Below are 97,340 nucleotides of genomic sequence, written 5' to 3' on the forward strand. Positions count from 1 at the left end.
ACTGTTTTGTACAATCTATTTCTCTGCCCGTATAAGGGCAATAAAAAAGCCTCCCAAATCCGGCAGACTTGGGAGGCTCAATATAGTTAATGGGCTATTAATCAGCCAACTTTGCTACGATATACTCGCGATTCAAGCGAGCGATATTGGCAATGCTTTCATTCTTAGGACATACGGCTTCGCAAGCACGAGTGTTGGTACAGTTACCGAATCCCAGCTCGTCCATGCGTGCAATCATAGCCTTAGCACGCTTAGCAGCCTCAGGACGACCTTGTGGCAACAATGCCAACTGGCTGACCTTAGAGCTTACAAACAGCATGGCAGAACCGTTTTTACAAGCAGCTACACACGCACCACAGCCGATACATGTAGCACAATCCATGGCTTCATCGGCATTATCTTTCGGAATCAAGATAGCGTTGGCATCCTGAGCCTGTCCGGTACGAATGGTCGTATAGCCACCGGCCTGAATAATTTTATCGAAAGCTGAACGGTCTACCATACAGTCTTTAATAACGGGGAAGCCAGCAGAACGCCATGGTTCTACAGTGATAACGTCGCCATCGTTGAAGCGACGCATGTAGAGCTGGCAGGTAGTAGCGCCACGCTCGGTTTTTCCGTGGGGAACACCGTTGATATAAAGCGAGCACATGCCGCAGATGCCCTCACGGCAGTCGTGGTCGAAAACGAAAGGCTCTTGGCCTTCTTCTATCAATTCCTCGTTAAGAATGTCGAGCATTTCGAGGAATGATGTATCGTCAGGAATATCCTTCATTTCACGTGAATCGAAGTGTCCCTTGGCTGTAGGACCATTCTGACGCCAATATTTGATTGTGAAACTAATATTCTTTGCCATATTTTGTTATTTTTTTTAGTTGACAAGTAGACGAGTGAACAAGCAAACAAGATGATGATGAAGACGGTATAGAATTTGAATTCATTTCTGAAAGCTCTTTACTAATGCTGTCAACATGTAGATAACCTCATTATTTTGTTTCGACATTTCGGTATATTCAACTTCAGAAACATATCGAAGTTCACGACTTATTATAAGCTGTGTTTCCAATTCTGCAGCCGATCCTAATGCTATATTCAAGAAGTTAATAGGTTCTTTCGGAAAAATTCGTCCATAGCCTTCAGCTATATTGGATGAGATTGATACCGCAGCACGTTGCATTTGAGACTTCAGACCAAACGTTTCTTCCCTAGGGAATGTCTTGGTTAGCTCATAAATACTTTTAACTAGAGCAATACCTTTTTGCCAAACTATTAATTCTTTGTGGTTACTCATGCTTTATACCGCATTTTTTCTCCAAACTCGTCGTTGAAAGATATACTTATATACTCATAAACTTGTCTACTTGTAAGTTCTTATACTTATAGACTTGTTAACTCGTATACTTGTCTACTCGTCAACTTATAAAAACTTAATTTTTATAATTTCGTGTTTGTACCTTGATTGCCTCATACTCCAAAGGCTCTTTGAGAAGCGCGGGAGCAGTGTGGTCATCGCTTTGATATTCCCAACAACCTACGTAGAAGAAGTTCTCATCGTCGCGCTTAGCTTCGCCTTCTTCGGTCTGGTACTCTTCGCGGAAGTGACCACCGCAGCTCTCATTACGAGAAAGAGCATCGTTGGCAATCAACTCACCCATGAGAATGAAGTCGCGCAAGTGGATGGCTTTATCAAGTTCGATGTTCAAACCGTCCTTGGTTCCGGGGATGAAGAGGTTGGTATCGAATTCCTTACGAAGTTCTTTCATCTTCTCCAAACCGGTCTTCAAACCTTCGGCTGTACGACCCATACCTACGTACTCCCACATGATGTGGCCAAGTTCCTTATGGATAGAGTCTACAGAACGCTTACCCTGAATACCCATCAAGCGGTCAATTTCGTCGTTGACATTCTTCTCTGCCTCAACAAATTCGGGCAGATCGGTAGACAGACGAGGCCAAATTGCCTGATCGGCCAAGTAGTTCTGAATAGTATAAGGCAATACGAAGTAACCATCAGCCAATCCCTGCATCAGGGCAGATGCACCCAAACGGTTAGCACCGTGGTCTGAGAAGTTACACTCACCGATTGCAAACAAACCTGTTATAGAAGTCATGAGCTCGTAATCTACCCAGATACCACCCATCGTATAGTGGATAGCAGGATAAATCATCATTGGCTTGTAGTACTTCACACCGTTGATTTCATTAGCCAAATCGCCGGGGAATACATCGTTAATCTCTTCGTACATCTCGAAGAGGTTACCATAGCGCTGCATGATTTCGTCCAAACCTAGGCGGTTGATAGACTCAGAGAAGTCGAGGAATACGGCAAGGCCTGTGTTATTTACACCAAATCCCTTATCGCAACGCTCCTTAGCTGCACGCGAAGCAACATCACGAGGAACAAGGTTTCCGAATGCCGGATAGCGACGTTCCAAGTAGTAATCGCGTTCTTCTTCGGGGATTTCCCATCCTTGCTTGGTTCCTGCCTGCAATGCTTTAGCATCTTCGAGCTTCTTAGGAACCCAAATACGACCGTCGTTACGCAGAGACTCAGACATCAATGTCAACTTAGACTGCTTGTCACCGTGTACAGGAATACAGGTGGGGTGAATCTGAACGTAAGAAGGATTGGCCATGTAAGCACCCTTACGATAGCACTGGATAGCAGCTGTACAATTGCAACCCATAGCATTGGTAGACAAGAAATAGGTATTACCATAACCACCTGTTGCGATAACAACAGCATTAGCTGAGAATCTTTCAAGTTTACCTGTTATCAAATTCTTTGCTATAATACCGCGAGCACGACCATCTACGATGACAACGTCTTCCATCTCGTAACGTGTGAAGAGCTTAACCTTGCCCTTCTCTATCTGACAACTCAATGAGGAGTAAGCACCGAGAAGAAGCTGCTGACCGGTTTGACCCTTAGCATAGAATGTACGTGACACCTGAGCACCACCGAATGAACGGTTAGCTAACATACCACCATATTCACGAGCGAATGGTACACCCTGAGCAACACACTGGTCGATGATGTCGTTTGACACTTCAGCAAGACGATAAACGTTTGCCTCACGAGCACGATAGTCGCCACCTTTCACTGTATCATAGAACAAACGATAAATAGAGTCACCATCGTTTTGGTAGTTCTTAGCGGCATTGATACCTCCCTGTGCAGCGATAGAGTGCGCACGACGGGGAGAGTCTTGGATACAGAAGTTCAAAACATTGAAACCCATCTCGCCAAGAGAAGCGGCAGCACTGGCACCAGCCAAGCCTGTACCAACAACGATAACGTCAAGTTTCAACTTATTCTTAGGGTTCACCAAACGCTGGTGAGCCTTATAATTGGTCCACTTCTCGGCCACTGGGCCTTCGGGAATTCTAGAATCTATTAGTTTAGCCATAATCGAATTAGTTTAAAGTTAATAGGTTACGCAGCACAAAGACTGGGAGCACAACCAAATGCAAAGGCCAATACAACAACGAGGAAGCCGAGCATCAATAAGGTAGTATATACCAAACCGATAACCTTCCAACGATTGAACCAAATCTTGCCATTAACACCAAGAGTCTGCATAGCGCTCCAGAAACCGTGTGACAAGTGGAACCAGATAGCTACAATCCAAATGACATACAGAACGACGAACACAGGATTAGCAAATGTTTCCTGAATCCAAGCAAATCCGTCAGCAGGACCATAGAGAGCCTCTGTACCGATAAGTTCGGCAAACATCATGTTGTACCAGAAGTTGTAGAGGTGCAGCAACAGCCCCAACAAAATGATGATACCGAGTACCAACATGTTTTGGCTGGCCCACTCTACCTTTTCAGGACGAGCAGTTACTGCATAACGCTCTTCGCCACGAGCACGACGATTCTGTGCCGTCAAGATGAAAGCATAAACGATGTGGAACACAGTCAAGGCTGCTAAACCGAGCGTAGCCACAATGGCATACCAGTTAGCACCCAGAAGTTCACAAATCGTATTGTAACCCTCTCCAGAGAACAGAGCCACAATATTCATGCACAAGTGGAATGTCAGGAAGAGGATCAACGCGATGCCGGTAACAGACATCACAACCTTCCTGCCAATAGATGAATTGATTAACCACATAAATGATTGAAATTTAATTATTTAACTGATTGAAAATATTTCCACAACTCATATTGACAATGTTTTACACAGATATAAAACGTCGCCTTAGATACTTTGATATAGGTATAGATACCCACATAGTAGGTTGCAAAAATACTATAATTTAGTGATTAATCAAAAGGAATTCATAAAAAATCGGATTTTATTTGCTACTTTTGCGGAAAACAAAGAGGGGCTATTTTTTGACACGTCTTACACTTGATAGTAACCCTTTGTAAAACTTATAAATTTCAGGGAAAAGAACGGATGAACTTCCAGTATGACGTCATTGTGATTGGAGGAGGCCACGCAGGGTGCGAAGCTGCGGTGGCATCAGCTAACTTAGGAGCAAAGACATGCCTCATCACGATGGACATGAACAAGATTGCACAGATGAGTTGTAATCCCGCTATAGGCGGAATCGCTAAAGGACAAATAGTACGTGAGATTGACGCTCTCGGCGGAGAGATGGCACATGTGACGGACGCCACGGCTATCCAGTTTCGTATGTTGAACCAAGGAAAGGGGCCGGCAGTATGGAGTCCGCGTGCTCAATGCGATCGCGGAAAGTTCATTTGGAAGTGGAGAGAAATACTAGACCACACTGATAACCTTGATATTTGGCAGGATCAAGCCGATGAGTTACTCGTAGAGAATGGGCAAGCTATCGGTGTACGTACCATTTGGGGTGTTGAATTCCGCGCTCGTTGCGTTGTTGTTACTGCCGGAACATTCCTCAACGGGCTCATGCATATTGGTAGATTCCAATATCCCGGAGGCCGATGTGCCGAGCCTGCTGTACCACATTTCACAGAAAGTATCACTCGTTGGGGCATCCGTTCGGAACGTATGAAGACCGGAACTCCAGTGAGAATCGACCGACGTTCGGTGCATTTCGAAGACATGGAGATACAAGATGGTGAGCAAGACTTCCACCAATTTAGTTATATGGGGCCACATCGACAGCTAAAACAGTTGCCATGCTGGACTTGCTATACCACCCCTGAGTCGCACGAAGTACTTCGTGGCGGACTAGCAGACTCTCCCCTCTTCAACGGACAGATTCAAAGCACCGGTCCAAGATACTGTCCTTCTATCGAAACAAAGCTAGTTACATTCCCAGACAAGGATCAACACCCCCTATTCTTAGAACCCGAAGGAGAAGACACCAACGAGATGTATCTCAACGGTTTTTCCTCCAGCATGCCTATGGATGTACAATTAAATGCCATCCATCAAATTCCTGCACTGCGAGATGCCAAGATTTACCGTCCGGGATATGCCATCGAATACGATTATTTCGATCCAACACAACTCAAGCATTCGTTAGAATCGAAGATTATTGATGGTCTATTCTTTGCCGGACAGGTTAACGGTACTACAGGTTATGAAGAAGCCGGAGGACAAGGATTGGTCGCCGGCATCAATGCGGCATTGAAATGTGCCGGTAACGAACCGTTTATTATGCATCGAGACGAGTCATATATTGGCGTATTAATCGACGATTTGACAACCAAAGGCGTTGACGAGCCTTATCGCATGTTCACTTCTCGTGCCGAATACAGAATACTATTACGCCAAGACGATGCTGACGCAAGACTCACAAAACGTTCTTACCAGTTAGGATTAGCTACTAGAGAACGTTACGATTGGTGGCTTAAAAAGAAAGAAGGAATCGATAAAATCATCCGTTTTTGCGAAGAGTTACCTATCAAAGCGAGCGATATCAATACACAACTAGAGACACTAGGTACGACTCCTTTGCGTGCCGGATGCAAATTAGTTGATTTAATCGCACGTCCCCATCTATTTCTCAACAACCTATCGGAGATTATTCCTTCTCTAAAAGAAGTTATTGATTCTATCGACGAACGCCAAGGAGAGATCGTTGAATCGGCAGAAATTAAAATGAAATATAAAGGATACATCGAGCGAGAGCGGATGGTCGCCGACAAGATGCATCGTCTAGAAGACATTAAAATAAAAGGAAGATTCAATTACCAAGCACTCCATGAGATTAGTACAGAGGGAAGACAAAAACTCGAACGCATCGATCCCGAGACTCTAGCGGAAGCGAGTAGAATACCGGGAGTATCTCCCAGCGACATCAATGTAATGCTTATACTCCTAGGAAGATAAGTTTCACGTGAAACAAAACAACAAATATACGAAACATAACAACCTATTACACAATCGATTATAATATAAACTAAATAATAAAATGAACAACCAATTACTATTAGACAACCTCCGTTGCATTCCGGATTGGCCTATCAAAGGTGTCAATTTCCGCGATGTCACTACCCTATTTAAAAGTCCAGACTGTCTCAAAGAGATTAGCGATGAGATGTACGACCTTTACAAAGACAAGGGTATTACAAAGATTGTAGGTATCGAAAGCCGCGGATTCGTCATGTCAACAGCTGTCGCGATCCGATTAAATGCAGGAGTTGTACTATGCCGTAAGCCCGGAAAGCTACCCTGTGAGACCGTACAAGAGAGTTACGACAAGGAATATGGCACCGATACTATCGAGATTCACAAGGATGCTATCAATGAAAATGATGTTATCTTACTACACGATGACTTACTTGCAACTGGTGGAACGATGAAAGCAGCATGCGACCTCGTCAAGAAATTCCATCCAAAGAAAATTTATTGCAACTTCATTATCGAACTCACCAACGAAGGTTTGAACGGCAGAGATACTTTTGATAAAGATATTGAAATCACATCCTTGATACAAATTTAAATACAACGACTTCCCAGTCCTCTCCCAAAGAGAGGGCTTTTTTATTCAATAAGGAATATCACTCGCTAAAGTTTCACGTGAAACTTTAATTATATAAAGTCTTCTCTACAAAGGAGTTAACACATGACAAAGGAAGAGAACAAACAAAGGATAGACCGCCTAAAGAACATAGTATTGAATATGCCGGAGAAGCCGGGGAGCTATCAATTCTATGACGACACCCATACTATTATATATGTAGGGAAAGCCAAGAATCTCAAAAGACGTGTCACATCCTACTTCCACAAAGAAGTGGACCGCTTCAAGACTAAAGTTCTCGTTTCCAAAATCCATGATATAAGTTACACGGTGGTCAACACCGAAGAAGACGCCCTACTCCTTGAGAACAGTCTTATCAAGAAGTACAATCCTAAATACAATGTATTATTGAAGGACGGAAAGACGTATCCCAGCATTTGCATTACCAACGAATACTTCCCACGCATCTTCAAAACTCGGCAAATCAATCGCAAATACGGCACCTATTACGGTCCTTTTCCCCATATCAGCAGCATGTATGCGGTATTAGACCTCATTAAAAAGCTATATAAACCGCGTACTTGCCGTCAGCCCATCACCAAAGAGGGTGTCGCAGCCCATAAATACAAGCCTTGTCTGGAATATCATATCCATAATTGCGATGCTCCGTGTATAGGCAAACAGAGTTACGAAGACTACCAGCAAAACATGAATCAGGCACGCGAAATTCTCAAAGGGAACACGCGTGAGGTAGGGAAATGGCTCTACAAGCTGATGATGAAGAATGCCGAATTAATGAAATTTGAAGTAGCTCAAGACCTCAAAATCAAGTACCAACTGCTCAACGAATTCGTCTCCAAGAGCGAGGTTGTAAGCCATACAATAGACGATGTAGACGCATTTACCATCATCGACGACGACCACAATCGCAATGCTTTTATCAATTATATCCACGTCAGAAAAGGCAGTATCAATCAAAGCTTCACCTACGAATACAAACGTAAACTCGAAGAAAGCGACGAAGAGCTCCTTATCACCGCTATTCCGGAGATTCGCGAGCGTTTTGGGAGCACGGCCAAAGAAATTATCGTACCTTTTGAGATGGAATGGAAGCTCAAAGATGCCGAGTTTTTCGTACCTCAACGAGGCGATAAGAAGCACTTACTAGACCTTTCCGAGATGAATGGTAAACAGTATAAATTTGACCGTCTCAAGCAAGCCGAGAAACTCAATCCGGAACAAAAACAGACTCGATTGATGAAAGAATTGCAGCAAAAGCTACAACTTCCCAAACTCCCCTACCAAATAGAGTGCTTCGACAACTCCAACATAAGCGGTACAGATGCCGTTGCCGGATGCATCGTATTCAAAGGAATGAAGCCCTCCAAGAAAGATTATCGTAAATATAACATCCGAACCGTCACAGGACCGGACGATTATGCGTCGATGCAAGAAGTCGTTCGCCGTCGTTATAGTCGCATGATAGAAGAGAAAACACCACTTCCCGACCTCATTATAACCGACGGTGGAAAAGGCCAAATGGAGGTTGTTCGCGAGATTGTCGAGGACGAATTACACCTCCAAATCCCCATTGCAGGACTAGCTAAAGACGACCACCATCGCACCAACGAGCTACTCTATGGTTTCCCGCCAAAAGTGATAGGTATGAAGACTGATTCCGAACTGTTCCACATCCTCACACGCATACAAGACGAAGTACACCGTTATGCCATCACATTCCACCGCGACAAGCGCAGCAAACACGCTCTCCATAGCGAGTTAGACGACATCAAAGGCATCGGTCCGAAGACCAAAGAAGCCCTTATCAAAGAGTTCAAGAGCGTCAAAAAGATACGCGAAGCCAGTCTGGAAACATTGACAACTGTGGTCGGAAGTGCCAAGGCTGCCATTATCAACGAATATTTCAACAACAAGTTGGCCGACTAAAATAAAATCTTTACCTTTGCCATTATGAGAATCGTTATACAACGTGTGCAGCACGCATCGGTCACTATTAACTCAGAAGTAAAGTCTGCCATCGAGCAAGGCTATCTTATCTTATTAGGCGTGGAATCCACTGATAATCAAGAAGATGCAGATTGGTTAGCGAAGAAAGTCATTGGCCTGCGTGTCTTCGATGATGAGGATCACGTCATGAATCGCTCCATCCAAGACATAGGAGGCAATATATTGGTTATCAGCCAGTTCACTCTCTTCGCCAGTTACAAAAAAGGGAACCGCCCCTCATGGTTTCGTGCGGCACCTCACAACATCAGTATACCACTCTACGAGTACTTCTGTAAGCAGCTGGAATCACTGCTTGGTCGCCCTATTGGAACTGGGGAATTCGGTGCAGACATGAAAGTAGAGTTACTCAACGACGGTCCTGTGACCATTTACATGGATAGTAAGAACAAGGAATAATAGATATTTAAGAGGACTCTCCAAAACTATTTTCTAAAATAAATATAGACAAAATGGAAGATAAGAACACTGATATTACCGGACTTCGTGAGGCTCAACGACAGGTGGATGAGTGGATTCACACCTATGGGGTGCGCTATTTTAGCGAACTCACCAACATGGCTTGTCTCACCGAAGAGGTAGGCGAATTGGCGAGAGTGATGGCTCGCGTATATGGCGACCAGAGCTTTAAAGCCGGCGAAAAGCCTAATTTAGGCGAAGAGATGGCCGATATTCTTTGGGTGCTCTGTTGTCTAGCCAACCAAACCGGTGTTGATTTGGCCGAAGAGTTCCGCAAAAGCATGAAGAAGAAGACCAAAAGAGATAAAGATAGACATCAAGGATTATCAAATCAGTAGCAACAAATAATTATAATAACATCAATAACAATGTCCACATTTCATCTCCCTCCCCTTTTAGGGAGGGTTTGGGGTGGGGCTATTAACCAGCAAAATTATGGCATATACTAAAGACATTGAACCCACAGTTCACAACCATCACGACCACGAACACGATCATCACGAGCACCATCATATCTTCAAAGAGCAGAGCAAGTATGATGAAGTATTGGCAAAGTATAACTTCAACATCACCGAACAGGAAGTGAGCGCTGCTGTCAAGAAGATTATTGCCGAGAAAGCTCATGAGAACGACACCCTCGACGTGAAGAAATTCCTCTTCGGCAGCATTGAGTTGACATCACTCAGCACCACCGATACCGATGAGAAAATCCTCGCTATGACGGAGAAAGTCAACCAGTTTGCAACAGCCTATCCCGACCTTCCCCACGTAGCTACCATCGTAGCATATCCCCGCTTCTGCCGCCTCATCAGCGAATCTCTTGAAGTAGACGGTGTAGAAGTAACCACCGTAACGGGCGATTTCCCCCACTCTCAGACGTTTATCGAGGTTAAGACCATAGAAACCTCACTTGCATTGAAAGACGGCGCCACAGAGATTGATATCGTACTTCCTGTAGGTAAGTTCCTCAGTGAGGACTATGAAGGCGTAGCCGATGAGATTAGCGAACTGAAAGAGGTATGTGGCGACCATGCCATGAAGGTCATCTTGGAGACTGGCGACCTGCAGACTGCTTCTAATATCAAGAAGGCTGCCATCGTTGCCATGTACTCTGGAGCCGACTATGTGAAGACTTCTACCGGCAAGGAGAAAGTAAGTGCTACTCCCGAATCGGTATACGTCATGTGTCAAGCCATTAAGGAATACTACGATCAAACAGGCATACAGATAGGTTTAAAGCCCGCTGGCGGCATTAATACCGTCATGGATGCAATTATATACTACAGCATCGTTAAAGAGGTTCTAGGCGAAAAATGGCTCACCAACAAGTGGTTCCGCCTCGGAACTAGTCGTTTGGCCAACCTGCTCTTAAGCGAAATCGAGGGTACAGAGACCAAATTCTTCTAAGAAGAAAGCATATAGAACATTGCTACAAACCACATTATACGCTCGTTCAGTAGCAATATTCTACCATTAAAGAGTAGAGACGATGCCTGCATCGTCTCTTTTTTTGCGCCTAATTCAAAGGGAAACACCCTAAAATGAAGTGATAAGAGTTCTGCTTAATATACTGTTACCCCTAGTACACACTATCTTGCCCACTGGAGAAGAAGCACATTCCGTCTCTACCATTGTCTATCTTCATCTGCAAAACCTTGTTTACTTGTCTACACGTTAACTTGTCTACTTAAACGAGAGGGTTGGGGTGAGGTTGCTGCAACAGCACCTCAGCATCACTGTCTCACCTTTTCAGCAATACTGAATAGACGAAACAGAAAGCCTGCCCCAACGCTGCAGTCAGTTGAGTTCTTGAGTTTTTTAGTTCATAAGTTTTATCCCCTCCCCTTGAAAAAAGGCTTTTGTAGAGCAGAGAGGACTATCGTCTCCCTAACAGACGACATTACTAATCAGCAATTTAAACGATATAAGACCGTATACATCGTCTCTACTACATCGGAACAAAATTGGCCAACAAATCATAAGGAACACATTATATACCGGCAAACAGTATTTTCCTCTATCAAATCAAAATAAATATAAAGGAAAATACTTAACTTTGTCACGAGAACATTATACTACCATGGATTCTAATACAACTACCAACAAACCTCAACGCCTGCAATCGCTCGATATACTCCGCGGTTTCGATATGGCGTGCCTCGTGTTAATTCAACCAATACTGTATCACTACCTCGAAATTGCCGCCCCTGCCGACGATACTTTCGGTGCATTTCTGAACAGCCAAGTCACCCATGTGGAATGGATCGGATTCAGCTTTTGGGACATCATCATGCCACTGTTCATGTTTATGTCGGGCATTACGATTCCTTTCGCATTCTCCCGTCAGAAGCGAGAGGGAGCCGACAGCACTTTCTATCGTCGACTTCTGAAACGTTTCTTGATACTCTGGGGCGTCGGAATGGTGGTTCAAGGCAACCTGTTATCGCTCGATTGGCATCAATTTAAATTATTCTCCAACACGCTACAGAGCATCGCTGTGGGTTATGTCGTGACTGCCCTTCTTTTCGTCCTCACTTCCAAGCGTACACAAATAGCCGTCGTTGCAGCCTGTTTCATCGGTTATATCGCTGTGTTTGCCATTTGGGGCGATATGGATTTCAGCATGGGTCACAACATAGCCGATACCATTGACATGGCTGTACTGGGCGTCTTCCGCGATGGCATGAATTGGGATGGCACATCATGGAACTTCAACGGTACTTACAACTACACATGGGTATTGAGCAGTCTCAATTTCATCGTAACGGTCTACTTAGGTTGTTGGGCAGGATACATCCTCAAATCGGGCGACACCCAACAACAAAAGCTCCGCAAACTCTGCATCATGGGCACCATATTGATTGTTGCTGCACTCGCCATGAGTCCCATATTGCCCATCATCAAGCGTATCTGGTCTAGCTCAATGACCCTGTTTGCCGGTGGAATCTGCTTCTTGCTCATGGCTCTTTTCTTCTATATCATCGACATGCGCGGTTGGACCAAGGGCACCCAATGGCTTAAATACTACGGTATGAATTCACTCGCAGCCTACTTTTTAGGAGAATACATGAACTTCAGATCCATCGCAGGCTCACTCTTCTACGGTTTAGAACAATATTTGGGCGACTTCTATCCCGTGGTCGGCACGACTGTCAACGTAGGCGTTGTGTATCTCATCATTCGCTGGATGTACAAACAAGGCATCTTCATCAAAGCATAACCAATAATATAAACGATATAAGAACATGAAAAAATCAAGTTTGATACTCGGAGCAGTCCTACTCTTGTCGTCCACCACAATACGGGCACAACGGTCGAATTTGGTGGTATGGTTCGATACTCCATCCACATTAAATGGTCGAACAGCTTGGTATGGCGGGCATCCCGATATGTGGAGCCAAGAGAACAAGCCTACAACGGCCGGCGATGGTATTCACAATCCCGATCAAGAATGGGAATCGCGCTCCCTCCCTATCGGTAATGGCAACCTCGGTGCCAATATAATGGGGTCTGTTTCGGCCGAGCGATTCACGCTCAACGAGAAGAGTTTATGGCGTGGCGGTCCCAATGTAAAGCAAGGACCTGCCTACTATTGGAACGTCAATAAACAGTCGGCTCACGTGCTCAAAGACATTCGCGATGCTTTCACACGTGGCGATCAGAAAACAGCCGAAGAACTTACGGCCAAGAACTTCAACGGACTGGCAGCATATTCAGCCAATGAAGAAGAGGATTTCCGCTTCGGAAACTTTACCACCATGGGCGAATGCTACATCGAGACAGGTCTAAGCGAAGTAGGCATGACCCATTATCGTCGCGAACTATCGCTCGACTCAGCACTGGCTAAGGTTAGTTTCACGAAAGACGGCACCCACTATCAGCGCACATCTTTCATCTCCTACCCTGCCAACATCATGGTGGTGAAGCTGAAAGCTGATAAACCCAGTATGCAAAACCTGCTATTCTCGTATGCCCCGAACCCTGTAGCTACAGGCCATATACAGGCCGATGGCACCGACGGAGTGGTCTATCAGGCAGCACTCGACAACAATGGAATGCGCTTCACCGTACGCATCAAGGCCGTGGCCAAGGGCGGAAAAGTAAGCGTGACAGACGGAAAGATACGTGTAAACGGAGCCGATGAAGTGACGTTCTACATCGCCGGAGACACCGATTATCAAATGAATTTCGACCCGGATTTCACCAATCGCAAGGCTTATGTAGGCGTTGACCCTGACGCAACCACCCAACAATGGATGCAAGCTGCCATAGCCAAAGGCTACGATGAACTGCTGAGGGAGCACGCGGCCGATTATATGCCCCTCTTCAACCGCGTTCAGCTGACACTGAATCCAGATAAAGCCGTGAACCTTCTACCCACCAATCTGCGCCTACAAAACTATCGTAAGGGCAAAGCCGACTTCGGATTGGAAGAGCTCTACTATCAGTTCGGTCGCTATCTGCTTATCGCCTCATCACGTCCGGGTACATTGCCTGCCAATCTACAGGGCATTTGGCATAACAATGTAGACGGTCCGTGGCGAGTAGACTACCACAACAACATCAACATCCAAATGAACTATTGGCCTTCGTTACAGGCCAATTTGGCTGAATGCGCCCAACCGCTCACCGATTTCATTAAGACTCAGGCAAAGCCCGGAGCCGTAACAGCCAAGGCATATTACAATGCTCGCGGTTGGACATCGTCTATCTCGGCCAACATCTTCGGCTTCACCGCTCCCCTCTCCGATGAACAAATGCAGTGGAATTTGTGTCCCATGGCGGGTCCATGGCTTGCTACACATCTGTGGGAGTACTACGATTTCACTCGCGACAAGAACTTCTTGCGCACCACGGGTTATCCACTGATGAAAGGAAGTGCCGACTTTGCCGTGGATTATCTATGGAAACGCGCCGACGGAGTGTACACAGCAGCTCCTTCTACATCGCCCGAACACGGTCCAGTAGACCAAGGTGCCACCTTCTCTCATGCCGTTATTCGTGAGATTTTGACCGATGCCATCGCAGCCAGCAAAGTATTAGGTGTAGACGCTAAGGCTCGCCAAGAGTGGGAGAATGCCTTACGACACCTCGCACCTTATCGCATTGGACGTTACGGACAGATTATGGAGTGGTCTACCGACATCGATGATCCCGACGATCATCACCGCCATGTCAATCATTTGTTCGGACTACATCCCGGTCATACCATCTCGCCCATCACTACCCCCGAACTGGCTAAAGCTGCCAAAGTAGTTTTGAAGCATCGTGGCGACGGCGCTACGGGCTGGAGCATGGGATGGAAACTGAATCAATGGGCACGTCTACACGATGGTAATCACGCTTATACCCTCTATAGAAACCTATTGAAAAATGGCACACTCGACAACCTTTGGGACACCCACGCACCTTTCCAAATAGACGGAAACTTCGGTGGGACAGCCGGAATCACAGAGATGTTGCTGCAAAGTCAGATGGGATTCATCCATCTACTCCCTGCCCTTCCCGATGCATGGAGCACCGGTAGCGTAAGCGGATTAATGGCTCGTGGCAATTTTGAAGTAGGTTTGAACTGGACTAACGGACTATTAAGCGAAGCGACTATCAAAGCTAAGAGTGGCGGTAAATGCACGCTACGCTACGGTTCTCATACCTTAAGCCTCAACACCAGAGCGGGAAAGACCTACACCCTCGCTTATGACAAGGAAAAAGGGTTAAAAGTCAAATAATGCATATTTGCCAAATTAAATACAGCACAAGCTCATTATATGTGATAAATCTTACTCAAGATTTAGCTTAATAAAACAACTTGTAGGGCGCGGCATACCGCGCCCTACAAGAAATTACAACTGTGCTTATTCTATAAAAAATAGACTGTTTGTTTGCGGACGCTACATGTCGCGTCCCTACAAAGCTTGAAAACAAGTAAGAGAGCAACATTCATATATCATATATATTTACTATAATTGTCCTTTTTTTCGTATCTTTGTGCACATAATTACACTCAAAACAAGTAATTAACACAGAAAATTACAAACTTATCCGCGCATAAAGATAGTTCAAAACTACCACAAAATCCTTGTTTTTACATTCGCATTATCACTATTTGGCAATGCAAATGCCCAGAAAACATCTCTTTCTGAGGCACAGAACGAGGCTTTACAATTCCTCAAACAAAAAAATGCTACGACGCAACTGACGCCTACTGCCAATACCGCACGCACACGTGCCGTCAGCAATCAACCCTATTATGTGTTCAATGCCCCCAATAATCAAGGCTTCGTCATTATCTCCGGCGACCGTCGAATGCCCACAGTATTAGGCTATTCTACCAATGGCCATTGCCCCGAAACAGATATGCCCGATAACCTCCGAGCATGGATGCAGTCGTATGTAGCCAACTATCGCGCACTAGCTTCTACTCCATCAACACGTAGCGTAGTATCTACGCCCACCCTCATCAAGAAAAAGAATCCTATAGGACCACTGTTGAAGATCCAATGGGATCAAGGAGAACCCTACAATAGAGATTGTCCTACGATAGGCGGAGCACATGCCGTGACGGGGTGTGCAGCCACTGCCTTGGCACAAATCATGGCATATCATCGCTGGCCCAATGAACTGAAGAACGATATTGCCGATCCATCACAGCGCACAATCCCCTCGCATGTCACGACAGAAATTACCTCTATCGCGCCATCAAGTGATTCTCAAGCTGCCATCTACAACTTTCGTGGACACAAACTCGGCATGGTTCATATAATCAATGGTACGCCACAACTGCATGCTTTGCCCCATGGTGTATACATCGTCAATGGTAAGAAGTTTATCAAATAAGGACGCTAACAAGCTCATATACAACAAAAAAGCCTCGCATTTGCGAGGCTTTTTCATTATACTACAAGTGTTTTACTTATTCCTTTTAATCACATAATCAAGATAAGCCATCAGAGCATCCTTGATATTTTGGTCTTTGATGTATTGATGAACGAAGTTTACAGCTTCTTCATGGAACTCATTCATCTTCTTTTCGGCATACTCTATACCACCATTTTCTTTCGCAAAAGCTACTAATTGAGCAATACTCTCCGTGTTGATTTGCGACATCTTCACCTTTCGGGCAAGCTGTAACATCGCCTCATCGCCTGTAGAATTAAGCGCATAGATAATAGGTAAGGTCAGTTTACCTTCTTCCATATCGTTTCCGGTAGGCTTTCCTATCTCCTCTGAATCGTAATAATCAAAGATATCATCGCGAATTTGGAAAATAATACCAAGATTCTGCCCGAACTTAGCAGCAGCTTCTACTACCTCTTTGCTTGCTCCTACCGACTCAGCACCAAATACGGCGCAAGCTTCAAACAGTGCTGCCGTCTTGCGTTTGATAACCTCATAATAGACATCCTCGGATATTTCTTGATTCGAGATATTCGTCAATTGTAAGATTTCTCCATCAGAAAGGGTTTGTCCCAAGCGAGCCAAATAACGGATAATAACCTCGGAACGCGTATGAGAGACGCTAAGCAAAGATGTAGACAAGATATAGTCGCCCACCAGTACAGCCACCTTATTATCGTAAGTCGCATTCACACTGGCCTGTCCGCGGCGCTCTCCACTCTCATCTACCACATCATCGTGCACCAAACTAGCCGTATGGAGCAACTCCAAACCTACAGCTGCATATTGCGTAGCTTCACTTATCTGCCCGAAAGCCTTTGCCAATAGCAAAATAAGCATGGGTCGCATACGCTTGCCCTCGCGCTTACGAATGTGGTCGAGAGCCTGTGCCAGCAAACCATTACTATGTTCTAGCGAGTGGCTGAAATACTCGGAAAAGTCATCCAACTCCTTTATTATTGGATGTTTGATGCGAGACAGGTAGTCCATGAGAATACTATATTTGTCACAAAATTAATGATTTTAATCGGGATTATTTCCTTTTTTTTCGTAATTTTACTGCAAATAAATTTGATTTTATGAATAAACTCTTTCTTCTGGATGCTTATGCACTCATATATCGTTCCTATTACGCTCTCATCAGATCGCCACGTATTAATTCCAAAGGACTCAATACGTCGGCCGTCATGGGATTTGTGAACACCCTCAACGAGATTCTCACTAAAGAGAAGCCCACTCATATCGGTGTGGCATTCGACCATGGCAAGACTTTCCGCCATGATGCTTTCCCTGCCTATAAGGCGCAACGTGAGGAGACACCGGAAGACATTAAGCGCTCGGTACCCATCATCAAAGACCTTCTCACAGCTTTCAACATTCCCATCCTACAGGTTGATGGCTTCGAAGCCGACGATGTAATCGGCACTTTAGCCACCAAAGCCGGTGAGCAAGGAGTAGAAACCTACATGCTCACACCCGATAAAGACTATGGTCAACTCATCCGAGATAACGTCTACATGTACCGCCCTCGGCATGGCGGAGGGTACGATATTATCGGCCCCAAAGAAGTCTCAGAGAAGTATGGCATTGATAGTCCTGACCAAGTGATTGATCTCTTGGCACTCATAGGCGACTCCGCTGACAACTTCCCCGGCTGTCCCGGCGTGGGAGAAAAGACTGCCGTGAAACTTATCAACGAATTCGGTAGCACCGAAAACCTTATCGCCCATACCGACCAACTTAAAGGAAAGATGCGCGAGAAAGTTGAAGGTGCAATCGAAGATATTCGCATGTCAAAATTCTTAGCGACCATTCGAACCGATGTTCCCATCGACTTGGATTTGGAAAATCTGAAAACCGTTGAACCCAATGAAGAAAAATTGAGAGAAATCTTCACCGAATTGGAATTTAAGAGTCTTTCTGACAAAATCTTAAAGAAAGCAAATAAGAAGCCAACAGTTGTTAATTTACAACTTGATATATTTGGGAATAATCCGACCAACGATGCAGAAGAGCCTAAAAAAACAGATATTTTTAAACAAGATACAGGAGAATTTAAATACGAACTTATTGATACAGAGGAAGAAAGATTAAAAATTTGTGATTTTTTCAAGACAAAACAATTTATCAGTCTAGACACAGAAACCACATCAACCAATCCGATGGAGGCTGAATTAGTGGGTTTAAGCTTCTCTGTGGAAGAAAATACGGGATTCTATGTTCCAATTCCTAGCGACCGTCAAGAAGCCGTAAGAATTGTTAATATATTCAAACCTATCTACGAAGATCCACAAATTTTAAAAATCGGACAAAACATCAAGTACGACTTAGTGGTGCTCCGAAATTATGGAATCCATCTTCAAGGCAAGATGTTCGATACCATGTTGGCTCATTATGTGTTGCAACCGGAATTGCATCACAATATGGATTACATGGCCGAAACATTGCTAGGGTACAAGACCATCCACATAGACGAACTGATAGGCCCCAAGGGTAAGAATCAGAAAAATATGCGCGACCTCTCCCCTACCGACATTTGTCGCTATGCATGTGAGGATGCCGATATCACATTACGACTCAAAAACGTACTCGAACCACGCCTTCAAGAGATGGGCATGAGCGATCTGTTCTGGAACATAGAGATGCCCCTGCTTCCCGTGTTGGCCGAGATGGAAATCAACGGCATTGCATTGGATACCAAAGCATTGGAAGAAACGTCATTCTTATTCAAAGAGCGCATGGCTGAATACGAGCAACGTATCTATCAACAAGCCGAAGAAGCGTTCAACATCTCGTCGCCTAAACAGGTAGGCGAAATTCTCTTCGAGAAGATGAAAATCGTAGAAAAGCCCAAGAAAACCAAGACCGGACAATATGTTACAAGCGAAGAGGTGTTGCAACAACTCAAGAGCAAGGCGCCTATCGTAGAGGATATTCTAGCCTATCGCGGCTTGAAGAAGCTCATCGGAACGTATGTTGACGCCCTACCCAAGCTCATCAATCCGCATACCGGACACATTCATACCTCATTCAATCAGGCAGTTACGGCCACTGGTCGACTTTCGTCGAGCGACCCCAACCTGCAAAACATTCCCGTACGAGGCGAAGACGGCAAGGAAATCCGCAAGTGTTTCATCCCCGATCCCGGCTGCCTGTTCTTCTCGGCCGATTACAGTCAGATAGAATTACGCGTAATGGCGCACCTGAGCCAAGACGAGAATATGATAGAGGCATTCCGCGAAGGCCACGACATACATGCCGCCACAGCTGCCAAAATCTATCATGAGACCATGGATACCGTGACACGCGACCAGCGTACCAAGGCTAAACGAGCCAACTTTGGCATCATTTACGGCATCACCACTTATGGATTGGCACAGCGACTAGACATTGATAATCGCGAGGCCAAGGAACTGATAGAGGGCTACTTCCGCACCTTCCCAAAGGTACAGAGCTACATGGAAGAGGCTAAAGAGAAAGCACGACAGAACGGTTACGCCGAAACCTTCTTCCATCGTCGCCGCTATCTGCCCGACATCAACAGCGGTAACGGTACTGTGCGAGGCTTCGCCGAGCGCAATGCCATCAATGCGCCCATCCAAGGTAGTGCTGCCGACATTATCAAAGTGGCGATGATCAACATCTTCCAACGCTTTCAACGCGAGCAAATTCGCTCAAAAATGATACTCCAAGTGCACGACGAACTTAACTTTTCCGTCGTTCCCGAAGAGAAAGAGAAGGTAGAACGCATTGTACTCGAAGAGATGCAAAAGGCCTATCCGCTCGATGTGCCACTCGTAGCCGATGCCGGATGGGGCAGCAACTGGCTCGAAGCCCATTGATACGAACTTTTTCCAAAAGCTTGAATGAGCTGTAGAGAGTCTGCCAACATTGAAAAAACAGAAGAGCAACATACTTATTTGTCCGGAGGACAACCTCTTCATAACCGCAGGTTGGAGCAAGGCGGAAACCTACGGAAAATAGAAAAGGAGAATTAACGAGTCTGAAAAGACTCCCCAATAAGGTCTCTTTCTGTATTTCAGCTAACTTTTAAGGGCAGTCTTATCAGACTGTAAACTACATTCACATACACACCGGAGACTATCTTCGCTTTCGCTTGATAGTCCCCGGCTATGAATGGATAGCCTTTCAGGTTTTTGTTAGTATAAGCTTACTTATAAGGTATTGATAGAAGAACTCATATCAAAAGTTTTACCACACTCTTTGAATGCAGAGACAAAAAATCACTATCTTTGCAGAAGATAGGCTGCGGTCGGCAATAAGAAAACAAGTTTTCATTGCATCCACTTGCACTCTTTTTACAAAAGATAATAATAGATGAGAAACGATACCTATGACTTACACAAGAATGACAGCCGCCGAAGCGGCACAGATGATTAAGAATGGTGATACATTAGGCCTCTCCGGATTCACTCCCAACGGCAATCCGAAAGCCGTTTTCCGCGAAATTTCCAAACGCGCCATACACGAACACGAAACCGGACAAGCATTCCAAGTTGGTATTCTTACCGGAGCCTCATCGTGCCAAAGCGTAGAAGGCGACATGGCAGCAGCCAAAGCCATCAAATTTCGTGCCCCTTTTTCCACCAATAAAGACTTCCGCGACCACACTAACCTAGGCGAAGTAGACTACGAAGACATGCACTTAGGACATATGGCCGAGCGACTACGTCGTGGATTCTATGGCGATATAGACTGGGCCATTATCGAAGTAAGCGCCATAGAAGAGGGAGCCGACACGTGCAAAGTTTCTCTAACATCGGCCGGTGGCATTGTGCCCACCATCGCACGAATGGCCAAACGCGTCATCCTCGAACTCAATCACTTCCATAATCCCAACTCCCGTTTCTTGCACGATGTCGTGGAATTGGCCGAATACCCCTATCGCCAGCCCATCCCCATCACGCGTGTGGCCGAGCGATTTGGTAAAGATTATGTGGAGATAGACGCCAAGAAAATAGTGGGTGTGGTCGAATGTAACATCCCCGAAGAAGCACGTGCCTTCAAAGACTTGACCCCTGAGACAAAGAAAATTGGCGAAAACGTGGTCGATTTCTTCTTGAGCGACCTTCGAGCAGGTCGTATCCCAAAAGAGTTCTTCCCCATCCAGAGCGGTGTGGGAGCCACCGGGAACGCCGTGATGAAAGCCATTGGGCAATGCGAAGGGCTGCCGGTGATGAACGTGTTCAGCGAAGTGGTACAGGATGCCGTGGTCGACATGATGCTCAAAGGGCAGATTGGCTACGCTTCGGCCACTGCTACAACCGTCACCAACGAGTGCCTACAGAAGATTTACGATAACATGGACTTTTTCAAAGAGCGCCTGACAATACGCCCCAGCGAGGTGGCCAACGCCCCGGAACTGATTCGGCGGTTCGGTGTCATCGCCATGAATACAGCGTTGGAATGCGACCTTTACGGCAACGAGAACTCCAGTCATATCTGTGGGTCGAATCTGATGAACGGTATCGGAGGCTCATGCGACTACGAGCGCAACGGCTCTATCAGCATCTTCTATACCCCATCTACGGCTAAAGGTGGCAAGATAAGCGCCATCGTACCCATGTGTAGCCACGTAGACTCTACCGAGCACGACGTCGACATCATCGTGACCGAGCAGGGAGTAGCCGACTTACGTGGCAAAGGGCCATTGCGACGGGCACAGGAAGTCATCGAAAACTGTGCGCATCCCGACTACAAACCACTATTACGCGACTACTTGCGACTGGCCGGAAGGGGTCATGAGCCGCAGAGTATGACGGCTGCCTTGGCCATGCACCAAGCCTACTTGGAGAAAGGCGACATGCGATTAGTAGCGTGGTAGAGAGAAGAAAAAAGAAAGGAGTCTTTTCCATACCATAAACTTTAAGAACTCATCAACTCAAAAACTTACAAACTTTAAACTCTAACTTATTAACTTACCAGCTTAAAACGATTTCCCTCCCCTTTTGGGGAGGGGCAGGGTGAGGCTCCTGCAGCGACTTATCAGCATTACTGAAAAGGCCCAACAGCGATGCTGACACGGCCTTGCAACGAGCCCAAATAGGCTCTTTTGCAAACTCGCAATAAAGTAAGCTGCACACAACAAAACCAAAATAAATTTTGCTTTTGTCCTCATTTGCACTACCTTTGTAGTCAAAGTATATATTTGAAATAAAGACATGGCTTTAAAATGCGGTATTGTAGGACTTCCGAACGTCGGTAAGTCAACACTTTTCAACTGCCTGTCGAGTGCCAAGGCACAGGCAGCTAATTTCCCTTTTTGTACAATAGAACCCAACCTAGGCGTTATCACTGTACCCGATGAGCGACTCACCAAGTTGGCCGAAATAGTCCATCCCGGACGCATCGTACCCGCTACCTGCGAGATAGTAGACATTGCCGGGCTCGTCAAGGGAGCCAGCAAAGGCGAGGGATTGGGCAATAAATTTCTTGGAAACATTCGCGAGACCGACGCCATCATCCACGTATTGCGTTGTTTCGACAACGACAATGTGGTGCGCGAAGGCGGAGATCCCGTCAATCCTATCAACGATAAGGAAATCATTGATACCGAATTGCAGTTGAAAGACTTGGAAACCATTGATTCTCAACTGGCTAAACAACAGAAAGCTGCGGCCGCCGGAAACAAGGATGCCAAGCTGGCTGTGACCGTTCTAGAGGCTTACAAAGGTGCATTAGAAAAGGGATTAAACGCCCGTACGGTGGAGTTTGAAAGCAAAGACGAGCAAAGCTTTGCCCACGACTTGTTCCTACTCACAGCCAAACCTGTGCTCTATGTATGCAATGTAGACGAAGCGAGTGCCAAAACCGGTAACGAATACAGTAGACAAGTAGAAGAAATGGCCAAGAGCGAGGGTGCAGAAGCTTTGGTGATTGCTGCCAAGACCGAGGAAGATATTGCTTCGCTCGAAACATACGAAGACAAGCAGATGTTCTTGGAAGAACTCGGACTGGAAGAAAGTGGCGTGAACCGTCTCATCCAAAAGGCTTATTCGTTGCTGAATCTACAGACATTCATCACTGCCGGTGAAATGGAGGTGAAGGCTTGGACATACCATAAGGGTTGGAAAGCACCGCAATGTGCAGGTGTCATCCACACCGACTTCGAGAAAGGATTCATCCGTGCAGAGGTCATCAAATACGAAGATTACCTGAAATATGGCTCTGAAGCTGCTGTTCGCGAGGCTGGTAAGCTGGGTATCGAGGGTAAGGAATACGTCGTACAGGATGGCGATATCATGCACTTCCGCTTTAATGTATAGTGATAAAACAGGAGAGGGATAAGAAAAATAAATTCCCTAATCCATCCCTCACCACCTATAATTAATAAATAAATGGAACATTTATTATACATCATCTGGAACCCCGACCTCTACCTGATACATCTAGGTGGCTTCGGACTTCGCTGGTATTCCACGTTTTGGCTCATCGGATTGATAGGCGCATACTTCATGGTGAAGTGGCTGTATCAAGACCAAAAGGTGAAAGAAGAATTGTTCGACCCGCTCTTCCTATACTGTTTTGTCGGTATACTGGCCGGTGCCAGACTGGGACACTGCCTGTTTTATCAGCCTGATTACTTCCTGACAAGCTGGGACCACATCATTGAGATGCTCCTACCCATTCACCACATGCCGGATGGAGCGTGGAAAATGACCGGTTATGAAGGACTGGCTTCACATGGCGGAACGCTCGGACTGATGATTGCCCTGTGGCTCTACGTTCGCCGTACGAAGATGAATTTGTGGCAAGTGCTTGATAATATCGCTATTGCCACGCCTATCACAGCCTGCTGTATACGCTTGGGTAACCTGATGAACTCTGAAATTATCGGGAAAGTGACGGATGTTCCATGGGCTTTTATCTTCCAACAGGCAGACCAATATCCACGTCATCCGGGACAATTATACGAAGCCATAGCCTACTTCCTGTTCTTTTTTATCGGGTGGTATTTCTATCGCTATGCGAAGAAACCGGTGGGCAGAGGATTCTATTTCGGCTTATGTCTGACGTTGATATTCACATTCCGCTTCTTCATTGAATATACAAAGGATATTCAAGTAGACTTTGAAGCAGGCATGCCTTTCAATATGGGACAGTTATTGAGTATTCCCTTTGTTGCTTTGGGAATCTTCTGTATGTCCAGAAAGAAATCATGAAACAAAAAAAGAAGATTATAAACCCTCTTTCTATGGGTTTATAATCTTCTTAATATCATTCAATTTATTAAGTGCTTCCATCGGAGTGAGGTTGTCAATATCCAACCCTGAGATTTCATCGCGTATCTGAGAGAGTACCGGATCATCCAATTGGAAGAAATTTAACTGCATCCCTTCCCTACTCTCTTCTATCTTTCGAGCATCCGAACGACCCACCGTGCCAACGCCGGCATTATCATTTTCCAATTCTTTAAGGATGACATTGGCTCGCTTAACGATACTTTTCGGCATGCCGGCAATCTCTGCCACGTGGATACCGAAGGAATGTTCGCTGCCACCTTTCTCCAGTTTTCGGAGGAAAATCACCTTCCCATCTACCTCTTTCACACTGACATTGTAGTTCCGGATACGTGAGAAGCCCTTCTCCATCTCATTCAATTCATGGTAATGAGTGGCAAAAAGAGTACGCGCGTTGGCTCTCGCGTGCTCATGAAGATACTCTACGATGGCCCACGCAATGCTGATACCGTCGTATGTACTCGTACCTCTACCCAGCTCATCAAAGAGTACCAAACTCCTATCCGAGACATTATTGAGGATGTTGGCAGCCTCCGTCATCTCCACCATAAAGGTAGATTCGCCCAAAGAAATATTGTCACTGGCTCCCACACGAGTGAATATCTTGTCCACCAAACCCACTCTCACGCTCTCTGCAGGCACAAAGCTGCCTATCTGAGCCAACAGTACAATCAACGCCGTTTGACGCAACAGCGCCGATTTTCCGGCCATATTAGGACCGGTTATCATCATTATCTGTTGGTGAAAAGTATCAAGAAGCACGTCGTTGGGCACGTAATGCTCGCCCAAAGGCAATTGTGTTTCTATCACAGGATGGCGCCCTTGCTTGATATCCAACACATCACTGTCGTCAACAACGGGTCGTACATAAGTATGTTCTTCTGCTGTTTTGGCGAAACTCAATAGACAATCGAGTCTCGCAAGGAGGTTTGCGTTGATTTGTATTTGCGGTATGAAGTCTTGCATATACACGATGAGCTCATTAAACAACCTTGCTTCCAATGCCAGAATCTTCTCATCGGCACCTAAAATCTTCTCTTCATACTCCTTTAATTCTTGAGTTATGTAGCGTTCGGCTTGCGCAAGCGTTTGTTTTCTAACCCACTCTGCCGGAACTTGGTCTTTATATGTATTGCGAACTTCGAGATAATAACCGAACACGTTGTTATATCCGACTTTCAAACTGGATATACCGGTACGTTCGGTTTCCTCTTGTTGAATCTTCAAGAGATAGTCCTTGCCGTTTCGACTGATAGAACGTAACTCATCAAGTTCCTCACTATAACCATCGGCTATCACATTCCCTTTGTTCACAAGCAATGGAGGATCGGACTGAATTTCATGAGCTATACGGTCTTTCAAGTTTTCACAAAGATTCAATTGCTCCCCTACCCGCTTCAAGACTTCATTATCCGTCTGCAGACAAGCAAGCTTAATAGGGCGCACAGCATCCAATGCACGCTGTAATTGTACGACCTCTCGCGGTGAGACTCTGCCCACTGCCACCTTCGAAATAATACGTTCAAGGTCGCCAATACGATGCAATTGCTCGTTCACGCAATCTCTGAAATCCGGTTGTTTGAAGAAATATTCAACTATATCTTGACGATGCGTGATGGCCTGAACATTCTTCAAAGGAAATACAACCCATCTTCTGAGCATACGACCACCCATAGGTGTCACCGTTCGGTCAATGACATCTAGCAGCGAACTACCGCCATCTTGCATCGTACCAAGCAATTCCAAAGAGCGAATTGTGAACTTATCCAATCGCACATATTTCTCTTCTTCAATGCGAGCCAACGATGTTATATGCCCTATCTGGGTATGTTGCGTCTGCTCCAGATATTGCATGATGGCTCCACTGGCAATGACTCCATTGTGAAGATGTTCCACTCCGAATCCTTTAAGATTCTTCGTACCAAAATGTTTCAGAAGTTTTTGTCGAGCTGTCTGTTCGGTAAACACCCAATCATCAAGCTCGAATGTCACAAAGCGTGACCCAAAATAACGTTCAAAATCTTTCTTCTTCGTTCGATCATAAAGCACCTCTTTTGGCGAGAAATTACTTAATAATTTCTCTGCATAATCAAAAGTACCCTCGGCTGTCAGAAATTCTCCCGTTGAAATATCCAAGAATGCCACACCGCAAGAGGCTTTACCAAACTGTACGGCAGCCAAGAAATTATTCTCTTTATAGTTGAGCACGTTGTCGCTCATGGCTACACCGGGTGTCACAAGTTCCGTGATTCCGCGCTTCACCATCTTATCCATCTCGCTCAAGCCTTTCTTTCCTTTGATGGCTTCGCGCTTCTTTTTAGGGTCTTCCAGTTGGTCACAGATGGCCACTCGCTTTCCGGCACGAATCAATTTAGGCAGATAAGTATCTAGCGCATGGTGCGGAAATCCCGCCATATCGGTAGGATCCTGTGCTCCATTATTCCTTTTCGTCAACGTGATACCAAGGATACGCGCTGCTTCCACTGCATCCTCGCCATAGGTTTCATAGAAGTCGCCACAGCGAAAAAGCATCAACGCCTCCGGATGTTTAGCCTTCAACGAATAGAACTGCTTCATCATCGGTGTCAATGCTTTATTATCTTTTGCCATATCTATAGAATCCTTCCTTTATCATAAATTATTTGTGAATAGCTTTTACTATCTTTCCTTTGATTGTATTTGCCCATACTGTTTTTGCAAAGATACGGCAAATCATAGATAAAAACGAAGCTTCAATAATTTTTGTCTGTTAGTTAGGCATCTCTCTTCGAACGTTTTTATTGAAATATTTATTATCTTTGCAAGCATATACATGTTGATTCTATCACGACAGAAAACCTAAACTATTTATATAATGAAAAAAACAACCCTGATACTTTCGGCTTTATTGTGTGCAGCAATGGGCTTCGCTCAACAGTCACGTACCGACATTAAAACCAATCCTCTATTCTCTGCCAGCAGCTATTATGCCTATCCCGGCCCTCTACAGCAGAAACTTACCCCTGCTCCTACCGGGTATAAACCTTTCTACATCAGCCATTATGGTCGACACGGAAGCCGCTGGCTCATCAATAAGAACGATTATCTACAGCCGGTTGCCATTCTACAACGCGCTGATAGCCTAGGTAAACTCACCGCATTAGGGCGCGATATACTTCGCCGACTTATCATGATTCGCGATGCAAGTAAGAATCGTTACGGCGAACTCACGCAACGAGGAGGCGAACAACACCGCCAAATTGCCAAACGCATGATACAGAATTTCCCGGAAGTCTTTGCCGGTCGAACCAATATCGATGCCCGTAGTACCACTGTCATCCGGTGTATTTTCTCCATGGAGAATGCCCTACAACAATTGCTTCTCATCAATCCCGAATTACAAATCAAACAGGATGCCAGCAACCACGACATGTATTACATGAACTATGACGACCCTGTACTGAACAAAAAGAAAATGCCGGCCAAAGCCGACGAGGCCTACAAAGCATTTGGAAAGAAATTTCTTCACTACGATCGTGTAATGAATAACCTCTTCAACGACTCCAGCTATTGGAAGCATCAAGTAAAATACGAGCAGTTATACAGGCGTTTATTCAGTAATGCAGCTAATTTGCAAAGCACAGAATTGCGCCATACGATTTCTTTATACGATCTCTTCAGCGACCAAGAGATTTACAATAATTGGCGCACAGAGAATGCTTGGTGGTATATTACTTATGGTGGTAGCCCATTAAATGGTGGTACACAGCCTTTCACACAACGCAATTTGCTTCGTAATATCATTGCCCAAGCCGACTCTTGCATACAGTTAGAGCATCCCGGAGCTACCCTTCGCTATGGTCACGACACCGTTATCATGCCACTCACCTGCCTCCTCGACCTAGACGGACTGGGCATGCAGGTAGAGAATCTCGAAGAGTTGGAGACACGCGGATGGTACAATTATCGTATATTCCCGATGGCTGCCAACATTCAATTCGTATTCTACCGTAAGAATGCAAACGACAAAGACGTCATCTTCAAGGTTTTACGCAACGAAAATGAAGCTACGCTGCCCATCAAGACAGACATAGCTCCATATTATCATTGGAAGGATTTCAAAGATTACTTCCTCAAAAAACTCGATAGTTATAAAGAATAAGAGTCGTAAGATTCTACTACTTTCAATAGATCCGCGAAGTCATCGATGATGTGTTCAGCTTCAACACTCACCATGTCTTCGCGGCTTCCGTTTCCATAAGTCACCCCACACGTATGCACACCGGCAGCCTTTCCCATCATCATGTCAAAGGTTGCGTCGCCTACCATCAAGGCCTCATCGGGCTGTAAGTTAAACATTGCCAGTGTTTTCTCAACCATTTCGGGATCTGGCTTACAATGTTCTACATCCTGAGCACTCACTACCGCCGACATATAATCGTCTAGCTCGAACTCATGGATAAAATTGAGTAACGAGCCACGATACCGACTACTGGCTATCGTCAGTTTCAAACCGCGCCGATGTAATTCCCTGATAGTATCTATCACATGCGGAAATGGTGGAACGGCATGCGGAACATTGCGCCGCGTAAATATCTCAGCATAGACCTCTGCACACTTGTCTCCCATTTCATCCGACATAGGAATCAATCTGGTAAACGTTTCTTTCAGTGGCAACCCAATCATGGCTGCACACTCTTCTCGCGTACGTTTATCCAATCCCAATACATCAATGGTATCAAGCATGGTGTCTGTTATCAACTTCTGAGTATCACCCAGTGTTCCATCAAAATCCAGTAATACGACTTTTATTGCCATCCGCTCATTTTTTACAGAGCAAAGGTAAGCATAAAAGCATTGTAAAACGAACGGCCGTTCATCTTTTATTCTTATTCCAATCTATCTTGATCACATTTGGCTACTCACGCCAAGCGCTCCTAACAAAGCCGTAGCTACAGCCACAATTACTTTCAACACCATCTTCCATTTATTTCCATTCATCACTTTACCTCCATTTTAAATTTTTAATGATAAAGAGTGGAGTAGGGAGACGTGTCCCCCTTACTCCAAATTCCACATTCTTATTGTCCGACTTCCTTCTTATCGGGAGCTGCGGCATCGGTCTTCTTCACATCATAGTTGGTCAATTCAGCCAACTTAGCCCCATTCACGAGCACCTTGCTGCGCTTGTGAGACCCTGCATCTATCTTGGTCTCAGGCATAAACAGTACATGAACTCGTTTCACATGCTTTGCGATCGTGTACTCTTTTGCAGTAGGCGCTGCCAACGAACTGATTCCCAACTTGAAACTTCCAAGTCCGTCGATACGTACACGCTTTGAATTTTGCAATTCGTCTTGCATCACTTCTACCAACTCGGTAAGCACTGCCTTGATGTCGCTCTTCTTCACAGTACAGTTTCGCTGCATGATTTCTGCGAGTTCATCAGTTCCTACCACACCGTTGTGTACGGCTCTTGCATACCATTTACCAAGAAATCTACCTTCACGCTTGCACTGATAAAGTTTGTAATTCACTGCCATAATTGTTACCCTTTCTTTAAGTTTTAAATTGTTGTTAATAATTAGATTAGTTATGTTCTTCATTCTCTCCCGTCACCCTGACCTTATAGTCGACATCAAAGTCAGCCGTGTCGTTGATTGAATGGTTATCCTGAACACGATGCAAAGATACAATATCGCTCACCCATTGTCAAGCACTAATGCGATACACAATGCGATACATTCATCACAAAGAGCCCAAACTTCTATCCGAAATAGCTAAAACCAGCTTTTGAACACCTATTTATAATGACATTATCCCATTTTTTTCGTACTTTTGCATGCAAAGAATCAATAAAGAGAAACAGAACGTTATGGAACAGAAGAAATATCTACGCACCACTGTCACTTCCGCTTTGCCCTATGCAAACGGTGGTGTACACATTGGCCACTTGGCCGGCGTATATGTACCGGCCGATATCTACGTGCGCTATTTACGCCTTAAAAAAGAAGATGTACTCTTCATCGGAGGTAGCGATGAGCACGGTGTGCCTATCACTATCCGTGCCCGTAAAGAGGGTATCACACCTCAAGACGTAGTCGATCGTTATCATAACATGATTAAGAAGAGTTTTGAAGATTTCGGCATCAGCTTCGATATATACAGTCGTACCACCTCTGATACACACAGTAAATTGGCTTCCGACTTCTTTAAGAAGCTATACGAAGACGGTAAACTCGTTGAGCACGAAACCGAACAGCTATACGACGAAGAGGCTCATCAGTTCTTGGCCGACCGTTATGTGATAGGGGAGTGTCCTCATTGCCACAACGACCATGCTTATGGCGACCAATGTGAGAAATGCGGTAGCGATCTCTCACCTATGGAACTCATCAATCCTCATAGCACTATCAGTGGTTCCGCACCTGTCATCAAGAAGACCAAGAACTGGTATCTGCCCTTGAACGAATATCAAGAGTGGCTCAAACAATGGATTCTTGAGAGTCACCAAGAGTGGCGTCCCAATGTCTATGGACAGTGTAAGAGCTGGCTCGACATGGATTTACAGCCTCGTGCCATGACGCGCGACCTCGATTGGGGTATTCCCGTACCCGTAGCCGATGCCGAGGGGAAAGTGCTCTACGTATGGTTCGATGCTCCTATCGGCTACATCTCCAACACCAAAGAGTTGTGCGATGCTCAACCTGAGCGCTGGGGCTCATGGGAGAAATGGTGGAAAGACGACGATACGCGCTTGGTACACTTCATTGGTAAAGACAACATCGTATTCCACTGCATCATCTTCCCAACTATGCTCAAGGCACACGGAGACTATATTCTACCCGATAATGTGCCTGCCAACGAATTCTTGAATTTGGAGAATGACAAGATTTCTACCTCTCGTAACTGGGCTGTATGGTTACATGAATACCTCGTTGATATGCCCGGAAAGCAAGATGTATTACGCTATGTGCTCACAGCCAATGCTCCTGAGACCAAGGACAACAACTTTACGTGGAAGGACTTCCAAGAGCGCAACAACTCCGAATTGGTAGCAATCTATGGTAATTTCGTTAATCGTGCCCTCCAACTCACCAAGAAATACTTCGAAGGAGTCGTACCCACATGCGGCGAATTGCTCGACATAGACAAGCATACCCTCGACGAGTTCAAAGATGTTAAGCAAAAAGTCGAGAGTCTTCTCAATGTATTTAAGTTCCGCGATGCACAGAAAGAGGCTATGAATCTGGCTCGTATCGGTAACAAGTATATCACCGATTGCGAACCTTGGAAAGTTTGGAAGACCGATCCGGAACGTGTCAAAACCATTCTCTACATCTCTTTGCAACTCGTAGCCAATCTAGCTATTGCTTTCGAACCATTCCTACCATTCTCTTCAGAGAAGTTGCGTAAGATGATTAATATGGACAACTTCGATTGGGCACAGTTGGGCGACACCGACTTACTCAAAGCCGGACACCAATTGGCTGAACCCGAACTGCTCTTCGAAAAGATTGAAGACGAGATTATCGAAGCCCAACTGAAGAAGTTGGAAGATACCAAAAAGGCCAATGAAGCAGCTGCTTACAAAGCCAAAGACATCAAATCAACTATCGCATACGAAGATTTCGAGAAACTTGATATTCGTGTAGGACACATCGTCAATTGCGAAAGGGTGAAGAAAGCCAATAAGTTATTGAAGTTCACCATCGACGATGGCAGTGGTCAACCGCGTACCATCGTGAGCGGCATTGCCAAATTCTATGAGCCCGAACAGCTCATTGGCAAAGATATCTGTTTCATTGCTAACCTTGCACCTCGCAAGTTGATGGGTATCGAGAGTCAGGGAATGATTCTTTCTGCCGAGAATTTCGATGGTAATCTAGCGGTTACCCGTGTCGACCGAGAGGTCAAACCGGGCAGTCAAGTACTGTAATTTCTCCTTTTAGTGTCTGTTGCGAATGAGATATAGAGTCCCTTATCAACTTTAAGAATTATCACAATGGATTCTCGGTAAAGGGTTTCTACTCCCGATTTGCAACAGACATTAAATATAACAACCAATATCTAATAATCCCATGAACATGCCTTGTCGACATACGATTCGCACCCAATGGCATGATTATAATGCAGGTAGCTATTTTATTACTATCTGCACAAAAAAGCAACAACATTATTTTGGACATATCACTTGCGAAAATTCCAATCCTAAAATAATTCTATCAACCATTGGAAGTTATGCAGAGAGATACCTACAATCTATCCAACATCACTTCCCTGATATTCAGATACCCCTTTACAGCATAATGCCTAACCACATCCATGCGCTGGTTTTTATCTCCGGAAACTTTTCCTTAAAAGAAAAAAGAAATCAGGCAAAATCCCCTCCTTATAATATTCAGATGCATTATGCAAATGCAACTGCTCAAAAAGGAAGATTATCTACTGTCATAGGAAGTTACAAAGCAGCCATCACAAAATATGCATATCAAAACAATATCACCTTTGCTTGGCAAACTAGACTATTTGAACACATCATCAAACATCAAGAAGAGTATAACGCCATAGCAGAGTATATACAGAATTATGTAGCACGATGGTATCTTGATAAGTATTATAAACAGTAGGGACGCGACATGTCGCGTCCGCAAGTTGAATACACTTATAAAAGCATTATCTTATCATTTTAATGAATAAATATTCCCATTTCCTGCAACGGACGCGACGTGTCGCGTCCCTACAGTCTTCTGCAAGATGGCAAGATTGCTATTATTAGGTATACGCTCATTTATCTTCGTACCCCCTTTGCTATTCGTTCGTTCGACTATTTAATGAATCGAAATACTTTGAAGAATCACTATTTTATCGTACCTTTGCAACTGTTTTTATACAAATCAGTATTTAATAATTCATGTACAAACAATTTTTCAACAAGCGCTGTAGCCTCAAGTTCAAGCATTTCTCGAACAAGGGCTATGCTCTCTTCTCCGTGTTGGGACGCGAAGTGCTCGTTGGCACGTTGAGCATCGCAACACTCTCTCACGCGAAAGCAGAGGGAGTAAGCACCGTTCAGACTGCCAATGTAGACTCTGCTCTCTATGACAACGGACGTGAAGTGAGCCTCGACGAAGTCAGTGTGACGGCATCGAGAGCACCGCTGACACAAAGTCAGCAAGCGAGAATGGTCACTGTACTGAGCAAAGCCGACATTGCGGCCGCTCCAGTACAAAGTATTAATGATTTGCTGAAATATGCTGTAGGCGTCGATGTACGACAACGAGGTCCTTTAGGCACTCAAACCGACGTCAGCATCAGAGGTAGTAACAGTGAGCAAATCACAATTCTACTCAACGGTATTAACATCTGCGACCCGCAGACAGCACACAACGCCTTCGATTTCCCGGTTGATATTTCTGAAATCGAACGCATAGAAGTGCTGGAAGGCCCCGCCGGACGCATCTACGGAACGTCTTCCTTGCTCGGCGCCATCAACATCGTTACACGTATTCCTAAACAGTCTGGAGCCTCAGCCCATGTAGAAGCCGGCAGCTACGGTTATCTAAATGTCGGTGCACGCACCTACTACTCGCGCGAACATTGGGCACATTCCGTCTCCGGAAGTTATGCCCGTAGCGATGGGTACAGTCGTAACAAGGCCGGTAGTCTCAATGCCGATTACCGTGGTGGCAAAGCTTTCTATCAAGGACGTTACGACGATAACAGCGTCACCGTGAATTGGCACGCCGGCTTATCTACCAAGAATGTAGGAAGCAATACATTCTATAGCCCCAAATCCGACAATCAATTTGAACACACTTTCAAGACTTATACGGCTGTACAAGCCCTCACCAAGCAGGGACGCCTACATTTCCGACCATCCATTTATTGGAATCGCAATATGGATAGGTTTGAGTTCTTCCGTGGAAAGCTTGATAAGGTTCCATTCAACTACCATCGTACCGATATCTACGGTGTCAACCTCAACAGTTATTTCGACTGGTCTTTGGGACGTACAGCCTTCGGTGCCGAGCTGCGCAACGAAGACTTGGTGAGTGGAAATCTCGGAGAACCGCTCAACACTCCACGACATATCCATGGTACCGACCGCGATTATACATTGGGATTGAACCGCACCAACATCAGCCTCAACCTTGAGCACAACCTCATCCTACAGCGTTTTACGCTCTCTGCCGGTCTAGTTGCTGTCAAAAACAGTTGGGCAGAGATGAACATGCGCGTCTATCCGGGTATCGATGCCGGTTACCGTATTGGCAACAACTGGAAAGTATATGCTTCTTACAACACCTCGCTTCGCATGCCATCGGTCACCGAACTCTACCTAAAGAAAGATGGTTACTTTGCCGATAAGCACTTGAAGCCCGAAGAGTTATCGGCTCTTGAAGCCGGTGTGAAATTCCGTTCAAATGCCATTAGTGCCAGTGCTAGTATCTATCACAACCACTATAAAAACCTCATCGACTGGATTCGCGATACCCGTCAAGCTGATAATGTGTGGAAATCGGTCAATTTCGGCCGTATCAATGCGTTGGGCATAGAGACCAACGTAGACATGTCGCTCGCTCATTTACTGCCTTCACAGCGTATTTTAGAGCGTCTTTCAGTGGCTTATAGCTATATTAATCAAGACCGACATGAGGCCGATGGTATCCAGAGTCAATATGCTTTGGAATATCTACGCCATAAATTGGTTGCCAATCTGCGTACCCATCTTTGGCGGAATCTGCATCTTGCATTGAATTATCGACTACAAAAACGTACAGGTTCCTATACCAATAGCGATGGAGCAGTATGTCGATATGCCACCTTTGGATTGCTCGACGCACGTTTATCATGGGATGCCAAACACTACCAAGCCTACATTGTGGGCAACAATCTGCTCAACAAGAAGTACGTAGACTATGGTATTGTGCCACAACCCGGAACATGGTTAGTAGCCGGTTTCAGCATCAAAATGTGATTATAAAATCTATTTTTAACCAATAATAACACGAGTTCGCATAGGATGATATTCATATATCCTTACCTTTGCAACCGATTAATTTAATTAAGCAGCAATAATGAAAAAAACATTTATTATGTTGTTGGCTGCCGGTGCTTTGATCGCATCTTGCCAACCCAAGTCTAAAACTGGAGCAAATTCAGAAAGTACGGACTCTGTAGCAGCAGTTGCCGACACTACCGTATTCGAAGGTACTGTTCCCGCTGCCGATGGTCCCGGTACTCGTTACACTGTAAAACTAGCTAACGATTCTACATTGGGATTCGCAGTTGTTGAGACTTATCTCGAAGCAGAGAATGGTCAAGACCAGACCAACAACTACACTGGTAAGGCAGAAAACATTGAGAAGACCGTTGATGGCAAGCAAGTAAAGGGCTTGAAGCTTCATCTAGGCGATGCCAACGACCTCTACTTCACACAACCTAACGACTCTACACTCCGTATGGTTTCTGATGAGTTGCAGGAAAGTGCCACAGGTCTCAACTACGACTTGAAGAAGAAGTAAGCCAACTCAATATTCATAACATGCAAATAGGCCTGTCCAAATGGACAGGCCTATTTTTATATACGAATCGTCCAGATTCTTATTTCATCAAAAGAGGTATCACTTCCTCTGCCTTGGCATCGTTCCCTACACAGAAGAGATTGCGTCCCATCTTCGTGGTATTGCTCCAATACTTCTCATTCAATGGACATACACGCAGGTCTTGACTGAATGCGTTGTACCAATCCCAACCTTTCACCGTAGCATCTGTGACTGCAAAGAAAGCTCCGTGCGACGCATCCACATAGGTTTCAAACTCTTTACGAGCTTGGTTACCCCACTTCGAGAGGTTGGCATCCAACTGATATATCAAGTGGAAACGATCAAAGTATTCCGGCGTATAAGCAGCATCGTCGGCTAATTCCGTCACGTCAAAATGGCATTTCTCTCCAAGTTGCTTCAGTTGTTCTATTATTTGGCGAACCACAGCTACTGATTTTCCACCGGTCAACACAAGTACATGCTTCAATGGAATCGTACCCTTATTGTTTTTCAACAACGATTCGTAAATAGTTACCTGCCCATCTCGCTGAGCATTGTCTTCCGTCGTCTCCCAATACATACCGCCTAACAAGCCTCTATCAATGATATATTGGCACTTGGCAGCCCACGACTGGGGATTATCAAAGCCCCATACCAACTTACCAGTCTTATCGGCTAGGTAAGGTACTTCGCCGATACTGTCCCAACGTTCTACATAACGCCCATCGGTAAAACCGGTCTTCATAAACTTATCCAGTATCTTATTACTATGGTCGCCACGACCATAGAGAGGCATACCCAAGGTCAACTTCTCCGGTGGTACACCATTCTTGATATGTGCATCGATACCTTCCTCTAGACTGATATGGCCCGATAGAGGAGAGCGATGGATGGTGGTATGGTGCATCGGCGGGTTAGACTGGTCGTAACCCATAATATTAACGAAATTCAAATACTTCACACATGCACGGAAATCAATATACAGTCCGTCTTGGATAGTAGCAATAGTCAATAGCTTCTTGCTTCCTAGAGCTTTACGAAGGTCGCGCATCAGCAGCGTGAAATTCTTGGTGTCATCGGGCGAAGAAGAGATGCCCGACTCGCTACTGGTAGGATATTCCCAGTCAATGTCGATACCATCGAGTCCATACTTGTCTACGATACGCCGGCAATCGCGGGCAAAAGCCGTACGATTAGCCTGTGTAGCTGCCATCTCAGAGAAGTTTCCACTCGTCCATCCACCTATTGATAGGTTGATTTTCAAGTTTGGATTCTGCTTCTTCAGAGCCACCACCTTCTCTAAAAATGGCGGGTTCTGAATATCAACACCGTTAAAGGCCTTATTCACATGGCCGAAAGCATAGTTGATATGGGTCATAAGCGTGGGGTCAGGAAGCCGAAGATCGGTCCACGAACAAACGTAGGCTACAACCACACGGTCTTTGGGTTTGGCCGTAACCGCGAGCATGGTGAATGCCGCTATGGCAAGCATCACCAGTCGACTGATATAAATTTTCATTGTCTCTTGGTTTTATATAGATGAATTCTCTTTTGCAAATTTACGAAAAAAAAGAAGAGAGTACAAAGCTGAAATCGCCTAAAAAGCGTATTTTTGTATGGCTGTCCGACTCTGAAACAGAAGCCTCGAAGGCGTCTTAACAACTAGAAAAACAAGGAACATGAAAGAAATGACCGAACAACAGGCTCTCTTTAAACTCTCTGCCCTCTGCTCGCAAGCCGAACATTGCAGCGGTGAGATGCTCGACAAGATGTGTAGATGGGGTATTGATGAGGCCGCACAAACACGCATCATGGCACATCTCATAGAAGAAAAATACGTAGACGATGCCCGATATACACGTGCTTTTGCCCGTGACAAGATACGTTACAATGGTTGGGGACGTCGCAAAGTAGAGCAAGCCCTCTATGCCAAACATGTGGAACGAGCCGTCTATATGCCCGTACTCGATGAGATTGACGACCAAGAGTATCTGAATGTGCTGCGCCCTTTGTTGCGAAACAAGCAGAAATCCATCAAGGCGGCCAGCGACTACGAACGCAATATGAAACTCATCAAGTTTGCCATGGGGCGCGGTTTCGACTATTCACTCATACGCCAATGTCTGGAGGGCGATTTCGATGAGCCGATGGAGTGATTGGGGCAAAGCGCTCCTAGATGTCATAGCACCACGTTGTTGTGCGGTGTGTGGTCGTCGGTTGAGTGTCAACGAACAGGTGATGTGCGGTCGATGTAACCTCCATTTGCCCCGAACCGGTTTTGAATTGCAGCCTTACGATAACGAAATGGCCAAGATGTTTTGGGGACTGATACCTGTCGAACGCTGCGTTGCCTTCTTTTACTACACCAGCCATGCGCCCGAAAGTCGGCTTATCTACGACCTGAAATATCACCACCATCCCGAAATAGGCTATCAACTGGGGCACATGTTGGCTCGCGACTGCATGCAAGCAGGCTTCTTCGAGGGTATCGACATGATTATTCCCATCCCTCTTTATAAGAAACGAGAACGCCAACGAGGGTATAATCAAAGTGTGGAGATAGCGCGCGGAGTGGCAGAAGCGACGGGATTACCTTTAAAGAAAGACGTTGTGGAGCGCATTACCTTCGGGGGTAGCCAAACTCTACGCGACCGTTGGCAACGCACAGAGAACGTAGAAGACGCCTTTCGACTGAAAGACACTGGTATCACAGGCCACCATATTCTTCTTATAGACGACATTGTAACCACCGGTGCCACTATCTGTTCGTGCGCACAAGAGCTATTACGAGCCGGCAACGTGAAGTTTAGCGTACTTTGTCTAGGCTTGGCGAATAGGGAATAAAAGGAACACTTATCTAGGCTTCTCCCAAAAGTATGGTATTTTATTATAATAAGAGAAAGTCTTTCTATTCTAGGAAGTATAAGGAAAGACTTTCTTCTTGATCTTATTTATTTCTTATACCATTTGTCATATAAAGTATTACAATCTAATAACTTTGGCCAACTAAAATCGTATTTCCTGTATGTACCCATGTTTTCTGATTCCTTCTTTTCTTTAGACAAGACCCTTTTCACAGCAAACGTACCATCCTTGCTTTGTGAAACGTCCAACCTATATTCATAACCCGGTTCATACTCAAAGTTCTCGATATATTGAGTAGTAGTCCAACTCTGTTGCCCCTCATATTTGACTATATATTCGCAAAAAAACAAATTAGATTCTCCTTCACAATAAAAAGTACATTGTGAAGCCACTACTAAAACCTCTTCGCTTGAGCATCCTGCTAATAGCAGGGTAGCCAATAGAAATAAAATACTCGTTTCATATCAATTATAAGTGTATATTTGTCAACTTGTCTTCCGTTTACTCAGCTTCTCATCCACGCTTCCGATACCAAACTATCTCGTTTCCATCATACAATTCACTTTTATACAGAGTTACGTCAGTGGGTAATACAGGGGCAGACGTACCGTCATCGACTACCTGTACACTCGTTTCTACGCGTATTTCATCCCACAATCCGGCTTCTATGAAACTCTTATGGGTCTTGGCTCCCCCCTCGACGATGAGCGATTGCACCTTATCTTCATACAACCGATGGAGCAATTCCGGAATTGGTGTCTTGTGGCTGAGTACCAACCGGCGCGGATTCCCTCCACTCCAGTCGCGCACAGTCAATGCTGGATGCTCACGCTCGTCGGTCATTCGCCCTACAAGAATGGCATCGTTTTCAGCTCGTAGTTGATGGGAGAGCATACGCGTAAATTCGTTTGAAATAGCCAGTGCATGTCCGTGGTTGTCTAGAAAACCATTGGCTGTCTGCGCCCACTTCAAGATGATATACGGGCGCTGCTCGGTATTGAACGTGCTAAAGCGACGATTGAGCCACAGACATTCCTCTTCGAGCACACCGACTGTCACCTCTATACCTGCTTCACGGATACGTTGGATACCACGTCCCTGCACTTTGGCAAATGAATCGACACATCCGCACACCACACGACGCACCCCCTTGCTCACAATCAGGTCGGCACAAGGAGGCGTCTTGCCGTAGTGTGCACAAGGTTCAAGGCTCACGTAGACCGTTGCTTGGCGTAATAAAGCCTCGTCTACTTTACGAATAGAGGCGAAAGCATTCACCTCGGCATGCCCCTCCCCGCATCGTACATGGTAGCCCTCGCCAATAATGCGTCCGTCGGCTACGATGACAGCTCCCACCATCGGATTAGGTTTGGCATTCTGTCGCCCATTCTTAGCCAGTTGGATACACCGACGCATGTAGCGTTCATCGATTTGTTGTTGCATTAAAGTAATGGTATCATCGTGATAGTTCCATTTATTTTCTTCCATATTTCCTCGTCGTTTGACGGCCACAGCGATGCTATGCCTTCCTGTCTATACAACAAAGATAGTATTTTTCCACATCATCCATTCACTCTTCCCAATGATTTTACCTAACTTTGCGAATAATATATGCCTAATCAGGTAACATCATGGGCAGTCTTTCAGACTGGAATCTCTTGCCAATCTCCTTTCCGTAGGCCTAAAGGCTCACGGCTATGAAAAGGCAGTCCTTCGGACTGATGAGCCCTAAATGCCTACATAGGACAAAAGATAACATACCAATAAGCGCCAAACAGAAGGATGGACAACCCTGAATGTGGCTACATTGTCCGAAGAGTAACCCATCAATAGCCGGGGGTTGGAGCGAAGCGGAAACCTCCGGAAACAAAGACGAAACAATAAAAGAGTCTGATAAGACTCCCCAATATTAATAACAATCAATTCTCCTGACTGAATCTTATTAAATACAACTCCATATCTATGTCCACATTTCGATCTCTTTGGCAACGCCTGACACCTCTATACGATGACCACGAAGCCGCATCCATCGTACGGTTGATGCTGGAAACTCGTTTTACAATGACCTATACTGACATTGCTTGTGGCGCTATCGGCAATCTAAACGATGACGACACACGAGAATTAGAGGCATTGATGCGGCGACTAGAGACCGGAGAACCAGTGCAATATGCCCTTGGTGAGGCGCAATTCATGGGACGGACGTTTCGAGTTGAGCCGGGCGTACTCATCCCACGTCCCGAAACGGAAGAGCTATGTAGATGGATTATCGCAGAGAACAAACATACGTGCGACATCCTCGACATAGGCTGTGGCTCCGGATGTATTAGCGTGACACTGGCAGCTGAACTCCCCATGGCGCACATATCGGCATGGGATATATCAGATACGGCCTTGCGAGTGACCACGGAGAATGCATACAGACTCGGCACACAAGTGAATACTACCAAACAAAATGCCCTGCAACCACCGACCGATGAGCACCGTTGGGACGTCATCGTGTCAAATCCACCCTATATCTGCTTTCGAGAAAAGGCCGACATGGAGCCGAATGTGCTTGAACACGAGCCCTCATTAGCTCTCTTTGTGCCAGACGACGACCCACTATTGTTTTATCGGGCCATTGCCCAATATGCCCATCGAGCCCTGAAATCGGGTGGAAAACTCTACTTTGAAATCAACCCTCTCTATGCCCAAGAGACCGCTCAAATGCTACAGACGATAGGGTTTGAAGAGATAGAGACACGACATGACGAATTCGGGAAGCAAAGAATGATTCGCTGCCAAGCCACAGCAGCATCGTTGTAAAGCCTTAACAGCAATGCTGAATGGGCGATGCAGTAATGCTGCCACAGCCCTGCAGTCTGGAAATGGCTAAGTAGACGAGTTGACAAGTAGAATATATTGTCCGAAGAATAAGCCCTTCGTAGCCAGCAAGGTAGAGTGAAACGAAAGCGTAAAAACGCTCTCTACTTCCCACATAAAGGGAAAAAACATTACAATTAAAAGAAATTATTCGCCCTCTCCTTCATAGAGAGGGATGAGAAGAAGTACCCTATTGGGCAGTCTTTCAGACTGGATTCCCTTATCAATCTCCTTTCCGTAGGCCTAAAGGGCCACGGCTATGAAAAGGCAGTCCTTTGGACTGATGAATCCCAAATGCCTACATCGGACGAAAGATAACATATCAATAAACGCCAAACAGAGGGATGGACAACCCTGAACATGGCTACATTGTCTAAAGAACAACCCATCAATAGCCGGGGGTTGGAGCGAAGCGGAAACCTCCGGAAACAAAGACGAAACAATAAAAGAGTCTGATAAGACTCCCCAATAAAAAAGAAACTTGTGAAATCAATCAACCAAATAGAACAGGATAAACAAACCATTCGCCTGATGATAGAACTCTATTGCAGGCATCACCTACACCAAGACGCGCCGTCAAGGGAATACGTGGAACTCATCAACTATGCTTGCCGGCGTATTGACCATTGTCCTTTTGGTGTAGATAAACATGCCTGTAAAGACTGTCCGGTGCATTGTTATACGCCGCAAATGCGCGAGAAGATACGGCAAGTGATGCGGTGGAGCGGTCCGCGTATGCTATTCTATTCGCCTCGTGCCACACTCCGACATCTACAACAAATATTCAAACATCAATTCAGAAAGAAATGACTCTACAACTCGTCACCCTATATCTCCTCGGCATCAATATCATAACGCTGGCAGCCCACGGCATAGATAAATGGAAAGTTCGGCATCATCAATGGCGCATTTCAGAAGTGGTGCTCCTATTTTTAGCCTTCATTGGCGGAGCCATGGGAACTTTTCTGGGCATGCGCTTATTCCACCACAAGACACAGCATTGGAAGTTTCGCATCCTTGTACCACTACTCCTTATCCTACAAATAGCCGCCTTGGTGTATTGCCGAAGTTAAGAGAAGACACAAAAGAACACATGAAGAGCCAGTCCATGCAACTCAAGCAATCCGGCATCGCTATGCTTTTTCACCTTATTATTTGCTTTTCTGCGCTAAATTATGTAATTTTGTAGACCTATATCAACGATAAATCATTAGAAATCAACGTTTTCTAAACATAGTGAACAGAGGCAATCTTTGTCGGTTGTTCAGTATATTGAGATAGTGATTTCGAAGTAAATAGTAAAAGAAAGAAAAGATGCCATCTGTAGAAATCAAGAAGGTAGAATCTAAGAAGGAACTCAAAGATTTTATCGAGTTCCACTATGACTTATACAAAGGGAACCCATATGACGTCCCAAACCTATTCAGTGATGAACTAAACACACTCAGCCCGAACAAGAATGCTGCCTTCGACTTCTGCGAAGCCGAATACTATTTGGCTTACAAAGAAGGTAAGTTAGTAGGGCGTGTGGCTGCCATCATCAATCATAAAGCCAACGATAAGTGGGGCCAAATGAACGTTAGATTCGGATGGTTAGACTTCATAGACGACGAAGAGGTGTTGCGCGCACTGCTCAAAGCCGTAGAAGACTATGGCCGACAGAAAGGAATGCAACACGTAGTGGGGCCATTGGGATTCACCGATATGGACCCGGAAGGAATGCTGATAGAGGGATTTGACCAGTTGGGCACAATGCCTACTATCTACAACTATCCCTACTATCCACAACACATTGAGCACATCGGAGGTTTTGAAGTGGACAATCGGTATGTAGAATACAAAATAGCCGTGCCGGATACCATACCTGAAAAATTCGCCAAGATAGCATCAATGATAGAGTCAAGATACAATCTACACGTAAAAAAACTTACGAAGAAGGATGTCTTTGAAGGGGGATACGGACGAAAAATATTCGAACTCATCAACTCAACTTATAAAGACTTGTACGGATACTCAGAGCTCTCAGACAGGCAGATAGACCAATATATCAATATGTACTTGAAATTGGCCGACCTGAATCTTATCACTTTAGTGGAAGACTGGAATGCCGATAAGAAGCTGTGTGGTATCGGTATCACCATTCCCTCGCTGTCTATAGCCTTGCAAAAGTGCCACCGTGGACGACTGTGGCCAATGGGTTGGTGGCACCTGTTACGTGCCATTAAGTGTCATAAGACGGAGGGTGTAGACCTATTACTGATGGGTGTGCTGCCCGAATACCGTGCCAAGGGAACCAACGCCTTGATATTTGCCGACCTCATACCACGCTGCCAAGCCTACGGCTTCAAGTGGGGGGAGAGTCAGGTAGAGATAGAGAGCAACGAGAATGTGCAGAGTCAATGGGAATATCTGGAACGTACGTTGCACAAACGTCGTAACTGTTACAAGAAAACCATCACACAATAACGCGGCCAAGAAGCCTTTTATCTATAAAAATTGATGAGCAATATAGAAGTAAGACAGATAACGAGCCGTAAACAACTGAAGGAGTTTATCAAGTTCAGAAACGACTTATACCGCGATTGTGAGTATGCTGTACCCTTCTTATACAGCGAAGAGATGGCTACACTCGACAAGAATAAGAACGCATCGTTCGAATGTTGCCAAACCATTTACTTTATGGCTTATCGCGAGGGGAAACCGGTTGGACGCATCGCAGGTATCATCAACGAACGCGCCAACGAGGCATGGAAGAACAATACCGTACGTTTCGGATGGTTCGACTTTGTAGACGACATTGAAGTATCCCGCAGTCTGCTCAACGCAGTGGAAGAGTGGGGACACAACAAGGGTATGGATGTGATGGCAGGACCATTGGGATTCACCGATATGGATCGCGAAGGAATGCTGATAGAAGGATTTGATCAGCTCGAAACAATGTATACCAATTACAACTATCCTTACTATGCTGACCACATGGAAAGGCTCGGTGGATTTGAAAAAGACAACGACTATAAGGAGTATCTCATCAAAGTACCAGAGAAAATACCGGAAAAATTCGGCAAACTCAGCGCGATGATAGAGCAGCGATACAACCTGCATGCACACCAACTCACACGTAGAGAAATACTGAAAGAGGGGTATGGACGCAAAATATTCGACTTACTGAACATTACATATAAAAACCTTTATGGGTTCTCGCAGCTGTCAGAACGACAGATAAAACAACTCGTAGAATCCTATATGCGTATAGCCGACGTGAATCTCATATCGGTTATAGAAGATGGAAACAATCCCGGCAAGCCGGTAGGGTTCGGCGTTACGTTCCCATCTTTCTCTCAAGCGCTACGCAAATGCAATGGAAACCTGTGGCCACTTGGTTGGTGGGAAATGTTGAAAGTGGCACTATGGCACCGTACAGAGGTGGTAGACTTGTTATTGATAGGCGTTCTTCCCGAATACAGAAGCAAGGGAGTGAATGCCCTTATCTTCAATAAACTCATACAACAGTGCCAAGAATATGGTTTCAAAATTGCCGAAGCTCTGCCTCAGATGGAAACCAACGAAGGGGTACAAAGCCAATGGCAATATCTAGAATCCATACAACATAAACGCCACAGGTGCTATAAGAAACAATTGATAAAAGAATAACAACCAACGATATATGAAAGAAGAGGACAATATACCACAGACAGAACAAGTCGTCTACAACGAAGATAACATCCGAACACTGTCGGGTACGGAACACATCCGTACTCGACCGGGTATGTATATCGGCCGATTAGGCGATGGAACGTTGCCCGAAGACGGTATCTACGTGCTACTGAAGGAAGTCATCGACAATTCTATTGACGAGTTTAAGATGAATGCCGGTAAGCGCATAGAGATTGATATAGAGGATCACTTGCGCGTGACGGTGCGCGACTATGGCCGTGGAATCCCACAAGGAAGTCTTATCTCGGCCGTATCAGAGTTGAACACAAGCGGTAAATTCGACTCGAAGGCCTTCAAAAAGAGTATCGGTCTGAATGGAGTAGGTGTGAAAGCTGTGAATGCACTCAGCTCTCATTTCACCGCATCGTCGTACAGAGACGGTAAAGTAAGGGTCGCTGAGTTTGAATGTGGTAAGCTTATTAAAGATACAACTGAAGACTCTGAAGACGAAAACGGAACGTGTATTTACTTTGAACCCGACAAGACGCTGTTCAAAAACTATAGCTTTCACGACGACATCGTGGAGAATATGCTGCGCAACTACACTTACCTGAACATAGGACTGACCATTATGTTCAACGGAAGACGTATCCACAGCCGCAACGGACTGGAGGATTTGTTGAGCGACAACATGACTAACGACGGACTATATCCTATCATCCACATCGCAGGAGAGGATATCGAGATAGCCTTTACACACACCAATCAGTATGGAGAGGAGTATCATTCGTTTGTCAACGGACAGCATACGACGCAAGGCGGAACCCATCAGACGGCATTCAAGGAGCACATTGCGCGTACCATCAAGGAGTTTTTCAACAAAGGTTACGAGTATACGGACATTAGAAACGGACTGGTTGCCGCTATTGCTATCAACGTTGAGGAACCTCTTTTTGAAAGCCAAACGAAGATAAAGTTAGGGTCTCTCACCATGAGTCCGCAAGAAGGAAGCGTGAGTGTGAACAAGTTTGTGGGCGATTTCCTCAAAACTGAGGTTGACAACTATCTGCATAAAAATCCTGCCGTGGCCGAGGTGATGCAGCAAAAGATACAATCGAGCGAACACGAACGAAAGGCTATGGCCGGCGTTACCAAACTGGCACGTGAGCGAGCAAAGAAAGCTAACCTCCACAACCGTAAACTTCGCGACTGTAGAGTACACTTCTGTGACGCAAAGAACGAACGTAAAGAAGAGAGTTGTATCTTTATTACGGAGGGTGATTCGGCCAGTGGAAGCATCACCAAGAGTCGCGATGTGACCACACAGGCGGTATTCTCACTGCGTGGAAAGCCCCTTAATTCGTTTGGATTGACCAAGAAAGTGGTTTATGAAAACGAGGAATTCAACCTTTTACAGGCCGCTCTCGACATAGAAGACGGGTTGGATATGCTGCGTTACAACAAGGTGATTGTTGCCACCGATGCCGATGTTGACGGCATGCATATTCGCTTACTCATCATCACTTTCTTCCTTCAGTTCTTCCCGGAACTCATAAAGAAGGGACATGTATACGTGTTACAGACTCCATTGTTCCGTGTTCGTAATCGCAGAACGAAAATAAAAGACAAAGAAGTGATTGCAGAAGCCGATGCCAAACTGCGTAAAGGCGAGCGTAAAAACGACTTTATCACGCATTATTGTTATACCGACGAGGAACGCAAAGAGTCTATCCGACGCCTCGGTCCGGACCCGGAAATCACCCGATTCAAAGGACTTGGAGAGATTAGTCCGGAAGAGTTTGCCCACTTCATCGGCCCAGACATGCGCTTGGAACAAGTCACTCTCCACAAAAACGACCAAGTACAGAAGCTCTTGGAATACTACATGGGCAAGAATACTATAGAGCGCCAGAACTTCATCATCGACAACTTGGTAGTGGAAGAGGATATTCCAGAAGAAGCAGACTTATAAATTTGTTTCTCGAAAAGATAAGAGGTAGATGGCAAAATCTATAGAATCAAATATTAGAAGAGAACTTTCATGAATACATTAGAAAATAGAAGAAAGAGCCTAAATAAAAGTATTTTAGAGTGTAAGAGCCATTCCCATTCTCTTGCCTCTTATCTCTTCGCTTTTATATTATTGTCGTTTGTCTGTGCAGTACAAGCACAAACAAATAACAATATGCGTAAGCTACAGATAGCAGAAATGGCTATCAACAACCTGTACGTGGACAGTGTGGACGAAGAGAAACTGATAGAAGACGGCATCAGAGGCATGCTGTCGAAGCTGGATCCACATTCTTCCTATACCACAGCAAAGGAAACAAAAAGCATGAACGAACCACTTGAGGGTTCATTCGAGGGTATAGGCGTGCAGTTCAACATGGTTCAAGACACGCTACTCGTCATCCAACCGGTCACCGGTGGACCTTCCGAGCGTATGGGAATACTTGCCGGCGACCGTATTGTCAGTGTCGATGGTGTCGCCATTGCCGGTGTCAAGATGGCGAAAGAAGATATTATGAAACGCTTGCGTGGCCCTAAAGGCACGAAAGTAAAGCTCGGTGTCATCCGAAGAGGCATTGCCGACCGTCTCACTTTCACTATTACACGCGACAAAATACCCGTTAAAACCATCGACGCTACCTACATGATTCGGCCTCAAGTAGGCTATATTCGCATCGAAGGATTTGGTGCTACTACCTATAACGAGTTCATGGAAAGCGTCAAGAAACTACAACAACAAGGTATGCGTGACCTCATTCTCGACCTTCAAGAGAATGGTGGAGGCTATCTTATAGCTGCTGTCCAAATAGCAAATGAGTTCCTCCACAAAAACGATTTGATAGTCTATACCCAAGGGCGCACCGTTCCACGTCAAGAATACCGTGCTCAGGGCGATGGCAAATTGCTCGATGGAAAGGTCATTGTGCTTGTAAATGAATTCTCGGCATCGGCTGCCGAGATTGTCACCGGTGCCATCCAAGACCAAGACAGAGGTCAGGTAGTAGGCCGACGAAGCTTTGGTAAAGGGCTCGTTCAACGCCCCATCGAGTTTCCCGACGGCTCTATGATTCGCCTCACCATCGCACATTACTACACCCCAACGGGCCGTTGCATCCAAAAGCCCTATACCAAAGGCGACAACGAAGACTATGGTATGGACCTCGAAAAACGCTTCAAGCATGGCGAACTCTATAGTGCCGACAGCATCCACTTTGCCGATTCGCTGAAGTATCAGACCCTTCGACTCAAGCGAACTGTCTACGGTGGTGGTGGTATCATGCCCGATTACTTCGTTCCACTCGACACTACGCAGTACACATCTCTGCACCGTCAGTTGGCTGCCAAGAGTATTATCATCAACGCCAACCTCAAGTATGTGGACAATAACCGCAAGCGTTTGCAGAAAGAATACACTTCTTTTACCGATTTCAACGCCCGCTACACTACGCCACAGAGTCTGATAGACGAGATTATGGAGGAGGCTAAGAAGCAAAAGATCAAGCCCGTTGACAACAAAGAGCTGCAACGTACGCTCCCCACACTGCGCAACCAGCTGAAGGCACTCGTTGCTCGCGACCTTTGGGATATGAGCGAATACTTCCAAATCATGAACGAACAAAACCACGTGGTACAAAAGGCCGTAAGTCTATTGAATCATGAATAGTCGCTGAGAAGAAGTATCTATGAATACGGCAACTTCCGAATTTATCCGTCTACATGCCACTGAAGATGTGCGACAGTTGGCTTTTCAAGCCGCTCGCTACCCTGATGTAGACATGAGGTTGGCTCTCGACCAAATAGCAGGTCGACAGGCTGCCTACACGAAGTTGCCCACATGGGCTGCCACCGACGGCTTACTCTATCCTCCACACCTCTCCATGGAGCAATGCAGTTCGGAACAAACGGCACACTATAAAGCACGTTTGGCCGAACGTCTCTGCCCACATGCCGGCTCATTGGTCGACCTTACAGGCGGTTTTGGGGTCGACTTTTCTTTCATGGCACGTTCATTTACATCGTGCACCTATGTAGAGCAGCAGACTCATCTCTACGAAATTGCCCATCATAATTTTAATCTTCTAGGGCTAACACAGGCTCATATCATCTGCGGAAATGGCATTGAGCACCTTGAATCAATGCCTGCTGCCGACATCATCTTTATTGATCCGGCACGTCGAGATGCCCAAGGAGCGAAGACAGTAGCCATATCCGACTGTACACCCGACGTACTTCGACTGGTTTCGCAACTCAAACAGAAATCTCTTTATACACTCATCAAACTCTCTCCCATGCTCGATTGGCACCAAGCCGTGGTCGATATGGGCCGACAAGGCATGCCTGTTTGCGAAGTACATATCGTTTCGGTAAAGAACGAATGTAAAGAGTTGCTCCTCGTAGCCGAGGGTGAAAAGGCCGCACACAGTCCGCTCCGCGTCTTCTGTGTGAATGATAATGAAATGTTCTCTTACGACGATGAGGCCGAAGGAAACTATCCACAACGTATTCTGAATGGCGATATCACGCCCGGCAAATATCTCTATGAGCCACACGCTGCAGCCATGAAAGCCGGTTGTTATGGTTTGCTCACCAAGCAATGGGATGTGACTGCCGTCGCTTCCAACTCCCATTTATTTGTTTCCACCGATTTACAAGCCGATTTCCCCGGTCGCCGATTCCGCATCACAGCCGTCACTTCGATGAACAAGAAGAGCCTGAAAACAGCCTTGTCGAGCATCCATCAGGCTAATATAGCTACTCGCAACTTCCCTCTTTCAGCCCCTGAACTACGCAAACGACTACGACTGAAAGACGGTGGAGACGTCTATTTGTTTGCCACAACCGACACTTTGGGCAATCATCTTATCCTCATCACGAGTCCCTGTTAAGCAAATACAATCATAACTATCAAATAACATGAAACAGTTAAAGACTATCATTCTATTATCAATGGTGCTTCTGACCATCGCATTACAACCGGCAGAAGCTCGTAAAGTACAGAAAACACGCCTTACCATCGCCTCATTCAACCTGCGCATGGACACCAAAGACGACGGTATCAACCAATGGAGCAATCGCAAAGAACTCGTCAAAAGCCTTATCCGATTCCATGATTTCGACATCGTGGGAACGCAAGAAGGCTTCAAACACATGCTCGACGGCGTGGCAGAATTACCTGAATACGCTTGGATAGGAGAGGGACGCGACGGTGGAGACGATGGAGAACACTCGGCCATCTTCTACAAACGCGTCAAATACGAACTGTTGAAACATGGTGACTTCTGGTACTCAGAGACACCAAATCAAGTAGGCTTGGGATGGGATGCGAAGTGTTGCAACCGCATTTGTTCGTGGGGTAAGTTCCGCGATAAGCTCACCGGAAAAGTATTCTTTGTCTTCAACTCGCACTACGATCACGAAGGAGAGGTGGCACGTCGCGAATCTTCCAAGCTTTTACTTAAGAAAATACGCGAGATAGCAGGCACTGATGCCACCGTATTTGCCACCGGTGACTTCAACGCAGTGCCTACCGACGAACCTATTCAGACCCTTTTGGGCGACGGATTGCTGGCCGATAGCTACCGCATTACGCAACAGGCACCCTACGGAACAACCTGTACCTACCACGGATATAAAGTTCCCAAGCCCGGAAACGATTATCGTATAGACTACGTTTTCGTCACCAAGGATATTCGTATCTTGCAATACGGCAGCTTAAACGAATTGCCTTACGGCCGTTTCCCATCCGACCACTTCCCCATTATGGTCAAAGCTGAGATGTAATAAAACCTATCCTCTCCCTCTTCCTAGGAGAGGGAGAGGATGGAAGTTAGCAGAAGTAAGCTAGAATAAAAACTACTAGAAAGTTTGAAGTTAACAGACATTTGTCCATTAACTCCCGTTATCTCCCTTATAACTTCTAATTACTCCTGCTATAACTCCTTTCCCCCTTTTATCTCCCCATAACTCCTTTAAACGACATGCAATACCAAATAGAAACTGCCACAGGGCAAGATACAGAGACCATCGTACAATTCCAATTGGACATGGCACGCGAAAGTGAAGATAATAAATTGGATTATGCCACCGTACGCGAGGGCGTAAAAGCTGCCATCGAGGATGATTCCAAGGCTACATATTTATTGGCCAAAGCCCCAGAGACAGGCGACGTATTAGGCTGTCTAATGCTCACTACTGAGTGGTCTGACTGGTGTAACGCACCCTATTATTGGATTCAATCGGTATATGTACGCCCTACAGCACGTCGAAAGGGAGTCTTTAGGGAATTGTTCGAATTTGCAAAGATAGTCGCTCAGAGCGAAAATGCGGCTGCTCTACGCTTGTATGTCGACAAGAACAACAACGTTGCCCAGCGTGTGTATCAATCTTTGGGCATGCACGATAGCCATTATCTGATGTACGAGCTATAAGATTCGTCAACTTTATAGCGGCGATTATACATCGTTTCCCGTTGTTGATTTACTAATAATGTACGCCTTTTCACGAGGGAGACGAAAGACTTTCCATCCTACAACTCAAGAACTTAAAAACTCAACTCGTCTACTTGTCAACTTAAAACCATCTCCCTCTCCTTGGGGGAGAGTTGGGGTGGGGCTTCTGCAGCGCCTTCTCAGCATCGCTGCCTAGCCCTTTCAAGAATGCTGAAAAGCCCAAACAATAATGCTGTCTAGCCTCTGCAGTAACCTCAAAACTCCAAACTGAGTTCCTCATTTCCTAATAAATTATACGATTTTCGATGATAAGGAGTGATGCCATATTGCTTAATGGCCTCACGATGCTTGCGTGTGGGATAGCCCATATTGTGTTGCCAATCGTACATGGGATACTCCTTGGCAATGGATTCCATATAATCATCGCGAAAGGTTTTGGCCAAAATACTGGCCGCAGCAATGGCTTGGAACTTACCATCGCCCTTGACTATCGTAGTATAAGGCACATCGTGATAGGGGCGGAAACGGTTTCCATCGACAATAATCGCTTCCGGTCGTACCTGTAACTGGTCGAGTGCACGGTGCATAGCCAAGAAACTTGCATTGAGAATATTAATATGGTCTATCTCTTCAGGGGTGACAATGCCCACGGCCCATGCCTCTGCGTCGCGTATAATCAGTTCGCGCAGCTGATTACGTTTGGCATGTGAGAGTTGCTTACTATCATTGAGCGCAGGATTATCATAATCAAGTGGCAGGATGACGGCGGCGGCATAAACGCTTCCGGCAAGGCATCCACGACCGGCTTCGTCGCACCCGGCTTCTATTAAATTGGTATAATAATGTGGGGAAAGCATAGAGGAGTGGAGAGTTAAGAGTGAGAAGTAAGGAGTTAGAAATATTGGATATTAACTTTATTAAACCTTATTCGATATATAGTGAAATAACACTTCCACCAATTGTCCTAACTTTGCACCTACTAAAGAAAGGAATGAAAGATGGAAAAAAATATCACTCTGCCCGTACAAACAAACATGTGGAAGGACGTAACCGATAAGTTGCTTATGCCTATTGACTGGTTGCGTAACTATTATGGCAGCGTTCTGGGCAAGGAAATCACGATAAGACAGACTGCACTGTTGCTAAATGTACAAGCAGCTTTTGCCATGAGTGCACTGCCGGTAGATGGTTCTTCGCTCATGAGACTGGCTTGCTGCGGATGGTTTATCTACGCATTGAAGTGCTGCAAAGATGAACTTTAGAACATCTTTGCAACACGCTTGATACCATCGACAAACACATCTACCTCCTCCTTTGTATTGTAAAGGGCAAAGCTGGCACGCACCGTACCGAGAATACCAAGACGATTCATGAGCGGTTCGGCACAATGATGACCGGTACGAACAGCTATGCCGAGGCGATCGAGTAGGGTACCCATATCCATAGGATGAATGTTGCCGACAAGGAAACTGATGACGGCATCCTTATTGGTAGCCGTTCCGAAGATGCGCATACCGTCTATTTCCTGCATACGTCGGGTCGCATAGCGCGTAAGTTCCTGCTCATGTGCCCGGATATTATCCATTCCTATCTCGGTCATAAAGTTGATGGCTGTGGCCAAACCATGTGTTGCAATATAGTCCGGTGTACCGGCTTCAAACTTCAACGGTGGGCGCTCGAAAGTGGTTTCTTCAAACGATACGGTGGCAATCATCTCGCCACCACCCTGATAAGGAGGCATCTTCTCCAACCATTCTTCTTTGCCATAGAGCACACCGATGCCTGTAGGACCATACATTTTATGCCCGCTGAAGGCAAAGAAATCACAATCCAACTGTTGAACATCAACGGCAAAATGGGGGGCACTCTGCGCTCCATCTATCATTACCGGCACATCATGAGCGTGAGCAATGCGTATCATCTCTTCTACGGGATTCACCGTGCCAAGCACATTACTTACATGTGCAACGCTCACTAGGCGTGTGTGAGCGTTGAAAAGCCCCTGATAGACCTCCATATCAAGTTCACCGGCATCGTTCATCGGGATGACACGCAACTTGATACCGTATCGACGAGCCTGCAACTGCCAAGGAACGATATTGGAATGGTGCTCCATCGTGGAGATAATCACTTCGTCGCCGGCCTTCATAAAGCCCTCACAGAACGACGAAGCAACAAGGTTTAAACTTTCCGTAGTACCACGCGTGAAAACGATTTCCGCGGTACTGCGGGCATTGATAAACTTGCGAACGGTCTCGCGAGCAGCCTCATGAAGCTCCGTAGCCTGCTGCGACATCCAGTGAACACCACGATGTACATTGGCATTCACGTTGAGATATTCCTCGCGCATGGCATCCAATACACACAAAGGTTTCTGTGTGGTGGCCGCATTATCTAGATAAACAAGTGGTTTACCATAGACTTCGCGAGAGAGAATAGGAAATTGATTGCGATTCATAATTACTTGCAACTACAGCCCTCACACTGTTTTAATTCACCCCTAAAGCGCATTTCGACCAAATGACGGAGTCGGTCGCGAAGCGGTTCGAGTGAGATTTGGTCGATAACTTGTCCGATGAAAGCTATCTGAAGCAACATCTTAGCCTCTTTCATCCCGATTCCACGCTGACACATATAGAAGAGTGCAGCATCGTTGAGCTGTCCTACGGTGCTGCCATGCGCACATTTTACGTCGTCGGCATAGATTTCCAACATCGGTTGGGTGTACATGCGAGCCTCACGAGTAGCGCATAAATTCTGGTTGGTCATTTGAGAAGAAGTCTTCTGAGCGCCCTCACGAACCAATACCAATCCGGCAAATGCGCCTACAGCATGGTCGTTGAGCACATACTTATACAGCTCATTACTTGTACAATGAGGTACCTGATGGTCAATTACCGTATTGTTATCAACGCGTTGTTCCTTGTCGGCTATCACGCAACCGTTGCAAAAACACTCCGCCCCTTCGCCTTTGAGAGTAAGGTCGAGACGGTTGCGCGTATACCCATTATGCAATGTAATAACATCGTGGTTGACTCGACTATTGGCTTGTTGCTCTATATATACGTTGCTGACGCGTGTATTTTTAAGATGAGTCTCTTCCAGACAATACATCTCCAAGCTTGCATTCTCGCCTACATAAGCCTCTATGACCTGTGTAGCAAGGAAGTTTCGGTCGTCGGCACTGTCGTCACAAAAGAGCAACCTAGCCTCGGCACCTTCTTCCAAGACAACAAGTACACGGCGATTAACCATCAAATCGACATCCGAACGGAGGATGTTGACCACTTGAATGGTGCGGTCTACCTTCACATTTTTGGGAATATAAACCACCAATCCATCTTGTGCCAACATCGTATTCAAGGCCGTAATGGCATCTTGACCTGTCTTGGCCAGCTTGGCATAATACTTCTGTATCAATTCAGGATGTTGTGTGGCAACGGCTTTCAAAGAATCTATCATGACACCATCGGGCAATTGTCGAGGGGGTAATGACTTTGTATAAAAACTGTCGTTGACCACAAAATAGAGTTGCGTACTCAAGTTTGGAACACCACACTTGAATGCTTGATAGGGATTAACCGGTATATCCAGTCGGTTCAGATTGAGTCCGTAATCGGGCTCAAACAACTTGCTGATATCCGTATATTTATATCTTTCAACCTTCGTAGACGGGAATCCTTGATGCTTAAAGTCTTCGAAAGCCTCATCGCGGACGGTATTCATCACGTCGGCGGAGTGCTCGAAGATAGTCTGGCGTTCCTGTGTGTAAAGGTCTATATATTGCTTTTCTGCCTGCATAATATATCTCCTTTGCGTTTATTCCACCTCGGCCTTAATCCAATCGTACCCCTTGGCTTCTATTTCCTTAGCCAGTTCGGGACCAGCGGTCTTCACGATACGACCATTCCAAAGTACGTGGATGACATCAGGACGAATAATGTCGAGCAGTCGGTCGTAGTGGGTGATAACGATGGTACTGGTCTCCGGTGTCTTCAACTTATTCACACCTTCGGCCACAATACGCAAGGCATCAACATCAAGACCGGAATCAGTTTCATCAAGGATAGAGAGTTTCGGTTCCAACATGGCCATTTGGAAAATCTCATTACGCTTCTTCTCACCACCCGAAAAACCTTCATTCACACTGCGATGAGCCAATTTGGAGTCTAATTCCACGATAGCTCGCTTCTCACGCATGAGCTTCATGAACTCAGAAACGTTCATAGGTTCGAAACCTTGGTACTCACGTTTGGCATTGATAGCTGCACGCATGAAGTTGGTCATCGACACACCGGGAATCTCAACGGGATATTGGAACGACAGAAAAAGTCCCTCGCGAGCACGGTCTTCGGGTGTCATAGCCAATAAATCTTTATTGTTGAAGAGGGCCACACCGTCGGTTACCTCGTACAAAGGGTTACCGGTAAGCACAGCGCTCAACGTAGATTTACCCGAACCATTAGGTCCCATAATGGCATGAACCTCACCGTCGTTCACCGTCAGGTTGATACCTTTCAATATTTCTTTGCCAGCAATCGTGGCATGTAAGTTCTTTACTTGTAACATAAAACCTCCAAGTTAGGAGTGAGAAGTTAGGAGTGAGGAGTTAGGAAGCACCATAGACTCCGCTCAAAACATTCCCTACCCATATTATTTTATATTTTATTTAATGATTCTTTCGTTGTCTTTGTTATAGATATGAGCAACTTTCTCAATTCAGAACACTCTTTCATCAGAATTTCATATTGTGAGTTAGTAATATAATTTGTTTTTAAAAGCAAGTCCAACCAGTAGAGAGTTTCGTTACACTCTTTGAGTGATATGGTACATTTCAATAAAAAGTCTTTCCTGCTCATGCCATATTGAGCCTCCGAGAGATTAGCACCAATACTCGTTCCACTACGAGCTATTTGTTTAGAGATAACGTATTCTCCTTGCTCTCATTTCAGATATTGAGTCAATTTTATAACTCTCACAGCAAAGCCAAGCACTTTATCATACATAAACTGTCCAAAATTCTCCATGGAACATAGTATATTTTTCTTTTGAACTAGTTGCTTTAAAACTTCTCACTACTCACTCATAACGCCTCACTATATTACCCAACAGTTCCTTCAAGGGACACGGAAAGTAGCTTCTGTGCTTCTACCGCGAACTCCATGGGGAGCTTGTTAAGCACTTCCTTTGCATAACCGTTCACGATAAGCCCCACAGCCTGCTCTGTAGGGATACCTCGTTGGTTACAGTAGAACAGTTGGTCTTCGCTGATTTTCGAGGTAGTAGCCTCATGTTCTACAATAGCCGAATCGTTATGAATATCCATGTAAGGGAACGTGTGGGCTCCACATTGGCTGCCAAGAAGCAGACTATCGCACGAACTATAGTTGCGAGCGTTGTCGGCATTAGGTGTGGCGCGCACCAATCCACGATAAGAATTCTGGCTATGACCAGCCGAAATTCCTTTCGAGATAATGGTACTCTTGGTATTCTTTCCCATGTGTATCATCTTGGTTCCGGTGTCTGCCTCCTGATAATTATTGGTTACAGCCACACTATAGAACTCTGCCACAGAGTTATCCCCACGTAAAATACAAGATGGATATTTCCATGTGATGGCGCTACCGGTCTCTACCTGCGTCCACGAAAGTTTTGAGTTCACACCACGAAGATCTCCACGTTTGGTTACAAGATTAAGTACTCCACCCTTTCCATTCTCATCACCGGGATACCAGTTCTGCACCGTTGAGTATTTCACTTCGGCATTGTCCAACACAATAATTTCTACAATGGCAGCATGCAACTGGTTTTCATCGCGCATCGGAGCGGTACATCCTTCGAGATAGCTTACATAAGAGTCATCTTCGGCAATAATCAATGTACGTTCAAACTGTCCGGTATTGCGTGCATTGATACGGAAATAGCTACTCAATTCCATTGGACACCGCACCCCTTTCGGGATGAATACGAATGATCCATCGCTGAAAACAGCACTATTTAAAGCCGCGAAGAAATTGTCGCGATAGGGAACTACACTTCCCAAATACTGCTTTACCAAGTCGGGATGATTCTTCACTGCGTCTCCGATAGAGCAAAAGATGATACCTTTCTCGGCTAGTTTCTCCTTGAATGTAGTCTTTACCGACACAGAATCCATGATTGCATCCACGGCCGTACCGCTCAATGCCAATCGCTCTTCGAGTGGAATACCCAGCTTATCGAATGTCTTTGCCATCTCCGGATCAATCTCCGTATTCTTTGGCTTCTTCGCCAAAGGGTCGGCATAGTAAGATATTGCTTGATAATCAATGGGTGGAATATGAACATGAGCCCATGAAGGTTGCTTCATTGTTTCCCAAAAACGAAAGGCTTTCAAGCGAAAATCGAGCAACCATTCGGGCTCTCCCTTCTTTTGGGAAATCAGTCTCACGACGTCTTCGTTAAGACCTATGTCTATAATATCGGTATGAACGTCTGTTGTAAAGCCGAACTCATATTTCTGTTCGGCCACTTTCTTGACGTAGGCGTTCTTTTCCTGTTCGTTTACTTGATTCTCCATACATTATAAATATATAAAAGGACGTATCTCCTGTGCACGTCCTTCCCCTATAGTGTGAGGGACATACACGGGGAATACGCCCCTTTGTTATATGCGGCAAAAGTGATGCCACACACGGTGGCAATCACATTTGTTACTATACTAAAGTTTTTGTTCTACTTCAATCTGAGTGAATGTCTCAATAACATCACCTTCTTGAATATCGTTGAAGTTCACCAAAGAGATACCACATTCCATGCCCATAGGTACTTCCTTCACATCGTCTTTGTAACGTTTCAGGGCATTGATGTCGGCCGTACGGATGACAATACCATCGCGAACCAATCGTGCTTTGTCTTTAGCGTGTACCTTACCCTCGGTAACAAGACCTCCGGCAATGGTTCCAACCTTCGATATCTTGAATACCTGACGTACTTCTACCTGACCGGTAACGATTTCCTTGACTACCTTGTCGAGCATACCGACCATGGCATCCTTCACATCATCAATAGCATCATAGATGACTGAGTAGGTATTGATTTCCACACCGTCGTTGTCGGCCAATTTCTTGGCTGCTACAGAAGGACGAACTTGGAATCCGACGATGATTGCATCACTGGCATCAGCCAACGTTACGTCGTTCTCGGAAATCTGTCCTACAGCCTTGTGGACAACGTTCACTTTCACCTTCTCGGTACTCAACTTCAAGAAAGAGTCGCTCAATGCCTCAATAGAACCATCGGTATCACCCTTCACAATGATGTTCAATTCGTGGAATTCACCACGTGCTATACGGTGAGAAATATCTCCCAAGGTGAGACGCTTCTGCGTTCTCAAACCCTGTTCACGCTGCAATTGCTCACGCTTATTGGCTATATCGCGTACCTCTTGTTCTGTTTCCAACACGTGGAAAGCATCACCAGCGGTCGGCGCACCGTTCAAACCAAGGATGATAGCAGGCTCTGCGGGGCGTGCTTCTTCGATACGTTGGTTACGCTCATTGAACATGGCTTTGATACGTCCCCAGCTTGTTCCGGCCAAGATATTGTCGCCTATGCGCAACGTACCATTGCTAACAAGCACTGTAGATACGTAACCGCGGCCTTTATCAAGCGAAGATTCAATGATAGAACCGGTAGCACGGCGATGAGGATTGGCCTTCAAATCAAGCATATCTGCCTCTAAGAGCACCTTCTCCAAGAGTTCATCAACACCGACTCCCTTCTTGGCACTAATCTCTTGACATTGATATTTACCACCCCATTCTTCAACAAGCAGGTTCATATTAGCCAAGTCTTCACGTATCTTATCCGGATTTGCTCCCGGTTTATCTATCTTGTTGATAGCGAATACCATTGGAACACCAGCAGCTTGAGCATGTGCGATAGCCTCTTTTGTAGTAGGCATCACAGAGTCGTCGGCCGCAATGATGATAATAGCAATATCGGTTACCTGAGCACCACGGGCACGCATGGCGGTGAAGGCTTCGTGTCCCGGCGTATCGAGGAACGTCACCTTACGACCACTCTCCAGCTGAACACTGTATGCACCGATGTGCTGTGTGATACCACCGGCCTCACCCGCAATAACATTCGTATTACGGATGTGGTCGAGCAATGAGGTCTTACCGTGGTCTACGTGCCCCATGACGGTTACAATCGGGGCACGTGGCTCCAAGTCGTTCTCATCATCAATCTCCTCACTTACGGCTTCTTGCACCTCAGCGCTTACGTATTCTGTCTTATAACCAAACTCCTCTGCCACCATATTGATGGTCTCTGCATCGAGTCGTTGGTTGATAGAAACCATGATACCTACCCCCATAAGCGTACCAATGATTTGGTTCACGCCGACATCCATCATCGTAGCCAACTCGCTAACGGTCACGAATTCTGTCAGTTTCAGTATCTTGCTTTCTTTCTTTTCTGCATTAGCCTCTCTTGCCAACTTCTCCTGAACAGCATCACGCTTCTCCTTACGGTACTTAGCGCCTTTCTTATTCTGATTCTGTTTGTTGGTCAATCGAGCCAAAGTCTCCTTTACCTGACGTGCAACATCTTCTTCGTTTACTTCTAGCGGCTTCTGATTGCGCTTGTTGTTACGATTCTTTTTGTTGCCACCGTTGCCGGAATTATTATTGTTATTGTTGCGGTTGTTATTGTTTCCACCACGATTTCCACCTTGCTGATTAACGGCCGCGTTGATGTCTACGCGCTCTTTATTGATGCGTACACGCTTCTTGCGCTCACCGTTTCCGGCATGTCCATTCTTCTCCTCGCGCTCTTTACGCTTCTCGTCTTTCGTCTTCTTCTTCGGACGAGTACTCTGATTGATGGTTGAGAGGTCTATCTTACCAAGCACATTCACCTTTGGAGTGTTGAGCATACTGTTCTCACTCTTTGTGGTAAAAATACCATTTTCGTCGATAGTTCCACCCTGTGTCTTGATTGTTTCGGGCTTTTCTTCCGTAACAGGAGCTGTTGTCTCAGCAACAACATCTTTCTTTGGTTCTACAGGACCTGAAGTTTCTACCTTCTTTTCAGCCGGTTTCTCTACCTTCTCATCCTTTACTATCGGCTTCACCTCCACCTTAACCGATTCCGATTTTGGAGCCTCAACAGGCTTCTCCGATGTCGAGCTGACGGCAGCAGCTTTCACCTCTGGATTTTTTTTCACTTCAGGAGCAACAGACTCCTTCTGTACAGGCTTCTTCTTACCAATGCTATCAAGGTCTATCTTACCCACCTGCTTGAATTGCTGCTGGCGGTTGGTCGACTCCAATAAGCTTTCGGCACGATGATCCTGCACTTCAGGGCGCTTCTTGGTCTTAGGTTTTTTCTGTAAGAGTTTCTCTGCCTGATTACGTACTTCCGCATCTTGCTTGAAGCCTTCTACGAGCGCTTGATACTGCTCTTCGGTCAACTTAAAGCTAGGTTCGGCTTTTACTTCTCCCAGTTCAGTTCTCTTTTCTAGGAATTCAACTGCCGTTTGAAGTCCTATGTTTAATTCGCGTAACGCTTTATTTAATCTGATACTCATTCTGTGTTTTTTAATCTTTTTATCTGTTTAGCTTTCGAATTCAGCACGTAGTATTCTCAAAACGTTCTCTACGGTTTCTTCTTCGAGGTCGGCTTTCTCTACCAACATCTCGCGAGGAGCGTTCAATACTGCCTTTGCTGTATCCAGACCAATACTCTTAATAGCATCAATGACCCACTGATCTATTTCGTCAGAGAATTCATCCAAGTAGATATCTTCGTCGGCTTCACCCTCAGGTACCTCACGGAATACATCGATGGTGAACTCTGTCAACATAGATGCCAACTTAATATTCAAACCACTACGACCGATAGCCAAGCTCACTTCCTCCGGTTGCAAATAAACCTCGGCCTTATGTTCTTCTTCGTTGATGTTGATACTGCTTACTTTAGCAGGGCTCAATGCACGCTGAATAAAGAGTTTGATATTGGATGTGTAATTGATAACATCGATATTCTCATTGCACAATTCACGTACAATACCATGTACACGACTTCCTCTTACCCCCACACATGCACCTACAGGGTCGATACGATCATCGTAGCTTTCTACGGCAACCTTCGCACGTTCGCCCGGCATACGAGCTATCTTACGAATCGAAATCAATCCTTCGGCAATCTCAGGAACCTCAGTTTCGAGCAATCTCTCCAAGAACATCGGACTTGTACGCGAAAGGATAATCTTCGGATTGTTGTTCTCATTATCCACACGAGCAATGACAGCTCTTACCGTCTCGCCCTTACGATAGACGTCAGAAGGTATCTGCTCGCTCTTTGGCAATATCAATTCGTTGTTCTCATCGTCTACAATGAGCACTTCGCGCTTCCAAACTTGGTACACCTCGCCTGAGATAATCTGCCCCACGCGATCCTTATATTTATTATAAAGAGAGTCGTGTTCCAGTTCCAGAATCTTTGAAGCCAATGTCTGGCGCAAGTTCAAGATGGCACGGCGACCAAACTTAGCAAAGTTCACACGCTCCGAAACGTCTTCGCCCACCTCATAGTCGGGCTCAATCTTGACGGCATCTTTGAGTGCAATTTGCTTATTTTCATCCTCTACCTCTCCATCTGCCACAACCACACGGTTTCGATAGATTTCGAAGTCGCCCTTATCCGGATTCACGATAACGTCGAAGTTCTCGTCGCTACCGAAGATTTTGGCCAGCACATTGCGGAAACTTTCCTCTAGCACGCTCACCAGTGTCGTGCGATCGATATTCTTCGTGTCTTTAAACTCACGAAAGGTATCGATCATGCTCACCTGCTCTTCTTCATTTTTCTTTGCTGCCATAGCTTGTCTGTCGTTTAAAGAGCCGCTGTTCGAGATTCAAACCTACGTCTATCTCGCCTGCGGCTTATTTGAAACTTATTAAGTATTTAGTATATTTCACTTGATCCATTTGGTAAGTATGGTCCACTTCTTGCAGTTGCGGGCGCTTCTTACCTTCCACCTTCACCTTTTCTTCTACGGTCACGGTGAAGTCATTACCTTCAACACTCTTCAATATACCCTTGACCTTACGGCCGTCGGTATCTAGCACTTCCACTTCTTTGCCGATGAAGTTGATGTATTGTTGAGGCACTTTAAAAGGTTGTCCCAGTCCTGCTGAGCCCACCTCTAGTTCATAGTCCTGCTCATCGCGGCTGAGTCTGTCTTCTATATATTTACTCAACTCCACACAATCTTCAATCCACACACCGTCTGCGTGGTCGATTTCTACTACGATTCTGTCGTCCTGACTGATTTCAATGTCTACAAGGAAATACTCTTTTCCCTCTAGCCATTCGTCTACCAATGATTTTACGACGCTTTTGTCTATCATACACTATGTTATGTGATTATAACAAAAATGAGGAACTCGCGTGGAGCTCCTCATTCCTCTGAACGTTTGCAAAGTTACAACATTTTTCCACAGATTCCAAATTTTCCGCCACCTTTCTTTATTTGACTCATAATTGTATCACATTCATACGCCAAAGAGCCGTCAGCATTAGCTATATGTGTGATAGTAGTATAGGAGATTTATCATTAAATAAGGCTCTGTATCCAATTCCATTCAAGAGAGAAAACATCCTCATTACCTTTCCGCTTGTTACCAAGCAAATTTGTTCCACAACAAAATATATGATTCACAACAATTTTTCTTTTTCAAAGAATGTCTTTAATTCATATACGAATCCCATTTTATCAAAGGCTTTCAATTTGACTGGATACTTTAAATTAGATACAGTTTCCATGATAGCGGCAACAAGCATCTTCAATCCTCTTATTTTATCGCTATGAATAAACTTTTTACGGCAAACTCGTCAATGCCAATGCTTTCTACACCCTTAAGAGAGGGAGGGTTATAATGGCACTGCAAGTAAACGGAGTGTATCTCTTTAATCACATCCCACGATACACCGAGATGGTTGGCAACGTCCTTTAGCGTCATTGCTCGAAGAAGGTCCACGACATACTTTGCAAAACGATGGGTATAGGTTCGGCTGCCAGTAGCAAAGGGGGATTTTCTCCTGTCTGTCATAATCGCAACCCTTGTGCTTGCATTTATAACGTTGAACCTTCATGCGAATGACAACTCGCCGACCTCCAATGGAAAGTGCAAGGAAGTCTCGATAACGATATCCATTTTTAACCAAATGGCAATTGCCGCACTTGGGACATTTGGTTTGTGGCTTTTTAGAGTGGGTGTACAGGAAAATTGTATTACTTTTGTATTCCTCTCTACTACATTCAAGGTTATAAAGCCCCCAAGCATGATATAGAAAACTACTGTTCATCTTGTACATTTTGTTTTGCAACTCAAATATACATAAAAACGGTAGTTTTCTTCTTTTCTATTGACTTATTTGCAACGTATCACTCCAAATGTCGGATGAGCCAAAAGTAATATGATTATGATGGTTGCTATCTTCAATAGGCTTACAGTTTATACAAATGCAAAACATCAATAACTCAAATACCAAATAGTAATACTTCATCATCTATTGTTTAGTGTCCATCACAAATTATTATTTTTATTGGCTTATTCACTTTACAATCAGGACAACCGAAGTATCTACAGCTTATAAAATTAATCAAACATAGCTTTCACGCCGTTCTCTTCAATCTCTTGTGGACGTTGGAAAGAGTTTAAAGAAACAATTTACGAAAGTAAAGTCCCTTTAAAGGATATTCTTTCATCTTACGTTTAGTTTCTACTCCTACTAGTAGCACAGGCGACTTACGATTAAAAGAACCATAACGATAATAGCTTCTAGCTATAAAATCTTTGGGCAAAGGCGGATTCCGATCTTTTGACACATAAAGAGGCGGACAGATAATTTCATCATAACTCCCACAACAATCCCGATGATTGACAAACTCTATATGACCTCTTACTTCATCTAAATAAACTACCTCTCCAACCTCCAAGACATAATATCCCTTTGACCTTACCAATTCTGTAAAGCGTAGATTCTGATAGTTGTTTTCAATACAGAATTTGCGAAATTGCTCTGAGACAATATCATAATGATCATATGTCGTAACATACGTTCCTTTCTTTTTTACCTTATAATAAGGATCAGGAACGTCTTTTATCCTATTCTTACAAATAGGACAAATATCCGGACGAATATCTATTGAATCATACATATAGCCATATTCATCACCTCCGATTAAATTATATGCTACCACGGTGTCCATCGTAAATTATTATTTTTATAAAAATCATATCTTATATCCCAATATTTAAAAGGATGGGAATCATAAAAATTCTTCGCAGAGTCAACCAGCAAGTGCAAAATTATAAAACGTATTTGAAGAATTCACACTTTGGAGTAGAAAAGTTTATTTTTTTTACCGGACAGCAATACTTTTTTATTAATCTTACTAATTGACATGAGGCTTTACCATAAACGGCTACTGCAAGAGTTGTTAAGATTACGGAAAGACAAAGTTTCAAAACATAATAGTCGTCATACCCTATATGTACAAGCCCTCTTGTAACAACATATATACACAACTGATGGGTAAGAAAAATCTCTAAAGTATGATTGCCCATGTACTGTAAAAAAGGGGTTCGTAACAGTTTTCCGAGAGGTGTGTCAAAGTGTTGCTGGCTGCTAAAGTACAGAATAAGGAGAATATGAGGAACCCAGAACACAGAAGAAAGTTTGTAGGTTAGCGGACAATATGGATAGACAAGATAGAGTAGCACATATAATGTAATGAGAGCAAATTCCACCATTGAACCCTGCCAAGACCTCAAAGAAAAGGCTGAATAAATAGAATAGATGCGCCATATAATGATACCCAATCCGAAATCGAATGCTCTGGAAATGGGATGGATATAGATAAGTCCTATTGCGTACGTCTTGGGAATCAGGAAAGCTACAAATAGATAGACTGCCAATATTAACAAAAGCCAAATAGGTTTTGCAACTGAAATGAATTTGAACATGAAAGCAAAAATAATATATAAAAAAGTTATAGTAGATAAGAACCAAGCTACACTGTTACCATAAAAGAAAAAATCGGGTATAGGTATCCAGCTTTGCAGTAGTAACAAATTACAGATTATTTTGCAGAATGCCCGTTTGCCCAAACCATAGATAACAAGAGCACCTACAAGAGTTAATAGATGCAGCAGGTAATAATTGCGCAGGCGTTTGGTAATAAATTCCCTTGGGGAGAAGCACGCACTTGACAGTTCTTTACTATATCTTAATGACAACACGAATCCACTTAAAATAAAGAAAAAAGCTACACCACAATCTCCCCCAAAGTCAAAGTGATGAGAACCTATTCCTATGTGAGACATAAAGATTAATGTGATAAAAACAAATCGAAGGGATTGTAGGGTTGATATTCTTTGAATAGAATTCATAGGCAGTATATCATTATTTTGTTGTAAATTTACATAAAAATCGCGATATATAAGCCAGTGGAAATAAAAAACGGCTTTTGAGCCAGTCTCGCCCTTCTCATACCGCGTTTCGTCGTCTCATCCTCACACCATTGGCACACAACAAGAAACACATGATATTTTGACATGACATAAAAACAAGCGAGGGATAGACTCGTAGCCACCCCTCGCTGATAGTATCGCCGTTCGGACGGCGTATCGTTGTATCAAAACACCACTTTCTTGCCATTCACGATATACACGCCTTTGCCTATCTTGCTCACGCGACGCCCCTGCAAATCGAACACCTCTGGTGTTTTCTTGTATGCGTTCACATGGTCGATACCCGTGGGGCTTGATTTCTTTTTTCCCTTGAATACATAGTGTATTTCTGAGTCTTCCTCAAAAAACAAGAAAAAACTAAGTGTCAAATTGCCTTCTTTATCCACCCAACTCTCTTCCTTGTAAATACTGCCCGAGAGCCATACCGTGTGCTGTTTGTCCTTGGTAGCCACCTTGTCATAAAGATTGTCGTTTGCCTCTACATTCCATTTGTTTTTATTAAGCCACAGGTAGCAATTTTTGAAAGGAATTGACGCGAACTCATATTGGCCGACTGTAACGTCTTTTAAGGTTAAAACCGTAAGCGAACGCTCACCCTTGCTTATCTCTATGATCATACGTTTATTGCCACTTGGAGTCTTGGTCGTGCCGTCGAACAACTCCATGGTGGCCTCACCCTCATAAGTGCCCCAAACATCTGGCACAACCTCAGGCTTGGCTTCTTGGGCCATCATCATATTCACCTGCGCACATAGCACAATCAATAACATGGGAATTTTGTGAAAGATTCTCATCATTGTTTTTTTCTTTTAATTTTTAATTAATTATTTAATGAAGTGACCACAACAATTCACATATCACATTGCGAGCCGTTTGCGACCACAAAAAAAATGCGGCGCAAAGGTATGAAAATAGTGGTAAAAAATCGTGACTCCACTTGCAAAAAAATCATAAATATGCCATTTATAACCAAATCGTTTATGGCTTAGAAAGGAGGGGTACAGTTTCCATCACCTTCGTTAGAGCAATGGAAATGATACTATTTTATATTTACAATGTGTGACAACGCATATTATTTTCTACAGCAATAATGATAAATGCAGTTGACTGCAGGGGCTTGGCAATCTTCCTGCAAAGGCTGAACAGCAATGCTGAATGGGCGGGGCAGCAATGCTGAGAGGGCGCTGCAGAAGCCCCACCCTGCCCCTCCCCAAAGGGGGAGGGGAATAGTTTAAGTTGGTAAGTAGACTAGTTAATTTTTTAAGTTGATGAGTTCTTGAGTGAGTTTGTAAGTTTTTTGAGTTTATTAGTTCTTAAGTTGTGGAACGAAAAAGGTTCATCTCTTTCTCCCTCTCCTTTTAAAGAACCATCGGGCATCAACCAACTATTCGCTGTCAGCACAGCCGGTACGACAGCAAACGAGGGAGATAATGGTTGAAGTGCGACTTTACATGCGTCATTTCTTTTCCGGCGCAAGAGGCAGAAGAATCCAAAAAAACTGTGTATCTTTGTGTTTGGAGGGAGAAATATGCTCCTTATAGAGAAGAAAATGGCTGACGAAGAGTACTATATACATAAGTTGGAACGACGCGATATACGTCCTACGGCCATCCGATTGCTCATTCTAAAAGAGATGAGTCGTGGCGACGAGGCGGTATCTATGCCCGATTTGGAACGTTGGTTACCCACGGTCGACAAATCGACAATTTCTCGTACCCTCTCACTTTTCTTGCTTCATCGGCTCGTTCATGCCATTGACGACGGATCGGGCATGTTGAAATATGCCGTCTGCGACGACTCATGCGACTGCTCTGTAGACGACGAACACACGCATTTCTATTGTGAATGCTGCCATCGTACATTCTGTCTCAAGCACATATCCGTACCTGTTGTGCCATTGCCCAACGGGTTTTCGCTCAACAACATCAACTATGTATTGAAAGGTGTTTGTCCCGATTGTGCAGCAAAGAAATGAGTTTATAAGTTTTTGAGTTGGTGAGTTTGTAAGTCTTTGAGTCATTTTGCCCATAAATAGCAATCTGTACTACTCACCAAATCTTTTGTCAACTCGTCAACTTGTTCACTTGTCAACTTGTTCACTTGTCAACTAAAAAACTTATAAACAGAAAAACTCAAGAACTAAATAACTCAAAGACTCACCAACTCATTTAATACTGTGAAATATTATTCAACTCTTTCAATTTGCGCTCTTGTGCCGACGTAGTGAGGGCTTGTACCATATACGCGTCTGAGGAACGAAGTCTCTGCTCTGCATATAGCCCAGAAGTGAACGATAGAACTGGCGACCTTCAATGGTTTGAGAGATAGAATCAAGGTCGGCCATACACACCAACAACTTGCCTTTACCCACACAGAATTCAAATACAAGGCCGAGTTTATGGTTACGTTCGATGTTGTCTATCACCTGAATAAGGGGGCGATAGGTTTTCGACAGATGATCGAGGATGAGTGGGCGAGAGGCTTTGACGATGGGAAACCACTGCCACGACGTGCAACTATCGGTGGGGAACTCGCGAAAGAGGGCATGGCGGGGATTCATGAGCAGGCCGAGCGTGCCGGGACTCGTGCTCTTCTTATTGTTCTCACAGATGGTTTTGAACATGCGGTAGTTCCAATAGTCGGTCTGAAAGAGTCCGCCTACCGTATTACCCGCAACCAAAGCCGAGTCGGGCATAAGCAATACACGCGCCCCACGTTGTAGCTTCCTACCTATCTCATCGGTCATTTGGTGGGCAATAAGAATGCCTCGCTTGAGCTTGTCGAGCGACTTCTCGCTACCGGGATACACCCACATGGGATAGCTGTTGGCGTATTCCGTGCCCTCTATCTGTAGGTTTACGCGCATTTGGGTAGGTCGCAGGATGTCGCAGATACCGTCTTCTATCGGGTCGAGCCGGAAAAGGCCAAGGCTGTCTTTGGCTATAGTCTGTCTGCCTTCGCTGTGAATACGGCCATCGGGCCATAACAATTCCCATCTCAAAGTCTTTCCACGTAGCGATTGTCCACCGTAATTGGCAATAGCAATACCGGCACTCCATGTACAATCGGCACCTGTATGAGGCCGTTCCTCGGTGCTGTAAACATACGAATCCCACTCTAGCATCGGCACGACAGGCGCACAGAAACCACGCCACTCTTTCTCCATTATAAATCCTTTATTGTCCATGAAAGCATCGAGAAGCCCCACGTAGGCACTTCCCTGTCCCGGATAATCTTGCAAATCGAGTAACTGGAATCCCGCCATGTTACGCGTTCGCAAGTCCATCTCGATGTCGGCCTTGTACAACTGCGCCGCCCACAGTCCCGAAGCACGATGGAAGTCGTGTGCCTGAGCAGCCATTCCGGCATCGACAAGTCGCTTACGGAATACCTCCATGCTATATGGATAGAGCACACCGGTGTATTTTTGAATCTCAGCATAGTTGGGATAAGACTGGAACTGCCCCGTCTCGTGACTGATAATCGGCACGGTGGCAACGTCGCAAGCCTCATCGAAGTTCGTCACAGTATTGGGATAACAGTGATTAAGCATCCCTCCATCGAACGCATCGGCAAAAGAGAACGAGCCACGCGTGTGGGTATTGAACTGCCCCCAAGTCTCTCCGCCCATGCGACAGGTGGTGAAATAGTCCATACCGGGCTTGATACCTTGATATCCTAGATAGTAGTTGGAGCCGAAAGTATAAAGTTTGGTGGAGTCGATACGACGGAATTCCTCTACGAAAGCGTGCATCATGTCGATACTTCCCCATAATTCGTTGCCCAAAGCCATCATCACAAACGACGGATGATGGGCGTATTGCTGGACGATATTCAAGCCTTCGGTCATCAGAAACGACATAAGCGTGGAATCCTTGGCATTGAAATCGCCCCAAAACGGCAACTCCGGTTGCAAGTAGATACCTTGCTCATCGGCCGCAGCAAAGGCTGCTTCGGGAGGACACCACGAGTGGAAGCGCACATGGTTGATACCATACGACTTGAGGGTTTGGAGGTATTTGTTCCACGTACCAATGTCCATGGGCACATGACCGGTCAACGGCCACACGCAAGCATCGTGCTTTCCGCGTAGAAAAGTCTTCTTGCCATTGATATAAAAATGGTGCTTATCGGCAGTAAATTCGCGCAAACCAAAGGGTATTATGGTCTCCACACCATTCAGATTGAACGTTATGTCGTAGAGGTCGGGGGTAAATTCGCTCCACAAGCGGGCATCGGTGCCGAGGTCGAGACTCACTTCTACGTAACCGCCTTCGCATTTTTCCACATTGAAAACATCTCGTGTGACGATCTTTCCGTTCCATGTACGTGGCGTAGCCGAGATAGAAAGATGCGAATTTCGGGGATGCCGACCGTCGGTATAGACCTTGACGGTGACCGTACGGTGCTCAACGTGCGGTATCAACCGATAACCGGTGATGATGGCCGAGGCTTCTCGCTCTATATAGAAACGGCCGATGACTCCGTTCCAATTGGTCTGCGTGTCTTCGGTATAGGCGTGACTGCTGGCATAAATCTGCTCCGGAACGCCACTTGCATTGTCGATACATAGGATTATGGTGTGCCGACCGGATGTCAGACCGCCCGAAATAAAATATTGTTGCGGTACGGATATGTCTTCCTTTGCCCATACTCGCTTTCCATCTATGTAGAGGGTAGAGGGCTTGGTACGCTCCATAAAAAGGCAAAGACTGCTTCCTCGCCACGATTTCGGAATCTCAATAGTACGGCGATACCATGCTTTGCCTTTGAAATGATGTAGTCGGGTGAGGTGAGTCGTCTCTGTCTTCGATGCCGGCAGCAAACCTTTACCGGCGGTATCGGTGGTTCCCGGCAACATGATATAATCGTCGAACTGTAGTGGGATTCCTTTCGTTCCCTCCCGGTCAAGATACAACTCCCACCGGCCGGAGAGGTCGATACGGTCTTGGGCCGCCATCGTTGTAATGCCTAAAAACAGAAGTAGAATAGATAAGTAGCTTTTCATGGGAAATCAATTTATTGTTTAATAGTAGATGTTATCAATAAAGAGGCCGAGGCAAAAGCCACGCCTACGAGGCAAACACCCAGCCAACTGGCAGCCATCCAACCCTGTCCGGCACAGAAAGTGCCCAAACTGCCGCCGATAAAATAAGTAGTCATGAAGATGGTATTAACACGATTGCTGGCTTCGGGTAGCTCTTGTATGCAACTGCTTTGGTTGCTGAGTTGCTGACATTGCACTCCAATATCGACCAAGATGATGCCGACGATGAGTCCGACATAACTCTCTCGGAACACATAAACCACCATCCAAGCCACAATTTGAAGCACGGCGCCAACAGCACTAAACTTGCGTACACCATATTTGGGTACCCATTTGCCCATGCCCGAAGCCGCCACGGCACCGGCAATACCGCAGAGTCCGAGGACTCCCACCATGTCGCTGCTGTCGTAGAAAGGTGCTCCGGCAATATGAAAGGCTAAGCACGACCAAATGGCAAGCATGCTACCGAACCCGAAAGCAGCCCGAATGCTGTTGAGACGGATGCGAGGATGGGTACGGACAATGGTCCATACAGAACGCATCAGACTTATATAATTACCTGTAAAACTGGCTCTCATGCGTGGCATGAGTCGCAAGGTTGTCGCACAACATAGCATCATTACACAAGTGGCAATGACGTAAACGGCACGCCAACCCAACCAGTCGCCAATGAAACCGGCCAGCACACGTGCCGACAAAATACCTGTCAAGAGACCCGACAACACGTAGCCCATGTTGCGAGCTTTATTCTCCGGTCGCGAATACTGACCGGCTATGGGAATAAAAAGTTGTGGAACAACAGAACAAAGACCAAGAAACAACGATGCCATCCAAATGATATGGAGGTCTGTGGCAATCGCTGTGAGAGCTGCCATGAGTGCAGCGCCCGTCATACAAACAATGATAATACGGCGCCGACTATAGAGGTCGGCAGCCGGAATAACAAATAAGAGACCTAGAGCATAGCCCACTTGCGTGATGACCGTGATGAGATTGGCCCCGACTTCGGTGGTATGAAGATCGTGACGAATCATCTCCAGCAGCGGTTGACTGTAGTAAAGATTGGCTACAGTGAACCCTGCCAAGACGGCCATGAGTATCATCATGACGCGTGGAATACCTTTATTCTCTTCGAGTATAATCAATGAAGACTTATTTACTTAGCTCCAATCTCTTTCAAGAGGCGGTCGGCATGTCCCCAACGATCCATCATATAGAGTACGTAACGGATGTCGACACCTATACAACGAGCCAATCGCTTGTCGAAATTAATATCACTAGAGAGGCTGTCCCAGTTACCATCGAAAGCTAAACCGATGAGTCGGCCCTTGCCATCGAACATGGGTGAGCCACTGTTTCCGCCCGTAATATCGTTGTTGGTGAGGAAACAAAGCTGCAATTTACCGCTCTTCGGGTCGCTATAAGGAGTGAAGTCGCGTGCCGAGAGCAGCTCTTTCATGATAGGTTCTGCCTTATAATCGAAGATTTCTTCGCCTTGATTCATCTTCTTTACGATGCTCTCGGCAGTGGTATAATAGCCCGATGGTTTGCCACCAAGGTCGAATCCACCCACCTGACCATAACTGAGACGCATCGTAAAGTTTGCATCGGAGTAATGGGGCAGGTCTTCTTCCATGCGAAGCTTGGCTGCACAGAGGTACTTCTCCTGCTCCAAAATGCTGTCGTTGATGGCAGATAATTCGGCATAAAGGTCGCCGGAAACCTCCAAAAGGTCAATACCATAGTTCACACCTAGGTCTTTGCGATAAGCCTTGCTGTTGACATAGAGCTTCTTTCCGCTCTTCATGACGAGCGATTTGTCATAGAGTGCATTGACATAACGGGTATAGTCGCCACCAAATTTCTTGTCGATGGTCTCATAAAACTTAGGCAGATACTTGCTATTGACATGACTGCGATAGTTCTTCCACAACGCTGTCATCACCTCCATATCAAGAGCTGCATCCCAATCCTTGCTGTTGTCATCGAACTGTACGTACTGCTTCTTATCGCGATTCTTGGGGCCTTTCACCTCAGCATTGTTCAGATAATAAGCTCGTTGATTGAATTCGCTGGTGCGACGGAATGTCTCATTGAAGTACATCAAAGTCTTTTGAGCTTCAAATCGCTTGGCATATAGGCGAGCCATGAGGTCGAAGTCGAGCTTACCTTTCAGATAACCGGTCGAGTCTTGCCATGCTCTGAGGCGCTGTTCGTAGGCTTGTTTCTGTCCAATGATGCCAATAGAGTCGATACATTTGTTCATACCGATGGAGTTCTTCCAGTAGTTTGCGCTTTGGGCGAACTTGGAATCGTACTTGATACGTACCGCTTCTGATGCACGCATGTGACGTTGCATCACTTCCTGCTTGACTCCACGAACCTGTGCGCGAGGCGCATTGAGGGCATCACGACGCTCACGTATGCCATAAGAAGAGAGATAACGACTGGTTGAACCGGGGTATCCCATGGTCATGGCATAGTCGCCTTCCTTGTATCCTTCGAGGCTTACAGGCGCCCAATGTTGCGGATGATAGGGCACATTCTCTTTACTGTAAGCTGCCGGTCCGTTCGTTTTCGGGTCGGCATAGATTCGGAATACAGAGAAGTCGCAGGTCTGTCGAGGCCACATCCAGTTGTCAGTTTCACCACCAAACTTACCCATCGACTTAGGTACAGCGAACACTAAGCGTAGGTCGGTGAAGTCTTGATAGGTGGTGGCATACCATTGATTGCACTCATAGAAAGGATCTATATCAATGTGCAATGTTTTATCTATCTTCTTAATAGAGTCGGTCAACTGGTTTTGGAGCGAGTCAACGATAGCACGTTGACGGTCGCGCGACTTGCCTTCAATGAGCTTATTGACACGTTCGGAGATGTCTTCCTGCTTCTTCATGAATGAAACGAACATGTCTTCATTGGGCAATTCATCGGCATAACTCTGTGCCACAAAGCCGTTCAACATATAATCATGCTCCACGGTAGAATGCGAACGGATGGCTTCAAAACCGCAATGATGGTTGGTAAATACCAATCCATCGGGCGAAACCACGACTCCCGAACAGTATCCGGAGAAGTTGACAACAGTGTTTTTGATTGCGTCTTTACTACCATAGAGGTTATTGTAAGGCAGTTGGAAACCTTCTGCCTGCATCTGTTCGTACACTGCTTTGGGCAGATTATAGAGTGTCCACATACCTTCATCTGCGTGCATAGGCAGCGTAGCAAACATACACAGAGCTGCCAAAGATGATATTTTCTTCATTATATATTATCTTTTTATTTTGATATTTTCTTTTTTCAACACCACCAACATGAATACTCCGATGAGCAATGTGTTGATGACAAGGCTGGGGATAGTAGCCAATTGACTGTTTGTCAACGCTATTCCGGCAAACAAAATAGCCGTCAGTCCCACATACATCAGTATCTCTTTTATCGGATAATTGATGGGATAATAATGCTGTCCCACCACATAGCTTACCACCATACTTACTCCATAGGCAGCAAAACCGGCCCATGCGCAAGCCATATAACTAAAGTGGGGGATGAGAAGTATATCCATCAGTATCAGTACCACGCATCCTAAGCCGGAGAAATAAGCCCCCCAAATGGTGCGATCGGTCAACTTATACCAGAACGAAAGATTGAAATAGATGCCAAACATGATTTCAGCTGCCATCACAATAGGTACCACCCGCAACCCATCCCAATAGTCGTGAGCCACCACATGACGCAATACATCCATATAACCCATCACCATCAAGAAAGCTAGCAAGGTAAAGATGATGTAGAACTTCATCACCTTGGCATAGGTCTCCTTATTATCTTTATCTTTCGTCTTGCCAAAAACAAACGGCTCATAAGCAAATCTGAAGGCTTGGGTTATCATCACCATAATCATCGCAATCTTGATACTGGCACCATAAATACCCAGTTCTACCTGCGCTTCGGCTATCGAACCATCGTAGAAATAAGGGAAAAGTATCTGCGAAGCACTTTGGTTTAGCTGTCCTGCCAAGCCTAGAATCAACATCGGCCATGTATAGCTGAGCATGCGTTTACATACGTTTATGTCGAATCCGAAGGTTATTCCCTTCAGTTCTTTCCACAACATAAGGAGCGTAACGATGGTACATACCAAATTGATATAGAACACAAAAGCCACATCTAACGTGAATTGTGCATCGTAAATACCAAAAAGATTGAGCTTGAAATAAGGCAATATAACCAAATACAGCAGGTTCAAAACGATGTTTAAGGTGATATTGACTATCTTCAGCAGGGCAAACTTATAAGGTCTATGTTTGTATCTGAGGTAGTCGAACATGATGGCCGTCCATGCATCAATAGCGACACAGACAGCCATAGTACCCACAAACGAAGGATGATCGGCATATCCCATGGCTGCCGAGATGGGGTGTAAGAATACCAATACCAACACCGAGAATATCAAAGCCACAAATCCCACCATACGAAGTGTGGTGGAATAGACCATTTGTGCATTCTCTCCTTGCTTGTTGGCAAAGCGGAAGAACGTAGTCTCCATGCCGTAAGTAAGCAAGATAATGAGCAATGCTATATAGGCATAGATATTGGTAATGATACCATATTGGCCACCCGCAGCATTGAATTTATACACCTGAATGGGCACCAATAGGTAATTAATGAATCGAGCAGCAATACTACTCAAGCCATAAATGGCCGTATCTTTCAATAAAGATTTTAAATTTGCCATATTATATAATTAGGTTTATTAGGTGAGGTAAAGTTTGTTAAGTTTGTTAGGTTTGGTGATACGCTACATATCTAACCTATTATACCTAACCCACTTACTACACCTAAACTACTCCATCTAATATCCTCTCCTCTCTTTTCTCATCTTCATTCTCTGTTCTCTAATTCCTCCTTCATTCAAGAACTTTTTATTTTGCCAATCAATCAACCCTCTTAACAAAGCCAAAGTCTGAAAGATAACAATGAGAGCCATATTAGCAATATCTTCAGCCGACCGTCCTTTGATTTATCTCATATACCAAGCAGAATCGTTATGTTTGGCAAAATAGCGCTTACATATTTTGTATTTAGGATGATTCTCGACCCATATTTCAAGATGATAATGTCGCAGATAGTCTCGATAATCTTCTTTTAATTCTTCAAGACTCCCCTTGGCTATCACCGATAGTCTATGCTCTGTCGTTGTAGAACCCTATGCATCACTATATCCCTCTACGATATTCTGCTTCCCCGAACGTGCTGCTTGCTGCATTTGGTCGGCTGTACGGTCGTGTATGCGTTCCAAGAATCGGGCGGCAAAGTAAAATGTTATATCTAATACACACTGGCTTTTTTGGTAGACAGCCAATGTCTCATAGCTACTGATTTTACTTTTACGTGTATCCATAACCTCTACCCAAAGAACAGATCGGCAATAAGGATAGCGGCAATGGTGCCCACAAGGTCGGCCATCAAACCGCAAATTACAGCATGACGGGTATAACGTATGCTCACACTACCGAAATAAACAGCCAGTATATAGAACGTCGTGTCGGTAGAACCTTGGAACATACAGCTCAGTCGCCCAACGAAAGAGTCAGCTCCGAAATGCGTCATCGTGTCAAGCATCATACCCCTTGAGCCCGAACCTGAGAGGGGTTTCATGAGCGCTGTGGGCAAAGCGTCCACCCAATTGCTGTTCAATCCCAACAGATCTACGCCCCATCTCACACTTCCAACTACTGCATCCATGGCACCGGAAGCACGAAATACACCGATAGCAACAAGGAAAGCAACGAGATAAGGGATAATGCGGACGGCTGTGGTGAAGCCTTCTTTCGCCCCTTCCACAAAGGCATCATACACATTTATCTTCTTTCTCATGCCCGCAATCATAAATCCTACGATGATAGACATGAGCAGTACGGCCGTCACCGAGGTACTGACGGTGTTCACCATAGCCGGAGTCATCCGACTGAATGTCCATACCACGCTCGCCATAAACAGACTGATACCACCCAAGGTAAGCAGTAATGTGCGGTTGAAGAGATTGATTTTCTGATATATAGAGGTAATAATAACGCCTCCAAGCGTTGCCACAAAGGTGGCAATGAGTATCGGTAGGAAAACGTCGGTAGGTTGCACAGCTCCTTGTTGTGCCCGATAAGAGAGAATAGATACCGGAATGAGAGTCAATCCACTGGTGTTTAACACCAGAAACATAATCATAGGATTGGTGGCAGTATCTTTCTTTGGATTCAGTGTTTGCAATTCTTGCATGGCTTTCAAACCCAAGGGAGTGGCCGCATTGTCCAATCCCAACATGTTGGAAGCAATGTTCATGAAGATGCTACCCATGGCTGGATGCCCTTTCGGAATATCGGGAAAGAGCTTCGTAAACACCGGTGAGAGTACTCGAGCCAATACATTAATGAGTCCGGCACGCTCAGCTATCTTCATCAGTCCGAGCCATAAGGCCAACATTCCCGTCAAACCAATAGAGATTTCAAATGCCGATTTCGACGAATCGAACGTAGAATTCATGAGTTCCGGAAACACGGCTATATCGCCTAAAAATATCAATCGCGCCAATGCCACAACAAAGGCGATGAGGAAGAACGCTATCCAAATGTAGTTCAGTACCATATACGGGAGGCTATTGTCATGCAGTCGAACACCATCAAGATTCTATCTCGGATTTTCGAATGCAGCCTAATTTCTGCAAAGATATAGATAATAATTGGAAAAAAGAAATAAAAGTTAGTAGTTAGATGCGTATACTGACAATGTGAAATAAAAAGCTTACCTTTCAAATTTCCGCTTGCTTGTCTCAAGAACTAAGCTCTTTAGTTATATCCCAACACCATCATACGGTCTTCATCGAATACATCTTGCGCCACAGCCTGTACCTGTTGCGAAGTCACGGCGTCTATCTTCTCATAAAGCGAAGTAATATCTTTCTCCCAACCGTAATGCAAAAAGCTCTTACCAAAGTCGAGGGCGAAGTTCTCACGATTATCGCAGGCTACGCCTATCTGTCCTTTTATCTGCTTCTTGGCAGCACTCAACTGTGCTTCAGACAGTGGTGTAAGCATCACACGGTCAAGCTCTGAACGCACCAAACGGCGACAACGCTTCACATCGTGAGGGTCGCAACCAAAGTAAACACCCCATATTCCCGTGTCGCCATAGCTCACCATACTGCTGTCCACAGCATATACCAGCCCATTACGCTCGCGTAACGACAGGTTGAAACGAGCATTCATGCCCGGTCCACCTAAGATGTTATTGAGCAGATAGAGCGCCATACGCCGGTCGTCACCAACTCCATAAGCCCGATTTCCCATCATGATGTGTGCCTGATGCGTACCACGATTGGTGATATTCTCACCGGCTTGATAAACAGGTAATGGCTCCCGCATATCGGGACGTAAGGTATCTTGTGTCGTAAAATCATTACCCTCGTGTCCACCCGTGGCAAATGTTCGCATGAGCAACTTCACCAATCGGCGGAAGTCAATGTCTCCATAAGCAAAAAAGATGGTATTGCCGGGCGTGTAATATTTTCGGGTAAAGCGCAGGGCATCGGCCGTTGTAAAACTACGCACACGCTCGGCCGTCCCTAGAATATTATGTCCTAAACGGTGACCACGAAAGATGGCGTTCTCAAAATCATCGTAGATGAGTTCCGACGGTGTATCATTGTAGCTCTCTATCTCATCGCATATCACCTCTACCTCTTTGTCTATCTCGGCTTGGGGGTATGTACTATGAAACACGATGTCAGTCAACAAGTCAACTGCTCTGGCCATGTGTTCGCGCAAGATAGCTGCATAATAGACGGTATCTTCTTTATTGGTGAAGGCATTCAAGTCGCCGCCAACACTCTCCAGCCGGTTGATGATATGCCATGCCCGACGATGATCCGTGCCTTTGAAAGTAACGTGCTCACAGAAATGAGCCAATCCCTCTTCGCCGAGTGCCTCATCTCGCGACCCCACATTGATTTGGTAACCGCAATAAAGTACGGGTGAAGTGGATGGTAGGTGAATGATACGCAGACCATTGTCTAGCGTAAACGTATTATATTTCATTGGTATTCAAGCGCTAATCTATTTTTTCACTACTTCTTTCGCAACCAACAATAAATGGGATAGTGGTCACTGCTTTTAATACTATTGTCCACCCGACAGTTGTAAGGTGTCCAATCGTCCGAACACATGATATTGTCTATCCGCACAAAGAAGCCGGAATGATGGTATGAAATGCCCGGACCGAGCCCGCTCTCCACATAACAATCGGTGAGATTACAGGCTATGGTACGGCGTGTATATGATATAGGATTATCGTTGAAATCACCACATACTATCATGCTTCGACCTTTATGCTCACTGATAAAACGCGCCACGGCCTCGGCTTGTGGCCCACGTTTGCGTGCCGCTTCACCCAGTTTGTCTATCAATCGCTTCGATTCTTTCTTGGCTTCACGAGCTTCCACATCTCCTTTCACCATCTGTTTGAAGTTCGATTTATCTTCTAGCGATAGTCCGGTAGTCTCCAAATGATTATTGATAACAATGACTGTGTCGTCCTTTATTTTTAGTTCATAGGCCATTGTAAGATTTCCATGAGAGGCATAATGGATGCGTTGGCGCGAGATGATAGGGTATTTGCTATAGAGCGCGATGCAGTCTCCGCCCCTTCCTTTTACCGCCGTATCACAATATTGATACAAAGGATTGAGCATTTCATCGACCCGTTGCTGACTGATACCGTTAGGCATAGCTTCTTGCAGACACACGATGTCGGCATCCTGCTTGGCTATATACTTCAAAATAGGGTTTACCTCACCGGGCTGTGTGTCCCATCCGGCAAACAACCAAACATTGTATGAGAGCACTTTAATAGCATCTTCGGGTGCCGTCTCTCGTACATTGAAAGGGCAATACGTACGGATTGGAACGTAACAAAGCAGGAATCCGATGAGCGGTATCAGCACTCCGCGCAGTCTGAAGACCACCCAGAAGAAGGTAAAAACCAAGTTGATGACAAGCAAAACAGGGAATACCAGTCCGGCAGAAGCCAATGCAGGATGGTCGACAGGGTTCAACCTATCGGAGAATCCCACCAACACCATCACGATAATGGTAGCAATATTAGCTCCTGCTACCATACGAAAAGTAATTTCTTTGAGTACTTTAATCATCGAAGAGCCACTAATTACGATTGCTACTTTCAAAGAGTCTACGCTTCTCTTCGGCCGTCAAGCTATCGTATCCACTCCTGCGAATCTTGTCTAGTATGCGGTCTATCTCTTCCTGCTCTGCATGTTTGCGAGCATTATAATCCCAATCGCTTTGTTTGTCTTGCGGTGCTTCCGTGCTACGAGTGTCGGCTTGACGATGACTACGCTGCTCCCATCGGTTGCGTAATGAATCGAAAAACTGTGCTCCCTGCGAACGGCCATAGCCTTGTGTGGGATGATTGCGCCAGTAGCGAATCATGAAATATCCGAACACCATACCACCTAAATGAGCCAAATGAGCCACATTATCATTGGTAGTGCCTAATAACGAGAACACTTCAATACCTGCATAGAACAGTACAAACCATTTGGCTTTGATGGGAATCGGCAGAGGGAAGATGAAGATACGTTCTTCGGGAAATATCATTCCGAACGCCAACAGGATGGCATAGATAGCACCCGATGCACCCACAGTGGTCCACATATTGAGCGCCGCACCCACTTGTGTGGCCACAGCTCCTAATTGCGAGAAGCCTATTTCGGGGTTCTGTCCATGTATTGTCATATAGAATGATACCAACTGAGCCAACTCTTGGAACAGTCCGGCACCAACACCACACGATAAATAGTAAAATAAGAACTTGCGAGGTCCCCATACATTCTCTACCACAACGCCGAACATCCACAGCGCAAACATATTAAAAAAGAGGTGCATCCAGCCACCATGCATGAACATATAGGTGACTAACTGATAGATTTGGAAGTCGGGAGCGAGGAAAAAGTGAAGTCCGAAGATGTCGTTTAAGTCGATGCCCGTCATCGAAAGAACCAGCATACAGATAAAAGCCAGCACATTGATGATGAGCAAATTCTTCGTCATAACCGGTATATTGCGCATTGTAATCTCCTATTCTTTTAAGATATATAATATCGCAAAAGTACGAAAAAACAGTGGAATCAACAAATCGCTTAGGAAGAGTTAAGAGTTTTATGCGCAGAAAGGGAAAATCACTTCACTTCCCAAATATCGTTTGTCTCCAGCAACTCGTTGAACGTATGGTAGGACTTGGCAGCCTTGACCTGCTCAACTTGTGCATTGAGACAACTATCGTAAGTGGGAGCATCAACATCACGAATCACACCCAGCGCCACGGGGAAGCCTTGTTCGGTATCCATCATGGCCAACTTCAACTGCAACGTGTTGTCCATGGCATGGGCATCGTGCACCAATATATCGTCGATGGTAATACCATTCTCACCTAGTTTGGCCACACACAGGCCGAAACCTTCTTGTACCAACCCGTATTCCAAGTTTTCTCCAAAAAGCAACGGTTTCCCATGTTCCACGTAAATGGCATTCTTACTACGCCCTTCACGTGTGTAGACAGGGTCGTAAGCACCGTTGTTGAAAATCATGCAGTTTTGTAAGATCTCGCACACCGAAGCACCTTTGTGTTTCCAAGCAGCCTTGAGTATGTCCACAGTATGCTGCCCATCGTTGGCAACGGCACGGGCAAAGAAGCGTCCGCGAGCGCCAAAACATAGCTCGGCAGGACGGAATGGGTCTTGTACAGTACCATAAGGGCTCGACTTTGAGACGAATCCACGGGGCGAAGTAGGACTATACTGCCCCTTTGTCAAGCCGTAGATACGGTTGTTGAGCAGTATCATATTGATGTCGACATTGCGTCGTACGGCATGGATAAAATGGTTACCGCCGATAGCCAAGCCATCGCCGTCGCCACTCACCTGCCAAACGGTGAGCTCAGGATGTACTATCTTCAGTCCCGTAGCAACTGCAGCGGCACGTCCATGAATTGTTTGTAAAGCATATGTATTGGTATAATACGAGAGTCGGCCACTACAACCGATACCCGTAATGACAGCTGTCTCATGGGGAGGAACACCTATTTCGGCCATTGCCTTTTCCAAAGAGTTGAGGAAGAAATGGTCTCCGCAGCCCGGACACCAACGAGGCTGTCCCTTTTTAAAATCATTTGCGTTCATATATTAGACAGATTATACTAGCACGACTTGTTTGTTATCATTCTCTCAAAGGCTGCCACGAGTTCGCTCACGACAAACGGTTTGCCTTTCACCTCGTTGTATTGCAGGGGTACGAAACCATCTATCTTCATGCGAAGGTAGCCGGCAAACTGACCCATATTCTGTTCTGCAACCACCACACGCGGATAACGGTGTAGTACTTCGGCTGTATTGGCCGGTAGCGGATTGATGTATTTGAAATGAGCCAAAGCCACCCGATGTCCCCGACTACGCAGTTCGCGCATGGCAGTACATAGATGTCCATAGGTTCCACCAAATCCTACGATGAGTAATTCTGCTTCGTCGGCATCGCCAATGACGCGTACATCGGGCACAGGAATACGTGCTACCTTCTCTGCACGTAGCTTCACCATGAGGTTATGATTCTCCGGATTGTTCGAGATTTTACCCGTTTCATTTTCCTTCTCCAGTCCTCCAAGAATGTGCATATAGCCCTCTTGTCCCGGAACAGCCCAATAGCGAGCCCCCGTTTCCGGGTCGCGCTCATAAGGAGAATAATTGTCTTTCTGTTCCTCAGTAGCCAAATGTGGCTTGATGTCGGGCCATTCAGCGATGTCAGGAAGTCGCCATGCCGCCGAGCCATTGGCTATATAAGCATCGGTCAACAGCACTACAGGAGTCATGTGCTCTACTGCAATCTTGCACGCCATGTACGCTCCGTAGAAACAATCGGTCGGTCCGGTGGGGGTAATCACGGGCATCGGGCTCTCTCCATTGCGCCCGAAGAGCACTTGGAGTAGGTCGGTTTGCTCGCCCTTCGTGGGAAGTCCGGTCGAAGGACCGCCACGCTGAACGTCTATCACTACCAAAGGCAGCTCGTCCATCACAGCCAAATTCATGGCTTCCGACTTCAAACAGATACCCGGACCCGATGTAGATGTGACAGCCAATGCACCACCAAAGGCTGCACCAATGGCACTAGCGCAACCGCTTAGTTCATCTTCGCACTGCATGGTGATAGCTCCCATGGAGCGGTGTTTGGACAATTCGATGAGTATATCGGTGGCCGGTGTGATGGGATAAGAACCTAAAAACAACTTCAGTCCGCTACGCTCGGCAGCAGCCAACAATCCGTAGGCGGTGGCTTTATTACCTGTTATGTCGATATAACGGCCGGGATGCTTGTGTCGATTCTCTATGCGATAGGTGGCGGGGACGCTCGCATGGGTGTTAGCTCCATAATCGTAGCCGGCATTGACTACCTTGATATTGGCCTCGGCCAGTTGAGGCTTGCGTACAAACTTCTTACGCAGGAAATCGGCAACCAACTTCCGATTACGCCCAAAGAGCCAGCACACAATACCCAAAGCAAACATATTGCGGCACTTCAGTATAGACTTATTGTCCATACCTGAATCTTTCAACGCCTCTTTTACAAAACTGGTAATGGGGCATTGCACCACTCTGTCGGGATCAATACCTAATTCGCCAAGATAATCGTCGGTCTTGAATTCCGCCTTGCGAAGATCATTTGGCCCGAAATCATCGGCATCGATGATGATTGTTGCCTGCGGTTTGGCATATTTATACTGGGTCTTAAGTGCCGCAGCATTCATTGCCACGAGCACGTCACATAAGTCTCCGGGAGTGAGAGCCTCATCTTCCGAGATATGGACTTGGTAGCCTGAGACGCCTGTAAGCGAACCTTGCGGAGCGCGAATATCAGCGGGATAATCGGGGAAAGTGGATATATCGTTTCCTTCGATGGCGGATACTGTAGAGAAGATGGTGCCTGCTAACTGCATGCCGTCGCCTGAATCGCCTGAGAACCTGACGACAACTTGATCCAGTTCCTTTATTTCGAGCCCTTCTGTCATAAGTGTTATACTATTATTAGATTATTAATTCAAAGTGTACAAAGGTGTAAATTATCGTTGACATAACAAAAAACAAACCACATTTTAACCTTTGTTGCCCGAAAAACAACAATTATTTTCGCTAGAAGAACAGTCCATTCAATAGTCGGAGCCTTTAAGTCTCCAGAATAAAATAAATTCATAAGTAAAGTAAGACCTCTACTTACAGAAAGAAGAAGTGCTTCTTCCGATTTATGTCGTAAAGCGACTAGAGACGAATAACCAGCGGTTTATTACCGCTGGAAAAATGTATCTACAAGGAAAATGAGTGCCGAGAGGTACTCAATACGGATAAAATCCGCGCCCTCCTTACATGATATTCCTATTCAGTACTTTCGGTACTGATAACCGATAACGATCTACTTTCCACGGACTTTGTCCGCGGTTATTTTTCTTTGGTTGCTTCGCGACAAAGACAATACTATGGTTTGTGGATACAGCATATTGTATTTCTATCTATTGAGCATTCTACATGAGCTATAAAATACCGCGCGAGCAGAAATGAGATGTACTCAGTCTTCATAGCAAATAAAATGGATGATAAGCGATTTAAACAATAAGAGACGATGCTTACATCGTCTCTATGTTCTTCATTCTTATATTCCCCTCATCCTAGGGAAGAGGTTTCCTCGTTTAATCCTCGCCTACAATACCGGCTTTTTTCAGCACCGGAACGATATGTTCGGCGTAGGTACGCTCCTTTTTATTAGTCTTATAATATTCATCATATAGCTCTGGACGCCCCGCAAGCAAACTAAGCATTACTTTCTCATCAATAATCTTGACCTTCTTCTCACCCAGTGTCACGATGTAACATACAGTTTGTTTAGCCACTTTGTTAGCCGACGCAGAGGCGGCCAACGAACCTATAAGACCGAACATACCTCCAACGGCCATCTTGGTATTCATCTTTGCCACATCGAAATAGAGGATGAGATAACGACCGTCGGCCATCTTGTGTGCACGAACATAGCCCTTGCCAAAGAGGGTTCCGCGGTCTTTGAGATGATTTAAATTGAAAAGCAGAGTATCACGATACATCACTGCCACGGCTTCTTTTTTGAGTAAGCGCTTCGTAGCCTTATTATCAGAGTCGAACTTAAAATCTTTTCCGCCCCACCACGCTTGCTTGGTACGACTCTTGGTAACCACCTCTACAGAGTCGACACTGCTCCAATGCCCAGCTTGCAGGTCGTCGTACGTGATACAATAATTCACTGTGGTGATGGTAGATGTGGAATCTTGCGAAATGGTATCGTTGACTTCACTAGTCTGTGCATACACGTTTTGTCCGAGGAGAGATAACACACTCACGAACATGAATACTACTAAATGCTTTGTTTTCATCTTGTATTAAAGCTAATTAGAATCTGATTATCAAGTAAATTTTATTATTTCGCAAAACAACAGTGACAAAAGTAGAAAGAAAATGAGAATCAACAAATTCTCAACATCATTTTTTTCTTTTTTCTGCAAGGCTGCGACAACGTTACTGTATAGGCTCTGCAGCGATGCTGAATGGGCGAGACAGTAACGCTGAAGAGGGGCTGCAACAGCCCCACCCCTCCCTCCCCAAAAGGGGAGGGAAGATACAATGGGAGATGGAGTTATAAGTTTTTGAGTTAATAAGTTCTTAAATTATGAAGCAGAAAAGATTATTCTCTTTCTCCCTCCCCTCTATGGGGAGGGCTGGGGAGAGGCTTCTGTAGCGACAGAAAAGATTATTCTCTTTCTCCCTCCCCTCTATGGGGAGGGCTGGGGAGAGGCTTCTGTAGCGACAGAAAAGATTATTCTCTTTCTCCCTCTCCCTTTGGAGAGGGCTGGGGTGGGGCTTTTCTATCATCATGGATTTGTAATACGTGAGCGAATGCAATTCTCTCGCTATGATAACATGTTATTATCGAGAAGTTGATTACCTTTGTAAAGATGAATAAAATAGCTGAAACAATCAAGTACTATCCGCTAACAACGTTGCTAGTGGTAGTCATTTGGGTGATATGTTTGATACCTATACCGGAGACTCCACTCTCTCATGTGTCGCTAATAGATAAGTGGACGCACGTCGTGATGTATCTCATGTTGTGTAGCATCGTGTGGTTTGAATATCTACGCAGGCATCAACCTATCGTTTGGAGGCAGGCATTGATTACCGCTTGCGCTGCTCCGCTCGTCATGGGTGGGCTCATAGAGATAGCACAAGCGACGTGTACAGGTGGCCGACGCAGTGGAGACTGGCTCGATTTCGTGGCCGATGGGCTCGGCGTAATAGTGGGACAAGTTATCGGTATTCTTCTGGTAAAGTGCTTCTCCAAACACTAAAAGGCGAGCGAAGCAGATGGGAATTGTAGAAACGGCGGTCGCCCGTCACTTCTAGTCCGATGAAATCGGGCTTCTCGTAAGCCTCTGTTTCGTCGCTTAACTCCACTTCTGCCATGATGAGGCCATCGTTATCGCCATGAAATTCATCAACTTCGAAGACATGGCTACCGCTCTTAACAAGGTAGCGATGCTTGTCGATGACGCCTCCTTGGCACAATTCCAGCAGATGACCGGCTTCATCGAGCGTGATTTCTTTTTCAAATTCATAACGCGACATACCCCCATTGACCGACGGACCTTTGATAGTCAAAAAGGCTTGATGGTCGCGTACGCGCACCCTTACTGTAGCACCTTGCGCCGGAATATAGCCTTGCCGGATATGGCTACAAGAAAAGGCGGCACGCTTATACATGTCGCCTTTCTTCACAAGGAATTTCCTTTCAATTTCTAATCCACTCATATTCATTATTTAAGTTTCGCATGGATGCTCAACTTAGGAGTTATTGGAAGTTACTAGGAGTAAATAGGAGTTATCGGCCTAAATGCCTGCTATCCCTTTTTAGCTCCCGTCATCTTCCGTTATCTCCTCAATATACATCAACTTGCGAAAGTCAAGTTGATTATACGATAGTCATCGAATAGATGGCAAATGCGATTGCCAATAGAATCAAACCGACAAATATCCAGTTGATTACTTTCTTAGCTTGCTTCTCTTGTTTAGCAGCGCGTTGTTCGCGGTGCAGTTTGCTGTTGTTACTCATATATTTTTTATTAAAGGTTATTTATTGGAAAAGGATAAGCAGAGTAGGGGCATTAGAAAGAATAGGAGGGAGGATATAACTCCTTCACTCTATCACGACTCTTCTTCCGGATACTCCATGAGGTAAGCCTTGATAAACTCATCGAGCTTGCCATTCATCACACTATCCACATCATTGGTCTGATAATTAGTACGATGGTCTTTCACACGACGGTCGTCGAAGACGTAACTTCGTATCTGACTTCCCCATTCTATCTTCTTCTTACCGGCCTCTATCTTGGCCTGAGCTTCGAGGCGTCGCTTCATAGCACGGTCGTAGAGCTGCGACTTCAAAAGCTGCATGGCCTTGGCTTTGTTCTTAGGTTGGTCGCGCGTCTCGGTATTCTCAATCAAGATTTCCTCTTGTTCGCCGGTGTCGGGGTCCTCGTATTGATAGCGCAAACGCACACCCGACTCCACCTTATTGACGTTCTGACCGCCGGCACCACCCGATCGGAAGGTGTCCCAAGAGAGTCGGGCAGGATCTACAAACACCTCGATAGTATCGTCGACCAGCGGAGTTACGAACACACTGGCAAAACTTGTCATGCGCTTACCCTGTGCATTGAATGGTGAAACACGTACCAATCGGTGTACACCATTCTCGCTCTTGAGATAGCCATAAGCATATTCACTCCCCTCAATCTTCATCGTGACACTCTTGATGCCGGCCTCATCGCCATCTTGTAGGTTGCTGATGGTGACATTATATCCATGAGCTTCGGCCCACCGCATATACATACGCATGAGCATGGAAGCCCAATCCTGACTCTCGGTACCGCCGGCTCCGGAATTAATCTTCATCACACAGTCCATCGGATCTTCTTCCTGACGGAGCATATTCTTGAGTTCGAGCGCTTCAATGGCCGTGATAACCTTCGCATAAAGGTCGTCTACCTCTTGTTCGGTGACCATTTCGTCGCGGTAAAAGTCGAAAGCCAACTGTAACTCATCGGCAAGTTGGCGTACTTGTTGATAGTCTTTGAGCCACTTCTCGATACTCTTTACCTTCTTCATTTGGTCTTGAGCGCGTTGCGCATCTTCCCAAAAGTCGGGAGCTTGGGTACGTAATTGTTCTTCTTCGAACTCTACTTTCTTCTGGTCTATATTCAAATAATGATGTAAAGCGTCGGCACGCTCCATCACATTTTTGAGTTGATCGGATGTAATCATTTACTTATTTGATGTGTCGATAGAGCGTACCGGCCTATTCAGCGTACATGTCTTCTATGACGTTCTTGTAATTCTTATTGATAACTCCACGCTTCAGTTTGAGCGTATTGGTTAATTCTCCCGTCTCCATCGAGAAATGATGAGGCAACAGGGTGAATCGTTTCACCTGCTCGTAATAGGCCAATCCCTGCATGAGCGTGTCGATACGCTCTTTCATCATCTGCTTGACCTCGGCATTATTACACAGTTCTTCGCGGTTGTTGAAAGCCACATGATGCTCGCGAGCCCACTCTTCTAGGACGGTATATTCAGGAACTATAAGCGCGGAAACGAACTTGCGTTGGTCGGCTACCACCGCTGTTTGCTCTATATATTTATCGACTAACAGCATGGCTTCCAAATGTTGAGGAGCTATATACTTACCATTCGAAGTTTTAAAGAGGTCTTTGATGCGCTCGGTCAAGAAGAGTTCGCCATCTTTCAGATACCCTGCGTCGCCCGTATGGAAAAATCCGTCTTCATCAAAAGCAGCTGCATTGGTGGTATCGCGCTTGTAGTAACCGGGCGTAATCGTTGGCCCTTTGAGCAAGACTTCGTTGTTTTCGCCTATCTTTATCTCTAGCCCATTGATTGGACGACCTACAGATCCCAAGGTAAATGGTTTACCCTTGTGGTCGCAAGAGACTGTGGCCAGACTCTCGGTGAGTCCATATCCTACGAGCATATCAATGCCAACGGAATGTACAAACTCTTCTACTTCGGGCGAAACATAAGCTCCTGCCGTAGGGAAGATATTGGGATTCTCAAGTCCTATCTGCTTACGCACAAGACTGAGAATAGTCTTATTCATCACTTTATATTCCAACTCAAGTGCCAACGGTACTCGTTTGCCTTTGCTGAGATACTCTATATTGCGCTTCTTACCGACCGACAAAGCATGCAAGAACAACTTGCGTTGCACCGCACTTGAACTTTCCACACGTGCTTTTACAGCTATATAGACTTTCTCCCAAAACCTTGGGACACTGCTCATACACGTAGGATGGGTCTCGCGCATGCTATCCTGTATCTCTTTCGGATTGGTATTGACTATCAACTGTGCACCTGCTGACAAGGATAAGTATGCCCATGCACGCTCAAAAATATGGGCAAAAGGAAGGAAATTGATGACTCTATCCTTCTCACCGACGGGTACACACTCTCCATTCGCTTTGAGAGCAGCAGTATATTGACTGTATGTGAGCTGCACACCTTTGCTATCTCCGGTGCTTCCACTGGTATAAAGGATGTTGCATAAATCGTCGGCGGAAGCTTCTTTCCACAATGCTTCGACCTCTGTCTGGCGAGGAAGGTCTTCTCCAAGTTTTATAAAATCATCGAAATAAATACTTGCAGGGTCGTGCGTACTGATTCTTACGCCACGGTCGAAAACGATGATACGCTCCAAAGTAGGGCATAATGCAAAAATACGATGGGCTCTATCATACTGTTCCTGTTCGCCAACAAAAACAAAACGGATGCTTCCATCGTTAATCATATGTTGTATCTGCTGCTCGCTACTAGTAGAATAAAACGGCACAGAAACAACTTTTATACCATAAGCACCAAAGTCTGTATAGAGGTATTGTACGCAGTTTTGGGCATAAACGGCAATGTGCTCTTGAGGCTTAATACCCAAATTAAGAAGCGCATTGCTCACTTGTTTGACGCGTAAAGAGAATTGATTCCATGAAACAGTCTTCCACTCTCTGCTTCCAAAATTACGATATGTCAACACAGGACGGTTCGCATACTTCTTTGCTTGTTCATGAATAAGGACTGAGAGGTGGCATATTGTTTGCATAATCTAACGATTTTATTTCTTGCAAAGATAGTGTAAATCAGATAGAACAGCAAAAAAATATAATTATTTTATTACTTTTGCCTACACCTATGACACAGAAAGAATATACCAACGAAGCCGTTCGACTGCTCAGCCAACTCATTGCCATCCCATCAACTAGCCGAGATGAGGAAAAAGCATCCGATGTAATGTTTCAAACCATAGCCGATTATGGTTTCTCACCTTGCCGTGAGGCGAACAATGTATGGGCGATAGACCCACACTTTGACAGCTCGCGTCCCACTCTGTTGTTGAATGCTCACCTCGATACTGTGAAACCTGTGGCAACTTGGACACGCAATCCGTTCAGTCCAACGATTAAAGATGGAAAATTATTCGGGTTGGGTAGCAACGATTGTGGAGGCGGGTTGACCACCCTACTACAAACATTCCGCTATCTAGTGGAGCGTCCACAACCTTATAACTTGGTATATTTGGCATCGGCAGAAGAGGAGGTTTCGGGAGCTAATGGTATCCGTCGTGTGTTGCCATTATTGCCATCTATTGATGTGGCAGTAGTGGGTGAACCCACCGGATTACAGCCTGCCATTGCCGAAAAAGGACTGATGGTGCTCGACGTCATAGCTCGTGGGAAATCGGGACACGCCGCCCGTAACGAGGGAGTGAATGCCATTTACGAGGCATTAGACGACCTACTATGGCTTCGCGACTATCGTTTTGAGAAGGTGAGTCCGTTTCTTGGTCCGACAAAGATGACGGTAACGGTTGTCAATGCAGGCACACAACACAATGTGATACCCGATGAATGCAAGATGTTGGTGGATATCCGAACCAACGAATACTACGATAATCAAGAGGTATACGACTTTATTTGCCGACATGTAAAGTCGGAAGTGCATGCCCACTCGTTCCATCTCCGCTCGTCGCACATCGACATTGAACACCCTTTGGTACGTCGCTGTATAGACATGGGCCTTACTCCTTATGGCTCACCAACCCTCAGCGACCAAGCTCTCATGCCATTCCCATCGTTTAAACTTGGTCCCGGAGAGTCATCACGCTCGCATTCTGCCGATGAATTCATCTATATCCAAGAGATGGAAAACGCCATCGACATGTATCAAAAGATACTGGATGGATGCAAGATACCGTTCTACCAACAATTTTGAAAAGCCCTTAATCGGTTCAAAATCGATATAAAATTATACTTAATCAGCTCAATTTGAGCCGATTAATAAGATTTTCTTGCTATCTTTGAGCCGTATAGATAATTACTTTTTACAAATATTATCTATCGCTAGACTCTTTATCTCCCCAACCAAACCTCAGGGTTTAACTTGGCAGTTTCTCTTCTTAATTGGAATTGGAGGATGTTGTCGATACCTACAGCACCTAATGCTTGGCGGGTAGAAACTTTTTGTCCTTTCGTCACACTCACCGATTTCAGGTTGCAATATACCGAGATATAGGCGCCATGACGCACCATAACGACCATTGAACCGGCAAATCCAAATACAGCACTCACCTCACCATCGTAGATGGAACGAGCCATACAGCCCGAATTTCCCTTGATATTGATACCTTTATTATCCAAACTTACGTTCTTCAGACCATCCACTTTATGTTGTCCGAAGTGGCTCACAACCTGATAACTACCAGTAATCGGCATCGGCAATCGACCTTTGTTAGCTTCAAATCCACCACTCATCATACGGTCTACCGTACTGAATCGCTGTGCTTCATTATTCTTTTTCGTAGCATCGGCTATCTCTTTGGCCTCGCGAGCTTCATCTACTCGTGCCTTACGTTCGGCCGCTATACGAGCCGACTCTGCCTCACGTGCAGCTTGTTCTGCTGCTTCCCGACGTTCAGCAGCTTCATTTGCCAACTTCTGAGCACGCTCTTTACTCTCCTTCTTGGCAACATCTGCCGCTGCCTGAAGTTGTGCTTGACGAGCCGCTTCGGCCTCGGCCTTCAACTTAGCCTCACGTTCTTTAGCCTCAGCAATACGACGAGCGTTCTCTCGTGCCGCTGCTTCGGCTGCTGCTTTCCGCCGAGCTAACTCCTCAGCACGCTTCCTTGCTGCTTCTTGAGCGGCCGCCTTACGCTTCGCTTCAGCAATAGCTCGCTGCCGGGCTTTCTCTACTTCAATGGCTATCAAGCGATCAATCTGTGCATTCAGAGCCGCATCTTTCTGGCGTTGTTCGTTGATTACCTTCTGAATCGTCTTCTGTTGATTCTGCAACGAAGCCACTACTTTCTTCTGTTCGTCCTGCTGTCCTATCAACGCCGACTGTTCTTTCTTACCCTTATAAAGCAAGTTATTCTTCTGACTACGAACATCCTGCAACTGCTGATGCTTACTATCCACTTGTGCTTGCTTGGCTTTGACCATCTCGCCTTGGGCTTTTTGGTAGTCGGCATATTCACGAACGAAGCGTAAGCGTCTATATATCTGCGCCAAGTTCTTTGCCGAGAATATAAACATTAGCTTATCTTGTATCGTACTATTGCGTGCCATGTAACGCATAGACTTGATATATTTCGTCTTACGGTCGGCCAATTGTTGCTCCAATGTTTGCAACTGCGCCTTCAATATATCCAAGTTGCCCTCGATATGGTGAATATCTTTCTGAATACCTTCGATATTTTTCTGTCGCTCATCAATCTGAGTATTCAGGCTAATGAGATTTTCCAATCGCTTCTTCACGTCGGCTTGATTGGCTCGCAACTGCTGTTCTTGTTGCTTAATCTTCTTTTGTATCTGCGAGCGCTGACCTTGCAAACTCTTAATAGACGCGTTGGAATAGACGGCTGTCTTCTTCTTTGTCGCCTTTGTAGTAGTGGTCTTCTTCTTTTTAACCGTCGTCTGTGCCTTCCGTTTCTGCGTCTTCACCGTCTTCTTTTGGGCGGGAGCAACTGCAGTAAAAGCTACAGCCAACAATATCAACAGTATCTTCTTCATTTATAAGTTCATGATTTGTTTCAAGATATCCTGTGCTGCAATCTGCTTATATCTATCAGATACAGTCGTCTGTGTATCCCAGTTGCCGTTGGTTGTCACCTCATTCATAGAGATAGAGATTGTAGCTTGCTGTTTCTTCTTGGTAGCTGTGGTGGTAAAAGAGAACACCTGTGTACTGGGGAACGACTTCACACCCACGCTCTTGAAATCGGAATAGTTCCATACCAAGGTCGATGTGCCGTGCTGTGCACTCTTATAGGTGACATCGGTACGCATGATTCGACCGTCATTCTTATCTGCATTCCATTGATAAGTTATGTTACCATCGGTCAAAGTAACGGACACCATAGCGCCCATAGCCTGCAAATCGACACCATATTTCTTCAAGTTCGACTCTGATACCTTCTGCTGTCTGGGCAAGAACAATTGGTTCCAGAACAATGCCTGTAAACTGTAGAAATTCAAACCGTTATTCTTTAAGAAGTCCAACTCATTGTAATTGGCCTTCACATATTGCTTGTGTAGACGGTCGATGACGAGCACATAGGTTGGTGTAAACTCCAGTCGCCCCACCTCGGTACCTAGCAACGGGATGGTAATCTGCAATCGTATCACCTCATCTTTACGCATACGCAACTGCCCGGGCATTGTAATATCCTTGTCGCCTGCCTTCAAATTGAACGTAATACCGCCTACAATATTCTCCGCATACACTTTGGTGTCGGCCACTTTCTGCACAAATGCCAATCGTTGCAAGTCGGGAGTAGTCGCATTAGTAGCCTTTCCGCCCGTCTTACCAGATTGGGTGGTCACACCGGCAACGCCTTGTCCTTCTTTTACCAAAGCCTTTTTGCTGCCGCAAGAGGCTAGGAACAAGAGCGCACTCATGCCCATCAATCCTATCTTATAAATTATCTTTGTTCTCATCATACCTATTCTTTGATATATTTCTTCAACTTCAATTTCTTCTGTATCAGCGCACTTGTACTACCCGCCTTGACGGCTTGCTGCCAAAAGTCCACCGCCTTATCAGGTTCATTACACATAGCGTGTATGTCACCGGCATGCTCCAAGACCACCGCACTCACCACCGAGTCGGTGTCGTTCTTGATAGCTTGATCTATATAAATCTTCGATTCTTCGTATCGGCTTTGCAAGAATAGAATCCAAGCATAAGTATCCAAGAAAGTAGAATTCTTGGGTTCGGCCTTCACTGTGCGGAAACTCATCTCCTCAGCACGCTTCAAATCTTGCCCCTCTTCGCTAAGATAGTAAGCATAATTGTTCAGACAACCCACATTATCAGACTTCCATTGCAAACAACTATCGTAAGCTGCAAACGACTCTTGGGCCTGTCCCTTCTGATGAAGTATGTCTCCCATGATGGCATAGAAGTCGGATACAATATCGGGATTGCTACGCGAGTTGATTTGACTCACCCCTTTGCGGAACGTAGACAGCGCTTCGTCATTGTTCTCCTTTTGATAATAGGCCAGTCCCTTGAAATAGTAGAATGCCATTTCGTCGGGATTATAGAGCAAAGCCGGTTCGCATAGTGCGATAATATCGTCCCACTTTTTCTTGGACCACAACCCTTGAATGAGTTGTAAGCGTGCACCTACGTTATCGGGACTAATACTTAGCACGCGATTCAACGCCCGCTTGACACTGTCTTCGGGCATCTTTTTCAGTGTCATATAGGCTGCTGCCAACTCAGCCACGTCTCCGTCTTTCGGATTATGTTGTAATACGCGGTCGAACAATCGCACAATATCCATACTGTCCTTACCATCTTTCTCGCTCTCCTGAATCAGTTGTCGCATCATGGTGACGCGGTCTTGCGAGCTCGTCTTGCGACTCATCAAGATACGTTCCGTCAATTCGTGCGCTAAAGAATCCTTACCCGTGGCACGATAATAGTCGCGCATAGAACTTTCAGCATACACGTTGTCGGGCTCTTCTTTCAATGCTTGTTGGAATATCTTGTAAGCATCTTTCTGCTTACTGTTCTGCATCAGCCAGTTACCCATCATCACTCGGTAGTTCACATCGCTGGGATGAGCGTCGCAAAGTGCCTTGAGAACTTTGAAAGCCGACTTCTTATCGCCCTTCATCTCGTAGATACGTATCTTCGCCAACGTCATATCCTCACTGTTACCTTCCATCAGTTCCAGTCTGTTGGTGGCGTCAAGCATCATATCGTAGTTCTTTTCGTGCTGATAAAGTTGTATCAACACATTCAGTACATCACTACGGTCTCGATTGTTCTCATATAGTTTCTCAAAAGCAACGATAGCCTTATCGAACTGCCGAAAGTTGATATAGTTCTGTGCTACGTTCTCCTGATAGGTGCTATTCTGCGGATTGAGCGCGGCAGCATGCTGCAAATCGGCCATGGCCAACGTGTCTTCGTGCTGTATACCATAGATACGTGAGCGCAGGAAATAAGCTTCGGCAGCCTCCGGTTTCATATCAATACAACGGTTCAACAACGTCAGTGCCGAGTCGTTGTGATTGGCATTGAGTTGTCGCGCAGCCTCCAAGAAATGAGCTTCGTAACTGTTACGAATGACAGCCGGTATGGTATCAACCGTAAACTTGGGTTTGGTTGTATGTATATCGTTGTCGGCTAGGGCAGGGTATAAGATGGCTGCACCCATGAAAGCCGCCAATAAAGATATCAAATGCTTCATTATTCTATCTCAGTTTCGCAATGATGCTCACCTTTGGAGTTATCGGAAATTAAGGGAAGTTAGTCGCTATGCGTCGGAGTTAACAGACGTATGACTATATATAAAAGACCAAATTATCGTCTGTTGACTACAAGTCTCTCAGAGACTTTCACTCCTGTTGACTCCCGCTTACTTCTAAACTTGCGAAAGTTTATTATATTTATTTCACTCCGGTATGTCCGTATCCGCCCACACCACGCTCGGTTTCATCAAGTTCTTCCACCAATTCAAACTCGGCTTGTTCATGACGTGCTATCACCATTTGGGCAATACGCTCACCGTCGTTCACCGTAAACGGTTCGTTGGAAAAATTGATCAGCAGCACCATAATCTCGCCACGATAGTCAGCATCCACCGTTCCCGGCGTATTGAGTACCGTGAGTCCATACTTCAAAGCCAGTCCACTGCGAGGACGTATCTGCGCCTCGTAGCCTACAGGCAGGGCGATATGCAGCCCCGTGGGGATGAGTCTGCGCTCCAAAGGTTTGAGAATGATGGGCTCATCGATGTTTGCCCTGAGATCGAGTCCGGCACTTTGCGCCGTCGCATATTGCGGTAATGGCTGACGACCGGTATTTACTACTTTTATCTTCATACTGGATACTATATCTTGCAAAATTAATCAATTCTGTCTGAATAGTTCCCTTTTTCATCTTAAAAAAGAAAAATAGGGATGTCGTGATGTGCCTTTTGGCACACTACATAGCAGGTTTCCACATGTTTTATAAAACCTTTAGCCTCTATAAAAGGCCCATTTTCAACTCCCAAATCATACCCTATTGTTGGGGAGAATTACATTCGCTTCCACATATTACAAATCCATGATGATAGAAAAGCCCCA

The 97,340-nt window shown here is 45.4% G+C and carries 81 protein-coding genes and 1 pseudogene; 34 read left to right on the top strand and 48 right to left on the bottom strand.

Features of this window, described 5'->3' with window-relative positions; translation table 11 throughout:
* Positions 1-97 precede the first annotated feature (97 nt).
* From HMPREF3034_RS04705 to HMPREF3034_RS04720, 4 genes are all read right to left on the bottom strand, one after another.
* Complete coding sequence (locus HMPREF3034_RS04705; RefSeq protein WP_036899226.1) at positions 98-856, bottom strand: succinate dehydrogenase/fumarate reductase iron-sulfur subunit; 759 nt, start codon at positions 854-856, stop codon at positions 98-100.
* Positions 857-937: 81 nt separating this feature from the next.
* A complete protein-coding gene (locus HMPREF3034_RS04710) occupies positions 938-1,291 on the bottom strand; it encodes a four helix bundle protein (protein ID WP_062433630.1) in 354 nt (117 codons plus the stop codon).
* A gap of 136 nt (positions 1,292-1,427) precedes the next feature.
* Complete coding sequence (locus HMPREF3034_RS04715) at positions 1,428-3,410, bottom strand: fumarate reductase/succinate dehydrogenase flavoprotein subunit (protein WP_062433634.1); 1,983 nt, start codon at positions 3,408-3,410, stop codon at positions 1,428-1,430.
* 26 nt (positions 3,411-3,436) lie between these two features.
* Positions 3,437-4,120, bottom strand: a complete 684-nt coding sequence (locus tag HMPREF3034_RS04720) for a fumarate reductase (protein WP_062433637.1) — start codon at positions 4,118-4,120, stop codon at positions 3,437-3,439.
* A 288-nt stretch (positions 4,121-4,408) separates the two neighbouring features.
* On the opposite strand from HMPREF3034_RS04720, the gene mnmG reads away from it, so the two are divergent.
* The 9 genes from mnmG to HMPREF3034_RS04765 all read left to right on the top strand — a co-directional run bounded on the left by mnmG (position 4,409) and on the right by HMPREF3034_RS04765 (position 16,232).
* On the top strand, positions 4,409-6,280 hold the full coding sequence (mnmG, locus tag HMPREF3034_RS04725) for a tRNA uridine-5-carboxymethylaminomethyl(34) synthesis enzyme MnmG (protein ID WP_062433640.1): 1,872 nt from the start codon (positions 4,409-4,411) through the stop codon (positions 6,278-6,280).
* An 82-nt stretch (positions 6,281-6,362) separates the two neighbouring features.
* Positions 6,363-6,893, top strand: a complete 531-nt coding sequence (locus HMPREF3034_RS04730) for an adenine phosphoribosyltransferase (protein ID WP_062433643.1) — start codon at positions 6,363-6,365, stop codon at positions 6,891-6,893.
* Between the two features lie 123 nt (positions 6,894-7,016).
* Positions 7,017-8,858 carry an excinuclease ABC subunit UvrC gene (gene uvrC, locus HMPREF3034_RS04735; protein ID WP_062433645.1) on the top strand — a complete coding sequence of 614 codons (1,842 nt, stop codon included), beginning with the start codon at positions 7,017-7,019 and terminating at the stop codon, positions 8,856-8,858.
* A gap of 24 nt (positions 8,859-8,882) precedes the next feature.
* Entirely contained in the window at positions 8,883-9,335 is a 453-nt protein-coding gene (gene dtd, locus HMPREF3034_RS04740) for a D-aminoacyl-tRNA deacylase (protein WP_062433648.1), read from the top strand.
* A gap of 53 nt (positions 9,336-9,388) precedes the next feature.
* Complete coding sequence (locus HMPREF3034_RS04745) at positions 9,389-9,733, top strand: nucleotide pyrophosphohydrolase (protein ID WP_036899241.1); 345 nt, start codon at positions 9,389-9,391, stop codon at positions 9,731-9,733.
* A gap of 97 nt (positions 9,734-9,830) precedes the next feature.
* Complete coding sequence (gene deoC / locus HMPREF3034_RS04750; RefSeq protein WP_036899242.1) at positions 9,831-10,802, top strand: deoxyribose-phosphate aldolase; 972 nt, start codon at positions 9,831-9,833, stop codon at positions 10,800-10,802.
* Between the two features lie 673 nt (positions 10,803-11,475).
* Positions 11,476-12,615: an acyltransferase family protein gene (locus HMPREF3034_RS04755; RefSeq protein WP_062433649.1), complete on the top strand. Its 1,140-nt coding sequence runs from the start codon at positions 11,476-11,478 to the stop codon at positions 12,613-12,615.
* A gap of 25 nt (positions 12,616-12,640) precedes the next feature.
* On the top strand, positions 12,641-15,124 hold the full coding sequence (locus HMPREF3034_RS04760) for a glycoside hydrolase family 95 protein (RefSeq protein WP_062433651.1): 2,484 nt from the start codon (positions 12,641-12,643) through the stop codon (positions 15,122-15,124).
* Positions 15,125-15,470: 346 nt separating this feature from the next.
* A complete protein-coding gene (locus tag HMPREF3034_RS04765; RefSeq protein WP_231725612.1) occupies positions 15,471-16,232 on the top strand; it encodes a Spi family protease inhibitor in 762 nt (253 codons plus the stop codon).
* A gap of 72 nt (positions 16,233-16,304) precedes the next feature.
* Here HMPREF3034_RS04765 and HMPREF3034_RS04770 read toward each other — a convergent pair whose 3' ends face one another.
* Positions 16,305-17,282 (bottom strand): polyprenyl synthetase family protein, encoded by a 978-nt coding sequence (locus HMPREF3034_RS04770; RefSeq protein WP_036899250.1) that lies wholly within the window; start codon positions 17,280-17,282, stop codon positions 16,305-16,307.
* Positions 17,283-17,371: 89 nt separating this feature from the next.
* Here HMPREF3034_RS04770 and polA point away from each other — a divergent pair, with 89 nt between their 5' ends.
* The 4 genes from polA (at position 17,372) to lgt (ending at position 24,475) form a co-directional block, all read left to right on the top strand.
* Positions 17,372-20,134: a DNA polymerase I gene (gene polA / locus HMPREF3034_RS04775; RefSeq protein WP_062433655.1), complete on the top strand. Its 2,763-nt coding sequence runs from the start codon at positions 17,372-17,374 to the stop codon at positions 20,132-20,134.
* 512 nt (positions 20,135-20,646) lie between these two features.
* Positions 20,647-22,137, top strand: coding sequence for an acetyl-CoA hydrolase/transferase C-terminal domain-containing protein (locus HMPREF3034_RS04780; RefSeq protein WP_062433657.1), 1,491 nt, complete (start codon positions 20,647-20,649; stop codon positions 22,135-22,137).
* 337 nt (positions 22,138-22,474) lie between these two features.
* Positions 22,475-23,578 (top strand): redox-regulated ATPase YchF, encoded by a 1,104-nt coding sequence (gene ychF, locus HMPREF3034_RS04785; protein ID WP_036899257.1) that lies wholly within the window; start codon positions 22,475-22,477, stop codon positions 23,576-23,578.
* A 72-nt stretch (positions 23,579-23,650) separates the two neighbouring features.
* The gene (gene lgt, locus HMPREF3034_RS04790; RefSeq protein ID WP_036899259.1) at positions 23,651-24,475 is read left to right on the top strand and encodes a prolipoprotein diacylglyceryl transferase; all 825 of its coding nucleotides are present in this window, start codon (positions 23,651-23,653) and stop codon (positions 24,473-24,475) included.
* A 30-nt stretch (positions 24,476-24,505) separates the two neighbouring features.
* Here the strand turns inward: lgt and mutS are convergent, their stop codons facing one another.
* Positions 24,506-27,163, bottom strand: a complete 2,658-nt coding sequence (mutS, locus tag HMPREF3034_RS04795) for a DNA mismatch repair protein MutS (protein ID WP_036899261.1) — start codon at positions 27,161-27,163, stop codon at positions 24,506-24,508.
* A 244-nt stretch (positions 27,164-27,407) separates the two neighbouring features.
* Between mutS and HMPREF3034_RS04800 the strand changes: the two genes are divergently transcribed.
* Positions 27,408-28,694: a histidine-type phosphatase gene (locus HMPREF3034_RS04800; protein WP_036899263.1), complete on the top strand. Its 1,287-nt coding sequence runs from the start codon at positions 27,408-27,410 to the stop codon at positions 28,692-28,694.
* Here HMPREF3034_RS04800 and HMPREF3034_RS04805 read toward each other — a convergent pair.
* The 3 genes from HMPREF3034_RS04805 to HMPREF3034_RS04810 all read right to left on the bottom strand — a co-directional run bounded on the left by HMPREF3034_RS04805 (position 28,682) and on the right by HMPREF3034_RS04810 (position 30,075).
* Positions 28,682-29,350: an HAD family hydrolase gene (locus tag HMPREF3034_RS04805; protein WP_036899265.1), complete on the bottom strand. Its 669-nt coding sequence runs from the start codon at positions 29,348-29,350 to the stop codon at positions 28,682-28,684. The two genes, HMPREF3034_RS04800 and HMPREF3034_RS04805, sit on opposite strands and share 13 nt — an antisense overlap.
* 90 nt (positions 29,351-29,440) lie before the next feature.
* Complete coding sequence (locus HMPREF3034_RS12530) at positions 29,441-29,533, bottom strand: smalltalk protein (RefSeq protein ID WP_156431043.1); 93 nt, start codon at positions 29,531-29,533, stop codon at positions 29,441-29,443.
* An 80-nt stretch (positions 29,534-29,613) separates the two neighbouring features.
* Positions 29,614-30,075 carry an HU family DNA-binding protein gene (locus HMPREF3034_RS04810; protein ID WP_036899269.1) on the bottom strand — a complete coding sequence of 154 codons (462 nt, stop codon included), beginning with the start codon at positions 30,073-30,075 and terminating at the stop codon, positions 29,614-29,616.
* Positions 30,076-30,407: 332 nt separating this feature from the next.
* Here HMPREF3034_RS04810 and metG point away from each other — a divergent pair, with 332 nt between their 5' ends.
* The 4 genes from metG (at position 30,408) to HMPREF3034_RS04830 (ending at position 36,060) form a co-directional block, all read left to right on the top strand.
* Positions 30,408-32,471, top strand: coding sequence for a methionine--tRNA ligase (metG, locus tag HMPREF3034_RS04815; protein WP_036899271.1), 2,064 nt, complete (start codon positions 30,408-30,410; stop codon positions 32,469-32,471).
* 142 nt (positions 32,472-32,613) lie between these two features.
* The gene (locus HMPREF3034_RS12535) at positions 32,614-33,162 is read left to right on the top strand and encodes a transposase (protein WP_156431040.1); all 549 of its coding nucleotides are present in this window, start codon (positions 32,614-32,616) and stop codon (positions 33,160-33,162) included.
* A 284-nt stretch (positions 33,163-33,446) separates the two neighbouring features.
* On the top strand, positions 33,447-35,513 hold the full coding sequence (locus HMPREF3034_RS04825) for a TonB-dependent receptor plug domain-containing protein (RefSeq protein ID WP_062433661.1): 2,067 nt from the start codon (positions 33,447-33,449) through the stop codon (positions 35,511-35,513).
* A 100-nt stretch (positions 35,514-35,613) separates the two neighbouring features.
* Positions 35,614-36,060, top strand: a complete 447-nt coding sequence (locus tag HMPREF3034_RS04830) for a copper resistance protein NlpE N-terminal domain-containing protein (protein ID WP_036896266.1) — start codon at positions 35,614-35,616, stop codon at positions 36,058-36,060.
* Between the two features lie 79 nt (positions 36,061-36,139).
* Here HMPREF3034_RS04830 and HMPREF3034_RS04835 read toward each other — a convergent pair whose 3' ends face one another.
* Positions 36,140-37,600, bottom strand: coding sequence for a glycoside hydrolase family 18 protein (locus HMPREF3034_RS04835; RefSeq protein ID WP_062433664.1), 1,461 nt, complete (start codon positions 37,598-37,600; stop codon positions 36,140-36,142).
* A gap of 160 nt (positions 37,601-37,760) precedes the next feature.
* Here HMPREF3034_RS04835 and HMPREF3034_RS04840 point away from each other — a divergent pair, with 160 nt between their 5' ends.
* Both HMPREF3034_RS04840 and HMPREF3034_RS04845 read left to right on the top strand, forming a co-directional pair.
* Positions 37,761-38,237 (top strand): regulatory protein RecX, encoded by a 477-nt coding sequence (locus tag HMPREF3034_RS04840; protein ID WP_062433666.1) that lies wholly within the window; start codon positions 37,761-37,763, stop codon positions 38,235-38,237.
* Positions 38,221-38,925: a ComF family protein gene (locus tag HMPREF3034_RS04845; protein ID WP_062433669.1), complete on the top strand. Its 705-nt coding sequence runs from the start codon at positions 38,221-38,223 to the stop codon at positions 38,923-38,925. Before HMPREF3034_RS04840 ends, HMPREF3034_RS04845 begins: the two co-directional genes overlap by 17 nt.
* Before the next feature lie 107 nt (positions 38,926-39,032).
* On the opposite strand, the gene HMPREF3034_RS13125 is transcribed toward HMPREF3034_RS04845, so the two are convergent.
* Both HMPREF3034_RS13125 and ribD read right to left on the bottom strand, forming a co-directional pair.
* Positions 39,033-39,338 carry a DUF4377 domain-containing protein gene (locus tag HMPREF3034_RS13125; protein WP_369796365.1) on the bottom strand — a complete coding sequence of 102 codons (306 nt, stop codon included), beginning with the start codon at positions 39,336-39,338 and terminating at the stop codon, positions 39,033-39,035.
* 121 nt (positions 39,339-39,459) lie between these two features.
* Positions 39,460-40,434 (bottom strand): bifunctional diaminohydroxyphosphoribosylaminopyrimidine deaminase/5-amino-6-(5-phosphoribosylamino)uracil reductase RibD, encoded by a 975-nt coding sequence (ribD, locus tag HMPREF3034_RS04855; protein ID WP_062433788.1) that lies wholly within the window; start codon positions 40,432-40,434, stop codon positions 39,460-39,462.
* A 474-nt stretch (positions 40,435-40,908) separates the two neighbouring features.
* Here ribD and prmC point away from each other — a divergent pair, with 474 nt between their 5' ends.
* The 10 genes from prmC (at position 40,909) to HMPREF3034_RS04905 (ending at position 51,902) form a co-directional block, all read left to right on the top strand.
* Positions 40,909-41,754 (top strand): peptide chain release factor N(5)-glutamine methyltransferase, encoded by an 846-nt coding sequence (prmC, locus tag HMPREF3034_RS04860; RefSeq protein WP_062433674.1) that lies wholly within the window; start codon positions 40,909-40,911, stop codon positions 41,752-41,754.
* 549 nt (positions 41,755-42,303) lie between these two features.
* Positions 42,304-42,621: a nitrous oxide-stimulated promoter family protein gene (locus HMPREF3034_RS04865; protein ID WP_036896291.1), complete on the top strand. Its 318-nt coding sequence runs from the start codon at positions 42,304-42,306 to the stop codon at positions 42,619-42,621.
* Positions 42,618-42,884 carry a DUF1294 domain-containing protein gene (locus HMPREF3034_RS04870; RefSeq protein ID WP_062433677.1) on the top strand — a complete coding sequence of 89 codons (267 nt, stop codon included), beginning with the start codon at positions 42,618-42,620 and terminating at the stop codon, positions 42,882-42,884. Before HMPREF3034_RS04865 ends, HMPREF3034_RS04870 begins: the two co-directional genes overlap by 4 nt.
* Before the next feature lie 241 nt (positions 42,885-43,125).
* Positions 43,126-44,277 (top strand): hypothetical protein, encoded by a 1,152-nt coding sequence (locus tag HMPREF3034_RS04875; RefSeq protein WP_062433679.1) that lies wholly within the window; start codon positions 43,126-43,128, stop codon positions 44,275-44,277.
* 33 nt (positions 44,278-44,310) lie between these two features.
* A complete protein-coding gene (locus HMPREF3034_RS04880; protein ID WP_197421731.1) occupies positions 44,311-45,462 on the top strand; it encodes a GNAT family N-acetyltransferase in 1,152 nt (383 codons plus the stop codon).
* Positions 45,463-45,475: 13 nt separating this feature from the next.
* The gene (locus tag HMPREF3034_RS04885; protein WP_062433687.1) at positions 45,476-47,437 is read left to right on the top strand and encodes a DNA topoisomerase IV subunit B; all 1,962 of its coding nucleotides are present in this window, start codon (positions 45,476-45,478) and stop codon (positions 47,435-47,437) included.
* Positions 47,438-47,650: 213 nt separating this feature from the next.
* Positions 47,651-49,138, top strand: coding sequence for a S41 family peptidase (locus HMPREF3034_RS04890; protein WP_231725607.1), 1,488 nt, complete (start codon positions 47,651-47,653; stop codon positions 49,136-49,138).
* Positions 49,139-49,157: 19 nt separating this feature from the next.
* Complete coding sequence (locus tag HMPREF3034_RS04895; RefSeq protein ID WP_036896254.1) at positions 49,158-50,360, top strand: class I SAM-dependent methyltransferase; 1,203 nt, start codon at positions 49,158-49,160, stop codon at positions 50,358-50,360.
* A gap of 28 nt (positions 50,361-50,388) precedes the next feature.
* The gene (locus HMPREF3034_RS04900; RefSeq protein WP_036896253.1) at positions 50,389-51,255 is read left to right on the top strand and encodes an endonuclease/exonuclease/phosphatase family protein; all 867 of its coding nucleotides are present in this window, start codon (positions 50,389-50,391) and stop codon (positions 51,253-51,255) included.
* A gap of 197 nt (positions 51,256-51,452) precedes the next feature.
* Positions 51,453-51,902, top strand: coding sequence for a GNAT family N-acetyltransferase (locus HMPREF3034_RS04905; RefSeq protein WP_036896252.1), 450 nt, complete (start codon positions 51,453-51,455; stop codon positions 51,900-51,902).
* Between the two features lie 275 nt (positions 51,903-52,177).
* Here HMPREF3034_RS04905 and HMPREF3034_RS04910 read toward each other — a convergent pair whose 3' ends face one another.
* A complete protein-coding gene (locus HMPREF3034_RS04910; RefSeq protein ID WP_036896251.1) occupies positions 52,178-52,780 on the bottom strand; it encodes a ribonuclease HII in 603 nt (200 codons plus the stop codon).
* 141 nt (positions 52,781-52,921) lie between these two features.
* Here HMPREF3034_RS04910 and HMPREF3034_RS04915 point away from each other — a divergent pair, with 141 nt between their 5' ends.
* On the top strand, positions 52,922-53,185 hold the full coding sequence (locus HMPREF3034_RS04915; protein WP_062433696.1) for a hypothetical protein: 264 nt from the start codon (positions 52,922-52,924) through the stop codon (positions 53,183-53,185).
* On the opposite strand, the gene HMPREF3034_RS04920 is transcribed toward HMPREF3034_RS04915, so the two are convergent.
* The 13 genes and pseudogenes from HMPREF3034_RS04920 to HMPREF3034_RS04965 form a co-directional block, all read right to left on the bottom strand.
* The gene (locus tag HMPREF3034_RS04920; protein ID WP_062433698.1) at positions 53,182-54,381 is read right to left on the bottom strand and encodes a cysteine desulfurase; all 1,200 of its coding nucleotides are present in this window, start codon (positions 54,379-54,381) and stop codon (positions 53,182-53,184) included. The genes HMPREF3034_RS04915 and HMPREF3034_RS04920 overlap by 4 nt on opposite strands.
* A gap of 2 nt (positions 54,382-54,383) precedes the next feature.
* Positions 54,384-55,724 (bottom strand): Fe-S cluster assembly protein SufD, encoded by a 1,341-nt coding sequence (gene sufD / locus HMPREF3034_RS04925; RefSeq protein WP_062433701.1) that lies wholly within the window; start codon positions 55,722-55,724, stop codon positions 54,384-54,386.
* Between the two features lie 18 nt (positions 55,725-55,742).
* Complete coding sequence (sufC, locus tag HMPREF3034_RS04930; RefSeq protein WP_036896248.1) at positions 55,743-56,492, bottom strand: Fe-S cluster assembly ATPase SufC; 750 nt, start codon at positions 56,490-56,492, stop codon at positions 55,743-55,745.
* Positions 56,493-56,581: 89 nt separating this feature from the next.
* Positions 56,582-56,848 (bottom strand): four helix bundle protein, encoded by a 267-nt coding sequence (locus HMPREF3034_RS12235; RefSeq protein ID WP_369796366.1) that lies wholly within the window; start codon positions 56,846-56,848, stop codon positions 56,582-56,584.
* A gap of 176 nt (positions 56,849-57,024) precedes the next feature.
* Entirely contained in the window at positions 57,025-58,482 is a 1,458-nt protein-coding gene (gene sufB / locus HMPREF3034_RS04935; protein WP_036896247.1) for a Fe-S cluster assembly protein SufB, read from the bottom strand.
* A gap of 141 nt (positions 58,483-58,623) precedes the next feature.
* Complete coding sequence (gene infB / locus HMPREF3034_RS04940) at positions 58,624-61,500, bottom strand: translation initiation factor IF-2 (protein WP_036896246.1); 2,877 nt, start codon at positions 61,498-61,500, stop codon at positions 58,624-58,626.
* A gap of 27 nt (positions 61,501-61,527) precedes the next feature.
* The gene (gene nusA, locus HMPREF3034_RS04945; protein ID WP_036896245.1) at positions 61,528-62,793 is read right to left on the bottom strand and encodes a transcription termination factor NusA; all 1,266 of its coding nucleotides are present in this window, start codon (positions 62,791-62,793) and stop codon (positions 61,528-61,530) included.
* A gap of 64 nt (positions 62,794-62,857) precedes the next feature.
* Positions 62,858-63,325, bottom strand: coding sequence for a ribosome assembly cofactor RimP (rimP, locus tag HMPREF3034_RS04950; protein ID WP_062433704.1), 468 nt, complete (start codon positions 63,323-63,325; stop codon positions 62,858-62,860).
* 444 nt (positions 63,326-63,769) lie between these two features.
* Positions 63,770-64,027 (bottom strand): helix-turn-helix domain-containing protein, encoded by a 258-nt coding sequence (locus HMPREF3034_RS12930; protein ID WP_231725608.1) that lies wholly within the window; start codon positions 64,025-64,027, stop codon positions 63,770-63,772.
* Positions 64,028-64,100: 73 nt separating this feature from the next.
* Positions 64,101-64,292: pseudogene (locus tag HMPREF3034_RS12935) on the bottom strand (hypothetical protein); the annotation flags it as partial.
* Positions 64,293-64,635: 343 nt separating this feature from the next.
* Complete coding sequence (locus HMPREF3034_RS04955; protein WP_062433707.1) at positions 64,636-65,190, bottom strand: hypothetical protein; 555 nt, start codon at positions 65,188-65,190, stop codon at positions 64,636-64,638.
* A gap of 100 nt (positions 65,191-65,290) precedes the next feature.
* Positions 65,291-66,373: an acyltransferase family protein gene (locus HMPREF3034_RS13130; RefSeq protein WP_062433709.1), complete on the bottom strand. Its 1,083-nt coding sequence runs from the start codon at positions 66,371-66,373 to the stop codon at positions 65,291-65,293.
* 245 nt (positions 66,374-66,618) lie between these two features.
* Complete coding sequence (locus HMPREF3034_RS04965; protein WP_036896241.1) at positions 66,619-67,251, bottom strand: hypothetical protein; 633 nt, start codon at positions 67,249-67,251, stop codon at positions 66,619-66,621.
* Between the two features lie 752 nt (positions 67,252-68,003).
* Here HMPREF3034_RS04965 and HMPREF3034_RS04970 point away from each other — a divergent pair.
* Positions 68,004-68,429 carry a Fur family transcriptional regulator gene (locus HMPREF3034_RS04970; protein ID WP_036896285.1) on the top strand — a complete coding sequence of 142 codons (426 nt, stop codon included), beginning with the start codon at positions 68,004-68,006 and terminating at the stop codon, positions 68,427-68,429.
* Between the two features lie 222 nt (positions 68,430-68,651).
* Here HMPREF3034_RS04970 and HMPREF3034_RS04975 read toward each other — a convergent pair whose 3' ends face one another.
* The 14 genes from HMPREF3034_RS04975 to HMPREF3034_RS05035 all read right to left on the bottom strand — a co-directional run bounded on the left by HMPREF3034_RS04975 (position 68,652) and on the right by HMPREF3034_RS05035 (position 86,514).
* Positions 68,652-71,462 (bottom strand): glycoside hydrolase family 2 TIM barrel-domain containing protein, encoded by a 2,811-nt coding sequence (locus HMPREF3034_RS04975; protein ID WP_231725609.1) that lies wholly within the window; start codon positions 71,460-71,462, stop codon positions 68,652-68,654.
* An 11-nt stretch (positions 71,463-71,473) separates the two neighbouring features.
* On the bottom strand, positions 71,474-72,646 hold the full coding sequence (locus HMPREF3034_RS04980) for an MFS transporter (protein WP_231725610.1): 1,173 nt from the start codon (positions 72,644-72,646) through the stop codon (positions 71,474-71,476).
* 11 nt (positions 72,647-72,657) lie between these two features.
* Positions 72,658-74,769 carry a S46 family peptidase gene (locus HMPREF3034_RS04985; protein ID WP_036896239.1) on the bottom strand — a complete coding sequence of 704 codons (2,112 nt, stop codon included), beginning with the start codon at positions 74,767-74,769 and terminating at the stop codon, positions 72,658-72,660.
* Between the two features lie 6 nt (positions 74,770-74,775).
* Positions 74,776-76,242 carry a lipopolysaccharide biosynthesis protein gene (locus HMPREF3034_RS04990; protein WP_062433712.1) on the bottom strand — a complete coding sequence of 489 codons (1,467 nt, stop codon included), beginning with the start codon at positions 76,240-76,242 and terminating at the stop codon, positions 74,776-74,778.
* Between the two features lie 117 nt (positions 76,243-76,359).
* On the bottom strand, positions 76,360-76,527 hold the full coding sequence (locus HMPREF3034_RS12940) for a four helix bundle suffix domain-containing protein (protein WP_369796367.1): 168 nt from the start codon (positions 76,525-76,527) through the stop codon (positions 76,360-76,362).
* A gap of 186 nt (positions 76,528-76,713) precedes the next feature.
* Complete coding sequence (locus HMPREF3034_RS12945; protein ID WP_052052739.1) at positions 76,714-76,908, bottom strand: four helix bundle protein; 195 nt, start codon at positions 76,906-76,908, stop codon at positions 76,714-76,716.
* A 5-nt stretch (positions 76,909-76,913) separates the two neighbouring features.
* Positions 76,914-78,146, bottom strand: coding sequence for a nucleoside recognition domain-containing protein (locus HMPREF3034_RS05000; protein WP_062433715.1), 1,233 nt, complete (start codon positions 78,144-78,146; stop codon positions 76,914-76,916).
* Positions 78,147-78,346: 200 nt separating this feature from the next.
* Positions 78,347-79,594, bottom strand: a complete 1,248-nt coding sequence (locus HMPREF3034_RS05005; RefSeq protein ID WP_062433718.1) for a M16 family metallopeptidase — start codon at positions 79,592-79,594, stop codon at positions 78,347-78,349.
* 29 nt (positions 79,595-79,623) lie between these two features.
* Entirely contained in the window at positions 79,624-80,706 is a 1,083-nt protein-coding gene (locus tag HMPREF3034_RS05010; protein ID WP_062433721.1) for an endonuclease/exonuclease/phosphatase family protein, read from the bottom strand.
* Positions 80,707-80,716: 10 nt separating this feature from the next.
* On the bottom strand, positions 80,717-81,643 hold the full coding sequence (locus tag HMPREF3034_RS05015) for a rhomboid family intramembrane serine protease (RefSeq protein ID WP_062433724.1): 927 nt from the start codon (positions 81,641-81,643) through the stop codon (positions 80,717-80,719).
* A 110-nt stretch (positions 81,644-81,753) separates the two neighbouring features.
* The gene (locus HMPREF3034_RS05020) at positions 81,754-82,752 is read right to left on the bottom strand and encodes a 2-oxoacid:ferredoxin oxidoreductase subunit beta (protein WP_036896233.1); all 999 of its coding nucleotides are present in this window, start codon (positions 82,750-82,752) and stop codon (positions 81,754-81,756) included.
* Between the two features lie 17 nt (positions 82,753-82,769).
* A complete protein-coding gene (locus HMPREF3034_RS05025) occupies positions 82,770-84,629 on the bottom strand; it encodes a 2-oxoacid:acceptor oxidoreductase subunit alpha (RefSeq protein ID WP_062433727.1) in 1,860 nt (619 codons plus the stop codon).
* A gap of 672 nt (positions 84,630-85,301) precedes the next feature.
* On the bottom strand, positions 85,302-86,015 hold the full coding sequence (locus tag HMPREF3034_RS05030; protein ID WP_062433729.1) for a DUF6563 family protein: 714 nt from the start codon (positions 86,013-86,015) through the stop codon (positions 85,302-85,304).
* Positions 86,016-86,301: 286 nt separating this feature from the next.
* Positions 86,302-86,514: a hypothetical protein gene (locus HMPREF3034_RS05035; RefSeq protein WP_062433733.1), complete on the bottom strand. Its 213-nt coding sequence runs from the start codon at positions 86,512-86,514 to the stop codon at positions 86,302-86,304.
* Positions 86,515-86,594: 80 nt separating this feature from the next.
* On the opposite strand from HMPREF3034_RS05035, the gene HMPREF3034_RS05040 reads away from it, so the two are divergent.
* Positions 86,595-86,987, top strand: a complete 393-nt coding sequence (locus tag HMPREF3034_RS05040; protein ID WP_036896230.1) for a VanZ family protein — start codon at positions 86,595-86,597, stop codon at positions 86,985-86,987.
* On the opposite strand, the gene HMPREF3034_RS05045 is transcribed toward HMPREF3034_RS05040, so the two are convergent.
* From HMPREF3034_RS05045 to HMPREF3034_RS05055, 4 genes are all read right to left on the bottom strand, one after another.
* Positions 86,947-87,447: a CYTH domain-containing protein gene (locus tag HMPREF3034_RS05045; RefSeq protein ID WP_036896283.1), complete on the bottom strand. Its 501-nt coding sequence runs from the start codon at positions 87,445-87,447 to the stop codon at positions 86,947-86,949. The genes HMPREF3034_RS05040 and HMPREF3034_RS05045 overlap by 41 nt on opposite strands.
* Before the next feature lie 160 nt (positions 87,448-87,607).
* Positions 87,608-87,748: a hypothetical protein gene (locus tag HMPREF3034_RS12815; protein WP_197421733.1), complete on the bottom strand. Its 141-nt coding sequence runs from the start codon at positions 87,746-87,748 to the stop codon at positions 87,608-87,610.
* A gap of 92 nt (positions 87,749-87,840) precedes the next feature.
* Entirely contained in the window at positions 87,841-88,959 is a 1,119-nt protein-coding gene (gene prfB, locus HMPREF3034_RS05050; protein ID WP_036896229.1) for a peptide chain release factor 2, read from the bottom strand.
* Between the two features lie 34 nt (positions 88,960-88,993).
* On the bottom strand, positions 88,994-90,802 hold the full coding sequence (locus tag HMPREF3034_RS05055; RefSeq protein ID WP_062433735.1) for an AMP-dependent synthetase/ligase: 1,809 nt from the start codon (positions 90,800-90,802) through the stop codon (positions 88,994-88,996).
* Between the two features lie 89 nt (positions 90,803-90,891).
* On the opposite strand from HMPREF3034_RS05055, the gene HMPREF3034_RS05060 reads away from it, so the two are divergent.
* Complete coding sequence (locus HMPREF3034_RS05060) at positions 90,892-91,971, top strand: M20 family metallo-hydrolase (protein WP_036896227.1); 1,080 nt, start codon at positions 90,892-90,894, stop codon at positions 91,969-91,971.
* A gap of 137 nt (positions 91,972-92,108) precedes the next feature.
* Here HMPREF3034_RS05060 and HMPREF3034_RS05065 read toward each other — a convergent pair whose 3' ends face one another.
* The 4 genes from HMPREF3034_RS05065 to dut form a co-directional block, all read right to left on the bottom strand.
* On the bottom strand, positions 92,109-93,767 hold the full coding sequence (locus HMPREF3034_RS05065; protein ID WP_036896226.1) for a peptidoglycan DD-metalloendopeptidase family protein: 1,659 nt from the start codon (positions 93,765-93,767) through the stop codon (positions 92,109-92,111).
* Complete coding sequence (locus HMPREF3034_RS05070) at positions 93,768-94,694, bottom strand: lipoprotein insertase outer membrane protein LolB1 (RefSeq protein WP_062433797.1); 927 nt, start codon at positions 94,692-94,694, stop codon at positions 93,768-93,770. It lies immediately after the preceding gene.
* 5 nt (positions 94,695-94,699) lie between these two features.
* The gene (locus tag HMPREF3034_RS05075; protein ID WP_156431041.1) at positions 94,700-96,460 is read right to left on the bottom strand and encodes a tetratricopeptide repeat protein; all 1,761 of its coding nucleotides are present in this window, start codon (positions 96,458-96,460) and stop codon (positions 94,700-94,702) included.
* Positions 96,461-96,659: 199 nt separating this feature from the next.
* Positions 96,660-97,094: a dUTP diphosphatase gene (dut, locus tag HMPREF3034_RS05080; RefSeq protein ID WP_062433738.1), complete on the bottom strand. Its 435-nt coding sequence runs from the start codon at positions 97,092-97,094 to the stop codon at positions 96,660-96,662.
* Positions 97,095-97,340 lie beyond the last annotated feature (246 nt).

Source organism: Prevotella sp. DNF00663 (assembly GCF_001553265.1).
Taxonomy (GTDB): domain Bacteria; phylum Bacteroidota; class Bacteroidia; order Bacteroidales; family Bacteroidaceae; genus Prevotella.

Coding starts and splice junctions, on each gene's coding strand:
- dtd (WP_062433648.1), top strand. CDS start 8,883: ATGAGAATCGTTATACAACGTGTGCAGCACGCATCGGTCACTATTAAC.
- HMPREF3034_RS04880 (WP_197421731.1), top strand. CDS start 44,311: ATGAGCAATATAGAAGTAAGACAGATAACGAGCCGTAAACAACTGAAG.
- HMPREF3034_RS05020 (WP_036896233.1), bottom strand. CDS start 82,752: ATGAACGCAAATGATTTTAAAAAGGGACAGCCTCGTTGGTGTCCGGGC.
- prfB (WP_036896229.1), bottom strand. CDS start 88,959: ATGATTACATCCGATCAACTCAAAAATGTGATGGAGCGTGCCGACGCT.
- HMPREF3034_RS13130 (WP_062433709.1), bottom strand. CDS start 66,373: ATGAATTCTATTCAAAGAATATCAACCCTACAATCCCTTCGATTTGTT.
- HMPREF3034_RS04990 (WP_062433712.1), bottom strand. CDS start 76,242: ATGGCAAATTTAAAATCTTTATTGAAAGATACGGCCATTTATGGCTTG.
- HMPREF3034_RS04845 (WP_062433669.1), top strand. CDS start 38,221: ATGAGCCGATGGAGTGATTGGGGCAAAGCGCTCCTAGATGTCATAGCA.
- HMPREF3034_RS04825 (WP_062433661.1), top strand. CDS start 33,447: ATGTACAAACAATTTTTCAACAAGCGCTGTAGCCTCAAGTTCAAGCAT.
- HMPREF3034_RS04985 (WP_036896239.1), bottom strand. CDS start 74,769: ATGAAGAAAATATCATCTTTGGCAGCTCTGTGTATGTTTGCTACGCTG.
- HMPREF3034_RS04810 (WP_036899269.1), bottom strand. CDS start 30,075: ATGGCAGTGAATTACAAACTTTATCAGTGCAAGCGTGAAGGTAGATTT.
- HMPREF3034_RS05065 (WP_036896226.1), bottom strand. CDS start 93,767: ATGAAGAAGATACTGTTGATATTGTTGGCTGTAGCTTTTACTGCAGTT.
- HMPREF3034_RS04715 (WP_062433634.1), bottom strand. CDS start 3,410: ATGGCTAAACTAATAGATTCTAGAATTCCCGAAGGCCCAGTGGCCGAG.
- HMPREF3034_RS04890 (WP_231725607.1), top strand. CDS start 47,651: ATGCGTAAGCTACAGATAGCAGAAATGGCTATCAACAACCTGTACGTG.
- HMPREF3034_RS05055 (WP_062433735.1), bottom strand. CDS start 90,802: ATGCAAACAATATGCCACCTCTCAGTCCTTATTCATGAACAAGCAAAG.
- HMPREF3034_RS04920 (WP_062433698.1), bottom strand. CDS start 54,381: ATGAATCGCAATCAATTTCCTATTCTCTCTCGCGAAGTCTATGGTAAA.
- HMPREF3034_RS05025 (WP_062433727.1), bottom strand. CDS start 84,629: ATGACAGAAGGGCTCGAAATAAAGGAACTGGATCAAGTTGTCGTCAGG.
- HMPREF3034_RS04955 (WP_062433707.1), bottom strand. CDS start 65,190: ATGGACACCGTGGTAGCATATAATTTAATCGGAGGTGATGAATATGGC.
- HMPREF3034_RS05005 (WP_062433718.1), bottom strand. CDS start 79,594: ATGAAATATAATACGTTTACGCTAGACAATGGTCTGCGTATCATTCAC.
- sufC (WP_036896248.1), bottom strand. CDS start 56,492: ATGTTACAAGTAAAGAACTTACATGCCACGATTGCTGGCAAAGAAATA.
- deoC (WP_036899242.1), top strand. CDS start 9,831: ATGGCATATACTAAAGACATTGAACCCACAGTTCACAACCATCACGAC.
- rimP (WP_062433704.1), bottom strand. CDS start 63,325: ATGATAGACAAAAGCGTCGTAAAATCATTGGTAGACGAATGGCTAGAG.
- HMPREF3034_RS04755 (WP_062433649.1), top strand. CDS start 11,476: ATGGATTCTAATACAACTACCAACAAACCTCAACGCCTGCAATCGCTC.
- mnmG (WP_062433640.1), top strand. CDS start 4,409: ATGAACTTCCAGTATGACGTCATTGTGATTGGAGGAGGCCACGCAGGG.
- polA (WP_062433655.1), top strand. CDS start 17,372: ATGAATAAACTCTTTCTTCTGGATGCTTATGCACTCATATATCGTTCC.
- HMPREF3034_RS04975 (WP_231725609.1), bottom strand. CDS start 71,462: ATGAAAAGCTACTTATCTATTCTACTTCTGTTTTTAGGCATTACAACG.
- HMPREF3034_RS04885 (WP_062433687.1), top strand. CDS start 45,476: ATGAAAGAAGAGGACAATATACCACAGACAGAACAAGTCGTCTACAAC.
- sufD (WP_062433701.1), bottom strand. CDS start 55,724: ATGCAGGCAGAAAAGCAATATATAGACCTTTACACACAGGAACGCCAG.
- HMPREF3034_RS04915 (WP_062433696.1), top strand. CDS start 52,922: ATGGAAAAAAATATCACTCTGCCCGTACAAACAAACATGTGGAAGGAC.
- HMPREF3034_RS05015 (WP_062433724.1), bottom strand. CDS start 81,643: ATGCGCAATATACCGGTTATGACGAAGAATTTGCTCATCATCAATGTG.
- uvrC (WP_062433645.1), top strand. CDS start 7,017: ATGACAAAGGAAGAGAACAAACAAAGGATAGACCGCCTAAAGAACATA.
- HMPREF3034_RS05045 (WP_036896283.1), bottom strand. CDS start 87,447: ATGAGTGGATTAGAAATTGAAAGGAAATTCCTTGTGAAGAAAGGCGAC.
- HMPREF3034_RS04730 (WP_062433643.1), top strand. CDS start 6,363: ATGAACAACCAATTACTATTAGACAACCTCCGTTGCATTCCGGATTGG.
- HMPREF3034_RS04840 (WP_062433666.1), top strand. CDS start 37,761: ATGAAAGAAATGACCGAACAACAGGCTCTCTTTAAACTCTCTGCCCTC.
- HMPREF3034_RS05035 (WP_062433733.1), bottom strand. CDS start 86,514: ATGATGATAGAAAAGCCCCACCCCAGCCCTCTCCAAAGGGAGAGGGAG.
- HMPREF3034_RS05030 (WP_062433729.1), bottom strand. CDS start 86,015: ATGAAAACAAAGCATTTAGTAGTATTCATGTTCGTGAGTGTGTTATCT.
- HMPREF3034_RS04970 (WP_036896285.1), top strand. CDS start 68,004: ATGGCTGACGAAGAGTACTATATACATAAGTTGGAACGACGCGATATA.
- lgt (WP_036899259.1), top strand. CDS start 23,651: ATGGAACATTTATTATACATCATCTGGAACCCCGACCTCTACCTGATA.
- HMPREF3034_RS12930 (WP_231725608.1), bottom strand. CDS start 64,027: ATGACAGACAGGAGAAAATCCCCCTTTGCTACTGGCAGCCGAACCTAT.
- HMPREF3034_RS04745 (WP_036899241.1), top strand. CDS start 9,389: ATGGAAGATAAGAACACTGATATTACCGGACTTCGTGAGGCTCAACGA.
- sufB (WP_036896247.1), bottom strand. CDS start 58,482: ATGGAGAATCAAGTAAACGAACAGGAAAAGAACGCCTACGTCAAGAAA.
- HMPREF3034_RS04835 (WP_062433664.1), bottom strand. CDS start 37,600: ATGAAAATTTATATCAGTCGACTGGTGATGCTTGCCATAGCGGCATTC.
- HMPREF3034_RS05070 (WP_062433797.1), bottom strand. CDS start 94,694: ATGAGAACAAAGATAATTTATAAGATAGGATTGATGGGCATGAGTGCG.
- HMPREF3034_RS05010 (WP_062433721.1), bottom strand. CDS start 80,706: ATGATTAAAGTACTCAAAGAAATTACTTTTCGTATGGTAGCAGGAGCT.
- HMPREF3034_RS04895 (WP_036896254.1), top strand. CDS start 49,158: ATGAATACGGCAACTTCCGAATTTATCCGTCTACATGCCACTGAAGAT.
- HMPREF3034_RS04905 (WP_036896252.1), top strand. CDS start 51,453: ATGCAATACCAAATAGAAACTGCCACAGGGCAAGATACAGAGACCATC.
- HMPREF3034_RS04910 (WP_036896251.1), bottom strand. CDS start 52,780: ATGCTTTCCCCACATTATTATACCAATTTAATAGAAGCCGGGTGCGAC.
- HMPREF3034_RS05000 (WP_062433715.1), bottom strand. CDS start 78,146: ATGGTACTGAACTACATTTGGATAGCGTTCTTCCTCATCGCCTTTGTT.
- HMPREF3034_RS05040 (WP_036896230.1), top strand. CDS start 86,595: ATGAATAAAATAGCTGAAACAATCAAGTACTATCCGCTAACAACGTTG.
- infB (WP_036896246.1), bottom strand. CDS start 61,500: ATGAGTATCAGATTAAATAAAGCGTTACGCGAATTAAACATAGGACTT.
- HMPREF3034_RS04965 (WP_036896241.1), bottom strand. CDS start 67,251: ATGATGAGAATCTTTCACAAAATTCCCATGTTATTGATTGTGCTATGT.
- HMPREF3034_RS04800 (WP_036899263.1), top strand. CDS start 27,408: ATGAAAAAAACAACCCTGATACTTTCGGCTTTATTGTGTGCAGCAATG.
- HMPREF3034_RS05075 (WP_156431041.1), bottom strand. CDS start 96,460: ATGAAGCATTTGATATCTTTATTGGCGGCTTTCATGGGTGCAGCCATC.
- HMPREF3034_RS04870 (WP_062433677.1), top strand. CDS start 42,618: ATGACTCTACAACTCGTCACCCTATATCTCCTCGGCATCAATATCATA.
- HMPREF3034_RS12945 (WP_052052739.1), bottom strand. CDS start 76,908: ATGGATACACGTAAAAGTAAAATCAGTAGCTATGAGACATTGGCTGTC.
- ribD (WP_062433788.1), bottom strand. CDS start 40,434: ATGGAAGAAAATAAATGGAACTATCACGATGATACCATTACTTTAATG.
- HMPREF3034_RS04720 (WP_062433637.1), bottom strand. CDS start 4,120: ATGTGGTTAATCAATTCATCTATTGGCAGGAAGGTTGTGATGTCTGTT.
- ychF (WP_036899257.1), top strand. CDS start 22,475: ATGGCTTTAAAATGCGGTATTGTAGGACTTCCGAACGTCGGTAAGTCA.
- HMPREF3034_RS05060 (WP_036896227.1), top strand. CDS start 90,892: ATGACACAGAAAGAATATACCAACGAAGCCGTTCGACTGCTCAGCCAA.
- HMPREF3034_RS04705 (WP_036899226.1), bottom strand. CDS start 856: ATGGCAAAGAATATTAGTTTCACAATCAAATATTGGCGTCAGAATGGT.
- HMPREF3034_RS04900 (WP_036896253.1), top strand. CDS start 50,389: ATGAAACAGTTAAAGACTATCATTCTATTATCAATGGTGCTTCTGACC.
- HMPREF3034_RS12815 (WP_197421733.1), bottom strand. CDS start 87,748: ATGAGTAACAACAGCAAACTGCACCGCGAACAACGCGCTGCTAAACAA.
- dut (WP_062433738.1), bottom strand. CDS start 97,094: ATGAAGATAAAAGTAGTAAATACCGGTCGTCAGCCATTACCGCAATAT.
- HMPREF3034_RS04770 (WP_036899250.1), bottom strand. CDS start 17,282: ATGGACTACCTGTCTCGCATCAAACATCCAATAATAAAGGAGTTGGAT.
- nusA (WP_036896245.1), bottom strand. CDS start 62,793: ATGGCAGCAAAGAAAAATGAAGAAGAGCAGGTGAGCATGATCGATACC.
- HMPREF3034_RS04875 (WP_062433679.1), top strand. CDS start 43,126: ATGCCATCTGTAGAAATCAAGAAGGTAGAATCTAAGAAGGAACTCAAA.
- HMPREF3034_RS04805 (WP_036899265.1), bottom strand. CDS start 29,350: ATGGCAATAAAAGTCGTATTACTGGATTTTGATGGAACACTGGGTGAT.
- mutS (WP_036899261.1), bottom strand. CDS start 27,163: ATGGCAAAAGATAATAAAGCATTGACACCGATGATGAAGCAGTTCTAT.
- metG (WP_036899271.1), top strand. CDS start 30,408: ATGGAACAGAAGAAATATCTACGCACCACTGTCACTTCCGCTTTGCCC.
- HMPREF3034_RS04760 (WP_062433651.1), top strand. CDS start 12,641: ATGAAAAAATCAAGTTTGATACTCGGAGCAGTCCTACTCTTGTCGTCC.
- HMPREF3034_RS12535 (WP_156431040.1), top strand. CDS start 32,614: ATGAACATGCCTTGTCGACATACGATTCGCACCCAATGGCATGATTAT.
- HMPREF3034_RS12530 (WP_156431043.1), bottom strand. CDS start 29,533: ATGAATGGAAATAAATGGAAGATGGTGTTGAAAGTAATTGTGGCTGTA.
- HMPREF3034_RS04830 (WP_036896266.1), top strand. CDS start 35,614: ATGAAAAAAACATTTATTATGTTGTTGGCTGCCGGTGCTTTGATCGCA.
- HMPREF3034_RS04780 (WP_062433657.1), top strand. CDS start 20,647: ATGACTTACACAAGAATGACAGCCGCCGAAGCGGCACAGATGATTAAG.
- prmC (WP_062433674.1), top strand. CDS start 40,909: ATGTCCACATTTCGATCTCTTTGGCAACGCCTGACACCTCTATACGAT.
- HMPREF3034_RS04710 (WP_062433630.1), bottom strand. CDS start 1,291: ATGAGTAACCACAAAGAATTAATAGTTTGGCAAAAAGGTATTGCTCTA.